Origin of the sequence: Marivita sp. (assembly GCF_051859345.1) — a bacterium.
GTDB lineage: Bacteria > Pseudomonadota > Alphaproteobacteria > Rhodobacterales > Rhodobacteraceae > Marivita.
On record NZ_JBHYFV010000002.1, the window covers coordinates 175,115 to 256,837 of the forward strand.

General features: G+C 60.5%; 75 protein-coding genes (1 of these 75 running past the window's edge). 31 read left to right on the top strand and 44 right to left on the bottom strand.

The annotated features are described in order from the left end of the window. From ACTIEN_RS02455 to ACTIEN_RS02470, 4 genes are all read left to right on the top strand, one after another. On the top strand, positions 1-1,181 hold the 3' portion of the coding sequence (locus ACTIEN_RS02455) for an ABC transporter ATP-binding protein (RefSeq protein ID WP_439521515.1). The gene continues 463 nt to the left of window position 1, outside the view; 1,181 of the gene's 1,644 nt are visible here — the last part of the coding sequence; the start codon falls outside the window, past its left edge; its stop codon occupies positions 1,179-1,181. Further along, positions 1,159-2,604 carry an aldehyde dehydrogenase family protein gene (locus tag ACTIEN_RS02460; RefSeq protein ID WP_439521516.1) on the top strand — a complete coding sequence of 482 codons (1,446 nt, stop codon included), beginning with the start codon at positions 1,159-1,161 and terminating at the stop codon, positions 2,602-2,604. Before ACTIEN_RS02455 ends, ACTIEN_RS02460 begins: the two co-directional genes overlap by 23 nt. Before the next feature lie 13 nt (positions 2,605-2,617). Beyond that, on the top strand, positions 2,618-3,358 hold the full coding sequence (locus tag ACTIEN_RS02465) for an SDR family oxidoreductase (RefSeq protein WP_439521517.1): 741 nt from the start codon (positions 2,618-2,620) through the stop codon (positions 3,356-3,358). Positions 3,359-3,443: 85 nt separating this feature from the next. Continuing rightward, the gene (locus ACTIEN_RS02470) at positions 3,444-4,445 is read left to right on the top strand and encodes a P1 family peptidase (RefSeq protein ID WP_439521518.1); all 1,002 of its coding nucleotides are present in this window, start codon (positions 3,444-3,446) and stop codon (positions 4,443-4,445) included. Between the two features lie 22 nt (positions 4,446-4,467). On the opposite strand, the gene ACTIEN_RS02475 is transcribed toward ACTIEN_RS02470, so the two are convergent. The 4 genes from ACTIEN_RS02475 to ribA are packed head-to-tail and all read right to left on the bottom strand — an operon-like array spanning position 4,468 to position 7,454. Then, positions 4,468-5,259 (bottom strand): SseB family protein, encoded by a 792-nt coding sequence (locus ACTIEN_RS02475; RefSeq protein WP_439521519.1) that lies wholly within the window; start codon positions 5,257-5,259, stop codon positions 4,468-4,470. Continuing rightward, a complete protein-coding gene (locus ACTIEN_RS02480; protein ID WP_439521520.1) occupies positions 5,256-5,837 on the bottom strand; it encodes a uracil-DNA glycosylase family protein in 582 nt (193 codons plus the stop codon). The genes ACTIEN_RS02475 and ACTIEN_RS02480 overlap by 4 nt, the downstream gene beginning before the upstream one ends. A 25-nt stretch (positions 5,838-5,862) precedes the next feature. After that, on the bottom strand, positions 5,863-6,369 hold the full coding sequence (locus ACTIEN_RS02485; RefSeq protein ID WP_439521521.1) for a L,D-transpeptidase family protein: 507 nt from the start codon (positions 6,367-6,369) through the stop codon (positions 5,863-5,865). Further along, positions 6,366-7,454, bottom strand: coding sequence for a GTP cyclohydrolase II (gene ribA, locus ACTIEN_RS02490; protein ID WP_439521522.1), 1,089 nt, complete (start codon positions 7,452-7,454; stop codon positions 6,366-6,368). The genes ACTIEN_RS02485 and ribA overlap by 4 nt, the downstream gene beginning before the upstream one ends. A gap of 159 nt (positions 7,455-7,613) precedes the next feature. Between ribA and ACTIEN_RS02495 the strand changes: the two genes are divergently transcribed. Continuing rightward, positions 7,614-8,300: a response regulator transcription factor gene (locus ACTIEN_RS02495; RefSeq protein WP_439521523.1), complete on the top strand. Its 687-nt coding sequence runs from the start codon at positions 7,614-7,616 to the stop codon at positions 8,298-8,300. A gap of 263 nt (positions 8,301-8,563) precedes the next feature. Here the strand turns inward: ACTIEN_RS02495 and pnp are convergent, their stop codons facing one another. From pnp to ACTIEN_RS02545, 10 genes are all read right to left on the bottom strand, one after another. Continuing rightward, positions 8,564-10,705, bottom strand: coding sequence for a polyribonucleotide nucleotidyltransferase (gene pnp, locus ACTIEN_RS02500; RefSeq protein ID WP_439521524.1), 2,142 nt, complete (start codon positions 10,703-10,705; stop codon positions 8,564-8,566). A 296-nt stretch (positions 10,706-11,001) separates the two neighbouring features. Continuing rightward, entirely contained in the window at positions 11,002-11,271 is a 270-nt protein-coding gene (gene rpsO, locus ACTIEN_RS02505; protein ID WP_439521525.1) for a 30S ribosomal protein S15, read from the bottom strand. 141 nt (positions 11,272-11,412) lie between these two features. Then, a complete protein-coding gene (locus tag ACTIEN_RS02510; protein WP_439521526.1) occupies positions 11,413-11,811 on the bottom strand; it encodes a hypothetical protein in 399 nt (132 codons plus the stop codon). A gap of 106 nt (positions 11,812-11,917) precedes the next feature. Next, positions 11,918-12,472 carry a DUF1643 domain-containing protein gene (locus ACTIEN_RS02515; RefSeq protein ID WP_439521527.1) on the bottom strand — a complete coding sequence of 185 codons (555 nt, stop codon included), beginning with the start codon at positions 12,470-12,472 and terminating at the stop codon, positions 11,918-11,920. Next, positions 12,469-13,377, bottom strand: coding sequence for a tRNA pseudouridine(55) synthase TruB (gene truB, locus ACTIEN_RS02520; RefSeq protein ID WP_439521528.1), 909 nt, complete (start codon positions 13,375-13,377; stop codon positions 12,469-12,471). Before truB ends, ACTIEN_RS02515 begins: the two co-directional genes overlap by 4 nt. A gap of 71 nt (positions 13,378-13,448) precedes the next feature. Further along, positions 13,449-13,631 (bottom strand): Trm112 family protein, encoded by a 183-nt coding sequence (locus tag ACTIEN_RS02525; RefSeq protein WP_439521529.1) that lies wholly within the window; start codon positions 13,629-13,631, stop codon positions 13,449-13,451. Further along, complete coding sequence (locus tag ACTIEN_RS02530) at positions 13,628-14,272, bottom strand: LON peptidase substrate-binding domain-containing protein (protein ID WP_439521530.1); 645 nt, start codon at positions 14,270-14,272, stop codon at positions 13,628-13,630. Before ACTIEN_RS02530 ends, ACTIEN_RS02525 begins: the two co-directional genes overlap by 4 nt. A gap of 27 nt (positions 14,273-14,299) precedes the next feature. After that, the gene (locus tag ACTIEN_RS02535; protein ID WP_439521531.1) at positions 14,300-15,223 is read right to left on the bottom strand and encodes a tetratricopeptide repeat protein; all 924 of its coding nucleotides are present in this window, start codon (positions 15,221-15,223) and stop codon (positions 14,300-14,302) included. 70 nt (positions 15,224-15,293) lie between these two features. Next, a complete protein-coding gene (locus tag ACTIEN_RS02540) occupies positions 15,294-16,097 on the bottom strand; it encodes an alpha/beta fold hydrolase (protein WP_439521532.1) in 804 nt (267 codons plus the stop codon). Further along, complete coding sequence (locus ACTIEN_RS02545) at positions 16,097-16,696, bottom strand: 2-hydroxychromene-2-carboxylate isomerase (RefSeq protein WP_439521533.1); 600 nt, start codon at positions 16,694-16,696, stop codon at positions 16,097-16,099. Before ACTIEN_RS02545 ends, ACTIEN_RS02540 begins: the two co-directional genes overlap by 1 nt. A gap of 102 nt (positions 16,697-16,798) precedes the next feature. On the opposite strand from ACTIEN_RS02545, the gene ACTIEN_RS02550 reads away from it, so the two are divergent. Continuing rightward, entirely contained in the window at positions 16,799-17,809 is a 1,011-nt protein-coding gene (locus ACTIEN_RS02550) for a ribose-phosphate pyrophosphokinase (protein WP_439521534.1), read from the top strand. A gap of 34 nt (positions 17,810-17,843) precedes the next feature. Here ACTIEN_RS02550 and ACTIEN_RS02555 read toward each other — a convergent pair whose 3' ends face one another. From ACTIEN_RS02555 to ACTIEN_RS02585, 7 genes are all read right to left on the bottom strand, one after another. Beyond that, a complete protein-coding gene (locus ACTIEN_RS02555; protein WP_439521535.1) occupies positions 17,844-18,194 on the bottom strand; it encodes an H-type lectin domain-containing protein in 351 nt (116 codons plus the stop codon). A 106-nt stretch (positions 18,195-18,300) separates the two neighbouring features. Continuing rightward, the gene (locus ACTIEN_RS02560; RefSeq protein ID WP_439521536.1) at positions 18,301-18,735 is read right to left on the bottom strand and encodes a F0F1 ATP synthase subunit epsilon; all 435 of its coding nucleotides are present in this window, start codon (positions 18,733-18,735) and stop codon (positions 18,301-18,303) included. A gap of 63 nt (positions 18,736-18,798) precedes the next feature. Further along, the gene (gene atpD, locus ACTIEN_RS02565) at positions 18,799-20,223 is read right to left on the bottom strand and encodes a F0F1 ATP synthase subunit beta (RefSeq protein WP_439521537.1); all 1,425 of its coding nucleotides are present in this window, start codon (positions 20,221-20,223) and stop codon (positions 18,799-18,801) included. Between the two features lie 16 nt (positions 20,224-20,239). Continuing rightward, positions 20,240-21,121 carry a F0F1 ATP synthase subunit gamma gene (locus ACTIEN_RS02570; RefSeq protein ID WP_439521538.1) on the bottom strand — a complete coding sequence of 294 codons (882 nt, stop codon included), beginning with the start codon at positions 21,119-21,121 and terminating at the stop codon, positions 20,240-20,242. Positions 21,122-21,133: 12 nt separating this feature from the next. Then, positions 21,134-22,672: a F0F1 ATP synthase subunit alpha gene (atpA, locus tag ACTIEN_RS02575; RefSeq protein ID WP_439521539.1), complete on the bottom strand. Its 1,539-nt coding sequence runs from the start codon at positions 22,670-22,672 to the stop codon at positions 21,134-21,136. After that, the gene (locus ACTIEN_RS02580) at positions 22,673-23,239 is read right to left on the bottom strand and encodes a F0F1 ATP synthase subunit delta (RefSeq protein ID WP_439521594.1); all 567 of its coding nucleotides are present in this window, start codon (positions 23,237-23,239) and stop codon (positions 22,673-22,675) included. A gap of 341 nt (positions 23,240-23,580) precedes the next feature. Next, entirely contained in the window at positions 23,581-24,366 is a 786-nt protein-coding gene (locus tag ACTIEN_RS02585; protein ID WP_439521540.1) for a methyltransferase domain-containing protein, read from the bottom strand. A 62-nt stretch (positions 24,367-24,428) separates the two neighbouring features. On the opposite strand from ACTIEN_RS02585, the gene gloB reads away from it, so the two are divergent. From gloB to ACTIEN_RS02600, 3 genes are all read left to right on the top strand, one after another. Next, on the top strand, positions 24,429-25,196 hold the full coding sequence (gloB, locus tag ACTIEN_RS02590; protein ID WP_439521541.1) for a hydroxyacylglutathione hydrolase: 768 nt from the start codon (positions 24,429-24,431) through the stop codon (positions 25,194-25,196). A 157-nt stretch (positions 25,197-25,353) separates the two neighbouring features. Continuing rightward, positions 25,354-27,678: an ATP-dependent Clp protease ATP-binding subunit ClpA gene (gene clpA / locus ACTIEN_RS02595; RefSeq protein ID WP_439521542.1), complete on the top strand. Its 2,325-nt coding sequence runs from the start codon at positions 25,354-25,356 to the stop codon at positions 27,676-27,678. Further along, positions 27,675-28,628: a M23 family metallopeptidase gene (locus ACTIEN_RS02600; protein ID WP_439521543.1), complete on the top strand. Its 954-nt coding sequence runs from the start codon at positions 27,675-27,677 to the stop codon at positions 28,626-28,628. Before clpA ends, ACTIEN_RS02600 begins: the two co-directional genes overlap by 4 nt. Before the next feature lie 3 nt (positions 28,629-28,631). Here ACTIEN_RS02600 and ACTIEN_RS02605 read toward each other — a convergent pair whose 3' ends face one another. The 3 genes from ACTIEN_RS02605 to ACTIEN_RS02615 all read right to left on the bottom strand — a co-directional run bounded on the left by ACTIEN_RS02605 (position 28,632) and on the right by ACTIEN_RS02615 (position 32,585). Then, positions 28,632-30,788, bottom strand: a complete 2,157-nt coding sequence (locus ACTIEN_RS02605; RefSeq protein ID WP_439521544.1) for a peptidoglycan -binding protein — start codon at positions 30,786-30,788, stop codon at positions 28,632-28,634. 3 nt (positions 30,789-30,791) lie between these two features. After that, complete coding sequence (locus tag ACTIEN_RS02610) at positions 30,792-31,982, bottom strand: biopolymer transporter ExbB (RefSeq protein WP_439521545.1); 1,191 nt, start codon at positions 31,980-31,982, stop codon at positions 30,792-30,794. 72 nt (positions 31,983-32,054) lie between these two features. After that, positions 32,055-32,585, bottom strand: coding sequence for a gamma-glutamylcyclotransferase (locus ACTIEN_RS02615; RefSeq protein WP_439521546.1), 531 nt, complete (start codon positions 32,583-32,585; stop codon positions 32,055-32,057). A gap of 66 nt (positions 32,586-32,651) precedes the next feature. Between ACTIEN_RS02615 and ACTIEN_RS02620 the strand changes: the two genes are divergently transcribed. From ACTIEN_RS02620 to ACTIEN_RS02635, 4 genes are all read left to right on the top strand, one after another. Beyond that, the gene (locus ACTIEN_RS02620; RefSeq protein WP_439521547.1) at positions 32,652-33,623 is read left to right on the top strand and encodes a DUF2125 domain-containing protein; all 972 of its coding nucleotides are present in this window, start codon (positions 32,652-32,654) and stop codon (positions 33,621-33,623) included. A gap of 54 nt (positions 33,624-33,677) precedes the next feature. Then, on the top strand, positions 33,678-34,961 hold the full coding sequence (locus ACTIEN_RS02625) for an acetylornithine deacetylase/succinyl-diaminopimelate desuccinylase family protein (protein ID WP_439521548.1): 1,284 nt from the start codon (positions 33,678-33,680) through the stop codon (positions 34,959-34,961). A gap of 63 nt (positions 34,962-35,024) precedes the next feature. Continuing rightward, entirely contained in the window at positions 35,025-36,500 is a 1,476-nt protein-coding gene (locus ACTIEN_RS02630) for an ABC transporter substrate-binding protein (RefSeq protein WP_439521549.1), read from the top strand. A gap of 127 nt (positions 36,501-36,627) precedes the next feature. After that, a complete protein-coding gene (locus ACTIEN_RS02635) occupies positions 36,628-38,100 on the top strand; it encodes a PLP-dependent aminotransferase family protein (RefSeq protein ID WP_439521550.1) in 1,473 nt (490 codons plus the stop codon). Here the strand turns inward: ACTIEN_RS02635 and ACTIEN_RS02640 are convergent. Further along, complete coding sequence (locus ACTIEN_RS02640; protein WP_439521551.1) at positions 38,093-39,133, bottom strand: NAD(P)/FAD-dependent oxidoreductase; 1,041 nt, start codon at positions 39,131-39,133, stop codon at positions 38,093-38,095. The genes ACTIEN_RS02635 and ACTIEN_RS02640 overlap by 8 nt on opposite strands. Positions 39,134-39,180: 47 nt before the next feature. On the opposite strand from ACTIEN_RS02640, the gene mnmD reads away from it, so the two are divergent. Both mnmD and ACTIEN_RS02650 read left to right on the top strand, forming a co-directional pair. Further along, positions 39,181-39,858, top strand: coding sequence for a tRNA (5-methylaminomethyl-2-thiouridine)(34)-methyltransferase MnmD (gene mnmD, locus ACTIEN_RS02645; RefSeq protein WP_439521552.1), 678 nt, complete (start codon positions 39,181-39,183; stop codon positions 39,856-39,858). After that, complete coding sequence (locus tag ACTIEN_RS02650; protein WP_439521553.1) at positions 39,855-40,721, top strand: DMT family transporter; 867 nt, start codon at positions 39,855-39,857, stop codon at positions 40,719-40,721. Before mnmD ends, ACTIEN_RS02650 begins: the two co-directional genes overlap by 4 nt. Here the strand turns inward: ACTIEN_RS02650 and ACTIEN_RS02655 are convergent. Then, entirely contained in the window at positions 40,686-42,650 is a 1,965-nt protein-coding gene (locus ACTIEN_RS02655) for a lytic transglycosylase domain-containing protein (protein ID WP_439521554.1), read from the bottom strand. The genes ACTIEN_RS02650 and ACTIEN_RS02655 overlap by 36 nt on opposite strands. Positions 42,651-42,780: 130 nt before the next feature. On the opposite strand from ACTIEN_RS02655, the gene dapA reads away from it, so the two are divergent. After that, positions 42,781-43,656 carry a 4-hydroxy-tetrahydrodipicolinate synthase gene (gene dapA, locus ACTIEN_RS02660; protein WP_439521555.1) on the top strand — a complete coding sequence of 292 codons (876 nt, stop codon included), beginning with the start codon at positions 42,781-42,783 and terminating at the stop codon, positions 43,654-43,656. A gap of 111 nt (positions 43,657-43,767) precedes the next feature. Here dapA and ACTIEN_RS02665 read toward each other — a convergent pair whose 3' ends face one another. The 7 genes from ACTIEN_RS02665 to ACTIEN_RS02695 all read right to left on the bottom strand — a co-directional run bounded on the left by ACTIEN_RS02665 (position 43,768) and on the right by ACTIEN_RS02695 (position 52,362). Further along, entirely contained in the window at positions 43,768-45,084 is a 1,317-nt protein-coding gene (locus tag ACTIEN_RS02665; RefSeq protein WP_439521556.1) for a M16 family metallopeptidase, read from the bottom strand. Next, positions 45,081-46,424, bottom strand: a complete 1,344-nt coding sequence (locus ACTIEN_RS02670) for a M16 family metallopeptidase (protein WP_439521557.1) — start codon at positions 46,422-46,424, stop codon at positions 45,081-45,083. The genes ACTIEN_RS02665 and ACTIEN_RS02670 overlap by 4 nt, the downstream gene beginning before the upstream one ends. Before the next feature lie 135 nt (positions 46,425-46,559). Continuing rightward, positions 46,560-47,084 carry a DUF3035 domain-containing protein gene (locus tag ACTIEN_RS02675; protein WP_439521558.1) on the bottom strand — a complete coding sequence of 175 codons (525 nt, stop codon included), beginning with the start codon at positions 47,082-47,084 and terminating at the stop codon, positions 46,560-46,562. A 59-nt stretch (positions 47,085-47,143) separates the two neighbouring features. After that, positions 47,144-47,614, bottom strand: coding sequence for a signal peptidase II (lspA, locus tag ACTIEN_RS02680; RefSeq protein WP_439521559.1), 471 nt, complete (start codon positions 47,612-47,614; stop codon positions 47,144-47,146). A gap of 22 nt (positions 47,615-47,636) precedes the next feature. After that, positions 47,637-49,226 carry a bifunctional phosphoribosylaminoimidazolecarboxamide formyltransferase/IMP cyclohydrolase gene (gene purH, locus ACTIEN_RS02685; RefSeq protein ID WP_439521560.1) on the bottom strand — a complete coding sequence of 530 codons (1,590 nt, stop codon included), beginning with the start codon at positions 49,224-49,226 and terminating at the stop codon, positions 47,637-47,639. 21 nt (positions 49,227-49,247) lie between these two features. Continuing rightward, the gene (locus tag ACTIEN_RS02690; protein ID WP_439521595.1) at positions 49,248-50,996 is read right to left on the bottom strand and encodes a heparinase II/III family protein; all 1,749 of its coding nucleotides are present in this window, start codon (positions 50,994-50,996) and stop codon (positions 49,248-49,250) included. An 85-nt stretch (positions 50,997-51,081) separates the two neighbouring features. Beyond that, positions 51,082-52,362 (bottom strand): RsmB/NOP family class I SAM-dependent RNA methyltransferase, encoded by a 1,281-nt coding sequence (locus ACTIEN_RS02695; RefSeq protein WP_439521561.1) that lies wholly within the window; start codon positions 52,360-52,362, stop codon positions 51,082-51,084. 79 nt (positions 52,363-52,441) lie between these two features. Between ACTIEN_RS02695 and ACTIEN_RS02700 the strand changes: the two genes are divergently transcribed. Beyond that, positions 52,442-52,624: a DUF1674 domain-containing protein gene (locus tag ACTIEN_RS02700; protein WP_439521562.1), complete on the top strand. Its 183-nt coding sequence runs from the start codon at positions 52,442-52,444 to the stop codon at positions 52,622-52,624. Positions 52,625-52,627: 3 nt separating this feature from the next. Here the strand turns inward: ACTIEN_RS02700 and ACTIEN_RS02705 are convergent, their stop codons facing one another. Together ACTIEN_RS02705 and dapB are read right to left on the bottom strand one after the other, a co-directional pair. Further along, positions 52,628-52,987 carry a dihydrodipicolinate reductase gene (locus ACTIEN_RS02705; RefSeq protein WP_439521563.1) on the bottom strand — a complete coding sequence of 120 codons (360 nt, stop codon included), beginning with the start codon at positions 52,985-52,987 and terminating at the stop codon, positions 52,628-52,630. Positions 52,988-53,073: 86 nt separating this feature from the next. Continuing rightward, positions 53,074-53,892 carry a 4-hydroxy-tetrahydrodipicolinate reductase gene (gene dapB / locus ACTIEN_RS02710; protein ID WP_439521564.1) on the bottom strand — a complete coding sequence of 273 codons (819 nt, stop codon included), beginning with the start codon at positions 53,890-53,892 and terminating at the stop codon, positions 53,074-53,076. An 85-nt stretch (positions 53,893-53,977) separates the two neighbouring features. Between dapB and rbfA the strand changes: the two genes are divergently transcribed. The 4 genes from rbfA to ACTIEN_RS02730 all read left to right on the top strand — a co-directional run bounded on the left by rbfA (position 53,978) and on the right by ACTIEN_RS02730 (position 57,294). Continuing rightward, positions 53,978-54,373 (top strand): 30S ribosome-binding factor RbfA, encoded by a 396-nt coding sequence (rbfA, locus tag ACTIEN_RS02715; RefSeq protein WP_439521565.1) that lies wholly within the window; start codon positions 53,978-53,980, stop codon positions 54,371-54,373. Between the two features lie 25 nt (positions 54,374-54,398). Then, positions 54,399-55,115, top strand: coding sequence for a phosphodiester glycosidase family protein (locus tag ACTIEN_RS02720; RefSeq protein ID WP_439521596.1), 717 nt, complete (start codon positions 54,399-54,401; stop codon positions 55,113-55,115). Between the two features lie 66 nt (positions 55,116-55,181). After that, complete coding sequence (locus tag ACTIEN_RS02725; protein WP_439521566.1) at positions 55,182-56,528, top strand: TldD/PmbA family protein; 1,347 nt, start codon at positions 55,182-55,184, stop codon at positions 56,526-56,528. Further along, on the top strand, positions 56,515-57,294 hold the full coding sequence (locus tag ACTIEN_RS02730; RefSeq protein WP_439521567.1) for a 3'(2'),5'-bisphosphate nucleotidase CysQ: 780 nt from the start codon (positions 56,515-56,517) through the stop codon (positions 57,292-57,294). The genes ACTIEN_RS02725 and ACTIEN_RS02730 overlap by 14 nt, the downstream gene beginning before the upstream one ends. A 145-nt stretch (positions 57,295-57,439) precedes the next feature. Here ACTIEN_RS02730 and ACTIEN_RS02735 read toward each other — a convergent pair whose 3' ends face one another. Continuing rightward, the gene (locus tag ACTIEN_RS02735) at positions 57,440-58,144 is read right to left on the bottom strand and encodes a winged helix-turn-helix domain-containing protein (RefSeq protein ID WP_439521568.1); all 705 of its coding nucleotides are present in this window, start codon (positions 58,142-58,144) and stop codon (positions 57,440-57,442) included. After that, the gene (locus ACTIEN_RS02740; RefSeq protein WP_439521569.1) at positions 58,116-58,400 is read right to left on the bottom strand and encodes a hypothetical protein; all 285 of its coding nucleotides are present in this window, start codon (positions 58,398-58,400) and stop codon (positions 58,116-58,118) included. The genes ACTIEN_RS02735 and ACTIEN_RS02740 overlap by 29 nt, the downstream gene beginning before the upstream one ends. A 207-nt stretch (positions 58,401-58,607) precedes the next feature. On the opposite strand from ACTIEN_RS02740, the gene ACTIEN_RS02745 reads away from it, so the two are divergent. The 7 genes from ACTIEN_RS02745 to infB all read left to right on the top strand — a co-directional run bounded on the left by ACTIEN_RS02745 (position 58,608) and on the right by infB (position 70,815). Continuing rightward, on the top strand, positions 58,608-59,117 hold the full coding sequence (locus tag ACTIEN_RS02745; RefSeq protein ID WP_439521570.1) for a hypothetical protein: 510 nt from the start codon (positions 58,608-58,610) through the stop codon (positions 59,115-59,117). A 205-nt stretch (positions 59,118-59,322) separates the two neighbouring features. After that, positions 59,323-61,113: an autotransporter assembly complex protein TamA gene (locus tag ACTIEN_RS02750; protein ID WP_439521571.1), complete on the top strand. Its 1,791-nt coding sequence runs from the start codon at positions 59,323-59,325 to the stop codon at positions 61,111-61,113. A gap of 1 nt (position 61,114) precedes the next feature. Further along, the gene (locus ACTIEN_RS02755; protein WP_439521572.1) at positions 61,115-65,194 is read left to right on the top strand and encodes a translocation/assembly module TamB domain-containing protein; all 4,080 of its coding nucleotides are present in this window, start codon (positions 61,115-61,117) and stop codon (positions 65,192-65,194) included. 188 nt (positions 65,195-65,382) lie between these two features. Continuing rightward, positions 65,383-65,952, top strand: a complete 570-nt coding sequence (gene rimP / locus ACTIEN_RS02760) for a ribosome maturation factor RimP (RefSeq protein ID WP_439521573.1) — start codon at positions 65,383-65,385, stop codon at positions 65,950-65,952. Positions 65,953-65,957: 5 nt separating this feature from the next. Next, complete coding sequence (gene nusA / locus ACTIEN_RS02765; protein ID WP_439521574.1) at positions 65,958-67,649, top strand: transcription termination factor NusA; 1,692 nt, start codon at positions 65,958-65,960, stop codon at positions 67,647-67,649. 32 nt (positions 67,650-67,681) lie between these two features. Beyond that, positions 67,682-68,329: an RNA-binding protein gene (locus ACTIEN_RS02770; RefSeq protein ID WP_439521575.1), complete on the top strand. Its 648-nt coding sequence runs from the start codon at positions 67,682-67,684 to the stop codon at positions 68,327-68,329. Then, positions 68,326-70,815, top strand: a complete 2,490-nt coding sequence (gene infB / locus ACTIEN_RS02775; RefSeq protein WP_439521576.1) for a translation initiation factor IF-2 — start codon at positions 68,326-68,328, stop codon at positions 70,813-70,815. Before ACTIEN_RS02770 ends, infB begins: the two co-directional genes overlap by 4 nt. Positions 70,816-70,886: 71 nt before the next feature. Here the strand turns inward: infB and ACTIEN_RS02780 are convergent, their stop codons facing one another. The 4 genes from ACTIEN_RS02780 to ACTIEN_RS02795 form a co-directional block, all read right to left on the bottom strand. Next, positions 70,887-71,021: a hypothetical protein gene (locus ACTIEN_RS02780; RefSeq protein ID WP_439521577.1), complete on the bottom strand. Its 135-nt coding sequence runs from the start codon at positions 71,019-71,021 to the stop codon at positions 70,887-70,889. 106 nt (positions 71,022-71,127) lie between these two features. Then, positions 71,128-71,526, bottom strand: a complete 399-nt coding sequence (gene mutT, locus ACTIEN_RS02785) for an 8-oxo-dGTP diphosphatase MutT (RefSeq protein ID WP_439521578.1) — start codon at positions 71,524-71,526, stop codon at positions 71,128-71,130. Between the two features lie 3 nt (positions 71,527-71,529). After that, positions 71,530-72,759, bottom strand: a complete 1,230-nt coding sequence (gene argJ / locus ACTIEN_RS02790; RefSeq protein ID WP_439521579.1) for a bifunctional glutamate N-acetyltransferase/amino-acid acetyltransferase ArgJ — start codon at positions 72,757-72,759, stop codon at positions 71,530-71,532. 3 nt (positions 72,760-72,762) lie between these two features. After that, entirely contained in the window at positions 72,763-73,614 is an 852-nt protein-coding gene (locus ACTIEN_RS02795) for a peptidylprolyl isomerase (RefSeq protein WP_439521580.1), read from the bottom strand. Between the two features lie 175 nt (positions 73,615-73,789). On the opposite strand from ACTIEN_RS02795, the gene secA reads away from it, so the two are divergent. The 3 genes from secA to ACTIEN_RS02810 all read left to right on the top strand — a co-directional run bounded on the left by secA (position 73,790) and on the right by ACTIEN_RS02810 (position 79,158). After that, the gene (gene secA / locus ACTIEN_RS02800; RefSeq protein ID WP_439521581.1) at positions 73,790-76,501 is read left to right on the top strand and encodes a preprotein translocase subunit SecA; all 2,712 of its coding nucleotides are present in this window, start codon (positions 73,790-73,792) and stop codon (positions 76,499-76,501) included. A 106-nt stretch (positions 76,502-76,607) separates the two neighbouring features. Next, the gene (locus ACTIEN_RS02805; RefSeq protein WP_439521582.1) at positions 76,608-77,573 is read left to right on the top strand and encodes a translocase; all 966 of its coding nucleotides are present in this window, start codon (positions 76,608-76,610) and stop codon (positions 77,571-77,573) included. Positions 77,574-77,598: 25 nt separating this feature from the next. Further along, on the top strand, positions 77,599-79,158 hold the full coding sequence (locus ACTIEN_RS02810) for a phosphate ABC transporter substrate-binding/OmpA family protein (RefSeq protein ID WP_439521583.1): 1,560 nt from the start codon (positions 77,599-77,601) through the stop codon (positions 79,156-79,158). A 7-nt stretch (positions 79,159-79,165) separates the two neighbouring features. Here ACTIEN_RS02810 and radC read toward each other — a convergent pair whose 3' ends face one another. From radC to ACTIEN_RS02825, 3 genes are all read right to left on the bottom strand, one after another. Beyond that, a complete protein-coding gene (radC, locus tag ACTIEN_RS02815; protein ID WP_439521584.1) occupies positions 79,166-79,909 on the bottom strand; it encodes a RadC family protein in 744 nt (247 codons plus the stop codon). 66 nt (positions 79,910-79,975) lie between these two features. Then, positions 79,976-81,130: a molecular chaperone DnaJ gene (dnaJ, locus tag ACTIEN_RS02820; protein WP_439521585.1), complete on the bottom strand. Its 1,155-nt coding sequence runs from the start codon at positions 81,128-81,130 to the stop codon at positions 79,976-79,978. Positions 81,131-81,207: 77 nt separating this feature from the next. After that, the coding region (locus ACTIEN_RS02825; RefSeq protein ID WP_439521586.1) for an Hsp70 family protein at positions 81,208-81,723 on the bottom strand (516 nt) is incomplete at its 5' end.

Here is an 81,723-nt window from a genome sequence, read left to right on the forward strand (position 1 = left end):
CGCACGAACTCAGCGGAGGTCAGCGCCAGCGTGTGGTGATCGCCATGGCCATCGCCCTGCGGCCCCGCCTGCTGATCGCGGATGAGCCGACCACCGCCCTTGATGTGACGACGCAGGCGCAAATCCTCGATCTGCTAAGGGGTCTCGTGGAGGAACAGAACATGGCACTCATGATGATCACGCATGACCTTGCGGTGGTCAGCGACATGGCGCATTCGCTGAACGTCATGCGTCACGGCGAGATTGTTGACTCCGGCCCAACGACGCAAGTGCTGCGCGACATGCGCCATCCCTACACACGACAATTGTTCGAAGCGTCCCGCCATCAGGCCAACCTGAGCGCAGCCAAGGCCGATGCGCCCCTGTTGTCTGTCGATCAGGTTACCCGTGATTATCCACTTCCGCGCAAAACGCTTTTTGGTCCGCGTGCCCATTTTCGCGCGGTCAATCGGGTCAGTTTTGACATCAGACGTGGCGAACGCGTGGGGCTTGTGGGCGAATCCGGCTGTGGAAAATCCACCCTGACCCGCGCGATCCTCGGGCTGGAGCCGACACAGTCGGGCCAGATCACGCTTGACGGCGATCCCGTCTGGCAGGACGGACATCCGAACCTGTCCGTCCGGCGTAAGATGCAGGTCGTGTTTCAGGACCCCTATGGCAGCTTCAATCCTCGCCACCGCGTGGCGCGCCTGATCACTGAACCGTTCCACCTGTTGCCCGACCCGCCCAAAGGTGCAGAGAGGGACCGCGCCATAGAAGACGCCCTGACCGCCGTGGGTCTGTCGCCCGAGGATGCGGACAAGCACATCCACGCCTTTTCCGGGGGACAGCGCCAGCGCATCGCCATCGCCCGCGCGCTGATCATCAAGCCTGATCTGATTGTCTTTGACGAAGCGGTTTCTGCCCTCGATGTCCGCGTGCGGGCGCAAATCCTCGACCTGATGGCAGACCTCAGCCGCGAATACGGCCTGACTTATCTGTTCATCAGCCACGACCTGAGCGTCGTGCGGTCCATCACCGACCGCGTTTTGGTGATGCAGTCCGGGGAAATCGTCGAAGATCGCCCGACGAAGGCGATTTTCGACTCTCCGAACCATCCCTACACCCGCATCTTGATCAATGCGGCCCCCCGATTGCCCGACATTGCAGAGGTCCAAAATGCTGCCCACACTTCCCTTTGATCCCAGCCACGTCCTGATCGGCGGCACCTGGAGGGGCGCCAGTGACACCCAGCCACTGATCAACCCGTCCAACGGCGAAACGCTTTGCCACATCGCCCGCAGTTCGCAAGTGGATGTGGACACAGCCGTGACCGCCGCCCAAGACGCGCTGGACGGCGCTTGGGGCAGGATGACCGCCTTGGAACGCGGTCGCTGCCTGACTCAGCTGGGCCAGCTTGTTCTGGATCACACCGACATTCTGACGACGCTGGAAACGCTTGATGTCGGTAAACCCGTCACCCAAGCCCGCGCCGATACCATCGCCCTTGCCCGCTACTGCGAATTCTACGGTGGGGCCGCCGACAAGGTACATGGTGAAACCATCCCCTATCTCGACGACTACACCGTCTACACCCTGCGCGAACCACATGGCGTCACGGGCCACATCGTGCCGTGGAACTATCCAATGCAGATCATCGGACGCTCGGTCGGCGCGGCCCTTGCCATGGGCAACGCCTGTGTTCTGAAACCCGCCGAAGACGCCTGCCTGACCGCGCTCATGTTCGCCTATCTGGCCAAAGAGGCGGGGTTTCCCGATGGCGCATTGAACGTGGTGCCCGGCCTTGGGAGCGAAGCCGGTGCCGCGCTTGCCCGCCATCCGGGTGTGCATCACCTGAGCTTTACCGGGTCCGTACAAACGGGCCGTACGATCCAGACGCTTGCCGCAGAAAACGTCACTCCGGTAACACTCGAACTCGGCGGCAAATCCCCCCAGATCGTGTTCGACGATGCCGATCTGGACGACGCGCTGCCGTTTCTGGTCAACGCGGGTCTGCAGAACGCCGGGCAAACCTGCTCTGCGGCCTCGCGCATCCTGATCCAGCGTGGCGTGTATGATCTTGTCGCGCAACGGATGGCCGACGCCTACCGCGCAAAGACCCTCGGTCCGGCCAGCAACGATCCCGATATCGGCCCGCTGATCTCGGTCAAACAGAAGGCGCGGCTCGAAAGCCTGCTACAGACGGCCCAAGACCTTCCCTGCATCGCCGCAACACCAATGCCGGGTGACCTGCCCCCAGAGGGCGCCTATGTGCAGCCGCGCCTCTACGGCCCCGTGCCCCCAGACCACCCACTGGCACAAGACGAGCTTTTCGGCCCGGTGCAGGTGCTCATCCCCTTCGACACCGAAGAAGACGCCGTTAGAATCGCCAATGGAACAATCTACGGCCTTGTCGCTGGCGTCTGGACCCGCGATGGGGCACGCCAGATGCGGCTGGCCAAAGCGCTGAAATGTGGGCAGGTTTTTCTGAACAATTACGGCGCGGGCGGCGGGGTCGAATTGCCGTTCGGCGGCACGGGCCAATCCGGCCATGGCCGTGAAAAGGGGTTTGAGGCACTTTATGGCTTCTCGACTTTGAAAACGGTCGCGGCGAAACACGGATAGGAGGAAGAGCGTCATGAGACTAAACGGAAAAACCGCCATCGTAACCGGAGCCGCCTCTGGCTTTGGGGCAGGCATCGCGCGCAAGTTTGCTGCCGAAGGCGCGACCGTCATGGTGGTCGATCTGAACACTGACGCAGCAAAGGCCATCGCATCCGAGATCGGCGGCACCACTTACACCGCTGACGTGTCGAATGGCGACCAGGTGGCTGACATGATCGAAACTGCCATCACCCAATTGGGCCATGTCGACATCATGGTCAACAACGCGGGCATCACCCATTTGCCCGCCGCGATGGAAGATGTCACCGAAGAGGATTTCGACCGGGTCTTTGCCGTAAACTGCAAATCCGTCTACCTGACCGCCCGCGCATTGGTCCCGCATTTCAAACATCGCCGGACAGGCACCATCCTCAACATTGCCTCGACTGCTGGCGTTTCCCCCCGGCCACGCCTCAACTGGTACAACGCCTCCAAGGGCTGGATGATCACCGCGACACGCACAATGGCGGTTGAACTGGCCCCAGACGGCATCCGCGTGAACGCCCTTAACCCTGTGGCTGGCGAAACGCCGCTGCTCAAAAGCTTCATGGGCGAAGACACACCCGACATCCGCGCGAAATTCCTCTCGACCATCCCGCTGGGCCGCTTTTCGACCCCCGAAGACCTTGGCAATGCCGCCGCCTTCCTGTGCTCGGAGGAGGCCAGCATGATCACCGGCGTGTGTATGGAAGTCGACGGAGGACGCTGCATATGACCCGGGCTTCTTTGGGCTCCAAATACCTCGGGGAGTATGAGGGGCTGGCCCCTCACTCCAACCGTGCCAATGGCGGAACGCCGAAATGACCCCCGGTCCCCGCAACCTGATCACCGATGTCGCAGGACTGAAAGTCGGCAACGCGCAGGATGACATCCTCAAATCCGGCACCACGGTTCTTCTGTCAGAAGACGGACCCATGACCACCAGCTACGCTGTCATGGGCGGCGCACCGGGCACGCGCGACACCGATCTGCTTGAACCTGACAAGACGGTTGCCGGCGTCGATGCTCTGGTCCTGTCCGGCGGCTCTGCGTTTGGGCTTGCGGCAGCGCAGGGTGTGATGGACGCGCTGGCCCGACAGGGGCGCGGGTTTCAGATCCACTCTGCCCGCGTGCCCATCGTTCCCGCCGCGATCATCTTCGACCTGCTGAACCACGGCGACAAGAACTGGCAGGAAAACCCGTACCCGGCGCTTGGGCAACAGGCACTTGCCAACGCCACGCACGATTTTACAATCGGGACGGCCGGGGCAGGCACCGGCGCGACGGACGCGCAGCACAAAGGCGGCTTGGGGTCGGCGTCTCTGGTCTTGCCTGATGGCACCAGCATCGGCGCGCTTGTGGTGGTGAACGCGCTGGGAAGCGCAACCACGCCGTCGGGTCGCCACTTCTGGGCTGCGCCTTTTGAGATTGGGGATGAGTTCGGGGGGCTTGGCCCTGATCCTATGGCAGGGCTGCAACCGCTTCCGCCCAGTCGCAAAACGGCGGCGATGGCCCAACATGGCAACACCACGATCGGGGTTGTCGCCACGGATGCCACGCTTGACAAGGCCGCTTGCAAGCGGCTTGCGACGGCTGCACATGACGGGTTCGCCCGTGCACTTGTGCCCTCGCACACACCTTACGATGGCGACCTGATCTTTGCCTCCAGCACCGCCCGCCGCGCTGCACCGTCGGATGATGTTCTTGCGATGCTTGGACATTTTGCAGCCATCTGCATGTCCCGCGCCATCGCCCGTGCAGTTTGGGAGGCCTCTCCACGCGAGGGAGATGCGGTGCCCACGTTCCGGCATTCCCGCGGGTAAAACGCCTTTGAAGCGGCTTGCATCATCGCAAGATCGGCGGTTTCTTCGGATCACTGCCCGGCGCGACTGGCTCAAGAACCTCCGGCGCGTCAGGTTCCGGCAGATCGAAACGCAACCCGACGCGCGCCAGTTGGGCTGTCACGGCGTCGGAATCCTTCAGGAACACAACATCAAGCGCAGCTGCCTCCAGCCCGGAGAACACCAGCGCTTCCTGTATGGCCTGCGCCAGCGCCGGTTCGGCCCCCGGCACGGTGCCGGTAAACCCGATCAGATGCCCGCGTACCCCGGTGTCGTAGAGCACCTCTGCCAGATAGCCGCGCCGCGCAAGACCCACCGCCGTGCGCAGCTTGGCGTCAACCGCCTCCAGCAATCCGTCAGGCACCGCTTTGGGCGCAAAAAGCTGTTCTGGGCGCGCCTCTGCTTCTGACGGTCCCTGCGCGACGGTCTCGGCCAACCAATCCACCGCATCGGACGGCAAAAGGACCGACGATGGTGCGACTTCGGGGTTCAGGGCAATCCCGATCCCCTGTGCGGCCAGCAGCCCCACAATCGTCCGTCCCGACAGCGCCACATACGGAACGGCCCGCCCGGCAAAACCGCTCAGTCGATCCTCTGTGTCGAACACCAGCACATACCGGGTGTCACCGACATCGAACAATTCCGGCTCGACCTGATCGCCCTCGGCCTCACGCGCAAGCATCAGGAACAACTCTGCCTCGGCCAAACGATCGTAAAACCGCAATCGCGACGCACTGTCGTCAGGTGCTGCCGTCATCGCCGCATGCGCGTGATCCAGCGGGGTTTCCAAGTTCATGCCATCACCTCCTGAACCCGCGCGCGCAAGACCGGCAGAAGGTCGGCCTCGAACCAGGGGTTTTTCTTCAACCATGCGGTATTGCGCCAGCTTGGATGCGGCAAGGGCAGAAGCTTTGGCAGATGGTCGCGCCATGCGCGGACCGTTTCAGTCACACCGGACTTCACGCCCAGATGGTATTTCTGCGCATATCCCCCGATCACCAGCTTCAGCGGCACCGCGCCAACGTGATCAAGCACTTCGGCATGCCATGTCTGGCGACAGATCGCGGGTGGAGGCAGGTCGGACCCGGCTGCGTTGTAGCCCGGAAAGCAAAAGCCCATCGGCACAATCGCCACACGGTCCAGATCATAAAACGCCACCCGATCCAGCCCCAGCCAATCCCGCAAACGATCCCCGCTTGGGTCGTCGAACGGAATGCGACTGGTATGCGCGCGCATCCCCGGCGCCTGACTGCAAATCAGCAGGCGCGCGCCGGGTCGGAACCAAACCACAGGATTGGGGCGATGCCGCGTGGCGGTCGCTGCGAACCGGTCTGCGCAGAGGGTACAATGAGAGAGACGGTCCTGAACAGTCATGCCAAGCGATGTAATGCGTCGCGGCTCAGGTCAACGCGGTCGGGACGATCAAGCGTGTCCCAAACCGGATCAAGCCGGCAATCCGGTGTAGGTGATCCGGTCGAAACGCCACGCAGCCTTCGGTCGGAAATCCGGGCCGCCGCCACCGGTGCAGAAAGATCGCTGATCCACGCCCCTTGACCGCGCGTGGCCAGTTCCAATCGGTCAGGAGCACCAGATCATACAGCGGATCGGACCGCCGGAGTGTTTCGTGACTATGCGGATACGGTGCGCGCACCATGAGGTTATAATCTTCGTGACCCGGATCATCCGACCACAGATCACCGGGTCGAATCGGCACCGCCCAATCGGTCGGACGCGCCATGCGGTCGGGCCGGTACAGCAGCCCCACGATGCGATGGAGTCCAACCGGCGTGGCACCGTCCCCTTCCCTCTTGTGCGCGGACACACCGCCCCGCCCGAGTGTACAGGGCCACATCCGCCCCATGAAGCGCATCCCTTGCCGGGTCAGAACCATATCCGCAGGCGTCACAACAGATGCCCCGACTTTCGCGCCTTCGTCGCAAGGTAAGCGGTGTTATGCGGGTTTTCGCCCACTTTCAGAGACACCCGTTCGGTAACGGAAATGCCCTGCTTTTCCATCATCGCGATTTTGGCCGGATTGTTCGTCAACAAGCGCACCGCGCCAAAGCCCAGCTTGCGCAGCAATTCGGCCCCGATCCGAAAGTCCCGCTCATCATCCTCGAACCCAAGCCGGTGATTGGCCTCGACCGTGTCAAAGCCTTGATCCTGAAGTGCATAGGCCCGCATCTTGTTGGCAAGTCCGATCCCGCGCCCCTCTTGGTTGAGGTAGAGCAACACCCCTGCCCCCTCGGTCCCCATTGCGGCCAAAGCACCATTCAACTGTGGGCCACAGTCGCATTTGAGGCTTCCCAACAGATCACCGGTGAAACAGGCCGAATGCAAACGCGCCAGAACCGGTGCCGCGCGATCGGGGCGTCCAATCTCGATTGCGTAATGCTCTTCAGAACCGTCTTCTGGCCGAAACACATGCAACCGCGCATCATGCGCGACGCTCAGAGGCACCCTTGCCGACACGACCTGGTCAAACACCAAAGACGCGCCCAGTCGGGGGGCCGCCGTTTTGGCATCAAGACAGGTCAATCCGTGGATCGCGGCAAAACCCGTCGAATCCGTCACAGGAACGGCAATCACCGCTGGCAGCAACCGCGCTGATTTGGCCAAGGCCACCGCCATCCTGTGCAATCCGGCCTCGCGCCCCCGACGCGTGGCCAGAGGGCCCTTCATCGGATGGGTCAGATCATCCGCCGGATCGGCCAGCGCCTGAACCCAACGCAATGTTGCGTCCGCCGAAAGCGCAACCCGCGCCACATCGCCATCATAGGCGCGCGCTTTGAGCGTTTCGGCGCGGCGTCCGGTCAGAACAAGATCGGCCTGTCCGGGCAAGGCCATCAGATCGCGCAGACGCTCTGCCCCCAGGGTCTCGACGGACAGCACCAGAAGCCCGTCGTCCGAGTCCAGAACAATCGGCACTCCCATACGCAAATCCGCGCGCGCACGGGCCAGGAGTTCGGTGATGTCAGGCGCAAGCGTCATGAAGGCGATGGTCTCCCAGCGGGCCGGATTGCAACAAAAGCCCCCGATTAATGAAACATTTGCCCCTTGCATACACGAGGCCGTGAAACACTTGCAGCAAATCTTGCCGCCACGCAACGTCCCGCCCATGTCTCACTCAACAGACGGAGAGGCAACACAATGGCACAGCTCAAGAATATCCTTCTTGTCGATGATGATGACGATCTGCGCGAGGCACTGGCCGAACAACTGGTCATGACCGAAGATTTCGAGGTTTTCGAAGCGGATTGTGGCACAGCCGCCATGAGCCGGGTCAAGGAACAGCTTTATGATCTGATCATCCTTGATGTTGGCCTGCCGGACACGGATGGGCGTGAATTGTGCCGCCTGATGCGCAAACAAGGCGTCAAAGCGCCTGTATTGATGCTCACCGGCCATGATTCCGATTCCGACACGATCCTCGGTCTTGATGCGGGGGCAAATGATTACGTCACGAAGCCGTTCAAGTTCCCGGTGCTTCTGGCCCGCATTCGCGCCCAATTGCGCCAACACGAACAGTCCGAAGATGCCGTATTCACGCTTGGGCCGTATACGTTCAAGCCGTCGATGAAGCTCTTGATGACGGAAGACGAAAAAAAGATTCGTCTGACGGAGAAAGAGACGAACATCCTGAAATTCCTTTACCGTTCGACCGATGGGGTCGTGGCGCGGGATACGCTCTTGCATGAGGTCTGGGGCTACAACGCGGGTGTGACCACTCACACCTTGGAAACCCACATCTACCGCCTGCGCCAAAAGATCGAACCCGATCCGTCAAACGCACGTCTGCTGGTGACGGAATCCGGCGGGTATCGGCTGGTGTCGTGAGACGTTGGTCGCCTGTTGATCCAGATCAAAGTGGCATTCCACGCACACCTTTAGAAGCAGGTTAACAGTTCCCGTCGCATATGCGGGTCATCATATGCACCTCCCTGTTGGACTTGGCCCCGGACTTTGTTCCGGGGTCTTTTTTTTGTTGGCCGGACAACAGCCCGTCCGCCAGCGTTCGCAGGACCGGGAGTCAACCCATCCTCCCAACGAAAAAAGGCGCCCCGAGCGGGACGCCTTTCACCGTTCTCAGACGCAAGTGATTACTCTGCGCTTTCTTTCTGCTGCTCGGCGGTCAATTCCTCGCCGGTGCTCTGATCGACCATCTTCATCGCAAGGCGCACCTTGCCCCGGTCGTCAAAGCCCAGAAGCTTCACATAGACTTCCTGACCTTCCTTGAGCACATCCGACGGATGGTTCAGGCGGCGGTTCTCGATCTGGCTGACATGCACCAGACCATCGCGCTTGCCGAAGAAGTTCACGAAGGCACCGAAATCGACGATCTTCACGACCTTACCCTTGTAGACGTGGCCTTCTTCCGGCTCTGCCACGATCGAATGGATCATGTCATAGGCCTTCTGGATGGCTTCGCCGTTCGGGCTGGCAATCTTGATGATGCCGTCATCGTTGATGTCGACCTTGGCACCGGACAGTTCCACGATCTCGCGGATGACCTTGCCGCCCGAGCCGATCACTTCACGGATCTTGTCGGTTGGAATCTGCATCGTCTCGATACGCGGCGCGTGGATCGAGAAGTCCGCAGCGCCGGTCAGCGCCTTGTTCATCTCGCCAAGGATGTGCATCCGGCCTGCCTTGGCCTGCGCCAACGCCTTTTGCATGATCTCGGGTGTGATACCCGCAACCTTGATGTCCATCTGCAGCGACGTGATGCCGTTCTCGGTACCCGCAACCTTGAAGTCCATGTCGCCAAGGTGATCTTCGTCACCCAGGATGTCGGTCAGAATCGCGTAAGAGCCGTCCTCTTCAAGGATCAGACCCATCGCCACACCGGCCACTGCGGATTTGAGCGGAACACCCGCATCCATCATGGACAGCGAGCCACCACAGACCGACGCCATCGAGGACGAGCCATTGGATTCCGTGATCTCGGACACCACACGCACGGTGTACGGAAAATCGGTTGCCGCCGGAAGAACCGCCTGAAGTGCGCGCCACGCAAGTTTGCCGTGACCGATTTCACGCCGTCCCGGAGGGCCAACACGACCGGCTTCGCCAACCGAATACGGCGGGAAGTTGTAGTGCAGCAGGAAGTTCGACCGGTAATTGCCGTGCAGCGCGTCGATGATCTGCTCATCGTCGCCGGTGCCCAGCGTGGTGACAACCAGACCCTGCGTTTCGCCACGGGTGAACAGGGCAGACCCGTGTGTGCGCGGCAGGAGGCCGGTTTCGCACACGATGTCACGCACTTCGTCCAAGGCACGGCCGTCAATCCGCTTGCCGGTTTTCACAAGATCACCGCGCAGAACAGACGCTTCCAGCTTTTTCAGTGCGGAGCCGAGGTTCGCATCCTCAAGCTGCTCGTCGCTCAACGCCTCGACAATGGCGGCCTTGGCATCGGAAACTGCTGTTGTGCGTTCCTGTTTGTCGGTGATCGCATAGGCCGCACGGATCTTGTCCTCGCCAGCCGCTTTGACCGCTTCATACAGGTCGGAGTAATCCGGCGGCTGGAAGTCAAACGGTTCTTTTGCGGCGGATTCGGCCAGATCAATGATCAGGTCGATCACCGGCTGGATCTGCTCATGTGCGAAGGTCACCGCACCCAGCATCTCTTCTTCGGTCAGCTCGTAGGCTTCGGACTCAACCATCATCACGGCGTCTTTGGTGCCCGCGACAACCAGATCAAGACGCTGATCCGGGTTGTTGCGCAGCTGGTCCATATCCTCGACTTCGGGGTTGAGGACGTATTCGCCTTCGGAATAGCCAACACGGCAGCACGCAATCGGCCCCATGAACGGCGCGCCCGAAATGGTCAGTGCAGCGGATGCCGCGATCATTGCGACCACGTCAGGATCATTGACCAGATCGTGGGACAGAACGGTACACATCACCAGAACTTCATGTTTGAAGCCCGGCACGAACAGCGGGCGGATCGGACGGTCGATGAGACGCGCGGTCAGCGTCTCTTTTTCCGTCGGACGCGCTTCGCGCTTGAAGAAACCGCCCGGCACTTTACCGGCGGCGTAGTATTTTTCCTGGTAGTGGACGGTCAGAGGAAAGAAATCCTGACCGGGTTTCGGCTTCTTGGCGAACGTAACGTTGGCCATGACCGAGGTTTCGCCGAGGGTGGCAATCACGCTGCCATCGGCCTGACGGGCAACCTTGCCCGTTTCCAGCGTAAGCGTCTCTTCGCCCCACTGTATGCTTTTTTTCGTAATGTTGAACATCATCGATTCCTGTATGGGAGCACTCCCGGCCCTCCGGGTCTCCCGTTTTCATGGCGGCCCCATTGCCGCCGACCCCTTCATCCTGTCATGCGCCGGGGTCAAGGCGTCACGTCTCAGATGCGCGGGCATTACAGGAATTCGAGGACAAAGAAAACCATTCGTTTTGTCACTCTGCGGGTTGGAAAATCTTCCAAGATTTCACCACATCCTTTCAAGGATGTGGTCCCGCCTGTCATACCCCACAACAAGAAAGGGCCCGCCAAGCGAGCCCTTTGAAACCGACCGTCAGATGCGTCTCAACGACGGATGCCAAGCCGCTGGATCAGGTTCTGATAGCGCGCTTCGTCTTTTGCCTTGGTGTAGTCCAGAAGCTTACGACGCAAAGCCACAAGTTTGAGAAGACCACGACGCGAGTGGTTGTCTTTCTTGTGCGTTTTGAAATGCTCGGTCAGCGTGGAAATCCGGCTGGTGAGGATCGCAACCTGAACTTCGGGCGAACCTGTGTCGCCGTCTTTCGTCGCGAATTCCTTGATCAGGCGGTTCTTTTCTTCAACAGTGATCGACATCGGGGTCTCCTTTCGAAGGTTGGAGTGAATGGCGCAAGCCGGGATGTCGTCCAGCAGGGCCCATGGAGAATCTCCACACATGGTGCGGATGCACGCATATAGGCGATAATCCATCGCTTGGAAAGCCCCATGAGCACCACCTCACCTTGGCCCGGCAATCCTGCCTTTGCGCAGTGTCAATTCTGCGGTCGGCACCTGAGCGACAACTGTGTCGTTCAACAGGACATCGATCCAGTCCTCTTCCTTGGGCGACAGGCGCAACGCGATTTCCGGGCGGTGCTGGATCGACGGGCGTACCAGTGCAAGAACGACGTCCTGCGCCGCATCGAAAGACGCCACCCGCGTGGGTGCAGCCCGGCCGGGCAGGGGTTGGTTGATACGCCCGGTCTTTTGGAACAGGGCAAGCGCATCAACCGGAACATCCGGCCAATCGACAGGGGGCCGCGCGTAGACAGCGCGCTGCGGCGTCCGAAAGGGGCTGACAAAGGTCAGCAAGGACACTCCGATCAAACCGATGAGGGATATGGCGAAATAAAGCATGGGGCCCTGTGTCTTGAGCGAACAATCCCAAGCTTAGGTCTCAATCGTAAATGAAGCGTTTTCCCTGCTTACAGGCGGGTCGCCAAAACAGGTACAATTCTATGGATCAATGATCGCGATACCGGTCGTCAAACCGCCACGCTGTCGGGGTCGTCTTGAACGACACATAAAGCGGGTGGCGTGGGTGTCCGTCCTTCGTCAGTCCCAAATGGTGCATGTCCCCGCGATACCTGCGCGCCACCTCGACACCGCGTCCAAGATGCCCGCCATGCACGCCCCACGCCGCAATCGTCATCCCGGCCTGCGCCGACCAACAGTCAAGCAGGGCGTTGTTCATGTCCCCATTCGGTGCTTTGGCCCGTTTCAGATCCTGTGGGCGTGTCGCCCGAAAGGCAAAGATATTGGCAATCATCACTGCACCAAATCCCATTGCCCGCGCGCGGGTTTCGCAGCGGGCCACGGTTGGATCGTTGCGATGCTCGTCCGCCGTTGACGGGTTCAGCATGAGGAACATCAGCGCAGGCTGCTGTGCGTTCCAGATCCGCGACAGCCCATACCGATACCGGTCACATTGCGAAAACCAGACGTGCGAAAGACAGCCATCCGCGTGGTGTGAGCGATGGATCAGAGCATCCCGAAGCTCTGACGGCAGGTCCGTCATGGTGCGACAAAGACCCGCGACGGATGCACGTCTCCGGACTTGTAGCGCCCTACCGCAATCGGTTCTCCATCACAGGACACCCAACATTCATCGCCGTATTCCACGCCCGATGCGATCACCATTGCCGGGTTGCCGTTGCGCAGCTTGACCGCAGCTTCGGCTGTGCAGGTCAGTTCCGGCAACTCTGTCAATCCCTCTTCCAAGGGTCGCAAATGGGTATCCAGTTCGGGTGTCCGTGCCATCGCGTCGATCTGTTCCAGGCTCAGCCCATCAGCTGCATCGAACGGTCCCGACCAGGTGCGCCGCAAGCGCAGCACATGGCCATAACACCCAAGCGTCTCTCCGAGGTCACGGGCAATGGACCGAACATAGCCGCCCTTTCCGCAGACCAGTTGCAGCACTGCATGATCGGCATCGGGGTGGTCCAGCAGGGTCAATTCCTCAACCCACAAGGACCGTGCGGCGATGTCCATTTCCTCGCCGTCGCGGGCGCGCTTGTAGGCGCGTTCTCCGTCGATCTTGACAGCGGAAAACTGCGGCGGGATCTGTTGAATCTCGCCAACAAACCCATGCAACGCCTCTTTGATCTCATCCTCCGAGGGACGTTGATCCGATGTGGCGATCACCTCGCCCTCTGCGTCATCCGTACGGGTCGCCTGCCCGAACCGTACAGTAAATTCATACGCTTTTAGCGCGTCAGTGATATAAGGCACCGTCTTGGTCGCTTCGCCCAGAGCCACCGCGAGCACACCCGTCGCCTCGGGATCGAGCGTGCCGGCATGGCCCGCCTTCTTTGCGTCCAGCGCCCAGCGCACCTTGTTCACAACGGCGGTAGAGGTGAGGCCCGCAGGCTTGTCCACAACCAGCCAGCCGGAAATATCGCGCCCCTTGCGTTTGCGTGCCATTGTGTCCCTCACATACCTGAAAGATCGGCGAGGTATCGCAGGGCACGGACCCTGTCAATTCAGGTGAGCTCTCAGTCGAGATCGCGGGCTTCGTCGATCAGCATGATCGGGATGCCATCGCGGATCGGATAAACCAGATGCGCGGTGTGGCTGATCAATTCCTGACGTGCAGCGTCGTATTCCAACCGGCCCTGCGTCTGTGGGCAGACAAGCGCTTCCAGCATCTTTCGGTCAAAGCCGGGTGTCTCGGTCATTGCAGGATATCCTCGGACTGTCCGCCGCGCAGCGCATATTCGATCAGCGTCACCAGGGTTTCGCGGCGCGTGGACAGCGATGGCGCTTCCAGCAAAGCCTGCTTTTCCTCGGGTTCGAAATCCAGAAGCATGGACAAGGAATTGATCAGCAACTCATCATCCGCATCCTTGAGCGTCGGCCAATCCGCAGACAAATCGCGTGCCGAAAAATACCGGTCCAGCAATTCCATGAACGCATCGCGATCAAAGCTGCGATCATGTTCAGGTCCGCCCTGATCCCGGTCAAACCCGTCCCAGTTCACATCAAAGCGGCGATACGGCGTGAATCCCTCGATCTCGGCCACAACCCGAAAACGGGAAATCCCACTGAGTGTCACCATGTACCGGCCATCCTCAGTCTCGGAGAACTGTGTCACCCGTCCGGCACAGCCGATGCGGTGCAAGGCATCCTGATCGCCCTTCGGACGCGCATTCGGCTGCACCATTCCGATCAGACGCGCGGGTGTTTTCATCGCGTCTTCAAGCATTTGCAGGTATCGCGGCTCGAACAGATGCAGCGGCAACCGTGCGCGGGGCAGCAGAAGCGCTCCGGGCAGCGGGAAGACGGGGATGGACCCCGGCAATTCTGTGACTCTTATCATGTCCGACGATCTAGCCTTCGCAAACGATCAGGCAAATATCATTGAGCTCAACCGACGACGACCGTTTAGCGCCACCGGATCATTCGGCTTGAGCGCTTCGAAAATCGTCATCAACTGGGCCTTTGCGGCCGCGTCATTCCATTCGCGATCCCTGCGGAACAGCTCAAGCAGGTGATCGACCGCCGCTTGCCCGTCACCGGACGCATAAAGCGCCTGTGCAAGGTCGAACCGCGCCTGATGATTGTCGGGATCAGCCTCGACCTGGGCCTGCAGTTCGGCCACCGGACCGGAATTGCTGGCCTGTTTCGCCAGTTCGATCTGCGCGCGTGCCGCTTCAAGCTCTGGGCTGGTTGCGATCTCGGCCGGGGCACCATTCAGAATGGCCTCTGCCTGATCCAAGTCGCCAATCGCAAGGTTGCACTGCACAAGGCCCGCATAGGCCCGCGCATGGTTGGGATTTTCTTCCAGAACGGCGGCAAAGGTCTGCATCGCATCGGCTGCCGCACCCGCCTCAAGCATCTCTTCCGCCGCTTCAACCGCATCATCCAGACCACCGCTGGCGTCGCCTCCGGCTGCTTTGACAACACGCTCGACAAACGCCTTGATCTCAGAGGCGGGTTGCGCGCCCTGGAACATGTCGATCGGGCGACCCTGAACAAACGCCACGACAGTGGGGATGGACTGGATCGGCAGACCCTGCTGGGCAAGCGCCTGAACAAGGCCTTCGGCCTGATCGACATTGACCTTGGCCATCTTGACCGCGCCCCGCGCGGCCGTGACTTCGGCCTCAAGCTGCGGTCCAAGTGTCTTGCACGGTCCGCACCACGGCGCCCAGAAATCCACGATAACCGGGGTTTCCATGCTGGCATCGACAACCTCGGTCATGAAGGCGTCCTGGGAAACATCCTTGATGAGGTCGGTCTGTGCCGGGCTTTGTCCGAGTTCAATCATCGCTGTCTCCTGTCGTCTTTGCCGCTATGTCATGGGGTAGATGGCGCACCCATCCGCGTCTTGCAAGGGGTCAGGTGTCCAGCAGGGCGCGGATATGTTGGGCGACGTGACCAGGATGCGTGATCGGCACCATGTGACCAGCGCCGTCTACCACGGTATCCACAGCGCCCGGAATGCGCCGCGCAAGGGTCGCGTGAATGGCCGCGATCACCGGTTCGCTTTTCTGCCCACGGATCAGAAGAACGGGACAGTCAATGCCTTCCAACCGCCCTGCCTGCAAAAGTCCGGCAGTGTCCTGCAACAGGCAAGTCTCTGTTTCCTGAATGAAGGTCATTTGCGACGCAAAGAGGGTGCGCTCGCGGTCGCTCAGCGCATCCCAAGGGCGTCCATCGCCCCAGAGCCCGATGAAATCCGCAGCAGCCGTTTCCCATTCCTTCCTTGCCAAGGCCTTGGCAAACTCCTGCGACGTGTCAATGTAATCTTGCAGCACCGATGCATCACTCTGTCCGGCGGCAGCAAAAAGGACCGGCTCGATCAGCGTTAGGCTTTGGACGCGCCCGGGTTGCTCAAGCGCCAAACGCAGGGAAACGGTGGCACCGAAACTATGTCCGATCACATGACCGCCGTCGCCCAGACAGTCCGAGGCAATCGCCGTGACCTGATCGTGCAGATTGCATCTCTGATCCCAGGCTGCACTGCGCCCGTGCCCCGGCATGTCAGGCGCAACCATCTTCAGCCGGTCCGACAGTTCGGTCGCCAAGGGCGTCCACGCTTTGGAATGCGCCAGTGCGCAATGCAACAGCAGCGCCCGGTCCGGACCTGTTCCAAAGTCACGCCAATAGACAGGAAACCCCGCCCGAACGCCGTCTGGCATCAAATCTTGCCGGCAAGATGCAGATCGAGATCCTCGATCCTGTCCTGTCCCCAGAACCGCTGGTCGGTGTCGGTGATATAGAACGGCGCGCCAAACACGCCGCGCGACGCCGCTTCCTCAAGGTTGGCCGCATAGGTCTCTGCCCCGGAGAGCAGTCCGCTGTCGGCAAGCGCGGGATCAAACCCCGCATCGGCCAGTCCGGCGCGCACGACATCATCCTGCGAGATGTCCTTGTCTTCCACCCAGACAGCGCGCAGGAACCCGGACACAAGCCGTCCAAGGTCTCCGCCCCCCGCATTTTGCGCGGCGATGATCGCATAGGACGACGGAGCGCCATTGGTTGGCCAGAACGCAGGCCGAAGGTTCAAGGGCATTCCCAGCTTCTTTGACTGCCGGGTCAGTTCCTGCGCGCGCAGTTCCTGACGGCTGGGGTGGCGGTCTTTCGGAGGGGTGCCACCGGTGCGCCCGAACAGTGTTGTGATGTCCACCGGTTTGTAGGTGACGGTTGCGCCATGTTTGGCTGCGACGTCTTCCATCCGGCTCCCTGCCAGATAGGCGTACGGAGACAGTGTGGAGAAAAAGTAATCAATATGCGCCATTTGCTCGCTCTCTGGGGTGAGTTGCTTTGCGAGACGGTAGGCCCATGCTAATGCGAGCGCAATGTCACGATTCTGTCATACCTGACCTTACGGAGCGCACATATGGCCAGCCTAGATGAACCCAAACTGATCTCGGGCAATGCGAACATGCCGCTCGCAAAAGGCATCGCGCGGCGCATGTCCATGTATCGCGGCATGAATGTGGGTCTGGTCGATGCGCGGGTCGAACGGTTCAACGATCAAGAGGTGTTTGTCGAGGTTTACGAGAACGTGCGCGGCGAGGACATGTTCATCATCCAGCCCACATCGAACCCGGCCAATGACAACCTGATGGAATTGCTCATCATGTCGGATGCCCTGCGCCGGTCGTCCGCAGCGCGCATCACCGCAGTGATCCCCTATTTCGGTTACGCCCGCCAAGATCGCCGCACCAAGGCGCGCACACCCATTACGGCAAAGCTGGTGGCCAACATGATCGCCGAAGCGGGCATCGAGCGCGTGTTGACGATGGACCTCCACGCGGCGCAGATTCAGGGCTTTTTCGACATGCCGGTTGATAACCTTTACGCGTCACCGATCTTTGCTCTCGATATCCTTGAACAGTTCAAAGGCAATTCCTCTGATCTGATGATCATTTCTCCGGACGTTGGTGGCGTGGCGCGAGCACGCGAGTTGGCAAAACGGATCAATGCCCCTCTCGCGATCGTGGACAAACGCCGCGAGAAACCAGGCGAGATTGCCGAAATGACCGTGATCGGTGATGTGACAGGAAAGAAATGCATCATCGTGGATGACATTTGCGACACCGCTGGCACGCTTTGCAAAGCCGCAGAAGTTCTGATGGAACACGGGGCCATAGAGGTCCATTCCTACATCACGCATGGCGTGTTGTCCGGTCCCGCAGTCGAACGTGTGACCAAGTCTGTAATGAAATCGCTGGTCATCACCGATTCCATTCAGGCCACCGAATTTGTTTCAAACGCCGACAACATTCGTATCCTGCCGACTGCCCCGATGTTCGCGCAGGCGATCCTGAACATCTGGAACGGCACCTCTGTTTCGTCCCTGTTCGAGACCGACACGCTTGGCCCGATTTACGAGGGGATCCTGTAGGCCGGACTGCTCTCACAATCACGGAGCAGTAGCGTCACTCTACGTCCCAGTCGTCGTCATTTTCGACCGGCCCCATCGCGATCCAGGAAATCCGGACCCGCGCCACGCGGGTGTCGAGCCAGGTCCGAAAGACCGCTTCGAACCCATCGACAGTGACATTGTCCGCTGTCAGATCGGCGCGCACATTATGGGCGCTGTCCATGTCCCAAAGAGACAGCGACACATGAACGGCAGGCGGCGCGGAAAAGGGCTGATCAAAGGTGACCAGCTTGCTGCGAACCCGCGATCCCTCGCCGGTCCACATGTCGCCGCCTTCCTCGTAATCCGAGAAAAGATCGACAGACCCCTGGGCAATACCGACCCGCGCACTGTTGATGATCTGCATGCCTCAACCTCATGTCGTCAGCGATTTCTACTGCATGGCATCGCCGGACAAAACGAAAAAAGCCCCGCAACTCTGCGAGGCTTTTGGCTTTGAAGTCAACGCAGGATCAGAGCGACGGCTGTTTCGGCGAAAGACCGATGTGACCGCCAACCGCAACCATGTCGGCAAGCAGCTTGGCTGCATCATCGACCGGACCCGGCTCGTTCTTGAAGGTTTCCTTGGTCTGCTTGTACGAGGCATGCGCCTCGTCAACCATCGCCTCGTAGGTCGCCTGATCCACATCCGCCTTGGGAAGCGCACGTTCTGCCAGAACGGAAAGGCCTTCGCCCATCTCTGCAAACCCGCCGGTCACGACAAATTCCTCGGTGCCCTTTTCGGTCTCGACCGTCAGAACACCGGGACGCAGGGTCGTGATCAGCGGCGCATGGTTCGGCATCGCCGTCATGTCGCCATCGGCGCCCGGAATCTGCACAGATTTGACCTGCGCCGACATCAGGCTGCGCTCGGGGCTGACCAGATCGAATTGCATGGTCTCTGCCATGGATATTCTCCTTTTGGGTCTCGTCCCCGCGAAGTAGACCGCGAGGACTGATGAGCGCCCGGATTAGGCCGCGTCTGCGGCCATCTTTTCAGCTTTGGCTTTCACGTCCTCGATGCCACCAACCATGTAGAAGGCACCTTCGGGCAGGTGATCGTACTCACCGGCAACAACCGCTTTGAACGACGCGATGGTGTCTTCAAGCGGAACCTGGATACCATCCGACCCGGTAAAGACCTTCGCCACGTCAAACGGCTGCGACAGGAAACGTTCGATCTTGCGCGCACGCGCCACGGCCAGTTTGTCGTCTTCGGACAATTCGTCCATGCCGAGAATGGCAATGATGTCCTGAAGCGATTTGTAACGCTGGAGGATCTGCTGCACGTCGGTGGCAACCTTGTAGTGTTCCTCACCGATGATCAGCGGATCAAGAAGACGCGACGTGGAACCAAGCGGGTCCACAGCCGGGTAAATCCCTTTTTCCGAGATCGAACGATCCAGAACCGTTGTCGCATCGAGGTGCGCAAAGGACGTCGCAGGTGCAGGGTCGGTCAGGTCGTCCGCCGGAACGTACACGGCCTGAACGGACGTGATCGAGCCGTTCTTGGTGGATGAAATCCGTTCCTGCATCTGGCCCATGTCGGTGGCCAGTGTCGGCTGGTAGCCCACGGCAGACGGGATACGGCCCAACAGGGCGGACACTTCGGAACCGGCCTGTGTGAAGCGGAAGATGTTGTCCACGAAGAACAGAACGTCCGATCCGGATTCGTCGCGGAACTGCTCGGCCAGTGTCAGGCCGGACAGGGCAACACGCATACGCGCTCCGGGAGGCTCGTTCATCTGACCGTAGACGAGGGCGATCTTGCTTTCCGACATGTTGTCGGGAACGATAACGCCGGATTCGATCATTTCGTGGTAAAGGTCGTTGCCTTCACGCGTCCGCTCACCAACACCGGCGAAAACGGACAGACCCGAGTGTACCTTGGCGATGTTGTTGATCAGTTCCATGATGAGAACCGTCTTGCCCACACCGGCACCGCCAAACAGGCCGATCTTGCCGCCCTTGGTATAAGGCGCGAGAAGGTCGATCACCTTGATGCCAGTTGTCAGGATTTCCGTCTCGGTCGACTGCGCGGCAAAGCTAGGCGCTTCGGCGTGAATGGCGCGCTTATCGTCGGAATTCACCGGGCCTTTTTCGTCAACGGGATCGCCGGTGACGTTCAGGATGCGGCCCAGTGTGGCCTTGCCGACCGGCACCTGGATAGGGGCACCAGTGTCTTCCACAGGCGCGCCGCGCACCAGACCTTCGGTGGCGTCCATCGCGATGGTCCGGACGGTGTTTTCGCCAAGGTGCTGCGCCACTTCGAGAACAAGCTTCTTGCCGTTGTTTTCAGTCGTGAGCGAGTTCAGAATCGGCGGCAGTTCGTCGGCGAACTGAACGTCCACGACGGCACCGATCACCTGGGTGATTTTGCCTTTTGCGTTTGCCATGTTTCGTCTCCGGTCCTTAGAGCGCCTCGGCGCCCGAGATAATTTCGATCAGTTCGTTGGTAATCACGGCCTGACGCGAACGGTTGTATTCAATGGTGAGCTTGTCGATCATTTCACCCGCGTTGCGCGTGGCGTTGTCCATCGCGCTCATCCGGGCACCCTGTTCAGAGGCTCCATTTTCCAGCAGCGCCGCAAAAATCTGCGTCGCCACACCGCGCGGCAGAAGATCGGCGAGGATCGCCTCTTCGTCCGGCTCGTAATCGTAAAGCGTGGTTGCTTCCTCAGCGCCACTTTCAGGCGCATCGAACGCGGCCGGAATGATCTGCTGGGCAGTCGGGGTCTGGCTGACGACGTTGACGAACTTGGAGTAGAAGATCGTCGCGACATCGAATTCGTCCGCATCAAAGCGGCCAAGGATATCACGGGCAATGCCTTGTGCATCCGCATAGCCGATCCGCTTGACCTCGGTCAGGTCGATGTGACCGATGAACAGGTCGCCGAAGTCACGCTTCATTGCGTCACGGCCTTTCTTGCCGACAGTCAGGATCTTGACTGTCTTTCCCCGGCCTCTGAGCTCGGTCGCCTTCTGCTTGGCCAGCTTCGCGATATTCGCATTGAAGCCACCACACAGACCGCGCTCAGCTGTCATGACGACAAGCAGATGCACATCGTCCTTGCCCGTCCCGCTGAGCAGTCGGGGAGCGCTGTCGCTGTCGCCAACACTGGCGGCAAGCGCACCCATGACCGCGTTGAAACGCTCGGTATAGGGACGTGCCATTTCAGCAGCATCCTGTGCCCGCCGCAGTTTCGCGGCGGCCACCATTTGCATGGCTTTGGTGATCTTGCGGGTCGATTTGACCGACGCGATCCGGTTTTTCAAATCCTTGAGATTTGGCATGGCCTCGTCTCCTTACGAGAAGTCGGCGGCGTATTCTTGAATCGCGGCCTTGAGCTTGTCGGCGGCGTCACCCTTGATCTTCGGATCGTCTTTGGTGATCCAGTCGAGGATGTCCTGACGCTTGCCGCGCATGTGGCCCAGCAGGCCAACTTCGAAATCCTTCACCCGGTCCATCGGGATCTTGTCAAGATAGCCGTTGGTGCCCGCAAAGATCACGCAGACGATTTCCGCGTTGGTGAGCGGCGAATACTGCGGCTGCTTCATGAGTTCGGTCAGACGCGCACCGCGGTTCAGCAACTGCTGGGTTGAGGCGTCGAGGTCGGAGCCGAACTGGGCGAAGGCCGCCATTTCGCGATACTGCGCGAGGGACAGCTTTACCGGGCCCGCAACCGAGGACATCGCGCTTGTCTGAGCGGACGACCCCACACGAGACACCGACAGACCGGTGTTCACGGCCGGGCGGATACCCTGGTAGAAGAGTTCGGTTTCAAGGAAGATCTGGCCGTCGGTGATCGAGATCACGTTGGTCGGAATAAACGCCGAAACGTCACCACCCTGGGTTTCAATGATCGGCAGCGCTGTCAACGATCCGGAGCCGTTGTCTTCGTTGAGCTTGGCCGACCGCTCGAGCAGGCGCGAGTGGAGATAGAACACGTCACCCGGATAGGCTTCGCGGCCCGGCGGGCGACGCAGCAGCAGGGACATCTGGCGATAGGCCACGGCCTGCTTGGAAAGGTCGTCATAGATGATGAGCGCGTGACGGCCATTGTCGCGGAAATGCTCGGCCATGGATGTCGCAGCGTAAGGTGCAAGGAACTGCATCGGCGCGGGATCGGACGCGGTGGCCGCAACCACGATCGAATATTCGATTGCGCCGCTTTCTTCGAGCTTTTTCACCAGCTGCGCCACGGTGGAGCGCTTCTGCCCGATGGCGACATAAACGCAGTAGAGCTTCTTGCTCTCGTCGTCGCCGGCAGCCTCGTTGTAAGACTTCTGGTTCAGGATCGCGTCCAGAGCGACGGCAGTCTTGCCGGTCTGACGGTCACCGATGATCAGTTCGCGCTGGCCACGGCCAATCGGGATCATCGAGTCAACGGCCTTGAGGCCGGTCGCCATGGGTTCATGCACCGATTTACGCGGGATGATGCCCGGCGCCTTGACGTCCGCAATAGAGCGGTTGGCGGTCTTGATCGGACCCTTGCCGTCAATCGGGTTGCCGAGACCATCAACAACGCGGCCCAGCAGTTCGTCACCCACAGGCACGTCCACAATCGCGTTTGTGCGCTTGACGGTGTCGCCTTCCTTGATGTCGCGGTCGGAGCCGAAGATCACGATACCGACGTTGTCGGCTTCGAGGTTCAGCGCCATGCCCCGGATACCACCGGGGAATTCGACCATTTCACCCGCCTGGATGTTGTCGAGGCCATAGACACGCGCAATACCGTCACCAACGGAAAGGACGCGGCCCACCTCGGCGACTTCGGCGTCCTGCCCGAAGTTCTTGATCTGGTCCTTAAGGATCGCAGAAATCTCGGCTGCTTGGATACCCATTTATCCGACCTCTTTCATAGCATTTTGCAGGGAGTTGAGCTTGGAGCGGATCGACGTGTCGATCATCTTCGAACCCACTTTAACGACAAGACCGCCGATGAGGCTTTCATCAACGGTCATATTGATCTTGACGTCTTTACCAATCTTCGCTGTCAGCGTCTTGGCAAGTTCTTTCGACTGAGCGGCGGTCAGTTTCACGGCAGATGCGACATCCGCAGTCACTTCGCCTTTTTCTTCCGCAATCAACTCGCGCAGGCGGTTGATCATCTGCGGCACCACGAACAGACGCCGCTTGGACGCCATCAGCGACAGCACGTTCTGCATGGTCTTCGACAGGTCCATCTTGGCCGAAACCGCAGCAATTGCGCCTGACTGCTCTTCGCGGCTGTAGACCGGCGAATGGATCAGATCCATCAGCTCCGGGCTGCCGGCAAGAGCGGCCGACAGATCGTCGAGGTTGGACTCGAGCTGGTCGAATTCTTTACCCTCTTTGGCAAGGTCAAAGACCGCCATGGCATAGCGATCCGCGATGCCAGAGGAAATGGAAGCTGATTCAGACACGTCCACCCTTCCGCTATTCTGTCCCCGATCCCCCGAAGCTTCGGTGGTCAGGGTCGTTTCAGTTTGGCAAATGCCGCATGGCATAGAAATCAGCGCGGATGTAGCAGAGGCTTCCGCAGCCCGCAACACGGTATGGTGATTTTGAAAACCGACCCATACCCCTTATTTCCAAGGGCTTAACACAGACTGCGACCTAATGCGCGCAAGAAAATTTCATCTGGCCCCATGATATCGGTCATGTTTGCCGATTCCTGTTGGCGCGAAACGTCTGAATTTGGTGTTCCCAAGAGGTCAACGCTCAATTCGCCTGATCGTAGCCTGTGAGCTGGAACCAGCCTGCAATGCAGTCAGTCGGTCGTCGTAAACGCAGGGCTTTTGGTCACCGAACGCGCGCGGACCGGCTTCGCAGAGGGTGACGGCACAAGATTCCCCAGCGGATTGAGCACCCGGCTTTCCAACTTCGTCCCGCGAGGAGTGGGGTTGGTTTTCGTCACCTCCACCATCAGCACCCCACCCGCAACAAGCGCCGACACGTTGCGCCCCATCTGTTCCCAGAACCGCCCGGTCTTCATCCAGAAGCGGCGGGTCGACGGGGGCTGGTACAAAACCGCCGTATGGCGCTGCGGCGCAAAGTTGTGGGCTTTCAACTGTGATTCCAGCTGGCCCATCGAATAGGGCCGACCATATCCAAACGGGGTCGCATCGGACCGCGCCCACAGCCCCGACCGGTTCGGCACGATGAATAGTGCCTTGCCGCCGGGGCCAAGAACGCGCCAGCATTCCTCAAGCAGCGCCGAGGGCCGCTCGGATGTTTCCAGCCCGTGCATCAATATCAGCTTGTCAAAGCGCCCGTTCTCAATCGGCCATAATGTTTCTTCACACAGAACCGATACGTTGGGCATTCCCGCCGGCCAGGGCATCACGCCCTGCTGCGCTGGCATCAAGCCGATGACCCGGCGCGCATCTTTCAGGTATGGCCGCAAGAGCGGAACCGCAAAGCCGAAACCGCCGACTGATTGCTTCTTGGCTTCGGGCCAGAATGTCTTGACCTGATCCCGCACAACGCGCTGTGCCACCCGCCCGATCGCACTGCGATAATAAAAGCTGTGAAGACGCTGCACGTCGAGATGCATTTGGGCCTCCGATATATTTGGCCTAGATTGAGATAAGTGTAACCACCACGGAAAGAAATGCCATGACTCTTGAACTTGTCACCCTGCCTGCGCTGTCAGACAATTACACCTATCTTCTGCATGACAGCGAAAGCGGCCAGACGGCCTGCATTGATGTGCCCGAAGCCGAACCCATCCTTAGCGAACTCGCAAGCCGCGGCTGGTCCCTGAACGAGATCTGGCTGACCCATCATCATCACGACCATATCGGCGGCGTGGATGATCTGCTCAAACATCACGACGCCAAGGTGACAGGCGCAAAGGCAGACCGGCATCGCCTGCCTCGTCTCAACCGCGAAGTCGCGGATGGCGATGCGTTTGAATTCGGTGGTGAGGTGGTGGAGATCCTTGATGTCTCCGGCCACACCGTTGGACATATCGCCTTTGTCCTTCCCAAATCCGGCTATGCGTTTACGGCAGACAGCCTGATGGCGCTGGGATGTGGTCGCCTGTTCGAAGGCACCGCGGCACAAATGTGGAACAGCCTGCAAAAGCTCGCAGCGCTTGATCCGTCGACGATTATCTGTTCGGGTCATGAATACACCCAAGCCAATGCACGGTTCGCGATCACCATCGACCCGGAAAATATAGACTTGAAAGACCGCATAGAACGCATAAATTCGAAGCGTGACAGCAACGAACCGACGGTTCCCAGCAAACTCTCTGACGAAGTGGCGACCAATCCATTCCTGCGCGCCGCTGATCCCGCGATACAAGCCCATCTCGACATGATCGGCGCAGAGCCGGTCGAGGTTTTTGCGGAAATCCGGGCTCGTAAAGACCGCTTCTGAGGCAAATTCACAAGAACTTGTGAACAATCGATACCTTGTGACCTGTCAAGACGAAGAAAAAACTTGAAGCTTTGTCGGTAACGACCAAACTTTAATACTAAGATGACAGTTGTTCCGTACCCTGCGGCGCGACGCAAAAAAGAAGGAGCACTAAATCGTGCCTTCATTTTCGAATACCCTTGAGCAGGCAATCCACTCGGCGCTGGCGCTGGCCAACTCCCGATCCCACGAATTCGCGACGCTGGAACACCTGCTTCTGGCGCTGATCGACGAACCCGACGCGGTCCGCGTGATGAAGGCGTGTTCGGTCGATACCGAAGAATTGCGCACCACGCTGGTCGACTATATCGACGATGACCTGTCGAACCTCGTGACCGACATCGAAGGGTCCGAAGCAGTGCCGACAGCGGCCTTCCAGCGCGTGATTCAGCGCGCAGCGATCCACGTCCAAAGCTCGGGCCGCAGCGAAGTGACCGGGGCAAACGTGCTGGTCGCGATCTTTGCCGAACGCGAAAGCAACGCGGCGTATTTCCTTCAGGATCAGGACATGACCCGCTATGACGCGGTCAACTTCATCGCACACGGAGTCGCCAAGAATCCAGCCTACGGCGAAAGCCGCCCGGTCACTGGCGCGCCCGAACACGAGGAAGAGACCCAATCGTCCGAACCGCCGGGTGAACAGAAGGAATCGGCGTTGGCCAAGTATTGCGTCGATCTCAACGCCAAGTCGCGTGAAGGCGATATCGACCCGTTGATCGGACGCCATGCCGAAGTCGAACGCTGCATCCAGGTTCTGTGCCGCCGTCGCAAGAACAACCCGCTTCTGGTGGGTGATCCGGGTGTGGGCAAAACCGCAATTGCCGAAGGCCTCGCCCGCAAGATCGTTGCAGGCGACATTCCCGAGGTTCTGTCGAATACCACGATCTACTCGCTCGACATGGGCGCGCTTCTGGCAGGAACCCGCTATCGCGGTGACTTTGAAGAGCGGTTGAAAGCAGTGGTCACCGAATTGGAAGAGCACCGTGATGCGGTGCTGTTCATTGACGAAATCCACACCGTGATCGGGGCGGGTGCCACTTCGGGTGGTGCAATGGACGCGTCCAACCTTCTGAAGCCCGCTCTTCAGGGCGGCAAGCTGCGCACAATGGGGTCCACGACCTACAAGGAATTCCGCCAGCACTTCGAAAAGGATCGCGCGCTGTCGCGCCGGTTCCAGAAGATTGATGTGAATGAACCGTCGGTTGAAGACACCATCAAGATCCTCAAGGGTCTCAAGCCCTATTTCGAAGAGCATCACCACGTCAAATACACCGCCGACGCGATCAAGACGGCTGTGGAATTGTCGGCGCGCTACATCAACGACCGTAAATTGCCGGACAAGGCCATTGACGTGATCGACGAGGCGGGCGCGGCCCAGCATCTTCTGTCGGAATCCAAGCGCCGTAAATCGCTCGGTCCGAAAGAGATCGAAGCGGTTGTCGCCAAGATCGCGCGCATCCCGCCAAAAAGCGTGTCCAAGGACGATGCAGAGGTACTCAAGGATCTCGAAGCGTCGCTCAAGCGCGTGGTCTTCGGTCAGGACGCCGCCATCGACGCCCTGTCCTCGGCGATCAAGCTGGCGCGGGCGGGTCTGCGCGAACCGGAAAAGCCCATTGGCAACTACCTGTTTGCCGGACCGACCGGTGTGGGCAAAACCGAAGTGGCGAAACAACTGGCGGATACGCTGGGTGTGGAACTGCTCCGCTTCGACATGTCCGAATACATGGAGAAACACGCGGTCAGCCGTCTGATCGGCGCGCCTCCGGGATATGTCGGGTTCGACCAGGGCGGACAACTGACCGATGGTGTCGATCAGCACCCGCATTGCGTGCTCTTGCTCGACGAGATCGAAAAGGCGCACCCGGATGTCTACAACATCCTGTTGCAGGTGATGGACCACGGGTCTTTGACCGATCACAACGGGCGCACCGTCAGCTTCCGCAACGTGATCCTTATCATGACCTCCAACGCCGGGGCGACCGAACTGGCCAAGGCGGCCATCGGCTTTGGCCGCGACCGCCGCGAGGGCGAGGATACGGCGGCGATCGAACGCACCTTCACGCCGGAATTCCGCAACCGTCTGGACGCGGTCATCTCGTTTGCGCCGCTTCCGAAGTCGGTGATCCTGCAAGTGGTCGAAAAGTTCGTGCTTCAACTTGAGGCACAGCTGATGGATCGTAACGTGACCATCGAACTGACCAAACCAGCCGCCGAATGGTTGGCCGACAAGGGTTACGACGACAAGATGGGCGCGCGTCCTTTGGGCCGCGTGATCCAGGAAGAGATCAAGAAACCACTCGCGGAAGAACTGCTCTTCGGCAAGCTTGCCAAGGGCGGCGTGGTTCGGGTCTCGATCAAGGATGGCAAGCTGTTGCTGGAAACCGCAGGGCCGGACAACCCGCGCCTGTCGAGCAAGAAGCCCCCTCTTTTGACGGCGGAGTGATCCGCAGCGTCTTTGCACTGATCCTCGCGTCCGCCACACCTGCTGTGGCGGACGTTTCGTTTTTGGGGATGCCACTGGACTGCGTTCTGGGCGAAACCTGCGTGATCGAGGACTATCCAGACGTCGATCCTTCGGAAAACGTGTCCGACTACCACTGCGGCCTGAAATCCCGCGATGGGCACAGCGGCACGGATTTTGCACTTCTCAGCTTTGATCAGATGGACAAAGGGGTGCGCGTGATCGCCGCCGCCGATGGTCGGGTACAAGCGATCCGCAACACGCGACCGGATCAGCCCTATGTTCCCGGAACGGATCTGAACGGTGAAGAATGCGGCAACGCGGTGCGCATCGACCACGGCAACGGCTATCAGTCGGTCTACTGCCACATGAAGCTCGGGTCTGTGCGGGTCACGCCGGGACAGCGTGTCTTGCAAGGGCAACTTCTGGGCGAAGTTGGACTCAGCGGACTGACCAATTACCCGCACCTGCACCTGACCATCACCCAAGGGGCCGACATCGTTGATCCCTTCGCGCCCGAACAGGACAATGCGTGCAGCACTCCGCTACAAACGCTCTGGCTCGACACACCCAAATACACCGATGCGGGTCTGTACACAGTTGGTATATCGGACGCGATTCCCGAACTGGGATCGGTGCAATCCGGAGCGGCACGGCGCACCACATTGTCCCCGCAAGACGATCTGATCCTGTATGCCCACGCGTTTCACGGCAACACATATGACCGGATCGAGATGACGATGACCGGCCCGGACGGACAGGTGTTCGATCACACTGCCCGGCTGGACGTCGATCAAAAGCACTTGATGCGCGCCTATGGAAGGCGTGCGCCCGCGACGGGATGGCCCAGGGGCGACTATCGCGGCTATGCGCGGATGATCCGGGGCGACAGGATCATCGCTATTCGGCATGCGGATGTAACCGTCGAATAGCGCCTACTGTTCGGTCAGTTTAAGTTCGATCCGACGGTTCTGCGCCCGTGCCTGCGCTGTATCCTCGGGGTTCACCGGCTGGTATTCCCCGAACCCATTGGCCGACAGGCGCTGTGGTGGAATGCCCAGGTCTTCGATCATGTAGCGCACCACGGACAGCGCGCGGGCCTGTGACAGCTCCCAGTTGTCCGCATAGATCCCCTGCCCCGAGAGCGGCAGATCGTCGGTGTGACCATCCACACGAATGATCCAATTGATCCCGGCGGGAATGTCCTGCGCCACATCCCGCAGGATGGCCGCCACATTGGCGATCTGCGCACGCCCCCCCGGCGACAAACCAGCCTCGGCAGGCGGGAACAGCACTTCGGACGAAAAGACAAACCGGTCTCCTTCGATGCGGACACCATCACGATCGCCCAGCACCTCGCGCAGGCGGCCAAAGAATTCAGAGCGATAGCGTTCCAGATCCTGATTCTGCCCCGCCAGCCGCTGCTTTTCCTCTTCAAGGCGTTGACGCTCAATCTCCAACCTCTCGCGCTCGGCCTCTTCCAACTGCCGACGACGACGCTCTTCGGCGGCGACACGGGCCAGCGCCGTGTTCAATTCACTGCCAAGGCTTTCAAGCTGGATTTGCGCCTCGACATCTTTCGCCTCGGCCTCGTCCAGAAGTGCCTGCAACGAAGACAACTGCCGGCGCAATGCGCCCACCTGCTGGTTCAGCAACTCGGTCTGGCGCTGCGCCACGGTTGCGCGTTCGGTTTCCGCATCCAGACGGTCCCGCGCCTGTTCCAGCAAAAGCTGACGCTGTTCGGACTCGGACAAACGATCCTGCAACGCGGTTTCCGTGGCGATCTGCGCCGCCAGCGCCGCAGCCAACTGGTCGCGGGTGTCTTCCAGGGATGCCTCGGTCGCGCTTTGCTGCGCCAATGCTGCGGCAAGCCGTTGCTCGAGCGTCTGTTCGCTTTCTGACCGCGCCGCTGCGTTCGCCTGCGCCTCGGCCAATGCCTGACGCAAGGTTTCCAGCGTCGCCTGCATTTCGGATGTTGTCTGCTCCGATGCGCTCAGATCCGTAGACAACGCCGCATTTTCGGCGCGCAACGACTCAAGCCGGGATTCCAGCGCCTCCGCTTCGGAGACCCGTATCAAGGCTTGCGACAACTGCGATTCCAGCGACGACAGGGTGGTCTGATCCACCGACGCCGCCTCCAGATCGGATTGCAAGCCGTCGATCCGATCTGCCTGCGCATCAAGCCGCGCCTGCAACGCCGCTGCGGTTTCCTCCCCGTCCAGCAACGCCGCCGCCAGTCGCGCGTTCAGATCGTCCTCCGCATCCCGCGCAGCCGCCAGAAGCGTCAGTGTTTCCTCCGCCCTTGCACGCTGTTCCTCAAGCGCCATCGTCATTGCGGTCAGTTCTGCGTCGGCGTTCTGTAACCGCGCGCGCAGGGCTTCTGCCGCCGCAGCCTCGGCCAACTTGGCCGCCTCTTCCTCGGTCAGCGCGGTTTCAAGTCCCTCCACCTGCGCGGTCAGGGCAGTCACCTGTTCAGAGGTTTCCTCATTCTCGGACCGCAGATCCGCCACCAGCGCCTCAAGCGCCTCGCGACGGGCCGCCGCCAGCCGCGCAGCTTCGACCTGTTCATCAATCTCGCCGCGTGCCGTAGCCAGCGCGAGGTTCAGCGACTCTTGCTCTGTGAGCAACTGTTCCTGCGCTGCCGTCAGGTCGGCCACCTGATCGCGCGCTGTATCGCGCTCGGACAAAAGACCGGCGACTTGCTCCTCGAAGGAGGCAATCCGCGCATCCGCCGCATCAAGCGCCGCCGCCTGACGATCCCGCGTCGCCGACAGGGATGCAATGATCGCCTCCTGTTCGGTCAACCGGGCTTGCGTGTCATCCAGCGTCGCGTTGAGCGTGCTCAATTGGTTGGAGAGCGAGGTTGTCCGTTGCTGTTCGACACCCAAGGCGCGGGACAGCTCCAGTATCTCGGACGACAGCGTATTGAGTTCGGATTCCTGTCCGCTGATCGTATCCCGCAACACCGCCTGAACCACCATGAAGATGGTCAGAACGAACATCAGCACCAGCAAAAGCCCGGTCATCGCATCCACGAATCCGGGCCAGATCGAGGATTGGAAACGGGCTCCGGTGCGCCGTGACAGGGCCATGGCTTAACCCTCGCCCTTGTCGATCTTGCGTCCTGTATTGCGGGCCAGACGATCCAGCGCCCGACCAATGAAGGACAGATCGGTCCGCAATTCCGCCATGGTCTCCTGCCGACCGGCTGACACCTCTTCCAGAATCCGCAACATCTGCACGTCGATCGACCGCAGCCGCATCCGGCTTTCCGCATCCAGCCCTTCGTTTTCGGACTTGTGCGTCAGCACGTCGATCAACCGGTCCTGACTGTCCGCAATACGGGCAAAAGCCGTGGCGCTTGGTGCGGTGGCCTCCATCCGTTCGGTCATCCGCTCCAGCGTGTCGCTCAACTGACCCAACCGGTATTCGACTTCGGACCGGCCTTCCTCGGATTGGGCGAACAATAACTGCATCGCCTCCATCTGTTCGACCATCTGATCAAGGATGACTCCGGCAGTGCCCATGTCACCGCCGCTTTCAGAATCACCGCTTGAAAAGCCAAGCTTGGTGATTGAACTCAGCCACTCTTCCAATTCGCGGTAGAACCGGTTCTGGCCATGGCCCGCAAACAGCTCTAGCAGACCAACAACCAGCGACCCGGCCAGCCCGAGCAGGGACGAGGCGAACGCCACCCCCATGCCCGACAACTGCGTGTCGAGTCCGCTCATCAGGCGCGAAAACACCTCGGTCCCGGTCTCACCGTCCTCGGGCGCCAGACCACGGATCGTATCGACCAGCGCGGGGACAGTGGTGGCAAGACCGTAAAACGTACCCAACAGGCCAAGAAAGATCAGAAGGTTGACGATGTACCGCGTGATCTCGCGCGCCTCGTCGATCCGTGTGGCAACGGAATCCAGAATGGACCGGGTTGAGGTGGTGTTGATCTGCATGCGCTTGCCGCGCGACCGCAACAGTGTTGCCAGTGGCGCAAGCAGCAAGGGTGCCTGGATCTGCAAACCACTGTCCCGCTTGCGGGCGAAATCCTCAAGCCAGCGCACCGACTGGATCAACTGCCACACCTGCCAGAAACAGGCGAGCACACCGATCACGAAAACAAAAGCGATAAAGCCGTTCAGATAGGGATTGGTCTGAAAGACCGGCAGCACCCGCGGCAACGCCACAAATGCCCCAAACCCTGTGAGCCCCAGCACAAGGAGCATCATCAGCACCTGTCGAACAGGTTGGGAGAATTGTGGCTCGGCCTCGATGTCCGGCTGATCCATTCGGACAGTTCCTGACGCGTTTCTTGTTCTTCGCGGGTCACACTAGGCGGTTCGCCGCCAATCTCCAAGCCGTTAAGCGATCAGGGCCCGCACACGGTCGCACAGCCAGTTCAAGTCTGCATCAGGGATGCCCAATTCAGCAAGATGTGACGCTGTATTGAACAGGTATTCGCTGTTCGGTCCACGCCCCCCGACCGCTGTGGCGATGATCCGAGCCTGCTCTTCCAGATCAAGCGACCCGCAATACTGCACATGATCCGGGTCAATGACATAGGTGACCGCGATGTCTTCGCGACCATCCGCAAACTTGAGCGGGAGAATCTTTTCCAGATACGCCGACGACACCAGTTCCCGTTCCCGCAGGTAGGCCATTGTCGCGTCAAGCTCGGCCTCGTGCATCTGCATGGCAAGCCCGTCACACGCGCTACCCTCCTGCGCATCCAGCGCCAGAACCAGTCCGGGGATGTCGTCCGTACCACGGTGATGGATCGACCGCATGCAAAAGCTGCGCGCATAGCCCTCAAGCCGCGCAGGTGCAGTTTCCACCGGAACAAAACCGGGGTTCCACAAAAGCGATCCGTATCCGAATACCCATAGTGTCATGGTGCTGGTGCTGCCTTTCCGGGCGCGGTAAACACCAAACGCACGACAGGTGAAAGGGGGTCGCGGGTGAAACGTCTTCTTGCAGGGATCATCGTGGCCACTTTGGCCTACAGTGGCTGGTGGTTCTACGCTGCACACGCCATGCGAACCGACGCGCAAGGCTGGTTCGAAGACCTGCGCGCACAGGGATGGCAGGCCGACTTCTCCGACCTGACCGTGCGCGGCTTTCCGAATCGCACGGATCTGACGGTGGCCGATCCCGTTCTGATGTCGCGCGATGGGGCGGTTGGCTGGCAAGCGCCGTTTTTTCAGATCCTCGCGCTCAGCTACAAACGGGACCATGTGATCGTCGCTTGGCCCGACGCGCAAACCCTGACAATCGAGGGCACAGAGACCGCAATCACCTCGGACGGGTTGCGCGCCAGCGTGGTGTTCGACGGGCAGGACATCTTGCGCAGCAACCTCGAAGCGCCCGTTCTGAACCTGACCCGGCCGGACATGTCGCTTGCGCTGGCCGACACCAACATTGCCTTGGAAAAGACCACGGATTCCAGCTATCGGTTTGCCCTGTCCGCTGGTTCCATCGCCACATCGTCACCGCGCGCGGCGTCGGGGATCGGCCCCGACTCACTGGCCTCTGCACGGGCCGAAAGCCTTTTGGAGTTCGACCGGCCGCTACGGCTCGACGCGCTCACGGACGCCCCGCCACGGCTCACGAGGATCGACGTGCAGAGATCGGAAATCACCTACGGCGCGGTCACGTTCAGGATCACCCTTGCCGCGACCCTGGATGCGGAGGGCGTGCCCACCGGCGACATGTCCATCACCGCAGACAACTGGCGCGAGGGGATCGACGCCGCCCGCGAAAACGGCGATCTGCCTCCGGCAGTGTCTGACGGGTTGATTGATTTGCTCACGTTGCTGTCCACATTCAATGGCACCCGCGACAGCCTTGATGTCACGCTTGGCATCAATCGCGGCACGCCTCTTCTGGGACCGCTTCCCGTTGGAACACTTCCCCCGCTGCGCTGGCACTGAGCCTTGCCAAGGTGACCGCTCACCGCGACACTGCCACGCAAAACGAGGTGAGTCATGTCGGACAGGCTGTTTCAACGGATAGACGATGCACGCGAAGATCTGATTGCGCTGACGCAGGAATTGATCGCCATTCCAACGCTCAATCCGCCGGGCGAAAACTATGCCGCAATCTGCGACCTGCTGGATGCGCGCCTGACCCAGTCGGGTTTCGAAACCACCTGGGTCCGCGCTGAAGGTGCCCCCGGCGACAGCGACCGCTACCCGCGCTGGAACATTGTGGCCCGCCATAAAGGCCCCCGCCCCGGCCCCTGCGTGCATTTCAACTCGCACACCGACGTGGTCGAAATTGGCCACGGCTGGACCCGCGATCCGTTCAATGCGCCTGTCGAAGGCGACAAGATCTACGGACGGGGCGCCTGCGACATGAAGGGTGGTCTTGCCGCGTCGATCATCGCCGCCGAAGCTTTCATCGCCCACCACCCGGACTATGCTGGCTCCATCGAAATCAGCGGCACGGCGGACGAGGAATCCGGAGGGTATGGCGGCGTGGCATACCTTGCCGAAAAGGGCTGGTTCGCGCCCGAGCGCGTGCAGCATGTGATCATTCCGGAGCCGCTCAACAAGGACCGCATCTGCCTTGGCCATCGTGGCGGCTGGTGGGCCGAGATCGAAACCAAGGGTGAAATCGCCCATGGCTCCATGCCCTTCCTCGGCGACTGCGCGGTGCGCCACATGGGGGCTGTGCTCCATGCTTTCGAAGAAACGCTCTTCCCCGCGATGGCGTCACGCTGGACCGAGATGCCCGTGGTTCCCGAAGGGGCGCGGCAATCCACGATGAACATCAACTCGGTGCATGGCGGCCAGCACGAACAGGCCAGCGACTATACTGGCCTGCCCGCCCATTGCGTGCCCGACAGTTGCCGCATCGTCATCGACCGCCGGTTTCTGATGGAAGAACCGATCGAGGCGGTGCGGCAAGAGGTGATCGACCTGCTTGATGACCTCAAGGCGCGTCGCACAAATTTTGACTACGAGATCCGCGAGATCAATCGCGTGATCCCGTCGATGACCGACAAAACCGCGCCCATCGTGACCACGGTTCACGACGCCATCCGAGACGTGCTGGGGCTGGATCCGACCTATGTCGCGTCGCCCGGCAGCTATGATCAGAAACATATCGACCGGATCGGCAAGCTGAAGAACTGCATCGCCTATGGCCCCGGCGTTCTGGAACTGGCGCACAAACCGGATGAATGGATCGGCATCACCGACATGCTTGACAGCGCCAAAGTCATGGGCCGCGCGCTTGAAACCCTTCTGGTGCCATCTCGCAGCTGAAAGCAGAGGCTTGATCACAGCGTGATTTGACGTGACACTCACGGCAACAACTGGAGGGACACCATGACCACTCATTTCCTTCGCGGGGCCGCTCTGGCCTCGCTGCTGACAACGCCTGCGCTTGCGCAGCAAACCGATCTGACCATCGCACTGCAACTCGAACCGCCGCATCTTGATCCGACCAGCGCCGCTGCCGGTGCCATCGATTCGGTGCTTTATTCCAACGTGTTCGAGGGACTGACCCGATTCATGTCGGACGGTTCGGTTGTGGAGGGGCTCGCCGAAAGCTGGGAGATCAGCGATGACGGCACCACCTACACCTTTACCCTGCGCGACGGCGTGACCTTCCACGATGGCACCACGATGGACGCCGAAGATGTCAAGTTCACCCTTGATCGCGCCCGTGCGGATGACAGCGTCAACGCGCAAAAGGCCCTGTTCGAGGGCATTTCCGAGGTCACTGTTGTCGATCCAAGCACCGTGGAGGTGAACCTGTCCGCCCCCGATGGCAACTTCCTGTTCAACATGGCATGGGGCGATGCTGTGATCGTTGCCCCCGAAAGTATCGAGGGTATCAAGCAGTCGCCCATCGGCACCGGCCCCTTCACGTTCGAGGAATGGGTACAGGGCGACCGGATCGAATTGGCCCGCAACCCGGACTATTGGGGCGACGCCCCGGCGCTCGAAGCCGCGACGTTCAAGTTCATCTCCGACCCCACCGCCGCCTTCGCCGCGATGATGGCTCAGGACATCGACGCCTTTGCAGGTTTCCCGGCGCCCGAAAACCTGCCGCAGTTCGAAGCCGACCCGCGCTTTCAGGTTCTTGTCGGATCGACCGAGGGAGAAACCATCCTCGCGATGAACAACAAACTCCCGCCCTTCGACAACGTGACCGTCCGCCAAGCTGTGTCCCACGCCATTGACCGCCAGGCAATCGTCGACGGCGCGATGTTTGGCCTTGGCACACCGATTGGCACGCATTTCGCACCGCACAATCCGGATTATGTCGATCTGACTGCGCGGTCCAACTACGACCCCGAGAAATCAAAGACGCTTCTGGCCGAAGCGGGCCTGCCGGACGGTTTCACCACAACGCTCAAACTGCCGCCCCCCTCCTATGCCCGCCGCGGCGGCGAGATCATCGCCTCGCAACTGCGCGCTGTCGGCATCCAGACGGAAATCACCAACCTCGAATGGGCGCAATGGCTCGAAGAAGTGTTCAGAGGCAAGGATTTCGGACTGACGATCATCAGCCACACAGAACCTTTTGATATCGGTATCTATGCGCGGCCAGATTACTATTTCCAGTATGACAACGCGGCCTTTCAGGACTTGATGACAACCCTTGGAAGCACAAGTGATCCAGCCACGCGGTCCGACCTGATTGCGCAGGCACAGACCATGATCGCGGATGATTACGTCAATGGCTACCTGTTCCAGCTGGCCTTTCCGACCGTGGCGGATGCACGGCTCCAGGGCCTGTGGCAAAATGCGCCGACGCAGGCGACCGACCTCACCGGCGTCAGCTGGTCAGAATAGGGCGGGCACGCAGCTTCGAAACTGCTTGAAAAGCGATTTTCGAAAATCGCGGCCAAGGATTTTCCAAAGTCCTTGGCCCCTTTAAGACCAGATTGCCAACGCCATAAGTCCAATCTAGGCTGGGCACATGGCAATCCCGGTCGAAACCTTCTTTCTCAAGCCCGACACCAGAGGCACGCTGCAATCACGAATCCAGCAGATGGTCGCCGAAGGCATCCTCTCCGGCCGGTTTCGCCGCGGCGAGAAGCTGCCCTCAAGCCGAAAGCTCGCACAACATCTGGGCGTCAGTCGGATCACCGTCACGCTGGCCTATACGGAACTCCTTGCCAACGATTACCTCTCCTCCAAAGGCCGCTCCGGCTACTTTGTTTCGGAAGACGCGCCAGAGCCGCCACGCTTTAACAACACTGCCCGCTCTGAAGATGGCGTAGACTGGGCGCGCGCGCTGGGTCAGAAATTCACCGGCGGCGCGACACCTGTCAAACCACAGGACTGGGCGCAGTATCGCTATCCGTTTCTTTATGGGCAGACCGATCCGCAACTGTTCGACCACGCCAATTGGCGGCTCTGCGCATTGCAGGCTCTGGGTGCCAAGGATTTCGCTGCGCTGACCCGCGATTATTACGACCAGGACGATCCGCAACTCGTCGAATTCATCCTGCGCCACACCCTGCCCCGGCGCGGCATCAGCGCCACCCCGGACGAAGTTCTCATCACCATGGGCGCGCAGAACGCGCTTTGGATGACGTCGCAAGTTCTGCTGACACAACGTCGGCGCGCGGTGATCGAAAACCCCTGCTACCCGGCGTTGCGGGATATCCTCACACAGTCACGCTGTCATCTGAGCGCCGTGGATGTGGACGAAGACGGCTTGCCCCCGGACAAGATCGCCGAAAAGACCGATGTGATCTTCACCACACCCAGCCATCAATGCCCCACGTCCTACACCATGCCCCTGTCCCGGCGACAGGCGCTGCTTGAGCGTGCGCGCGCGCTTGATGCGCTGATCGTCGAGGATGATTACGAATTCGAGATGGCCTATCTCAAATCCCCGATGCCCGCGCTCAAGAGCCTTGATGCCGATGGGCGGGTGATCTACGTCGGCAGCTTTTCCAAATCGCTTTTTCCCGGTTTGCGCCTTGGCTACCTTGTCGGGTCGGCCCCGTTCATTCGCGAGGCCCGTGCGCTTCGGGCGTCGATGCTGCGCCATCCTCCGGGTCTGACGCAGCGGACGACTGCCTATTTCCTGAGCCTTGGTCATTATGACAGCCTGATCCGCCGCACCGGCAAGGCGCTTAACGATCGTCGCGTGATCATGGAACATGCGATCCGCAAACACGGGCTGACCATTGCCGGGAAAGGCACCTATGGCGGGTCCAGCTTCTGGATGCGGGCGCCGGATCATGTGGATTGCGAGGACTTGGCGAAGAGCCTGAGCACCGCTGGCGTGCTGATCGAGCCAGGTACGCCGTTCTTCGCCGGGGAAGACCCGCCGCGCAATTATTACCGGCTGGCTTACAGCTCGATCGCGCAGGCGCGCATCGACCCCGGCGTCGCCGAGATTTCCAAAGCCATCGACGCCACGCCCGTTATTACATAGAGGCTTCGACGCGAAATCCGTCAGGTATGGTATCCCGTCCTTCCAGCACCAGATCGGCCATCACCTCGGCCACCTTGGGGGCCATGCCGAAGCCAATCTTGAATCCGCCATTGGCGATGAAATGCCCATCGCGGCCCGGCCATGCGCCCAGCATCGGCGCGCGGGATCGCGCGCGTGGCCGCACACCCGCCCAGCGGTCCACGACCGGCGCATCTGCAAGCAGCGGCATTGCTGCAATCGCGCGTGCGATCAGGTCATCGCATTGCGCGTCCAGACCGTCCGGCGTGTCGAACTCCCGTTCGCTGGTCGATCCAATGGCGACCGTCCCGTTGGCATGGGGGATGATGTGCAAGCCATCCACAAACACTTGCGGAACTGGCCCAGCGTCATAGGCCAAGGCAGCCGACTGGCCCTTGATCCCGGCCCCCACGGGTTTGGCGAACACCTCCGAAAGCTCCAGCAACCCCTGCCATCCGGTCGCCCAGATCACAGCGCCCCGGTCCGGAGCCTCGGGCACCACGTCAACGCCCTTTGCCCGCAAAGCCGCGACCAAGGCGGCACAGGCCTGACGCGGATGCATCCGGGCTGTCAACGTGTCGCGGATCAGGTGACCGCTGGGCGAAACCGGCGCGAAATCCCCAGCCTCTTCGGCGCGGATCACCTCCCAAACGGCGCGCCCCTGCCAGAGATCGAGCGCGCCTTGGGTCCGCGCCCGCGCGAGTTCAAGCGCGTGATCGTCGCCAATCGGCTGCAACCGCCCGGTGCGCCCATAGCCCGGATCAACGCCTCCTTCCGCCTGTACTTCAGCCCAGAAGGCCTGGGCCATCAGCAGGCTGTCGAGTTGAAACGCCTTCTTGTCGTTCCAGTTTTCGGGCACATGCGGGGCCAGCGCGCCGACCAATCCGCCGCTCGATCCCGACCCTGCGCCATAGGGGTCGACCACCTGCACCGATGCGCCGCGCCGCGTCAGAGCCCACGCGATGCTCAGGCCAAAGATCCCGGCTCCGCGCACAGTGATTTCGGGCATTGCCATTCCGCCTACTCCTCGCCAAGGTCGCGCCGTCGCTAAGGTATGTCATCATGAAACTCCAGACGGAACCGCTCGACTGGCGCGATGGGGATGTCCCTGTCTCTCGCCGGTTCGACGATCCCTATTTTTCGCTCGACAACGGGCTGGCCGAGACACGGCACGTGTTCCTGACGGGCAACGATCTGCCCACACGGTTCCGTGACGGGTTCCATATCGCCGAACTGGGCTTCGGCACGGGCCTGAACCTCCTGGCGACGCTCGACCTCTGGCGGTCCAGCGGCCAGACAGGTACGCTGCATTTCACCAGTTTCGAAGCGTTCCCGATGAATGCCGACGATATGATCCGCGCGCAGCAGGCCTTCCCAGAGCTCAAACCCATTGCCGACGAGCTTGCTCCGTTCTGGGCTGACCATGCGCGCAACATCACCCTGCCCGACCTGAAGTTCACACTGGTCGACGGCGATGCCCGCGACACCCTGCACAGCATGACCCAACCCGCAGATGCGTGGTTCCTCGACGGGTTTTCCCCCGCCAAGAACCCCGAACTTTGGCAACCCGATCTGCTGGCTCTCGTGGCACAGAAAACCGCCCCAGACGGCACAGCAGCCACCTATAGCGCTGCGGGTCACGTCCGCCGCGCACTGGATGCGGCGGGTCTGATCACCACGCGCATTCCCGGCTTCGGCCGCAAACGCCACATGACCATCGCGCGGAAAGCCGACACATGAGTGAGACCAACAACCGCCTCGGCGTCTGGCTGATGGTCGCGACCACCTTTGTCTTTGCCATGCAGGACGGCCTGTCACAGCATCTGGCCAGCGAATACAACGTGCTGATGGTCGTGATGATCCGCTACTGGTTCTTCGCCGCCTTCGTGATGTTCGTCGCCAGTCGCCGCGCGGGGGGACTGCGCGCTGCTGCCGCGACAACCCAACCCTGGTTGCAAGGCTTTCGGGGGCTGCTGTTGGCCGCCGAGATCTGCGTGATGGTGCTTGGCTTCACCTATCTGGGTCTCGTGGAAAGCCACGCGATCTTTGCTTGCTATCCCCTGTTGATCGCGGCCCTGTCCGGCCCGATCCTTGGCGAACAGGTGGGCTGGCGGCGCTGGACAGCGATCGGTGTCGGTTTCATTGGTATCCTGATCATCCTGCAACCCGGCTTCGGCGTGTTTTCTCCGCTTGCGATCATTCCGGCCATCTCCGCCTTCATGTTTGCACTCTACGGATTGCTCACCCGCTACGCCGCACGCAAAGACAGCGCCGCCACCAGTTTCTTCTGGACCGGAACAGTCGGCGCAGTGTTCATGACGCTCATTGGCCTTTGGTTCTGGGAACCCATGACATCGCTGGATTGGGTCTTGATGGCGATGCTTTGCGTGACGGGTGCAACCGGGCATTACCTGCTGATCAAATGCTACGATGTGGCCGAAGCCAGCGCGGTGCAGCCCTTTGCCTATCTGCAACTGCCCTTCGCGGCGAGCCTTGGTATCCTCGTGTTCGGAGAGGCGATCCGTCCAAATGTCGTCTTCGGTGCAAGCCTGATTGTGGGCGCGGGTCTATTCACCCTCTGGCGTCAGCGGCAGAAGCGTTGAGCCTTTCAGCTCTTGCGAAAACGGCACCGGGTGCGGATCGCGCCCAAGCCGCGCGCGGTAGATCGGCAGACTTTCGGTGACCCGCATCACATAGTTCCGTGTTTCGGTGAACGGGATATGTTCGATCCAGTCGATCACATCCATCTCGCCGCGTCTCGGATCGCCGCGGTCTTCCATCCATCGGTTCGGGCGGCTTGGCCCCGCATTGTAGCCCGCCGCGATCATCACCGCGTTGCCATCGAACTGCCGTGCCAGACGTTCCAGATAGGTCGCACCCAGCACCGCGTTGTAGACCGGATCTGACAGCAGTCTGGCTTCAGAGTAGTCCAAGTCCAGCCAACCCGCGACCTCTTGCGCGGTGCCGGGCATCACCTGCATCAGCCCGCGCGCGCCGACCGGAGACACAACCCCCGGATCGAATTCCGACTCGCGTCGCGCGATCGCCAGAACAAGCTCGGTCGGCACCGGATGTTCAACGGCGGCCAACGGATGGAGCGCATAATACGGGGCATGAACCTCGTGCCCGAATTGCGCCGCCCGTTTGCCCAGCATTACCTGCACATGCGGCAAGCCGAGATCATCAAGCATCTGTCCCATCTGGCCAATCTGCCGCCGGTCCAGCGATTCCGCGAGATGCGTCAGGAACCGCTCTGCGAGAACCTTTTCCTCGGCATCGAGCAAAAGGATCGCCGCCGTGAAGACCGACGATTGGGTGAACGGGGCATCACGCCAGTCCGGAAACACCTCATTGCCCACCAAAAGCGGATCAGGCGGCAGGCCACCGGCCTCGGCCGCCAGAAGTCCGTAAAACGACGTCTGGTATTGCGCACCAAAGGCATAGGCCTTGGCTGCCGCGTCGGTGTTGCCAGCCGCCTCTTGCGCACGACCAAGCCAGTATCCGGCCCGGCCAAGTGAAATCGGTGTTTCCACCCCACCGCGCATCGCTTGGAAATGACCAACCGCACGTTCAGGCGCGTCAAGGAACCGAAGCGACACATAGCCCGACAGCCATTCCAGATCGGCAAAAGACGACCCTTCGGTCACATGGTGACGAGAGGCCACGTCATACGCCGTCTGATATTCGCCAGCACGCATCAGCTGACGGACAAGATCATCCCTTTGTCGCGCCCAGATATCGGGCCGCCCCAGAGACTCGCGTGATTTCGACCGCGCAAGAAGCAACTCGACCGCATCATCTGTGCGACCCTTGCGCACCCGCCAGGCAAAGCGTTCATAGGCCAGCCCGGCATCCGAACCAAGGTTGGCCGGAACCGCTTCGATCAGAACGTCCACCCCGGCGGCATCCGTTCTCAGCGCAAGCCGTGCTTCGGCCAGGGCGCGCCAACCGTCATCCATCAAGGGCAGCATCGCGCGGGCGTTGCTGGCTCGACCGGTCCAAAGCATTGCATCCAGCCGCTCTGTGTGATGCGACTTCAGCAGATCGCCATAGCTCGACAGGAACGCCGCTTGCTCTTCAGAGGTCAGGGGCAATTTCTGCCACGCCTGCAGAATAACGTCACTTGCAGCCGGACGGTCATCCGCCGTCAGCAAGGCTCGCGCCAATGACAACGCCCCGGCCCCGGTTTCCGGTGCATGGCCCAGATAAAACGCCCGGATCGACTCTGCAGAGGCCGAGGTCATGGCCGCTTCGCTTTTTTCCTTGAGATATGGCAAACCCGGCCAGTCCGGATTGCGGGTCAGGAAATCCTGAACTTCGCGCGGCGATCCAAGCCCCGATCGAAGGTAATGCCAAAGGATCACGTCCAGCGCCGCCTGCCCGTCGCCCCGCGCCTCGATCTGCGCGGCGGACCAGTTGCCGTCGCGCATCATGTCCATCGCGCGCTCCAGCGGACGCATTCGGTCCTGTGCCAGAACGGCCAACGGCATGGCAAGCAAAGCCACTGTCAGGATCGCGATACGCCGAAACATGGCTTGCATTTCCCCCACTGAAACAGGATAGACGGCACGCTAAAGGATAACCCGCACGCCGCGACCTTCAACTCACATTCGCGGGACGGGTGCAACGGCAGTTCTGCCACCAACGATAAGGAGCGTGACAATGTTCAAAGGGTCAATGCCTGCACTGGTCACACCGTTCAAGAACGGTACAGTGGATTTTGACACGCTCAAACGTCTGGTGGACTGGCATGTCGATCAAGGTAGCCACGGGCTTGTGCCCGTCGGCACAACTGGCGAAAGCCCGACCCTGAGCCATACCGAACACGAAGAGGTTGTCACGTTTGTCGTCAAGGCCGCCGCCGGACGTATTCCGGTGATCGCCGGGGCCGGGTCGAACAACACCGACGAGGCGATCCGCTTTCTGCAACATGCCGAAAAGGCCGGTGCGCAGGCGGGTCTCGTGGTGACGCCCTATTACAACAAACCGACGCAGGACGGGTTGATCCGGCATTTCACCATGCTGCACGACGCCTGCGATCTGCCGATCATCATATACAACATTCCCGGCCGGTCGGTGGTGGACATGCTGCCGTTGACGATGGGCGAACTGGCAAAGCTGCCGCGGATCATCGGGGTCAAGGACGCCACCGGCGACCTCGCCCGCGTCTGTGCCCAGCGCCGGACCTGCGGAAAGGACTTCGTGCAGCTTTCGGGCGAGGACGCCACGGCGCACGGTTTCAACGCGCAGGGTGGTGTGGGCATGATTTCCGTTACCGCCAATGTCGCCCCGGCACTGTGTTCACAGATGCAGGAAGCGACGCTTGCAGGCGATTACATCACCGCCCTCGAGATACAGGACCGTTTGATGCCGCTGCATCACAGCATCTTCGTCGAACCCGGCCTCTGCGGCGCAAAATACGCCATGAGCCGTTTGGGTCTGTGTGACGAGGAAATGCGCGCACCGCTCTTTCCGGTGTCGCAGCCGACGCGCGATCTGATCGACAACGGCCTGCGCCATGCAGGACTGCTGAACTAGGCGCGGACAAACTCTTCTAAGAGTTTGGAACAATCCTTCAAAGGATTGTTCCCCGTCCCAAAAGAAAGCCGCGCTTGGTTGGCGCGGCTTTCTTTACCATCTGGTCAAATTCTACGACTCAAGCCCCTCGGGCTGCCCAACCACGACAAAACGCAGCGCCTCGGGCTTCAGGATGCGCGCCGCGACGCGTTTGATGTCCTCCAATGTAATCGCCTCGATCTTCGCGTTGCGGGTGGTCACATATTCCGTGGGCAGGTCGTCCATCTGCATCCCCACCAGGATATTGGCGATACGTCCATTGCCGTCAAACCGCAAAGGATAAGCCCCCGTCAGATAGGTCTTGGCGCTATCGAGTTCTTCCGCCGTCACACCGTTTTCAGCCATCTTGGTCCATTCGTCACGGATCACGCTGATGGCTTCGGCGATACGGTCATTCGCGCTCGACACACGGCCAAGATACAGCGCGGCGTGATCTTTCGGCACAAGGTAACTGTAGACGCCATAGGTCAGGCCACGCTTTTCGCGCACCTCTTCCATCAGCCGCGCCTCGAACCCGCCGCCACCAAGGATCTCATTCAGCACATAGGCGGTGAAGAAATCAGGATCGTCGCGCGCAATCCCTTCGTGACCGAAGATCGCCACGGATTGCGGTACGTCGAAGGGTACAACCGTCACGCCAGCCTCGGTCGCAACCTCGACATCCGGGGCCTGTGGCACGCCGGTCTCTGGCAGATCTGCCAGAAGGGTATCAAGAAGGGTCGCCAGTTCGTCGGCCGAGATGTCCCCCGCCGCACCAACATAGACGCGGTCGCGGGCCAAGGCTCCCTTATGCGCTGCGATCAGGTCGTCCTGAGTCAACTCAGCCACACTTTCCTCGGTGCCTTCGATGGACGATCCGTAGGGGTGATCTCCAAAGACCAAGCCGTCAAATTCAGCACCCACGATAGAGTCGGGATCCTGCGCATCGGATCGGATCGCGGACACAACCTGTGCCTTCACCCGATCAATCGCCGCCTGATCAAAGCGCGGGCGGTTGATCGCATCGTGTAACAGCGCCAGCGCTTCATCCTGATTTTCGGTCAGGAACCGCGCTGAAATCGACACGGAATCGTCGCTGACATCAAAGTCAAAACTCGCTGCGAGCGATTCAGCGCGTTCGGCAAATGCGCGGGCGTCCAGATCTCCTGCGCCTTCCTCAAGCAGGCCAGCCATCAGGTTTGTCGCACCCCGTTTCCCCGCAAGGTCCAGAGACGCCCCACCTTTGAAGCGCAGTTCAAGGGCCACGAAGGGGATCGACTGTTCCTCGACGAGCCACGCGTTGATGCCACCGGGGCTTTGCACTTCGGCAATGTCGATCTCGGCCCGCAAAGGTGCTGCCAGCATCACGAACGCGATGAGCGGCCCGACAAACTTTCCAACAACAGTCATTGTGTCACCTCTTCGGCCATCCGCAGGAAGCCTGTGACGGCATTGTCCCGGTCAAACACGTCCTGCGCCGCCGCGATGATCTCTTCCGGCGTGATGGATTGCAGGATTTCGGGCCAGGCATGAACATCATCAATCGTCAGCCCAGAGGTCAGCGCCGCCCCATATCTCCGTGCCAGCGAGTTGGAACTGTCGAGTTCGTAAACCTGAGAGGCGCGCAATTGAAACTTGATCCGCTCCAGCTGTTCCGCGTCGACGCCGGTTTCGATGAAGTCTGCGATGATGCGGTCCATGTCGGCTTCGGCGTCTTCAAGGCTGACACCCTCGGAAGGGACGTTCACCACACCAAACGTTGTGTCATCAAGCGACAGCCCCCCGTAGAAGGCACTTGTATAGACCGAGCGTTTTTCTTCGAACTGGAGCTTTTGCGGCAGAACAGAGGTCTGCGACCCACCCAGCACTTCGGCCAGCAACGTCAGGGCCGCCGCCCTTCGCTGACCACCTGGATCGCGTTCCGGGGCAAGGTAGGTGCGCATCACATAGGGCTGCGCCACGCGCGGGTCTTCGAACGTGATCCGGCGTTCCGCCATTTGCGGCGGCTCTGACGGACGGACACGTTCGGGCAATGCGTCGTTGCGCGGGATCGGGCCATAATGTTCTTGCGCAAGCGCCAGGACATCGTCGGGCATCACGTCACCGGCCACCACCAACACAGCGTTGTTGGGCGAGTAGAATTGTTCGTAATAGGCCAGCGCATCGTCCAGATCGAGGTTCACCATCTCGTGGCGCCAGCCGATGATCGGCGTGCCATAAGGATGATTGAGGTATTGCGCCGCCATGCGCTGTTCGCGGAACAGCGATCCGGGATCGTTTTCGACACGCTGGTTGCGTTCCTCAATGATCACGTCGCGTTCTGTCAGGATGTCTTCGCGGTCAAGCTGGATGTTCTTCATCCGATCCGCTTCCATCTCCATCATGAGACCCAGCCGGTCCGCCGCGACGCGCTGAAAATAGCCGGTGTAGTCAAAACTCGTGAACGCGTTGTCGGTGCCGCCATTGGCCTTGACCACTTCGCTGAACTCGCCCGGAGCCAGCTTTTCCGTTCCCTTGAACAGCAGATGCTCCAGGAAATGTGCCACCCCGGACACACCGGCCTGTTCATCGGCAGACCCGGCGCGATACCAGACCATATGCACGACAGCAGGGGCGCGGTGGTCTTCGATCACCACAACATCCATTCCGTTATCAAGTTGGAAGGTGGTGACCTGATCTTCGATTGTCTGCGCACCCAGAGGCGCAGCAGCCAGGAACCACGCCCCGGCAAGGGATATCAGGCGACGCATCGGCAAATCTCCTTGGTTTTGATTAAAGGTACGATGCGTCTGGCCAAGTTCAAGCCAGCCAACAATTTCGTGACCCAAGTCCCCCGGACGACAGACGGAAATCCCTGCGCGATTACCCTTGGCCCTCTCCGCGCGTCAGCGCGGCGGTGCGGACGGCGTCTGCGCACCTGCGCGACGGGCTGCTTCAAGCGTGGCGTAGGGATCAAGGATCTGAGCGCGGTATATACGGTTGTAGGTGTCCTGCGGAACCAGACGCCAGTTGAACAGCGACCGGCGTTCGCGAAAGGTCTGGTCGGCAGCGGCAAGTTCTTCGCGGATGCCTGGCTGACGCCCAAAGCGCGATGCGCGGGCCACAAGGGCCTGATCCCCGGCTCCGATACCTGCTTGCGGATCAAGCCGCGAGGGCGATCCCCCGAGCACCGCAACAGCATCGCGCAGCGGTGTCGGATCGGTCCGGTTGCTGCCCCCCGGCGTGGGCTGTGGAAGTTCCGAGACCGTTTCCGGGGCTTCCAGGGGTTTGGGTGGCACAATGGAAAATTCTTCCGGCGCACCGGATGAATTGCGCAGCTGCCGCAGATTGGTATCGCGATCCGCCGTATCCTGACGGGATCCGCATGCGGTCAAAGCCACAAGTGCCAGTATGATCAATGTGCGCGGCATGTATTCTGCCCGTCTCCGAATTCGCCTCATCCCTGCTTTAACGCATCCAGCCGCGCCCGTCACGAGGCGTTTTTGCCACCCGAGAAAAGTGCAAGCCCGATGGCCCCGATAAAGACCGATATATCGGCCACATTAAACGCATACGGGTTGGTGAACCCGCAACAGGACATGTTCAGAAAATCCGCCACTGCGCCATAAAACACCCGGTCCACGACATTGCCCAGCGCGCCGCCGATCAACAGTCCCGCAAAGACCAGCCCGGTCCGCCCCGGCGGATCACGCCGCATCCACACCATCACAAACAGCACAATGCCCAGCGCAACCGAGATCAGTACCCAGCGTGTCCAATCCTCACGGCCGGACAGAAGCCCGAAATTGATACCCGTGTTCCACGCCATGCGGAAGTTCAGATAGGGCGGGAAGACGTCGATGGACCCGACACGGGCAAGCTCCATCACATGCACGACCCACCATTTGCTGATCTGGTCGACCAAGATTACGATCAGGGCAACAAGGGAGACCAGGCGCATGGTTGTGTCCTTTGTTTTAGCCTTAGTGACGGAAGTGGCGCATGCCGGTGAGCACCATCGCCAACCCGGCCTCATCCGCCGCCGCGATCACCTCGTCATCGCGCATCGAACCTCCCGGTTGGATCACGCAGGACGCACCGGCGGCCGCGGCTTCCATCAGCCCATCGGCAAAGGGGAAGAACGCATCCGACGCCACCGCGCTGCCTTTGGTCAGTGGTTCGGACAGGCCCAGCGCCTCGGCCATGCGTTCGGCCTTCTTGGCAGCGATCAACGCCGAATCAAGACGACTCATCTGACCGGCACCGACACCCACGGTCGCGCCATCCTTGACGTAGACGATGGCGTTCGACTTGACGTGTTTCGCGACGGTCCAGGCGAACAGCAGATCGCGCATCTGATCCTCGGTGGGCGCAATTTTGGTCACCACCTTAAGGTTGTCCCTGTCGATCCGACCGTTATCGCTGTCCTGAACAAGGATACCGCCAGACACCTGTTTCCAAGCGATTCCCGGCTCTGCGGTGTTCGCCAGACCCGGCGCCATGAGCAGGCGCAGGTTCTTCTTGCGGGCAAAGACATCCTTGGCGTCCTGATGCGCGCCGGGAGCAATGACAACTTCGGTGAAAATCTCGGAAATGGCTTCGGCGGTTTCGCCGTCCAAAGTCGAGTTCAGCGCAACGATGCCGCCAAAAGCCGACGTCCGGTCGCAGTCAAACGCCTTTTGATACGCCTCCTTCAACGTCCGGCCAGTCGCCACACCGCAGGGATTGGCGTGCTTGATGATGGCACAGGCAAAGCCGTCACGCGGCAGGAATTCCGACACAAGTTCAAACGCTGCATCCGTGTCATTGATGTTGTTGTAGCTCAGTTCCTTGCCCTGAAGCTGTTCGGCGATGGCGACACCCGGACGGTTCGAACCGTCACGATAGAACGCCGCGCCCTGATGCGGATTCTCGCCATAGCGCAGGGGCTGCGCCAGAGTTCCGGCAAAAACCCGGCGGCGCGGGGTTTCCTCGCCAATCGCGCCCGCCATCCATGTGCTGACAGCCGCATCATAGGCGCCTGTGCGGGCATAGGCGATCTGGGCCAGACGCTGCCGGAAGGCAAGCGTGGTCTTGCCGTCATTCGCATCCAGTTCAGCCAGAAGTGCATCGTAATCCTCGACATCGACAACGGTGCTGACAAAGGCATGGTTCTTGGCGGCAGCGCGGATCATTGCGGGGCCACCGATGTCGATATTCTCGATGCAGGTGTCATAGTCGCCACCCTTGGCGACAGTTTCCTCGAACGGATACAGGTTTACCACCAGGAGGTCGATCGCCTTGATATCGTGCTGGAACATCGCCGCGACGTGGTCGTCATTGTCGCGCAGGGCCAGCAAACCGCCATGTACCATCGGGTGTAGCGTCTTGACCCGGCCGTCCATCATTTCGGGAAAGCCCGTCACCTCGGCCACATCCTTGACCGGCACACCGGCGTCGCGCAGCGTCTTGGCCGATCCGCCGGTCGACAGGATTTCCACACCGCGCGCATCCAGCGCCTTGGCAAGGTCAACAAGTCCGGACTTGTCGGAAACCGACAGAAGCGCACGGCGAAGGGGGGCGAGGTTGGTCATGACAGCATAGGTTCCCAGTGTTCAGTTCAGCAGCATCGCATCGTCCTGAACAAGGTCCCGCACCGCGATGGCGGTGTCCTGAGCCTTCGCCAGCGACCAGCGAACGCGGGTCGCATACTTCATTGCGCGGCCAGATAAAACGATCTGTTTCGTCGCGCGTGGTCGCAGACGGCCTTTTTCCAGATAAACCGAAGGTTCAAGCGACAGATCGCACTGCCCTTCGAACCGGAAAACCCAGATTTCCCCGCTGCGCAGCGCCATGGACACCGCGGTCCCGTTCATGTCGATGGCCGTGTCCACCTCTGGGTGCAGATGGAACCGGATGTCAAATGGCACACCCGACAACCGGCTGTCTTCCAGCTTTTGATCGAACCGCACCTTGTTGCCGGAATCCAGCGCGACCAAAAGGTCTTCGCCCACGATGCCGCGCCCATCGAACGTGAGTTCCAGAATTCGGGCATGTGTCAGGCCATGTGTCCGTAGATACCCGTCATGGCCCCCTTCAAAACGAACCCCATCGGTGGCGCGGGACATTTCAACCGGGACACCTTTGGGCACATCATCCAGAAGTTCGCGTTCAATCGGCCCCATTCGCGACGTGGCTCCAAGCCGCGAGCTTGAGAACCCATCAAGACATAGCGTGGAATGCGATGGCGTCGCCCGCCCGGCGCGACGCCAGTCTTCGCCAAACGTGGCCCCCGAGCCGCAATTCACGATCAGCGGACGGCGTCCTGATGTCAGTTCGAACGCCAGCGTCGAGGCATGTGCATTGAAACTGGCCAATCCGGTGGGCGGCGCAGCTGCGTCAATGACCATCGTTGTCCGACCTGCGGAAAGACGGGCATAACCCATGGCAAGATCCTGCGCCACCTGCGCCTTGACCCCGGCGGCCGCAAGGGCTGTATCCAGCCGCCCTTCCACACCGCGACCTCCACCGTGAAACCGCGCCAGCCCCCCATCGGCGTGCCGGAGCGCGCGCAGGGTGGGGATGATTTTCGAAATGGCTTGTATATGGGACAATTCCGGCGCGCGGCCGGTTTCCTGCAACGCATCCCGCGCCCAGATCAGCAGGGTGCACACCTCCATCAATTCTTCGGGGTTGCGCGTCGGAATGCCGCCGGCCTCATTGACCTGACGAACACATTCATGACCCAGCGCCTTGATCGCGGGATCGGCCTGGCTTTCCATACCTTGCAAAGACAGGCCTGCCGAGATCAGCCCGGTCAGCGCCTCAAACCGGGGCAGACCGGGGGTCGAGCTGTGCCAGCGACGGTTGAGAAAGATGGTTTGCTGCGCGATGGATCGAAAGAACGCGCGCGACTCTTCAGGCGTGCATCCTCCAAGAACAAAGATTGCGTGGTGAAGCCAACGGATCACGCGCCGCCCGGCGAGTTCCGGTGTCCAGCCGGGACCGGACCCGTTGCCGTACCGTCTGATCCAGTCGAACAGCCATGTCTGGGCGATTTTTCGGGTTGCCATGTCTCCGACGCTGGCCATGTCGTCGAGCCAGATGAACCCGTGAATCTCTTCCAGAAACGCATCGTCCGGCGGCGTGATATCCCAAAGGACCGCTCCGGGAGCCTCGACCAGATGACCGGCGAACAAGAGGTTGCCCGCCGTCAACTGCCGCCCGCGTGCATAGGACCCGACGGTGCGGGGTTCCGGCGTTCCCACAAAGGCTGTTGCTGGCTTGACGCGCGCAGAAAGACGCGCGTGAACACGGTTCAAAAGCCGGGTCTGCGCCCGTTTTGCGGCGTCCAGTCGGAACATCAGCTCTGCCTCTGCCTTGCGTTTGCGCAAGCGTTCTTATGCCGACATCATACCTTCGTGATCGCAACGAGTCACGGTGCAATTGTCACGCGGGCGACGGTTCGCCTTTGCGGCGCAGGACGGCCATGTAGAATCCATCCATACCACCCGTCTCTGACCAGTAGTCTGGACGCAACCGAACACCGCCTTCGGGGCTGATCCAGTCGGGATCAAGACCGAGGGCAGATGGCGCGACAAGTTCTACATCGTCCGCGTGCGCCAAAAGCCCCTTGATCTGATCCTCACCTTCCTCGCGCAGCAGGCTGCAGGTGCAATAGACAAGCGTTCCGTTCGGTTTGACGAGCTGAACCGCACGGTTGAGCAGCTTGCGCTGAAGCTGGACCAGATCTTCGATCCCGGACTGGGTCTTGACGTAAGGCAGGTCGGGATGCCGCCGGATCGTGCCCGTCGCTGAACAGGGCGCGTCAAGAAGGATCGCATCGAACGGATCGTCGTCATAGGTCAGCGCATCCGCCACAACCGTCCTTGCAGGCAATCCGGTGCGCGTCAGGTTTTCGGTCAGCCGCGCCATGCGCGCATCGGAAATATCAAGCGCGGTCACATCCGCGCCCTTGGCCGCAAGCTGCATCGTCTTGCCACCGGGCGCAGCGCAAATGTCGAGAACACGCTGACCGGTGACATCACCCAACAATTGCACAGGCAATGCCGCTGCTGCGTCCTGAACCCACCAGTCACCAGTGTCGAACCCCGGAAGGGCCGACAGCTGACCGCGTGCCGCCAACCGCAAAGACCCGGTGGGCAAAAGGTCAGCGCCCAGCTTTTCCGCCCAGCCTGCGGCGTCTGATTTGACAGACAGATCAACCGGCGGCGGCACCGCATGGGCGCGTTCGATCCGGGCCACGACGGGTTTGCTCCACGTCTTGGCCAGTTTCGGCCGCAGCCATTTGGGCAGCATCGTTTCGGGTGCAGCGTCCCAAGCGGTCTGATCCAGCGCCGTGATCTTGCGTAGAACCGCGTTGACCAGACCCTTCATCGGCGCGGTTTTCTTGTTGCGCCCGGCCAGTTTGACGGCCTCGTTTACCACACCGTGAGCGGCACCGCCGGTCATCAACTCCACCGTCGCCATGCGCAGCAGGTTCATCACACGCAAAGGCGGCTGGCGTTGCAGGTGCGGGGTCAACAGGTGATCGGCGCGACCCAGATACCGCAGCGTTTCGGTGATCAGCCGTTGCGCCGTCGCGCGTTCGGGTGGGGTCAATTCCAGCCAGACCTGATCGCTGGTCACATCAGACAACATGCGACCTTCGCCAACAATCTGGCTAAGGCCATCCAGGGCGACAAGGCGGGGCGATGCGGGTGCGGGCAAAGGTATATCCTGTAAACGGCCGGGGTTGTCCCGGACCGGAAGGCGCGTATATCAAAGAGGGACGATATGGAAGACCGTGATGAACGCTGACACCTCAAAAGACCTGCCCGCCGCCGCCCTGCGCGCCCTTGCCGAAGCTGAAGAGCGACGCAAGAAGGCTGCCACCGAAAAGCCGTTGCCAAAGGAGTTGGGCGGTCGCGACGGCCCGGAACCCGTGCGTTATGGGGATTGGGAAAAGGGCGGACTCGCGATTGACTTTTAGCGGTCAGCGCAGACGGAAATCGGCCGCATCGCCCGCGCCTTGGTCCGCGACGAAGCGCAGGTCCGACCCATCCGCGAGAACCGCCTGACAATTGTAGCCAAGGTCATCACCACCCCAGTTCAGATCGCGGCAGAAGAACCCGTTCTGCCATGTCCATGACCCGGTCACATCCCATGTCGCGCCTCGGCCCGAGATTTGACCATTCGGATTGACCTGCAACCGCACCAAGGGGCGCGCCAAGGTCTTGCCCGCAACGAGTTGGACAAATTCCGTCTTGCTTTCAATACGCTTGAGTTCGGCGGCAGCCATAGTCGGCAACGCGAAAACGACGGTGACAGCGGCGATCAGGGCAAGGCGGGTCATCAACGGTCCTTCCGGCGGGGTTCCTGTCTAGACATACGCAGGAAATGCAGGATTGGATCAAAGCGGTCCTCTGCCCGATGTCGACATCAGTCGTCGGACAATCCCAGCACGTCCAGCATGTCGTACTCACCCGGAGCCTTGTCCTGCCCCCAAAGCGCTGCCTTGAGAGCGCCACGAGCAAACAGCGCGCGATCACTGGCGACATGGCGCAGCAGGATGCGTTCGCCTTCGGCTACAAACAGAACGTCGTGTTCTCCCACGATATCGCCGCCACGAATGGCACTGAAGCCGATATCGCCGCGCTTGCGGGCACCGGTGATGCCATCACGCCCCCGGTCCGATACGTCGCGCAGATCAACACCCCGTCCCTCGGCAGCCGCCTCTCCGAGCATGAGCGCGGTGCCAGACGGTGCATCCACCTTCTTGTTGTGATGGTATTCAATGATTTCAATGTCGTAGTCGGCATCCAGCGCCGCAGCGACCTTACGGGTGAGGACGGTAAGCAGGTTGACTCCAAGGCTCATGTTCCCGGCCCGCACAACAACGGCATGGCGCGCGGCGGCTTTGATCTTGCCAAGATCATCGTCGGACAGGCCGGTTGTGCCAATCACATGCACCGCCCGCGCCTGCGCTGCCAGCTCGGCAAAAGAAACGGTCGCGGCAGGTGTCGTGAAATCGATCACGGCTTGTGCGCGGGCGAAGCAATCCAGCGGATCATCCGCCACCAGCACCCCGATCGCGGCCCCGCCCATCGCTGATCCGACATCCTGACCAACCCAGTCATGTCCTTCCCGTTCGACCGCACCGGCAAGGTACATCTTCGGGTGTTTGGCGATTTCAGCCACCAGCATTTGCCCCATCCGCCCGGAGACACCCGTGACGACAACCCCAATCTCTTCGCTCATGGCCAACCTCCACCTGCGGATTTTCACCTCAATAGCGGTTGCCCACCGGCTTGGCAAAGGCCGCCGGACCGCTTATGTGGCGAATATGGCAAAAAACCGATCTCACAGCTTTGAAGGTCCCAGCCAGCGACAGCTGCGCGTGGGCGAATTGATCCGCCGGACGCTGGCCGATGTGCTGACGCGCGGGGACATTCACGATCCTGACCTCAACCGGTATTCGATCACAGTCGGCGAAGTGCGCACCTCGCCTGACCTCAAGGTGGCAACGGCCTATGTCGTTCCGCTGGGTGGCAAAGGGCAGGATGACATTCTTGAACTGCTCGACCGAAACAAAGGCGAGTTGCGCCGTGCTGTGTCGAAGAATCTGACGCTGAAATTCTCGCCTGAACTGCGATTCCGGTTGGATGAAACCTTTGATCGGATGGATGACACGCGGCGCATGTTCGAACAGGACGATGTGCGCCGTGACGTCGAAAGCTAGAATTGCCCTGGCCGGGTTCGGGCTGATGCTGTTCACTGGTCCAATCGCACAGGCGGACGTGGTCTGCACTGACCATGTGTTTGACGGTCTGGCCTACACCGCCTGCGAAGTCGATCCGCGTAAAGATGATCTGCGCCTGTTCCTGGACGGTCCGTCCGGCGAAAAGTTCGGCCAGTTTTCCGCGATTGACGGCACTTTGGCCGAGCAAGGCAAGACGCTTGCCTTTGGCATGAACGCCGGAATGTATCATGCCGACCGTGCGCCGGTGGGACATTACATCGAAGACGGCGAAGAGAAGATGCGGGTGATCCCGAATGCCGGACCGGGCAATTTCGGGCTGTTGCCGAATGGTGTGTTCTGCATCGGCAATGACCGTGCCGATGTAATCGAAACGCTGGCATATGAAGCGGCGCGACCTGACTGTCGCTACGCCACGCAATCCGGACCGATGCTGGTGATCGACGGCGCATTGCACCCAAGGTTCCTGCCTGACAGCACCTCGCGTTATATTCGCAACGGCGTCGGGACATCCGAAGACGGCACACGGGTGGTTTTTGTGATTTCCGATCAGGCGGTCACGTTTCACGAATTTGGCCGGATTTTCCGCGACGATCTTGGGCTGCCACAGGCGCTTTTCCTTGATGGCAGTGTGTCGCGTCTGCATGCGCCACAGTTGAACCGGTCTGATTTCGGACGCTGGCTGGGTCCGATTGTGGGCGTGGTCGAACCGCTTGGGCCCTAGCAGGGTTGCGGTGGCGCGTGGGGCGCTCTACCTCTCTGCCACACCTGACCGCAGACCGGAGGCCTCATGACACTAACGCTTGATCATCTGACGCAAAGCTTGTTGCAGCGCGCCAGAGAGGCTGGGGCCGATGCCGCCGATGTGCTTGCCGTGCGGGGCAATTCGATTTCAATCGACGTGCGCAACGGCGTTCTGGAACAGGCAGAACGGTCTGAATCAACGGATATCGGGTTGCGGGTGTTCGTCGGGCAGAGGGTCGCCAACGTGTCCTCGTCGGATCTGCGGGCGGACAGCTTTGCCATCATGGCAGAGCGCGCGGTGGCGATGGCGCGGGAGGCTCCTGAAGACCCCTATGTGGGATTGGCCGATGCAGACCAGCTTGCCCAGAACCGCGCGTCGGACTGGCTTGAGATGTATGACCCGACACCCGAACCGTCGCCTACAGAGCTTGAGCAGGATGCGCGCACAGCGGAAAGTGCGGCCTTGGCGGTTGAGGGGATCACGCAAGTGTCCGCGGCCTCTGCCGGGTATGGGTCGCAAGAGATCCACCTGGCCGCAAGCAACGGTTTTTCCGGCGGATATCAACGGTCTTCACGATCCACGTCCTGTGTGGCGATTGCCGGAACAGGCACCGGGATGGAGCGTGACTACGACGGAGATCAGCGCATTTTTCAAAGCGATCTGCGGGCGGCGGAGGACATTGGCAAAGTGGCGGCGGATCGTACGCTTGAACGAATGAATCCACGCAAGCCCAGGACCGGGGCCTATCCGGTTCTCTTTGACGAGCGGATTTCATCGTCTCTGATCGGGCATCTGCTGATGGCGATCAACGGTGCCGCGATTGCGCGGCGGTCCTCCTGGGCTTTGGATTTGTTGGGAAAAGAAGTTCTGCCACAAGGACTTAGCCTGACGGAAGATCCACATCGCGTCCGCGTTGGCGGGTCACGGCCCTTTGATGCGGAAGGTCTGGCGACGCAGAAACGCGATATCGTCAAGGATGGGGTGCTGACAGGATGGACGCTTGATCTTGCGATGGCACGCAAGCTGAACCTTGAGCCAACGGGAAACGCGTCGCGCAGCACGTCGGGTGGACCGTCCCCCAGTGTATCGAATGTCATGCTTACTCAAGGGGTTAAGGACCGGGATGGGCTGATTGCAGACATGGGAACCGGGCTGGTGGTAACGTCGATGATCGGATCGACGATCAACCCCAACACCGGCGATTATTCGCGCGGTGCAGCGGGGTTCTGGGTGGAAAATGGCGAAATCGCTTATCCGGTCAGCGGCGTGACGATTGCCGGTAAACTTCTGGAAATGTTGAAAAAAATCACACCCGCCAATGACGCGCGGCCATGGCTAAGCCGGGTGGTTCCATCGCTTCTGGTTGAAGGTCTCACACTTGCCGGAGAGTGATCTTGACCTTTTGATCGACACCGCAAGACAGGCGGGCGAAATTGCGTTGCATCACAAGGCTAAGGGTCTGAATGTAGAGCATAAACCGGATGATGCGGGGCCCGTGACGCAGGCGGATTACGCGGTGGACAATGCGTTGCGCGACAGGCTGACGACCGCGCGCCCCGACTATGGCTGGCTCAGCGAAGAGACCCGCGACACGCCGGAACGGCTGGACAGGAACAGCCTTTTCATCGTCGATCCGATTGATGGAACCCGCAGTTTCATCGCGGGTGAAGCGACCTGGGCGCATTCGCTGTCGATTGCCGAAAACGGTGTGATCACCCATGGCGTCGTTTATCTTCCGGAAATGGCTTTGCTCTATTCCTCAAGCATCACGCAGGGCGCGTTTTGCAACGGGGAACAGCTAAGTGTTTCTGATATATTGGAAATTGACGATGCTCGGGTTCTGGCAACCAAGCCGAACATGGACCCTATTCATTGGCGCAATGCCGTGCCCGGCTTTACCCGGTCGCATCGTCCTTCGCTCGCCTATCGGCTGTGTCTGGTGGCACAAGGGCGCTATGATGCGATGTTGACGCTTCGACCAAGTTGGGAATGGGACATTGCTGCGGGTGCGTTGATCTTGTCCGAAGCAGGGGCAACCGTGACCGACCGGCACGGTTCTGCGCTCCGGTTCAACAACAGGATTCCGCAAACTGCGGGAGTGCTGGGCGCATCGCATGGATTGCATGACCAGATTGCCGAAAGGCTGGTTTATACCTGACCGAACGGTCCGGTTCGTACGGTTCAGCGTCTGAATTGTACGGCTGGCTATGGGTCTATCCGGCTATTTCCTCAAATGTTGTGGGTTTGGCCGATCCGGCTTGGTCAAAACGGAAGGGTGCCGCGCTGCAACTTTTCCGGTCAGGTCAAAGAACCTCGATCACGTCCTTGTCGATGGCGAGCATGTATCCGCGACGGGCGATGTTCTTGATCAGCAGTTCACTAACCAACTGGTTGCCCAGACCGTCGCGCAGACGTTTGATCCGGGTGGCACCGGCAGCCTCGTCACAATCGCTTTCGTGCCTGCCGGAGATGATCGATTCAATCTGGGCGCCTGACAGCAATTCGTCATCCAGTCGCGCCTCGGCGAGAATGGAAATGGTCTCCATCATGGCTTCAGTGAGTTTGAAACCCATCGTGTTAAGGTAGACGGTGTTCTCTTCCCGGCTGACGATCAGAGAACTGACCTGAATGCCGGAGCGTTCGATCTGGGCCATGCGGCGGTTGAGGATGACCAGCATTACAAGAAACACCAGTGCAGCGATCAGCATGGCGGTGGCGAAAATCAGCAGGACGAAGATGGTTGTGCGGTAGCTTGCCAGTGTATCCGAAAACGCGGTGCCGGACTGGGCGAGAATCTCCAGCAGCTTGACCTCGGCCTGCGAGGTCAGATCGTCGTTCTCGATAAAGATGCGTTCAACCTGTGCGTTGAAGGCGTTTGCATCCGGCAAGGTGAGGACCAGGAACACACCGGCCAGCACAAGCAAAGCCACGATGACGCTGATGCCGATGACCACGAAGCGGGTGCCGGACCGGCGCGCGTCAGTAGCGAAGGAAGTTTGATCCGGCACTGTCTTTCCTTTCGGCAAGCCCGTTTTCATCGAAGACCGACACCACATTGAGCAGTGTCCAGCCCGCGCGTGCAAGGCGGGTCTGCAGCTGTTGGTGTGCGGATGCTGCCGTACAGGCACCAGAGATTTCGGCAACCCCGTAATGCAGACGCAGGGGTGAGTCCTGCTTGGCCTTGTAATCGGCATAACACGCGGCCTGTGCGGCGGCGGGCCAGCTGAGCGCGGCGAGGACCAGAAAGGGGAAAACGTGTTTCATGCGATCAACCTGCGGCGAACGGATGTGAAATTCAATAACGGCGGCGCTGCTATCGGAAACGGCAGCCCTGCTATCGGATAGCCGCACCGCGATATTGCCTGACTTTGCTGGGTGACCCGAGATGGATGGCACAGGCAGCGGTCCGCAACACCCCTGCCCCATGACAGCGCCACACCCGGCTTTTCAGACAGGGAAAGGAACCCAACCATGTCACGCAGATTTATCGCAGCCGTTCTTGCCATCTCGACCACAATCGCCGGATTTTCGGCAGCTCCGGCCCGCGCGGCGTCAGAGGAGGATATTGCGCGCCTTCTGGCGGGCGCGGCGACGATTTTCATCATTGGCAAAGCCATCCAGAATTCGCGCGATTCGAACGATGACGACAAGAAGTCGATCCGGCACCACACCCCGAAACAGCAGTTCAACACCTACCAGAAGCCGCGCGAGACCTATCACAAGAAGCCGGTCCCAAAGATCATTCAGCGCGATCACGGCAAACGCAATGCGACATCGGCGATTCCGGCCAATTGTGTGCAGCGGATTTCGGGCGGGCGCGTCAATCGTGTGGTGATGGAACGTTGCCTTGAGCGCAGTTATCGCAGCGCGCGGTCCTTGCCCAAGGCGTGCCGGATGACGGTCAAGACACAGCGCGGGACGGCCGGAGCCTATGCCCTGCCCTGCCTGCGCCAGCGGGGATATACTCTGGCGCGCAACTGAACCGCGCCGGAATGCGGGGGGCTATGGTCCTTGCCCCCTGCACCTTGCACGCATGGTGGCCCCACGCCATGCGTGCTTTTTCGCATCTTTGCATCGGCTTCTTGCGATTTGCGACAAAGTGATCGCCCCCGGCGTGGAACCCATTTGCACGGTGAGTCGTTGCGCTGTTAAGGTCAGGTCAGCAAAAAAACGGGGCATGGGGCATATGGACAGGTTGAAACGCACGATATTGTGCGCCTCGCTGCTGGCTGCACCCGCTATGGGAGCCGCCCAAGACCTTGATCTGAATACCCCGAACAGCAGTGATGAACTTCGCAGCGAAATAAAGGATGCGATGTCGCTTTATGCGTTGGTGGATGCCGGGGACACGTCGCCGCAAGCCCTGATTGCCGCCGCGCAGGCGGATTATGGGCGGATTGTTGCCGCTCTGTATGGTGGGGGCCGGTTTGGTCCGGTGGTGTCGATCAAGATCGACGGGCGGGAAGCGTCCGCAATCTCGCCGTTCGAAGCGCCGGATGCAATTGCGAAAATTCTGGTCGAAATCGAGCCCGGACCACGGTTCCAGTTCGGGCGCGCCGCGATTGCGCCTTTGGCCGAGGGCACCGTGATCCCGGACACATTCCAACCCGGAGCGCGCGCCGAAACTGGCGCGATCCGCGAGGCGGTGGATGCCGGGGTCAGCGGCTGGCGCAATGCGGGACATGCCAAGGCCCGACTGGCGCGGCAGCAGATCAGCGCGAACCATCCCGCCAGAGAGCTTGATGTGCAGCTTGACCTGACGCCGGGGCCGGAATTGCGGTTCGGCCAGATTGGCGTGACCGGCAATGACACGATACGCACGCGCCGCGTTCGCGAGATCGCAGGGCTGCCGCAGGGCGAGGTGTTCGACCCCGAAGAGATCAGGCAGGCCGAGCGGCGTTTGCGTGAAACCGGTGTGTTCGGATCGGTCGCCATTTCAGAGGCCGAGACCCCTAACGCGAATGGAACGCTTGATCTTGCGGTGCAACTGGCCGAGCAGAAACCCCGACGGTTTGGCTTTGGCGCAGAGGTATCGACGCAGGAGGGCGGCAAGCTCAGCGCGTTCTGGCTGCATCGCAACCTGTTTCAGGGCGCCGAACGGCTTCGGGTCGAAGGTGAGATTGCGGGTATCGGCACCAGTGGGAACGAAATGGATTACGCGCTGACCTTGACCTACGGGCGGCCCGCGACCTTTACACCGGATACCGAGTTTTACCTGACCGCCGGGATCGAGCGGCTGAATGAGCCCGGTTTCAGCAGCAATCAGGCGAGCATCTCGTCGGGGCTGTCGCATCGTTTTTCGGATCAGTTGACTGGCACGTTCGGGCTTGGCTATCGCTATATCGACACCGAGGACGCGTTTGGTGATCGTGAGTTCCAGTTGCTGACCGCCAATCTGGGCGCCACCTATGACACGCGGAACAATTCGCTAAACCCGACGGGGGGGTATTACCTGTCGGCTACAGGCACGCCATTCCTGGGTCTGGATCAGACGGAAAGCGGTGTGCGGTTCACCTCGGACGCGCGGGCGTATTTCGGGTTTGGCACAGATGACAGGTTCGTGCTGGCGGGTCGGGCGCAGATCGGAACGGTTTGGGGGCCCGATCTTGAGGAAACGGTGCCGGATTACCTGTTTTATTCCGGTGGCGGCGGCACAGTTCGGGGGCAACCCTATCAATCGCTGGGCGTGACTGCGAATAATGGTGAGTTTACCGGAGGCCAGAGCTTTGGGGCGCTGTCTGCCGAATTCCGCGCAACCGTGCGCGAGAATATCGGCCTTGTCGGGTTTTACGACGCCGGGATGATCACCGAGGGCAGCGGGTTTTCGGGTGACAGCGACTGGCACGCAGGGGCCGGGTTCGGGCTTCGCTATAACACCGGGATCGGACCGATCCGGGTGGACATCGCAACCCCTGTGACAGGAGATGGCGCCGGGAAAGACTATGAACTTTACATCGGGATTGGTCAGGCCTTCTGATATGCGTTTTATTTCAGCCCTTCTTGTCTTGCTCTGGTGGCCGCTGGCCAGCTTTGCGCAGGACAGTGACGACGACCCCGGCTATCTGGCCGGGCTGTTGCAGGACGCACTGTCGGGGGCCGGGCGCGATGTGCGGATTCAGGGATTTCAGGGGGCCCTTTCGAGCGAGGCGTCGATCGAGCTTTTGACAATTTCGGATGCGGAAGGCGAATGGCTTCGGGTCGAAAATGTGGTTCTGGACTGGAGCCGGGCGGCGCTTTTGCGCGGAGTTGTGGACGTCACGTCGTTCACGGCAGACAGCGTGGTTGTGTCGCGTGCGCCGGATGCGGGGCCGGATGTGCCCAGCGCCGAGGCGACGCCGTTCACGATTCCCGATTTGCCGGTCTCCATCCAGATCGAAGAGATCGCGGTGCGGTCGGTTCAGCTTGGTGCGCCGCTATTGGGGGAAGCGGCGGAATTCTCGATCACCGGCGCGGCAGAGCTTGATGGCGGCGGCGCGGATCTTCAGTTCAATCTTGACCGGATCGACAGCAAGCAGGCGCAGATCCAGCTTGCGGCAAGCTTTGATCCGTCGTCCCGAGAATTGGCGGTGAACCTGAACGCGGAAGAAGCCGAAGGTGGGCTTGCTGCGACGTTGCTTGGCATTCCGGGCGCGCCATCGGTGGCATTGACCGTGCAGGGAGAAGGACCGGTTGATGATTTCGAGGCGCAGATCGCGCTGGCGACGGATGACACGCCGCGTATTACCGGCACCGTGGCCATCCTTGCCCCCCAAGAGTCTGGCGGTTGGGACGTGCGGGTCGATATCAACGGCGACCCGACGCCGCTATTGACCGAGGATGTGCGCGACTTTTTCGGCACCGATATCGGATTGCGCGCGCGGGTGGTTCGCGATGCCTCTGGTCGGACGGAATTGCCGGAATTCGATCTGACGGCAAACACGTTGTCCTTGACCGGGAGCGCAGTGATTTCCGAGACAGGGTGGCTTGAGGCGCTGGATGCCGAAGGGCGGATCGCCAACCCCGATGGCGGGGCTGTGGTTCTTCCGGTTGGCGGTGGCGACACCCGAGTGGAGTCCGTCACGTTTGATGCGGTGTTCGACGATCAGCTTTCGTTCGATGCACGGGTGGTGGAGTTCGAAAACCCGGCGGCGACGCTGGACGCGCTGAGCCTGACCGGGCGCGGCGAGATTGACCAGCAGAGCTTTGCCGAAAGCGGTCAACTTGGGTTGGATATCACATGGACTGCGCAAGAGCTTGCCCTGAGCGATCCCGGACTGGCCGAAGCGGTCGGGACGGATCTGTCGGGTGCGGCGCGGGTGGATTACCAAAGCGGCCAGCCGGTGCGCGTTACCGGGCTGGAAGCGAATGGTGAGGATTTTGGCCTGAACGGCGCCGCCACATGGACTGCCGAAGACGCCATGCCGTTGGCGTTGGACCTGCGGGTGATCGCGCAGGACATCACGCGCTTTTCGACAGTGGCTGGTCGACCGCTTGATGGGCGCATCGAAGTGACCGTTGACGGAACGGTGGCGCCGATTTCCGGCATGGCCGATCTGGTGATCGACGGAACCACGCTTGACCTTGCCATCGGGCAAGATGTGGTGGACCGCATTCTGGCGGGTGTCGGGTCGGCACGACTGGACGTGCGGCGCGATGAAACCGGGACAACGCTGCGCGCGGCACGGGTGGTGACACCGGCGGCGAATATCGAAGCGACCGGCAAGATCACCACCGAGGCGACCTCGCTACGGCTTAATGGCAATCTGAGCAATCTGGACCGGGTGTATCCCGGCGAGGCCGAGGGGTCAGCGCAGATCAATGGCGGTGTGACCCTGTCCGGGACACAGTTGCGCAATCTTGAGATGACGGCGGACCTGTCCAACCAGAACCAGCCTGTGCGGCTTCCTTTTGCGGGAGGCATGGAATTGGAGACCGGTACGGTTGACATCACCGCGACCGGCGGGCCTGACGGGACATGGGAGGCCGATATTGCGCTGCGGGAAATTCAATCTCCGCAGGTGTCTGCGCGCACGTTGGCGCTGTCTGGCAATGGTGATATTACGCAGGCCGAAAGCGGCGGGCTTGTGTCGGTTGGGGGCGATCTTCGGGCTGCGGGGACGCGGCTGCAACTGGCGGACGCCCGGCTGTCACAGGCAGTTGGCTCCGATCCAACGATGAGGACCGCGTTTGAGTGGGTGCAGGAGGGCGAGCGGCTGACGGTTCAGGCGTTCCGGCTTGAGACCGGGGCGATTGATGCGACCGGGTCTGCCATGATCTCGGGCGCTCTGAGTGCGCCGGATGCGGAGTTTGCGCTGTCCTTGGCGGCGGATACGCTTGCGCCGCTGTCGGGGCTTGCGGGGCAACCACTTCGGGGGAGCGCGACGATTGACGTGACCGGCACCTATCAGGTTGGCGGCGATTTCGATGTGACGGCCAGCGGTCAGGGCACCGGGCTTGGCATCAACAATAGCACCGTGGATCAGCTTCTTGCAGGGGTAACGCGGTTTGAAGTCGGCGCGACCGGGCAGAATGGGGCGCTCGACCAGTTGTCTGCCGATGTGCAGAACCAGGAGATCACGGCGTCGGTCAGCGGTCCGCTCAGCAATCTGGATATCACGGCGCGGCTACGCAATGTCGGACTGATCGCGCCGGATTTTCAGGGCGCGTTGGTGGTCGATGGCACAGTGCAGCAGCAAAGCGACGGTTATGGTGTCAATATTGATCTGGATGGTCCGGGGGGCACCACGCTTGCCGTGAATGGCCGGGTCGCAAATGGCGGGACGGCCAATATTGATGTGAACGGTGCTGCGCCTTTGGGCCTTGCCAATGTGTTTATCTCGCCGCGGCGTCTGAACGGTCAGGCCAATCTGAACCTGCGGTTGGCCGGTCCGCTGGCGCTTGGCAGTCTGTCGGGGACGATCACGCCACAGGGCGCGGAATTCAGCGCACCAACGCTGGGCATTGTGCTTGCACCGATTTCCGGCCAGATCCAGTTGACCAACGGCGCTGCTCAGTTGGGGCTGACAGCGCAGGGGAACAACGGTGGATCGGTCGATGTGAACGGGCGGTTGGGCCTGAACGGGTTTGACGCGGCCATCACGGCAACGCTGAACCAGTTCGGAATCCGCGATGTCGATCTGTACGACACCAGCATTGACGGAACTGTATCGCTGAACGGGCCGATCGGACGCAACCTGCTGGTGAGCGGGGATCTGCGGCTGAACGAGACCGAGATCCAGGTGCCCTCGTCCGGTGTTTCGGCGCTTGGGGACATTCCGCCGATTGATCATCTGGGCGCGACGCGGCCGGTGATGCGGACGCTGGACCGGGCGGGGATCGCGAGCAGCGCTCAACAGACCGTCGAAGCCGCCCGCGGACCATCCAGCACACGGCTGGACCTGACGCTGAGCGCACCCGGCCAGGTGTTTGTTCGGGGTCGCGGGCTTGATGCGGAACTGGCCGGACAGTTGCGGTTGACCGGACCGACGTCGGATATCATTCCCCAGGGCGGGTTCGAGCTTGTCCGCGGTCGGTTGGACATCCTGAACCAGCGGTTCACGCTGGACGAGGGGCGCATTCAGTTGAGCGGCAGTTTCAACCCGATTCTGCGATTTGTTGCCGAGACCGAGGCAAACGGGATCACCGTGCGTGTCATTCTGGAAGGACCGGCTTCATCGCCGGAGATTTCGTTCTCGTCCTCGCCGGAATTGCCCGAGGACGAGGTGCTGGCTCAGCTTTTGTTCGGGCGCAACCTGTCGAACCTGTCGGCGTTGCAGGCGCTGGAATTGGCCAATGCGGTGGCCACTTTGGCCGGACGCGGCGGGATCGGGATTTTGTCGCGGCTGCGGGACGGGTTCGGATTGGATGATCTGGACGTCAGCCAGACCGAGGACGGCGGCACGGCGGTGCGTGCAGGCAAGTACATTTCGGACAATGTCTATTCCGATGTGGTGGTTGAAAGCGGCGGACGGACCGAGATCAATCTGAACCTTGATGTGACCTCGGACATCACCGCGCGGGGCAGTGTCGACAATACCGGCAATTCGTCGGTCGGTATTTTCTTTGAGCGGGATTACTGAAGGCAGGTCTGACGGTCTTTCCCAACGTCCGGGCCAAACGACCGGGACTGGTTCACGAAACCCCTTGCAGACTCAGGAACGGCTAAGTATATGCACGTCAACAGCGGCGTGTTGGCTTCGGTCGGCACCCACCGAATTCTTCAACGGGCCGCGCGCCCGTTTTTTTGTGTCTGGAGTTCTACACGACAATGTCTGACCTGATCGCAAAAGCCGCGATGGACCGACGTCTGGCCGAGATCGTCACCCCTGTCATCGAGGACATGGGATTCGAATTGGTGCGAATCCGGTTGATGAGCGGCAAGTTGGCCACGTTGCAGATCATGGCTGAACGTCCTGAAGGCGGGATCGAAGTGGATGAATGCGCCGCCATCAGCACGGCGGTGAGCGCGACGTTGGATGTCGAGGACCCGATTCTCGACACCTACACTTTGGAAGTGTCGTCGCCGGGGATCGACCGGCCGCTGACGCGGCTCAAGGATTTCGACACGTTCGAGGGCTACGAAGCCAAGATCGAGACATCCGAGATGATCGACGGGCGCAAGCGCTTCAAGGGCGTGTTGGCCGGTGTCGAGGGTGACGAGGTTCTGATCAATATCGACGAGGGCACGGTTGGACTCAAGTTCGACTGGCTGACCGATGCGAAGCTGGTGCTGACCGACGACCTGATCAAGGAAATGCTGAAGGCGCGAAAGGCCCAAGGCTTTGACGACAAACAATTTGACGACGTGATTGAGGCCGAAGGGCCCGAAGAGGAGTAAGACCGATGGCAATCACCTCCGCCAACCAGTTGGAACTGTTGCAGACCGCCGAAGCGGTGGCGCGCGAAAAGATGATCGACCCCGGTCTGGTTGTCGATGCGATGGAAGAAAGCCTCGCCCGTGCCGCGAAGTCGCGCTACGGGTCCGAGATGGACATTCGCGTGGCGATCGACCGCAAGACCGGCCGCGCGACCTTTACCCGTGTGCGCACCGTGGTCGAGGATGAAGAGCTTGAGAACTACCAGTCGGAGTTCACCCCCGAGAGCGCCAAGCCCTATTTCGTTGCACCAAAGCCGACCCAGAATGCGGTCTGGCTGCGGGACGGGCAGCCGATCACCGACTTCGCAGCGCCTGCACAAGTAGGTGACAGCTTTGTCGAGGAAGTGCCGCCGGTGGAAATGGGCCGGATCGCGGCGCAATCCGCCAAGCAGGTGATCCTCCAGAAAGTACGCGAAGCCGAACGTGACCGCCAGTTCGAGGAATTCCAGGACCGCGCAGGCACCATCATCAACGGTGTGGTCAAGCGCGAGGAATACGGCAACGTCATCGTCGATGTGGGCCGGGGCGAAGGCATTCTGCGCCGCAACGAGAAGATCGGCCGCGAAAGCTATCGCAATGGCGACCGCATCCGTTGCTACATCAAGGATGTGCGTCGCGAAACACGCGGGCCGCAGATTTTCCTGAGCCGCACCGCGCCCGAGTTCATGGCCGAACTGTTCAAGATGGAAGTGCCGGAAATCTATGACGGCATCATCGAGATCAAGGCGGTTGCCCGTGATCCGGGATCGCGCGCCAAGATCGCGGTGATTTCCTATGACAACTCGATCGACCCTGTCGGTGCCTGTGTGGGTATGCGCGGCAGCCGGGTTCAGGCGGTCGTGAACGAGCTTCAGGGCGAGAAGATCGACATCATTCCGTGGAACGAGGACATTCCGACCTTCCTTGTGAACGCGCTTCAGCCTGCCGAAGTCAGCAAGGTGGTTCTCGACGAAGATGCCGAGCGCATCGAAGTTGTGGTCCCGGACGAGCAGTTGTCGCTGGCGATTGGTCGTCGTGGTCAGAACGTGCGTCTGGCATCGCAGCTGACAGGGCTTGATATCGACATCATGACCGAGGAAGAGGAATCGGCGCGTCGTCAGAAGGAATTCGAAGAGCGGACACGCCTGTTCATGGACACGCTGGATCTTGACGAGTTCTTTGCACAGTTGCTGGTGTCCGAAGGATTCACCACGCTGGAAGAAGTGGCTTATGTCGAGGTTGATGAGCTTCTGGTCATCGACGGCGTGGACGAAGACACGGCCGAGGAATTGCAGACCCGTGCCCGCGAGAACCTTGAGGCACAGGCCAAGAAGGCGCTAGAAGCGGCGCGTGAACTGGGTGCCGAGGACAGCCTGATCGACTTTGAAGGCCTGACGCCCCAGATGATCGAAGTGCTGGCCAAGGATGGTGTCAAGACGCTTGAGGATTTCGCGACCTGCGCGGATTGGGAACTGGCCGGTGGCTGGACCACGGTTGATGGCGAACGTCATAAGGACGAGGGTCTGCTTGAACCCTTCGACATGTCGCTGGAAGAGGCGCAGCATCTGGTCATGACCGCCCGCGTTCTTCTGGGCTGGGTTGATCCAACCGAGCTTGAGGCAACGGACGACGAAGACGCCGATACCGAACTGGACGACGTGGAAGAAGAGCAGGCCTGACCTGCGCAACAGAAATAGGGACGACGACACAGGTGACACGCGGCGGAAAAGACAAGGATCGGGAAAGTGGCCCGGAGCGCAAATGTATTGCGACCGGAGAGGTGCGCCCGAAATCCGAGCTGATCCGCTTTGTCGTCGGACCGGACAATAAGCTTTTCCCGGATCTGGCAGGTAAACTGCCCGGTCGGGGAATTTGGGTCACGGCAGAGCGCGCCGCCCTTGAAAAAGCGATCAAGAAGAACATGTTTCAACGGGCGGCGCGAACCGAGCTGAGCGTGTCTGGCACCCTTGTCAGCGATCTTGAGCAGCAGCTTGCGCGCCGTGTTGTCGATCTGATAAGTCTTAGCCGCAAATCCGGCGTTGCGATCTCGGGCTATGAAAAAGTCAAGGATGCCCTGTCCAAGGAAACGGCAGAGGTGCTTCTGCAGGCCGAGGACGGATCAAGCCGCGGGAAATCAAAACTAAGTACTCCGCATTTTGGCCATTACATTGGCTGGCTTACGGCAGATGAGCTTGGAATGGCCTTTGGTCGACAAACTGTGATACATGCCGCGCTTGGTGCTGGTGGACTCACGCAACGTGTTGTAGAGGAAGCGCAAAGATTGAAGGGCTTTCGCATCGGAACGTCTGATGCAAAGACAGTGGCAGGGGCCGCTGGGAAGGAAAAAAGAGCTAAATGAGCGATAACGACGGCAAAAAGACTTTGGGTTTGCGCGGCGGCGGTCCCCGGTCAGGGAACGTAAAGCAGAGCTTCAGCCATGGACGCACCAAAAACGTCGTGGTGGAGACCAAGCGCAAGCGCGTTGTGGTGCCGAAACCCAATGCAGTGAAAGGTGGGACCGAAGGGTCTGCCAAAGCGGCGGTTGCAGCTTCGGGGAACAAACGTCCGGCCGGGATTTCCGATGCCGAGATGGAGCGCCGTCTGAAGGCTTTGCAGGCCGCGAAGGCGCGCGAAGGCGAAGAAGCCGCGGCCCGCGAGGCCGAAGAAAAGGCACGCGCCGAGGAACGTGAGCGGATGCGTGCCGAGAAAGACGCCAAGGAGCGCGAACAGCGCGAGGCGGAAGAAAAGGCCCGCAAGAGAGCGGAAGACGAAGAGCGCAAGGCGCGCGAAGCGGCGGAAGCCGCCAAGCAAGCCGCGGAAGGTCCGCCGGTTGATGCACCTGCTGCGCGCCAGCCGTCAGGTGGACCCAAGCCCGCACAGGCCGCGCCGCGCAAAACAGATCGTGAACGCGAGGACCGTGGTCGTCGCAAGGCCGACGATGCGGGACGCCGGTCCGGCAAGCTGACACTGAACCAGGCTCTTGGCGGTGAAGGTGGACGTCAGAAGTCCATGGCCGCGATGAAGCGCAAGCAGGAGCGTGCGCGGCAGAAAGCCATGGGCGGCAGCCAGCCGCGCGAAAAGGTCATGCGTGACGTCAGGCTGCCGGAAGCGATCACCGTTGCCGAACTGGCCAACCGTATGGCCGAACGTGTGGGTGACGTGGTGAAATCGCTGATGAACAGCGGGATCATGGCGACGCAGAACCAGACGATCGACGCCGATACGGCAGAGCTCATCATCGAAGAGTTCGGCCACCGGGTGACACGCGTGTCCGACGCGGACGTGGAAGACGTGATCAAGGAAGTTGTGGATGCGGACGAAGATCTGCAACCCCGGCCTCCGGTCATCACCATCATGGGCCACGTTGACCACGGCAAGACATCGCTTCTGGATGCCATTCGCGAAACGAATGTCACCTCTGGCGAAGCGGGTGGAATCACGCAGCATATCGGTGCCTATCAGGTCACGACCAAAGACGGATCCGTCTTGTCGTTCCTCGACACACCGGGCCACGCGGCGTTTACGTCCATGCGGTCACGCGGTGCGCAGGTGACGGATATCGTCGTTCTGGTTGTTGCTGCGGATGACGCAGTGATGCCGCAGACGATCGAAGCGATTGCCCACGCGAAGGCGGCCAAGGTGCCCATGATCGTGGCGATCAACAAGGTCGACAAGCCCAGTGCAAACCCGACAAAGGTCCGGACCGATCTGTTGCAGCACGAAGTGGTTGTGGAACAGATGTCCGGTGATGTGCAGGATGTCGAAGTCTCTGCCATCTCGGGACAAGGTCTGCCGGAGCTTCTTGAAGCCATCGCGCTTCAGGCTGAAATCCTCGAACTCAAGGCCAACCCGAACCGGGCGGCCCAAGGTGCGGTGATCGAAGCGCAGCTGGACGTGGGCCGTGGCCCCGTGGCGACGGTTCTGGTTCAGAACGGCACGCTGCGTCAGGGCGATATCTTTGTTGTGGGCGAGCAGTACGGCAAGGTGCGTGCGCTGATCAACGACAAGGGTGAACGCGTCAAGGAAGCGGGGCCGTCTGTCCCCGTCGAGGTTCTTGGTCTGAACGGCACACCCGAAGCGGGTGACGTGCTGAACGTGACCGAGACCGAAGCGCAGGCGCGCGAGATCGCGGAATATCGTGGCAACGTCGCCAAGGAAAAGCGTGCGGCACTGGGTGCGGCGACGACCCTGGAACAGCTGATGCAAAAGGCCAAGGAAGACGAGAACGTTTCGGAGCTTCCGATTCTCGTCAAGGCGGATGTGCAGGGCTCGGCCGAAGCCATCGTTCAGGCGATGGAGAAGATCGGCAACGACGAAGTGCGCGTGCGGGTTCTTCATTCGGGTGTGGGTGCGATCACGGAAACCGATATCGGCCTTGCCGAAGCGTCGGGGGCGCCGGTGTTCGGGTTCAACGTGCGTGCAAATACGTCGGCGCGAAACACGGCCAACCAGAAGGGTGTGGAAATCCGCTATTACAGCGTGATCTACGATCTTGTGGACGACGTGAAGGCGGCGGCCTCGGGCCTGCTGAGTGCCGAGATCAAGGAGACCTTTATCGGCTATGCCGAGATCAAGGACGTCTTCAAGGTGTCGAACGTGGGCAAGGTTGCCGGCTGTCTGGTCACCGAAGGCATTGCCCGCCGCAGTGCCGGTGTCCGTCTGCTGCGCGACAACGTGGTGATCCACGAAGGCACGCTCAAGACACTGAAACGCTTCAAGGACGAAGTGGCCGAAGTGCAGTCGGGTCAGGAATGCGGTATGGCCTTCGAGAATTACGAAGATGTTCGCGCAGGCGACGTGATCGAGATTTTCGAGCGGACCGAAGTGGAACGTGCGCTGGACTGAGGTCCGGACAACTGGACATAGAAAAGGGCAGCTGTGAGGCTGCCCTTTTTCGTGTCCGCCGCGTGACTTGTTTACGCGCCGCTGAGAACCGGAAGTCCGGTAAAGATCCGGTTTCCGACACGCACGCAGATACGCCCATCGGGCAGTGTCTTCTCGAGAATGCCCTGCACGGACATGCAACTTCCGACGATGATTGTCTTCAACACGTCAACTCTCCCCCAAGGTCTGACAATATCTAGGTAGATTGTCGCCAAAATCATTACCAGTGGAAATCTTCCGCCGAGACAGCGCATGCGACGAAAGTGGCTATCTTTAGAGCCAATCGCGCAGGATCGGGATCAGGGGGATGTCCGCCGGAGGCATGGGATAGTCCTTGAGTTGGTTCGCCCGCACCCATTTGATTGCCTGACCCTCTTTCGATTCGGGGGTGCCTTTCCATTTCCGGCAGGCAAAGAGCGGCATCAGCAGATGGAATGACTCGTAGCTGTGCGACGCGAATGTGAGCGGGGCCAGACAGCTTTCCCAGGTGTCGATCCCGAGCTCTTCCTGCAATTCGAGGATCAGGGCCTGTTCCGGGGTCTCGGATGGCTCGACCTTGCCGCCGGGAAATTCCCAGAGACCGGCCATGGATTTGCCTTCGGGGCGTTGAGCCAGAAGGATGCGTCCGTCAGGGTCGATCAGGGCGACGGCGGAAACCAGAACGATCTTCACGGTTCAGGACCGGTAATCCGCGTTGATCGAGATGTAGCCGTGGGTCAGGTCACAGGTCCAGACAGTTGCGGCACCCTCACCCATGCCCAGATCGACGGTCATGGAGATGTTTTGTTCCTTCATGATCGCCGCGCCCTGCTCTTCGCGGTAGTCGGGATCGACCCAGCCGTTGCTGGCAACTTTGACATCGCCGAACGAGATACTGAGCGTGTCGCGATCAGCGGGCGCACCGGATTTGCCGATCGCCATGACAACGCGGCCCCAGTTGGGATCTTCACCCGCGATGGCGGTTTTCACCAGCGGGGAATTGGCGATGGCCATGGCGTGGGTCTTGGCGTCGGCGTTGTTGAGTGCGCCGGTGACGGTGATTTCCACAAACTTGGTCGCGCCTTCGCCGTCGCGGACTACCTGATGTGCGAGGTCTTGCATAACGTGGTGCAGGCCATCGCGGAACGCGGTGTCATCGTCTCTCACGGACACGCCGGATGCGCCTGTCGCGGCGACCAGAAGCGTGTCGGAGGTGGACGTGTCGCTGTCGACGGTGATGCTGTTGAAAGTCTTTTCGTTGAGCGCAGAGACCAGCGATTGCAGATCGGTCTGGGCGATCCTGGCGTCTGTGAAGATGTAGACCAGCATCGTCGCCATATTGGGCGCGATCATGCCCGACCCTTTGGCGATGCCTGCAATGGTCACAGAACCACCGGGCAGGTCCACGCGCGTGGTTGCGCCCTTGGCGAAGGTGTCGGTGGTCATGATCGCCTTGGCAGCCGCGGGCAATCCCGCCTCGTCAAGAGTGTCGTAGAGCTCCTGCACCTTGGCCTGAATGCGGTCATGCGGAAGGCGTTCGCCGATGACACCCGTCGAGCTGGTGAAGACGCGTGTGGTCGAGAGGCCGGCAACGCGCGCGACCTCGGCACAGATGGCTTGGACCGACTCGTCCCCTGCCCGCCCGGTGAAGGCGTTGGAATTGCCGGAATTGACGATGATCGCCGCTCCCGTGTCGTCCCCCAGGCGGATTTTCGACTGGCAGTCCAACACGTTGGCAGAGCGTGTGGCAGACTTGGTGAAGGCGCCCGCCACACAGCTTCCGGGATCGAGCATAGCCAGCATCACGTCGGTTCGCCCGGCGTATTTCACGCCCGCCGCAGCGGTTGCAAATCGTGCGCCCTTGATGACGGGCAGGTCCGGGAAACTGGCGGGTGCCAGCGGGGAGACCGATGTGATCTTGGCCAAGGTTTATTCCTCCAGAAGGTCGATATTGCTGAGGATCGAGGTGTCCACCTCTTCCTTGGCGGTGCGTGTGATGTCGGCAGCGTTGGTCAGTTCGTCGATCTTTTGGCTGACGGCGTTCTGGCTCAGGATACCTTCAAGCTCGCCGCGCACGGCGTCCAGTTCGGGGGCTTCCTGATTGCGCTTTTCGTTTAGAGTGATGACGTGCCAGCCGAATTGGGTCTGGACCGGTTCAGAGAGTGCGCCAACCTCCATCGCTTCGACAGCGGTCTGGAATTCCGGAACCATCATACCCGCGCCAAACCAGCCCAGCTGACCACCGTTCGGGCCGGACGGACCGGTGGATTTTTCACGCGCAACTTCGGCAAAGTCCGCGCCGCCGTTCAATTCTTCGACAATGGCCGCCGCTTCTTCCTGTGTTTCAACAAGGATGTGCGAGGCGTTGAATTCTTCGGTTGGGTCACCCTGAAGGTAGGTTTCTTCGTAAAGAGCCTGAACAGCTTCGTCCGTGACGGCCTCATCGACAAGACCTTCGATGGCTTGAGCAGCGAAAAGCGCGCGGCGTTCGTTTTCAAGAGCAAGCTGAACGCGACGGTTTTCTTCACCTGTTTCAAGTTCGCTCAGCACGCTTTGCTGCACGATCTGGTCCAGGATGCCGTCCCACAGAACCTCATCGGGTAGTTGCTGATACTGCTCTGGCAGCGACGCGCGCACCATGAGCATGTGGCCCAACGTGATCTCGGTGCCATTGACCGTGGCCATTACAGAGTCGGCGGTCAGCGTGTCCTGCGCCTGAACCGGCAGGGCCAGCATCAGGGCGAACGCGCTTGCGGACATTTTTGCGATGAGATTCGTCATGTTTGATCCTTCCAGAGCCGCCCGTGCAGTCGGGGCGACATTGACAGTGTATTTCCCTGACCTTACATCGCCACAAGGCGCTGCAAGGCCAGTCGTTCCCCTGTGACATATGGGCTGTGTGCGAGGCGGGCAAGCAGATGCCGCACACGAAGATGTCAAACCTGAAAGAGAGACCATGCTGGGATTAGGGAAAGTCGCGCGCAAGGTGTTCGGAACGCCGAATGACCGCAAGATAAAGGCGACGCGCCCGCTGGTCGAAAAGATCAACGCGCTGGAACCGGAGTTCGAGAAACTGAGCGATGCGCAGATTCTTGAGAAATCGGCCGAGTTCAAGGCGCGCCATACCAACGGTGAGTCGCTTGACGATCTGCTGCCCGAGGCGTTTGCCAATTGCCGCGAGGCCGCAAAGCGGGCGCTGGGGCTGCGTGCCTTTGATGTGCAGTTGATGGGCGGGATTTTCCTGCATCAGGGCAACATCTCGGAAATGAAGACGGGTGAAGGCAAGACGCTTGTGGCGACTTTCCCTGCCTATCTGAACGCGCTGACGGGGCGCGGTGTGCATATCGTGACGGTCAACGACTACCTTGCCAAGCGCGACAGCGAATGGATGAGCAAGGTGTACGGCGCGCTTGGTCTGACCACCGGCGTGGTCTATCCGCGCCAACCCGACGACGAAAAGCAGGCGGCCTATGCCAGCGACATCACCTATGCGACGAACAACGAACTGGGGTTCGATTACCTGCGCGACAACATGAAGTCCGAACTGAACCAGATGTATCAGCGCGACCATTTCTTCGCGATTGTGGACGAGGTGGATTCCATTCTTGTCGATGAGGCGCGCACACCGCTGATCATTTCGGGTCCGGCGCAGGACCGCAGCGAACTTTATGTCTCTATCGACAAGATCATTCCGTCCCTGACGGAAGAGCATTACACCATTGACGAAAAAACCCGCAACGTGACCTTCACCGACGAAGGCAACGAGTTTCTGGAGCAGACGCTGCACGAACTGGGTCAGCTTCCCGAAGATCAATCGCTTTATGATCCCGAGAGCACCACGCTTATTCACCATGTGAACCAGGGTCTGCGCGCGCACAAGCTTTTCCAGCGCGACAAGGATTACATCGTGCGTGACGGTGAGGTGGTGTTGATCGACGAATTCACCGGGCGGATGATGGCGGGACGTCGCCTTTCGGAAGGTCTGCATCAGGCCATCGAAGCCAAGGAAGACTGCAAGATCCAGCCCGAGAACGTCACGTTGGCCAGTGTGACCTTCCAGAACTATTTCCGGCTTTATGAAAAGCTGTCGGGCATGACAGGGACAGCCGTGACCGAGGCTGCGGAATTCGCCGAGATTTACGGGCTGGGTGTGGTCGAAGTGCCGACCAACCGCGAAATCACGCGGATTGACGAAGACGACAAGGTCTATCGCACGGCGCAGGAAAAATACGACGCCATCGTCGCCGAGATCAAGAAGTCGCATGCCGATGGGCAGCCGGTTCTGGTTGGCACCACGTCGATTGAAAAGTCCGAAATGCTGAGTCAGTTGCTGACCAAGGCAGAGCTGAAGCACAATGTTCTGAACGCGCGTCAGCACGAGCAGGAAGCGCAGATCATCGCGGATGCAGGCAAGCTGGGCGCGATTACCATCGCCACCAACATGGCCGGACGCGGCACCGACATCAAACTGGGTGGCAATGTCGATCTACAGATCATGGATGCCATCGAGGCCAATCCAGAAGGCGACCCGGAAGAGATCCGCAAGAGGATCGAAGCGGAACACGATTCAGACGAACAGGCCGTGAAAGACGCCGGAGGTCTGTACGTTCTGGCCACCGAGCGGCACGAAAGCCGCCGCATCGACAACCAGTTGCGCGGCCGGTCCGGCCGTCAGGGGGATCCGGGGCGGTCATCGTTTTTCCTGAGCCTGGATGACGACCTGATGCGCATCTTCGGGTCCGAGCGTCTGGACAAGGTTCTGTCGACGCTGGGTATGAAAGAAGGCGAAGCGATCATTCACCCTTGGGTGAACAAGTCGCTTGAGCGCGCACAGGCCAAGGTCGAGGGCCGCAACTTTGACATCCGCAAGCAATTGCTGAAATTCGACGACGTGATGAACGACCAGCGGAAGGTCATCTTTAGCCAGCGTCGCGAAATCATGGAAGCCAAGGACCTTTCGGAAATCGCGCAGGACATGCGGCATCAGGTGATCGACGATCTGGTGGACACCTACATTCCGCCCAAGTCCTATGCGGATCAGTGGAACACCCAGGGGCTGCATGACGCGATCAAGGAGCTTGTCGGGTTTGATGCGCCTGTTGTGGAATGGGGTGACGAGGAAGGTGTGGACGCCGAAGTGATCCGCGAACGCCTTGAGGAAACCTCGGATGCACATATGACGGAAAAGGCCGAAGCGTTTGGCCCGGATACGATGCGCCAGATCGAAAAGCAGGTTCTGCTTCAGACCATCGACGGCAAATGGCGCGAACATCTGCTGACGCTTGAACATCTGCGGTCGGTTGTCGGTTTTCGGGGCTATGCGCAGCGCGATCCATTGAACGAATACAAGTCCGAGGCGTTCCAGCTTTTTGAATCGATGCTGGACAGCCTGCGGGAAGACGTGACCAAGCAGCTTGGCCAGGTGCGTCCGATGACGGAAGACGAACAGAAGGCGATGTTGCAACAGCTTGCCGCGCAGCAGGCCTCCATGACCCGTACCGCCGAAGCAGCGACACCGCAGGAAGGTCCGGCCATGGGACACCCGGAGGCCGCAGCGGACGGGTTTGACGAGAACGATCCGACGACATGGGGCAATCCCGGACGGAACGATCTTTGCCCCTGCGGGTCAGGCAAGAAGTTCAAGCATTGCCATGGGCGGCTGACGTAAGGCGGATTGGTCACAAAGCCGACGCAAAGTGACCAAACCGGTGCCCTAGCCGCACCCAAATCCTCTGGCAGACAGACCGGTGCAGGACACGCATCGGGAGTCTGCCATGGACCGCAAATCATCCATTCGTATCGCCGCCGTCACGGTTGTGGCCGCGCTCGGAATTGGCGCGGGGATGCAGTATTACTGGCCGGGTGAATCCACGCCGGACACGGCCCAGGCACCGCTGGTTCTGTCGGATGTGCAGGAAGTGTCGTCGTCGCCGCGTGCGCAGATCCCCATGGATGCGCCGGTGACCGCGTCTTTGCCCACCTCGATCGTCAGCATCGCGGCTTTGAAAGGTGAAGAGCCGGAAATCGTTGTCCCGATGGCCCCCGCCGAGAGCGGCTTTGACTGCGACATCGACATGACCGCCACCCCGATCGCCGGGGCGATGATATCGGTCACGCTCAACGCACCTTGCCATGGCAGCGAACGGGTCACCTTGCACCACAACGGGCTGATGTTCACCGATCTGATGCAGCCTGATGGCACATTGTCGGTGGATGTTCCTGCGCTGAATGAGACCGCATTGGTCATCGCATCTTTCCTGGATGGCGGTGGTGCTGTGGCAACGGCAGAGGTCACATCCGTGCCGTTTTATGACCGCGTGGTTCTGCAATGGCGCGGCAATTCCGGCCTGCAACTGCACGCCCGTGAATTTGACGCGCAATACTTTACCGCAGGTCACATCTGGCAGGGTTCGGTTTCGGACGTGACGCGGGCAGCAAAAGGACAGGGCGGGTTCTTGACCACGCTTGGCTCGACCGACGCGCCGGATGCCTTGCTGGCCGAGGTCTACACCTTTCCCACGGGCATGACCGACACGTCGGGGACCGTGGCCCTGACGGTCGAGGCAGAGATCCTTGCGTCGAACTGCAACACCAGTGTCGAGGCGCAAACGCTTGAAATTCGCAACGGAAAAGACCTCATGTCCAAGGAACTGACGATTGACGTTCCGGGATGCGACGCTGTTGGTGATTTCTTGCTGTTGAAAAATCTCGTCGAAGACCTGACAATCGCCGCAAAATAAGCGGGCGGTTCAAAGGCGCTTTTACATGAAACATCTTTGTGCGGCGCTTTGGGCCGCACTTTTCCTTTTCGTTACCGGTGTTTCGGCATGGGCAGACGACGTGACCCTGCGGTCGCGCGATGGCGCAATCGAGCTTTCTGGCACCTTGCTTGGTTTTGACGGGGAGTTTTACCGGGTTCAGACGCAATATGGTGAACTGACGGTTGATGGCTCTGGTGTGCTGTGCGAGGGGCCAGGATGCCCGTCGCTGACCAATTATGTGGCTGAGGTGTCGATTTCGGGCTCTTCAACCGTGGGTGAGGTTCTGATGCCCGCGCTGGTCGAAGGGTTTGCCCTTCAAAACGGGTTGAAGGCCGAGCGGATCAAGGAAGACAACACCCATTTCGAATATGTGCTGTCCGAAACAGAGGGTGGATCGCCGGTTGGTCGGTTCCATTTCCGCGTGTCGAGTACGGATGAAGGTTTTGCCGATCTGTTGGCGGACGAGGCCGATCTTGTGATGGCGCTGCGCGAAATCCGACCTGGAGAACTGGCGCTGGCGGCAGAGGTCGGGTTGGGGCGGTTGGACGATGTGAACCGAAGCCGTGTTCTTGCGCTTGATGCGATGACGGTGATCGTGTCGCCGATGAACCCTGTGTCCGCGCTTTCGGTGTCGGACCTTGCGCGCATCCTGTCGGGTGAGATCGACAATTGGCGCACCTTGGGCGGAGAGGATGCGCCGATTTCGATCCATATGCGGGATGCACAATCCGGGATCGCCCAAGCGGTTGAGGATCGGGTTCTGAGACAAGCGCGGATGTCGCTGGCAGACGGTGTGCACCGACATCCGACAAACACGGCACTGGCGCAGGCCGTTGCAGAGGATCAACTTGCCATCGGGGTGGCCAGCTATTCCGAGATCGGCAACAGCAAGGTGCTGGCTCTGTCCGGACCTTGCGGGTTTCAGTTGCGGGCCAATCGGCTGACGATCAAGACCGAGGATTATCCGCTGACGGCGCCGATGTTCCTGTATATTCCGGCGCGGCGTCTGCCCAAGCTGGTGCGCGAGTTCCTGGCTTATACCCGCACAGGCCCGGCCCAGATCATCACCCGGCGCGCCGGGTTTGTGGATCAGGCCCCCGAAGAGATTTCGTTGAATGCTCAGGGAGACCGCTTTGCCAACGCGATCCGCGTCGCGGAGGGTGAGGACGGGTTGGGATCCCTGAAGCGGATGATGGACACGCTGGCCCCGCTGCGCCGCTTGTCGACCTCGTTTCGGTTCGAAGCGGGGGCGGCGCGGCTGGACGCGCAATCGCGGTCGAACGTGCAGCAATTGGCGCATGCGATCGAAGCCGGCGTTTACGACGGTCGGCAGTTGGTGTTTGTCGGGTTTTCGGATGGCGCAGGCCCGGCAGATGGGAACCTTCGGATAGCCCAACAGCGCGCGCAGGTTGTGAAGCAGGCCATTGAAACAACGGTCGAGGCATCAAGCCTGTCACAGCTTGTGCTGGCCACGGATGCGTTCGGAGAGGCGATGCCGATGGCCTGTGACGACACAAGATGGGGCCGACAGGTGAACCGCCGGGTCGAGATTTGGGTGCGGTAATTCGGGGTTAGAGGTAGCCTTCGGATTTGAAGCTGACTTCTTTGGATTTTCCGATGATCAGGTGATCGTGGATCGTGACCCCTACCGCATCGCAGGCGCGGGCGATTTCTTCGGTCATGGTGATGTCGGCAGTCGATGGCGTGGGATCACCCGAGGGGTGGTTGTGTACAAGGATGAGCGCCGACGCGTTCAGATCCAGCGCACGTTTGATCACCTCGCGCGGGTAGACCGGGACATGATCGACGGTGCCCTTGGCCTGGATCTCATCCGCGATCAGCACGTTCTTGCGGTCAAGGAACAGGATGCGGAACTGTTCGGTTTCGCGATGGGACATGGTCACGCGGCAATAGTCGAGAAGTGCGTTCCAGCTTGAGATCACCGGGCGCTTCAGAACGCGGGCCTGTGACAGGCGATGGGTTGCCGCCTCGATCAGTTTGAGGTCAAGCGCCACTTCGGGACCAACGCCATCAACCTCTTTCAGGCGTTCGATGGGGGCGGAAATCACGCGGTTGAAGTCACCGAATGTTGTGATCAAGCGGTTGGCGATAGGTTTCACGTCGCCGTTCTTGAGCGCCCGGAACAAAAGCAATTCCAGCAATTCGTAATCCGGGAGCGGTTCGGCCCCACCGATCAGAAAACGGTCGCGCAGGCGTTTGCGATGGCCCCTGATATAGGACGGCACAGACGGTTTCAGCGGCGCGGGTGCCGCCGCTTCGAACAGGGACGGTTGTGAGGAGTGCGAAAGTGCCATGCGGCAATCATGGGCGCAAAACGCTTAATGAATCGCTAACGGCCCCACGCAGGCGGGGCCGTTGTCTTAGCCTTTCATGGAATCCCAAAAGCCTTTGACAGATTTGAAAAAGCTCTTTGATTCCGGGTTGTTGTCTTCGCTCAGTTCTTCGAATTCGCGCAGCAGATCTTTCTGTTTCGACGTCAGATTGACCGGCGTTTCCACCGCGAGTTCGATGAACATGTCGCCCTGCCCCGCGCCGCGCAAGGCGGGCATGCCTTTGGCGCGCAGACGCATCTGGCGGCCCGATTGGCTGCCGCCAGGGATGGCGACACGGCTGCGGCCGCCGTCGATGGTGGGGACTTCGATATTACCGCCAAGCGCCGCGACGGTCATCGACACGGGAACGCGGCAATGCAGGTGGACGCCATCACGTTCGAAGAGGTCGTGCTGTATCACGTCAATGAAGATGTAGAGATCGCCCGGAGGTCCGCCACGCAGACCGGCTTCGCCTTCACCAGCAAGGCGGATGCGGGTTCCGGTTTCCACACCTTTGGGAATGTTCACCGACAGCGCGCGGTCCTTGTGGACACGGCCCGCGCCGGCGCATTCCTTACAGGGATTTTTGATCGTCTGACCAAGGCCCGAACAGGTCGGGCAGGTCCGTTCGACGGTAAAGAAGCCTTGGGTTGCACGGACCTTGCCCATGCCCGAACAGGTCGGACAGGTTGTCGGTTCCGCGCCGCCTTCGGCACCGGAGCCCGAGCACGATCCACACTGAACCGATGTTGGCACCTGAATGGTCTTCTGCATGCCGGTATAGGCGTCTTCAAGCGTCACGCGCAGATTGTAGCGCAGATCCGCCCCGCGCGAGGCGCGTTGACGTCCGCCGCCGCGCTGGCCACCCATGAAATCGCCGAACAGGTCGTCGAACACGTCAGAAAACGCACTGGCAAAGTCGCCTTGCCCCTGTGCACCGCCAAAGCCGCCAGGCCGGCCGCCGCCACCCATGCCGCCTTCGAAGGCCGCATGACCGTAGCGGTCATAGGCTGCTTTCTTGTCGGCGTCCTTGAGGACCTCGTACGCCTCGTTCGCTTCTTTGAACTGGTCTTCGGCCTTGGGATTGTCCGCATTGCGATCCGGGTGCAGCTCTTTCGCCTTGGAGCGATAGGCTTTCTTGATCTCATCCGCCGAAGCGCCTTTGGACAGGCCGAGCACATCGTAATAGTCACGTTTGGACATCATGCCCTCCTTCTACGGAACGAAAGTGGCCGGCCCGGTGTCCGGACCGGCCACTCATCAGTTCCGCCCAACAAGAGTTAGGCGCGCTTGTCTTCGTCGAGATCTTCGAAATCGGCATCAACGATGGTGTCATCGTCGTCACCGCCCCGATCCGCAGCGGCAGGTTCGGAGTCGCCGTCGTCGGCTTGCGCCTTGTAGATCGCTTCGCCCAGCTTCATCGCTGCTTCGGTTACGTTCTGGATGCCCGACTTGATCTTGTCGGCGGTGGATTTTTCATCCTCCAGATCATCCTTGAGCGCCGCAATAGCCAGTTCGATGGCTTCGACCGTCGTTGGATCGACCTTGTCGCCATGTTCTTCCACCGACTTTTCGGTCGAATGGATGAGGCTTTCGGCCTGGTTGCGGGCCTCGACCATTTCGCGACGTTCCTTGTCGGACTCGGCGTTGGCTTCGGCATCCTGAACCATCTTTTCGATGTCTTCATCGGACAGACCACCGGATGCCTGGATCGTGATGTTCTGTTCCTTATTGGTGCCCTTGTCCTTGGCGGACACGGACACGATGCCGTTGGCGTCAATGTCGAACGTCACCTC

Coding starts and splice junctions, on each gene's coding strand:
- ACTIEN_RS02460 (WP_439521516.1), top strand. CDS start 1,159: ATGCTGCCCACACTTCCCTTTGATCCCAGCCACGTCCTGATCGGCGGC.
- ACTIEN_RS02465 (WP_439521517.1), top strand. CDS start 2,618: ATGAGACTAAACGGAAAAACCGCCATCGTAACCGGAGCCGCCTCTGGC.
- ACTIEN_RS02470 (WP_439521518.1), top strand. CDS start 3,444: ATGACCCCCGGTCCCCGCAACCTGATCACCGATGTCGCAGGACTGAAA.
- ACTIEN_RS02475 (WP_439521519.1), bottom strand. CDS start 5,259: ATGAACTTGGAAACCCCGCTGGATCACGCGCATGCGGCGATGACGGCA.
- ACTIEN_RS02480 (WP_439521520.1), bottom strand. CDS start 5,837: ATGACTGTTCAGGACCGTCTCTCTCATTGTACCCTCTGCGCAGACCGG.
- ribA (WP_439521522.1), bottom strand. CDS start 7,454: ATGACGCTTGCGCCTGACATCACCGAACTCCTGGCCCGTGCGCGCGCG.
- ACTIEN_RS02495 (WP_439521523.1), top strand. CDS start 7,614: ATGGCACAGCTCAAGAATATCCTTCTTGTCGATGATGATGACGATCTG.
- pnp (WP_439521524.1), bottom strand. CDS start 10,705: ATGTTCAACATTACGAAAAAAAGCATACAGTGGGGCGAAGAGACGCTT.
- rpsO (WP_439521525.1), bottom strand. CDS start 11,271: ATGTCGATCACTGTTGAAGAAAAGAACCGCCTGATCAAGGAATTCGCG.
- ACTIEN_RS02510 (WP_439521526.1), bottom strand. CDS start 11,811: ATGCTTTATTTCGCCATATCCCTCATCGGTTTGATCGGAGTGTCCTTG.
- ACTIEN_RS02515 (WP_439521527.1), bottom strand. CDS start 12,472: ATGACGGACCTGCCGTCAGAGCTTCGGGATGCTCTGATCCATCGCTCA.
- truB (WP_439521528.1), bottom strand. CDS start 13,377: ATGGCACGCAAACGCAAGGGGCGCGATATTTCCGGCTGGCTGGTTGTG.
- ACTIEN_RS02525 (WP_439521529.1), bottom strand. CDS start 13,631: ATGACCGAGACACCCGGCTTTGACCGAAAGATGCTGGAAGCGCTTGTC.
- ACTIEN_RS02530 (WP_439521530.1), bottom strand. CDS start 14,272: ATGATAAGAGTCACAGAATTGCCGGGGTCCATCCCCGTCTTCCCGCTG.
- ACTIEN_RS02535 (WP_439521531.1), bottom strand. CDS start 15,223: ATGATTGAACTCGGACAAAGCCCGGCACAGACCGACCTCATCAAGGAT.
- ACTIEN_RS02540 (WP_439521532.1), bottom strand. CDS start 16,097: ATGCCAGACGGCGTTCGGGCGGGGTTTCCTGTCTATTGGCGTGACTTT.
- ACTIEN_RS02545 (WP_439521533.1), bottom strand. CDS start 16,696: ATGGCGCATATTGATTACTTTTTCTCCACACTGTCTCCGTACGCCTAT.
- ACTIEN_RS02550 (WP_439521534.1), top strand. CDS start 16,799: ATGGCCAGCCTAGATGAACCCAAACTGATCTCGGGCAATGCGAACATG.
- ACTIEN_RS02555 (WP_439521535.1), bottom strand. CDS start 18,194: ATGCAGATCATCAACAGTGCGCGGGTCGGTATTGCCCAGGGGTCTGTC.
- ACTIEN_RS02560 (WP_439521536.1), bottom strand. CDS start 18,735: ATGGCAGAGACCATGCAATTCGATCTGGTCAGCCCCGAGCGCAGCCTG.
- atpD (WP_439521537.1), bottom strand. CDS start 20,223: ATGGCAAACGCAAAAGGCAAAATCACCCAGGTGATCGGTGCCGTCGTG.
- ACTIEN_RS02570 (WP_439521538.1), bottom strand. CDS start 21,121: ATGCCAAATCTCAAGGATTTGAAAAACCGGATCGCGTCGGTCAAATCG.
- atpA (WP_439521539.1), bottom strand. CDS start 22,672: ATGGGTATCCAAGCAGCCGAGATTTCTGCGATCCTTAAGGACCAGATC.
- ACTIEN_RS02585 (WP_439521540.1), bottom strand. CDS start 24,366: ATGCATCTCGACGTGCAGCGTCTTCACAGCTTTTATTATCGCAGTGCG.
- gloB (WP_439521541.1), top strand. CDS start 24,429: ATGACTCTTGAACTTGTCACCCTGCCTGCGCTGTCAGACAATTACACC.
- ACTIEN_RS02605 (WP_439521544.1), bottom strand. CDS start 30,788: ATGGCCCTGTCACGGCGCACCGGAGCCCGTTTCCAATCCTCGATCTGG.
- ACTIEN_RS02610 (WP_439521545.1), bottom strand. CDS start 31,982: ATGGATCAGCCGGACATCGAGGCCGAGCCACAATTCTCCCAACCTGTT.
- ACTIEN_RS02615 (WP_439521546.1), bottom strand. CDS start 32,585: ATGACACTATGGGTATTCGGATACGGATCGCTTTTGTGGAACCCCGGT.
- ACTIEN_RS02625 (WP_439521548.1), top strand. CDS start 33,678: ATGTCGGACAGGCTGTTTCAACGGATAGACGATGCACGCGAAGATCTG.
- ACTIEN_RS02630 (WP_439521549.1), top strand. CDS start 35,025: ATGACCACTCATTTCCTTCGCGGGGCCGCTCTGGCCTCGCTGCTGACA.
- ACTIEN_RS02635 (WP_439521550.1), top strand. CDS start 36,628: ATGGCAATCCCGGTCGAAACCTTCTTTCTCAAGCCCGACACCAGAGGC.
- ACTIEN_RS02640 (WP_439521551.1), bottom strand. CDS start 39,133: ATGGCAATGCCCGAAATCACTGTGCGCGGAGCCGGGATCTTTGGCCTG.
- mnmD (WP_439521552.1), top strand. CDS start 39,181: ATGAAACTCCAGACGGAACCGCTCGACTGGCGCGATGGGGATGTCCCT.
- ACTIEN_RS02650 (WP_439521553.1), top strand. CDS start 39,855: ATGAGTGAGACCAACAACCGCCTCGGCGTCTGGCTGATGGTCGCGACC.
- ACTIEN_RS02655 (WP_439521554.1), bottom strand. CDS start 42,650: ATGTTTCGGCGTATCGCGATCCTGACAGTGGCTTTGCTTGCCATGCCG.
- dapA (WP_439521555.1), top strand. CDS start 42,781: ATGTTCAAAGGGTCAATGCCTGCACTGGTCACACCGTTCAAGAACGGT.
- ACTIEN_RS02665 (WP_439521556.1), bottom strand. CDS start 45,084: ATGACTGTTGTTGGAAAGTTTGTCGGGCCGCTCATCGCGTTCGTGATG.
- ACTIEN_RS02670 (WP_439521557.1), bottom strand. CDS start 46,424: ATGCGTCGCCTGATATCCCTTGCCGGGGCGTGGTTCCTGGCTGCTGCG.
- ACTIEN_RS02675 (WP_439521558.1), bottom strand. CDS start 47,084: ATGCCGCGCACATTGATCATACTGGCACTTGTGGCTTTGACCGCATGC.
- lspA (WP_439521559.1), bottom strand. CDS start 47,614: ATGCGCCTGGTCTCCCTTGTTGCCCTGATCGTAATCTTGGTCGACCAG.
- purH (WP_439521560.1), bottom strand. CDS start 49,226: ATGACCAACCTCGCCCCCCTTCGCCGTGCGCTTCTGTCGGTTTCCGAC.
- ACTIEN_RS02690 (WP_439521595.1), bottom strand. CDS start 50,996: ATGTTCCGACTGGACGCCGCAAAACGGGCGCAGACCCGGCTTTTGAAC.
- ACTIEN_RS02700 (WP_439521562.1), top strand. CDS start 52,442: ATGAACGCTGACACCTCAAAAGACCTGCCCGCCGCCGCCCTGCGCGCC.
- ACTIEN_RS02705 (WP_439521563.1), bottom strand. CDS start 52,987: ATGACCCGCCTTGCCCTGATCGCCGCTGTCACCGTCGTTTTCGCGTTG.
- dapB (WP_439521564.1), bottom strand. CDS start 53,892: ATGAGCGAAGAGATTGGGGTTGTCGTCACGGGTGTCTCCGGGCGGATG.
- rbfA (WP_439521565.1), top strand. CDS start 53,978: ATGGCAAAAAACCGATCTCACAGCTTTGAAGGTCCCAGCCAGCGACAG.
- ACTIEN_RS02720 (WP_439521596.1), top strand. CDS start 54,399: ATGCTGTTCACTGGTCCAATCGCACAGGCGGACGTGGTCTGCACTGAC.
- ACTIEN_RS02725 (WP_439521566.1), top strand. CDS start 55,182: ATGACACTAACGCTTGATCATCTGACGCAAAGCTTGTTGCAGCGCGCC.
- ACTIEN_RS02740 (WP_439521569.1), bottom strand. CDS start 58,400: ATGAAACACGTTTTCCCCTTTCTGGTCCTCGCCGCGCTCAGCTGGCCC.
- ACTIEN_RS02745 (WP_439521570.1), top strand. CDS start 58,608: ATGTCACGCAGATTTATCGCAGCCGTTCTTGCCATCTCGACCACAATC.
- ACTIEN_RS02750 (WP_439521571.1), top strand. CDS start 59,323: ATGGACAGGTTGAAACGCACGATATTGTGCGCCTCGCTGCTGGCTGCA.
- ACTIEN_RS02755 (WP_439521572.1), top strand. CDS start 61,115: ATGCGTTTTATTTCAGCCCTTCTTGTCTTGCTCTGGTGGCCGCTGGCC.
- rimP (WP_439521573.1), top strand. CDS start 65,383: ATGTCTGACCTGATCGCAAAAGCCGCGATGGACCGACGTCTGGCCGAG.
- nusA (WP_439521574.1), top strand. CDS start 65,958: ATGGCAATCACCTCCGCCAACCAGTTGGAACTGTTGCAGACCGCCGAA.
- infB (WP_439521576.1), top strand. CDS start 68,326: ATGAGCGATAACGACGGCAAAAAGACTTTGGGTTTGCGCGGCGGCGGT.
- ACTIEN_RS02795 (WP_439521580.1), bottom strand. CDS start 73,614: ATGACGAATCTCATCGCAAAAATGTCCGCAAGCGCGTTCGCCCTGATG.
- secA (WP_439521581.1), top strand. CDS start 73,790: ATGCTGGGATTAGGGAAAGTCGCGCGCAAGGTGTTCGGAACGCCGAAT.
- ACTIEN_RS02805 (WP_439521582.1), top strand. CDS start 76,608: ATGGACCGCAAATCATCCATTCGTATCGCCGCCGTCACGGTTGTGGCC.
- ACTIEN_RS02810 (WP_439521583.1), top strand. CDS start 77,599: ATGAAACATCTTTGTGCGGCGCTTTGGGCCGCACTTTTCCTTTTCGTT.
- radC (WP_439521584.1), bottom strand. CDS start 79,909: ATGGCACTTTCGCACTCCTCACAACCGTCCCTGTTCGAAGCGGCGGCA.
- dnaJ (WP_439521585.1), bottom strand. CDS start 81,130: ATGTCCAAACGTGACTATTACGATGTGCTCGGCCTGTCCAAAGGCGCT.